The 111,508-nt window shown below is 63.0% G+C and carries 107 protein-coding genes, 1 tRNA gene and 2 pseudogenes (2 of these 110 running past the window's edge); 53 read left to right on the forward strand and 57 right to left on the reverse strand.

Annotation, left to right across the window (positions count from 1 at the left end; translation table 11 throughout):
* The 3 genes from nudC to AC0C6X_RS04610 form a co-directional block, all read left to right on the forward strand.
* Positions 1–191, forward strand: partial view of an NAD(+) diphosphatase gene (nudC, locus tag AC0C6X_RS04600; RefSeq protein ID WP_247960319.1) — the final stretch only. It extends 790 nt beyond the left edge of the window; only the last 191 of its 981 coding nucleotides appear in the window; its start codon lies beyond the left edge, outside the window; it ends in the stop codon at positions 189–191.
* A 32-nt stretch (positions 192–223) separates the two neighbouring features.
* Entirely contained in the window at positions 224–931 is a 708-nt protein-coding gene (locus AC0C6X_RS04605) for a helix-turn-helix transcriptional regulator (protein WP_173515155.1), read from the forward strand.
* Positions 932–1,007: 76 nt separating this feature from the next.
* Entirely contained in the window at positions 1,008–1,376 is a 369-nt protein-coding gene (locus AC0C6X_RS04610) for a VOC family protein (RefSeq protein ID WP_173515154.1), read from the forward strand.
* A gap of 115 nt (positions 1,377–1,491) precedes the next feature.
* On the opposite strand, the gene AC0C6X_RS04615 is transcribed toward AC0C6X_RS04610, so the two are convergent.
* From AC0C6X_RS04615 to AC0C6X_RS04625, 3 genes are all read right to left on the reverse strand, one after another.
* Positions 1,492–1,629, reverse strand: coding sequence for a DUF1127 domain-containing protein (locus tag AC0C6X_RS04615; RefSeq protein ID WP_173515153.1), 138 nt, complete (start codon positions 1,627–1,629; stop codon positions 1,492–1,494).
* Between the two features lie 445 nt (positions 1,630–2,074).
* On the reverse strand, positions 2,075–2,929 hold the full coding sequence (locus AC0C6X_RS04620) for a prephenate dehydratase (RefSeq protein WP_173515152.1): 855 nt from the start codon (positions 2,927–2,929) through the stop codon (positions 2,075–2,077).
* Positions 2,930–2,948: 19 nt separating this feature from the next.
* Positions 2,949–3,707 (reverse strand): 3-deoxy-manno-octulosonate cytidylyltransferase, encoded by a 759-nt coding sequence (locus AC0C6X_RS04625; protein ID WP_472952048.1) that lies wholly within the window; start codon positions 3,705–3,707, stop codon positions 2,949–2,951.
* Positions 3,708–3,863: 156 nt separating this feature from the next.
* Between AC0C6X_RS04625 and AC0C6X_RS04630 the strand changes: the two genes are divergently transcribed.
* Positions 3,864–4,496 (forward strand): c-type cytochrome, encoded by a 633-nt coding sequence (locus AC0C6X_RS04630; RefSeq protein ID WP_247960323.1) that lies wholly within the window; start codon positions 3,864–3,866, stop codon positions 4,494–4,496.
* A gap of 144 nt (positions 4,497–4,640) precedes the next feature.
* On the opposite strand, the gene AC0C6X_RS04635 is transcribed toward AC0C6X_RS04630, so the two are convergent.
* Positions 4,641–5,585: an AEC family transporter gene (locus AC0C6X_RS04635; protein ID WP_247960324.1), complete on the reverse strand. Its 945-nt coding sequence runs from the start codon at positions 5,583–5,585 to the stop codon at positions 4,641–4,643.
* A 131-nt stretch (positions 5,586–5,716) separates the two neighbouring features.
* Here AC0C6X_RS04635 and AC0C6X_RS04640 point away from each other — a divergent pair, with 131 nt between their 5' ends.
* Both AC0C6X_RS04640 and cml read left to right on the forward strand, forming a co-directional pair.
* On the forward strand, positions 5,717–5,989 hold the full coding sequence (locus tag AC0C6X_RS04640; RefSeq protein WP_173515148.1) for a BON domain-containing protein: 273 nt from the start codon (positions 5,717–5,719) through the stop codon (positions 5,987–5,989).
* A gap of 299 nt (positions 5,990–6,288) precedes the next feature.
* Positions 6,289–7,485 (forward strand): CmlA/FloR family chloramphenicol efflux MFS transporter, encoded by a 1,197-nt coding sequence (cml, locus tag AC0C6X_RS04645; RefSeq protein WP_472952050.1) that lies wholly within the window; start codon positions 6,289–6,291, stop codon positions 7,483–7,485.
* Positions 7,486–7,658: 173 nt separating this feature from the next.
* Here cml and AC0C6X_RS04650 read toward each other — a convergent pair whose 3' ends face one another.
* From AC0C6X_RS04650 to AC0C6X_RS04660, 3 genes are all read right to left on the reverse strand, one after another.
* On the reverse strand, positions 7,659–8,153 hold the full coding sequence (locus AC0C6X_RS04650) for an SRPBCC family protein (protein ID WP_472952052.1): 495 nt from the start codon (positions 8,151–8,153) through the stop codon (positions 7,659–7,661).
* 1 nt (position 8,154) lies between these two features.
* On the reverse strand, positions 8,155–8,487 hold the full coding sequence (locus AC0C6X_RS04655) for an ArsR/SmtB family transcription factor (protein WP_173515144.1): 333 nt from the start codon (positions 8,485–8,487) through the stop codon (positions 8,155–8,157).
* A gap of 211 nt (positions 8,488–8,698) precedes the next feature.
* The gene (locus tag AC0C6X_RS04660) at positions 8,699–9,052 is read right to left on the reverse strand and encodes a MerR family transcriptional regulator (protein ID WP_472952053.1); all 354 of its coding nucleotides are present in this window, start codon (positions 9,050–9,052) and stop codon (positions 8,699–8,701) included.
* Between the two features lie 90 nt (positions 9,053–9,142).
* Between AC0C6X_RS04660 and AC0C6X_RS04665 the strand changes: the two genes are divergently transcribed.
* Positions 9,143–9,967: an aminotransferase class IV family protein gene (locus AC0C6X_RS04665; RefSeq protein WP_472952054.1), complete on the forward strand. Its 825-nt coding sequence runs from the start codon at positions 9,143–9,145 to the stop codon at positions 9,965–9,967.
* A 40-nt stretch (positions 9,968–10,007) separates the two neighbouring features.
* Here AC0C6X_RS04665 and AC0C6X_RS04670 read toward each other — a convergent pair whose 3' ends face one another.
* Positions 10,008–10,646: a class I SAM-dependent methyltransferase gene (locus AC0C6X_RS04670; protein ID WP_472952055.1), complete on the reverse strand. Its 639-nt coding sequence runs from the start codon at positions 10,644–10,646 to the stop codon at positions 10,008–10,010.
* A 301-nt stretch (positions 10,647–10,947) separates the two neighbouring features.
* A tRNA-Ser gene (locus AC0C6X_RS04675) sits at positions 10,948–11,037 on the reverse strand.
* Between the two features lie 383 nt (positions 11,038–11,420).
* Between AC0C6X_RS04675 and AC0C6X_RS04680 the strand changes: the two genes are divergently transcribed.
* From AC0C6X_RS04680 to AC0C6X_RS04690, 3 genes are all read left to right on the forward strand, one after another.
* Positions 11,421–11,738, forward strand: a complete 318-nt coding sequence (locus AC0C6X_RS04680) for a hypothetical protein (protein WP_472952056.1) — start codon at positions 11,421–11,423, stop codon at positions 11,736–11,738.
* Positions 11,739–11,781: 43 nt separating this feature from the next.
* Entirely contained in the window at positions 11,782–12,435 is a 654-nt protein-coding gene (gene msrA, locus AC0C6X_RS04685) for a peptide-methionine (S)-S-oxide reductase MsrA (RefSeq protein WP_472952057.1), read from the forward strand.
* A gap of 383 nt (positions 12,436–12,818) precedes the next feature.
* Complete coding sequence (locus AC0C6X_RS04690) at positions 12,819–13,811, forward strand: BMP family lipoprotein (protein WP_472952058.1); 993 nt, start codon at positions 12,819–12,821, stop codon at positions 13,809–13,811.
* Positions 13,812–13,895: 84 nt separating this feature from the next.
* Here AC0C6X_RS04690 and AC0C6X_RS04695 read toward each other — a convergent pair whose 3' ends face one another.
* On the reverse strand, positions 13,896–14,105 hold the full coding sequence (locus AC0C6X_RS04695; RefSeq protein WP_472952059.1) for a SlyX family protein: 210 nt from the start codon (positions 14,103–14,105) through the stop codon (positions 13,896–13,898).
* 99 nt (positions 14,106–14,204) lie between these two features.
* On the reverse strand, positions 14,205–14,942 hold the full coding sequence (locus AC0C6X_RS04700; protein WP_472952061.1) for a sulfate transporter family protein: 738 nt from the start codon (positions 14,940–14,942) through the stop codon (positions 14,205–14,207).
* 209 nt (positions 14,943–15,151) lie between these two features.
* On the opposite strand from AC0C6X_RS04700, the gene AC0C6X_RS04705 reads away from it, so the two are divergent.
* The 3 genes from AC0C6X_RS04705 to AC0C6X_RS04715 are packed head-to-tail and all read left to right on the forward strand — an operon-like array spanning position 15,152 to position 18,143.
* Positions 15,152–16,513, forward strand: a complete 1,362-nt coding sequence (locus tag AC0C6X_RS04705; RefSeq protein ID WP_472952062.1) for an amidase — start codon at positions 15,152–15,154, stop codon at positions 16,511–16,513.
* Entirely contained in the window at positions 16,510–17,421 is a 912-nt protein-coding gene (locus AC0C6X_RS04710) for an ROK family protein (protein ID WP_472952063.1), read from the forward strand. Before AC0C6X_RS04705 ends, AC0C6X_RS04710 begins: the two co-directional genes overlap by 4 nt.
* On the forward strand, positions 17,418–18,143 hold the full coding sequence (locus AC0C6X_RS04715; RefSeq protein ID WP_472952065.1) for a copper homeostasis protein CutC: 726 nt from the start codon (positions 17,418–17,420) through the stop codon (positions 18,141–18,143). The genes AC0C6X_RS04710 and AC0C6X_RS04715 overlap by 4 nt, the downstream gene beginning before the upstream one ends.
* A gap of 77 nt (positions 18,144–18,220) precedes the next feature.
* Here the strand turns inward: AC0C6X_RS04715 and nagA are convergent, their stop codons facing one another.
* The 4 genes from nagA to AC0C6X_RS04735 are packed head-to-tail and all read right to left on the reverse strand — an operon-like array spanning position 18,221 to position 22,074.
* Positions 18,221–19,381, reverse strand: a complete 1,161-nt coding sequence (gene nagA / locus AC0C6X_RS04720) for an N-acetylglucosamine-6-phosphate deacetylase (RefSeq protein ID WP_173515132.1) — start codon at positions 19,379–19,381, stop codon at positions 18,221–18,223.
* Complete coding sequence (locus AC0C6X_RS04725; RefSeq protein ID WP_173515131.1) at positions 19,378–20,400, reverse strand: SIS domain-containing protein; 1,023 nt, start codon at positions 20,398–20,400, stop codon at positions 19,378–19,380. The genes nagA and AC0C6X_RS04725 overlap by 4 nt, the downstream gene beginning before the upstream one ends.
* A 28-nt stretch (positions 20,401–20,428) precedes the next feature.
* Complete coding sequence (locus AC0C6X_RS04730; RefSeq protein ID WP_173515130.1) at positions 20,429–21,193, reverse strand: GntR family transcriptional regulator; 765 nt, start codon at positions 21,191–21,193, stop codon at positions 20,429–20,431.
* Complete coding sequence (locus AC0C6X_RS04735; protein ID WP_247960335.1) at positions 21,190–22,074, reverse strand: glucosamine kinase nucleotide-binding domain-containing protein; 885 nt, start codon at positions 22,072–22,074, stop codon at positions 21,190–21,192. The genes AC0C6X_RS04730 and AC0C6X_RS04735 overlap by 4 nt, the downstream gene beginning before the upstream one ends.
* A gap of 199 nt (positions 22,075–22,273) precedes the next feature.
* On the opposite strand from AC0C6X_RS04735, the gene AC0C6X_RS04740 reads away from it, so the two are divergent.
* The 9 genes from AC0C6X_RS04740 (at position 22,274) to AC0C6X_RS04780 (ending at position 34,060) form a co-directional block, all read left to right on the forward strand.
* On the forward strand, positions 22,274–23,188 hold the full coding sequence (locus AC0C6X_RS04740; protein ID WP_472952066.1) for an N-acetylmuramic acid 6-phosphate etherase: 915 nt from the start codon (positions 22,274–22,276) through the stop codon (positions 23,186–23,188).
* Positions 23,189–23,227: 39 nt separating this feature from the next.
* Positions 23,228–24,487: an ABC transporter substrate-binding protein gene (locus AC0C6X_RS04745; RefSeq protein ID WP_472952067.1), complete on the forward strand. Its 1,260-nt coding sequence runs from the start codon at positions 23,228–23,230 to the stop codon at positions 24,485–24,487.
* Between the two features lie 359 nt (positions 24,488–24,846).
* Positions 24,847–25,797 (forward strand): carbohydrate ABC transporter permease, encoded by a 951-nt coding sequence (locus AC0C6X_RS04750; protein ID WP_472952068.1) that lies wholly within the window; start codon positions 24,847–24,849, stop codon positions 25,795–25,797.
* 11 nt (positions 25,798–25,808) lie between these two features.
* Positions 25,809–26,648: a carbohydrate ABC transporter permease gene (locus AC0C6X_RS04755; RefSeq protein ID WP_472952070.1), complete on the forward strand. Its 840-nt coding sequence runs from the start codon at positions 25,809–25,811 to the stop codon at positions 26,646–26,648.
* Complete coding sequence (locus AC0C6X_RS04760; protein ID WP_472952071.1) at positions 26,645–27,709, forward strand: Gfo/Idh/MocA family protein; 1,065 nt, start codon at positions 26,645–26,647, stop codon at positions 27,707–27,709. Before AC0C6X_RS04755 ends, AC0C6X_RS04760 begins: the two co-directional genes overlap by 4 nt.
* A gap of 12 nt (positions 27,710–27,721) precedes the next feature.
* Entirely contained in the window at positions 27,722–28,723 is a 1,002-nt protein-coding gene (locus tag AC0C6X_RS04765; protein WP_247960341.1) for an ABC transporter ATP-binding protein, read from the forward strand.
* 269 nt (positions 28,724–28,992) lie between these two features.
* Positions 28,993–30,204 (forward strand): efflux RND transporter periplasmic adaptor subunit, encoded by a 1,212-nt coding sequence (locus tag AC0C6X_RS04770; protein WP_472952072.1) that lies wholly within the window; start codon positions 28,993–28,995, stop codon positions 30,202–30,204.
* 9 nt (positions 30,205–30,213) lie between these two features.
* Positions 30,214–33,354, forward strand: coding sequence for a multidrug efflux RND transporter permease subunit (locus AC0C6X_RS04775; RefSeq protein WP_472952073.1), 3,141 nt, complete (start codon positions 30,214–30,216; stop codon positions 33,352–33,354).
* A gap of 61 nt (positions 33,355–33,415) precedes the next feature.
* A complete protein-coding gene (locus tag AC0C6X_RS04780; protein WP_173515120.1) occupies positions 33,416–34,060 on the forward strand; it encodes a TetR family transcriptional regulator in 645 nt (214 codons plus the stop codon).
* Positions 34,061–34,117: 57 nt separating this feature from the next.
* Here the strand turns inward: AC0C6X_RS04780 and purU are convergent, their stop codons facing one another.
* Entirely contained in the window at positions 34,118–34,972 is an 855-nt protein-coding gene (gene purU, locus AC0C6X_RS04785) for a formyltetrahydrofolate deformylase (protein ID WP_472952074.1), read from the reverse strand.
* Between purU and AC0C6X_RS04790 the strand changes: the two genes are divergently transcribed.
* On the forward strand, positions 34,953–35,171 hold the full coding sequence (locus AC0C6X_RS04790) for a hypothetical protein (protein WP_472952075.1): 219 nt from the start codon (positions 34,953–34,955) through the stop codon (positions 35,169–35,171). The two genes, purU and AC0C6X_RS04790, sit on opposite strands and share 20 nt — an antisense overlap.
* A gap of 38 nt (positions 35,172–35,209) precedes the next feature.
* On the opposite strand, the gene polA is transcribed toward AC0C6X_RS04790, so the two are convergent.
* Positions 35,210–38,215: a DNA polymerase I gene (gene polA / locus AC0C6X_RS04795; RefSeq protein WP_173515118.1), complete on the reverse strand. Its 3,006-nt coding sequence runs from the start codon at positions 38,213–38,215 to the stop codon at positions 35,210–35,212.
* A gap of 168 nt (positions 38,216–38,383) precedes the next feature.
* Between polA and AC0C6X_RS04800 the strand changes: the two genes are divergently transcribed.
* The 4 genes from AC0C6X_RS04800 to AC0C6X_RS04815 all read left to right on the forward strand — a co-directional run bounded on the left by AC0C6X_RS04800 (position 38,384) and on the right by AC0C6X_RS04815 (position 42,680).
* Complete coding sequence (locus tag AC0C6X_RS04800; RefSeq protein WP_472952076.1) at positions 38,384–38,692, forward strand: hypothetical protein; 309 nt, start codon at positions 38,384–38,386, stop codon at positions 38,690–38,692.
* 380 nt (positions 38,693–39,072) lie between these two features.
* The gene (locus AC0C6X_RS04805; RefSeq protein ID WP_173515116.1) at positions 39,073–39,516 is read left to right on the forward strand and encodes a MarR family winged helix-turn-helix transcriptional regulator; all 444 of its coding nucleotides are present in this window, start codon (positions 39,073–39,075) and stop codon (positions 39,514–39,516) included.
* Between the two features lie 333 nt (positions 39,517–39,849).
* Entirely contained in the window at positions 39,850–41,241 is a 1,392-nt protein-coding gene (locus AC0C6X_RS04810; RefSeq protein ID WP_173515115.1) for a M20/M25/M40 family metallo-hydrolase, read from the forward strand.
* A gap of 479 nt (positions 41,242–41,720) precedes the next feature.
* The gene (locus tag AC0C6X_RS04815) at positions 41,721–42,680 is read left to right on the forward strand and encodes a lysylphosphatidylglycerol synthase transmembrane domain-containing protein (protein ID WP_173515114.1); all 960 of its coding nucleotides are present in this window, start codon (positions 41,721–41,723) and stop codon (positions 42,678–42,680) included.
* Between the two features lie 24 nt (positions 42,681–42,704).
* On the opposite strand, the gene AC0C6X_RS04820 is transcribed toward AC0C6X_RS04815, so the two are convergent.
* Complete coding sequence (locus AC0C6X_RS04820; RefSeq protein WP_173515113.1) at positions 42,705–43,193, reverse strand: hypothetical protein; 489 nt, start codon at positions 43,191–43,193, stop codon at positions 42,705–42,707.
* A 573-nt stretch (positions 43,194–43,766) separates the two neighbouring features.
* Between AC0C6X_RS04820 and AC0C6X_RS04825 the strand changes: the two genes are divergently transcribed.
* The 4 genes from AC0C6X_RS04825 to dnaJ all read left to right on the forward strand — a co-directional run bounded on the left by AC0C6X_RS04825 (position 43,767) and on the right by dnaJ (position 50,189).
* Entirely contained in the window at positions 43,767–44,117 is a 351-nt protein-coding gene (locus tag AC0C6X_RS04825; protein ID WP_173515112.1) for a hypothetical protein, read from the forward strand.
* 260 nt (positions 44,118–44,377) lie between these two features.
* On the forward strand, positions 44,378–46,639 hold the full coding sequence (locus AC0C6X_RS04830) for a transglycosylase domain-containing protein (protein ID WP_472952077.1): 2,262 nt from the start codon (positions 44,378–44,380) through the stop codon (positions 46,637–46,639).
* A 242-nt stretch (positions 46,640–46,881) separates the two neighbouring features.
* Positions 46,882–48,804, forward strand: coding sequence for a molecular chaperone DnaK (gene dnaK, locus AC0C6X_RS04835; RefSeq protein WP_173515110.1), 1,923 nt, complete (start codon positions 46,882–46,884; stop codon positions 48,802–48,804).
* A 254-nt stretch (positions 48,805–49,058) separates the two neighbouring features.
* Entirely contained in the window at positions 49,059–50,189 is a 1,131-nt protein-coding gene (gene dnaJ, locus AC0C6X_RS04840) for a molecular chaperone DnaJ (RefSeq protein ID WP_173515109.1), read from the forward strand.
* Positions 50,190–50,254: 65 nt separating this feature from the next.
* On the opposite strand, the gene AC0C6X_RS04845 is transcribed toward dnaJ, so the two are convergent.
* The 3 genes from AC0C6X_RS04845 to AC0C6X_RS04855 form a co-directional block, all read right to left on the reverse strand.
* Positions 50,255–51,142: a DUF2182 domain-containing protein gene (locus AC0C6X_RS04845; RefSeq protein WP_472952079.1), complete on the reverse strand. Its 888-nt coding sequence runs from the start codon at positions 51,140–51,142 to the stop codon at positions 50,255–50,257.
* 5 nt (positions 51,143–51,147) lie between these two features.
* Positions 51,148–51,783, reverse strand: coding sequence for a DUF1326 domain-containing protein (locus tag AC0C6X_RS04850; protein WP_472952081.1), 636 nt, complete (start codon positions 51,781–51,783; stop codon positions 51,148–51,150).
* Positions 51,784–51,979: 196 nt separating this feature from the next.
* Positions 51,980–52,729 (reverse strand): SDR family oxidoreductase, encoded by a 750-nt coding sequence (locus tag AC0C6X_RS04855; protein ID WP_173515106.1) that lies wholly within the window; start codon positions 52,727–52,729, stop codon positions 51,980–51,982.
* 143 nt (positions 52,730–52,872) lie between these two features.
* On the opposite strand from AC0C6X_RS04855, the gene AC0C6X_RS04860 reads away from it, so the two are divergent.
* Complete coding sequence (locus AC0C6X_RS04860; protein WP_173515105.1) at positions 52,873–53,772, forward strand: LysR family transcriptional regulator; 900 nt, start codon at positions 52,873–52,875, stop codon at positions 53,770–53,772.
* A 141-nt stretch (positions 53,773–53,913) separates the two neighbouring features.
* Positions 53,914–55,302, forward strand: coding sequence for a serine hydrolase (locus tag AC0C6X_RS04865; protein WP_472952083.1), 1,389 nt, complete (start codon positions 53,914–53,916; stop codon positions 55,300–55,302).
* Positions 55,303–55,347: 45 nt separating this feature from the next.
* Here the strand turns inward: AC0C6X_RS04865 and AC0C6X_RS04870 are convergent, their stop codons facing one another.
* Both AC0C6X_RS04870 and AC0C6X_RS04875 read right to left on the reverse strand, forming a co-directional pair.
* Positions 55,348–56,352, reverse strand: a complete 1,005-nt coding sequence (locus tag AC0C6X_RS04870) for an inorganic phosphate transporter (RefSeq protein WP_173515104.1) — start codon at positions 56,350–56,352, stop codon at positions 55,348–55,350.
* Positions 56,352–56,996 carry a DUF47 domain-containing protein gene (locus AC0C6X_RS04875; RefSeq protein ID WP_247960379.1) on the reverse strand — a complete coding sequence of 215 codons (645 nt, stop codon included), beginning with the start codon at positions 56,994–56,996 and terminating at the stop codon, positions 56,352–56,354. Before AC0C6X_RS04875 ends, AC0C6X_RS04870 begins: the two co-directional genes overlap by 1 nt.
* 203 nt (positions 56,997–57,199) lie before the next feature.
* Here AC0C6X_RS04875 and recF point away from each other — a divergent pair, with 203 nt between their 5' ends.
* From recF to AC0C6X_RS04890, 3 genes are all read left to right on the forward strand, one after another.
* Complete coding sequence (gene recF, locus AC0C6X_RS04880) at positions 57,200–58,324, forward strand: DNA replication/repair protein RecF (protein WP_173515103.1); 1,125 nt, start codon at positions 57,200–57,202, stop codon at positions 58,322–58,324.
* A gap of 136 nt (positions 58,325–58,460) precedes the next feature.
* The gene (locus AC0C6X_RS04885; RefSeq protein ID WP_472952084.1) at positions 58,461–59,222 is read left to right on the forward strand and encodes a molybdopterin-synthase adenylyltransferase MoeB; all 762 of its coding nucleotides are present in this window, start codon (positions 58,461–58,463) and stop codon (positions 59,220–59,222) included.
* A 10-nt stretch (positions 59,223–59,232) separates the two neighbouring features.
* Positions 59,233–59,700, forward strand: coding sequence for a GNAT family N-acetyltransferase (locus AC0C6X_RS04890; protein WP_472952115.1), 468 nt, complete (start codon positions 59,233–59,235; stop codon positions 59,698–59,700).
* 46 nt (positions 59,701–59,746) lie between these two features.
* On the opposite strand, the gene AC0C6X_RS04895 is transcribed toward AC0C6X_RS04890, so the two are convergent.
* Entirely contained in the window at positions 59,747–60,751 is a 1,005-nt protein-coding gene (locus AC0C6X_RS04895; protein WP_077962855.1) for a 2-hydroxyacid dehydrogenase, read from the reverse strand.
* 283 nt (positions 60,752–61,034) lie between these two features.
* On the opposite strand from AC0C6X_RS04895, the gene AC0C6X_RS04900 reads away from it, so the two are divergent.
* The gene (locus AC0C6X_RS04900; protein ID WP_173515101.1) at positions 61,035–61,586 is read left to right on the forward strand and encodes an SH3 domain-containing protein; all 552 of its coding nucleotides are present in this window, start codon (positions 61,035–61,037) and stop codon (positions 61,584–61,586) included.
* Between the two features lie 37 nt (positions 61,587–61,623).
* On the opposite strand, the gene AC0C6X_RS04905 is transcribed toward AC0C6X_RS04900, so the two are convergent.
* Together AC0C6X_RS04905 and nth are read right to left on the reverse strand one after the other, a co-directional pair.
* On the reverse strand, positions 61,624–62,616 hold the full coding sequence (locus AC0C6X_RS04905) for an adenosine kinase (protein WP_173515100.1): 993 nt from the start codon (positions 62,614–62,616) through the stop codon (positions 61,624–61,626).
* Positions 62,617–62,779: 163 nt separating this feature from the next.
* Entirely contained in the window at positions 62,780–63,556 is a 777-nt protein-coding gene (gene nth / locus AC0C6X_RS04910; RefSeq protein ID WP_247960352.1) for an endonuclease III, read from the reverse strand.
* Positions 63,557–63,578: 22 nt separating this feature from the next.
* On the opposite strand from nth, the gene AC0C6X_RS04915 reads away from it, so the two are divergent.
* Positions 63,579–64,076: a DUF2244 domain-containing protein gene (locus AC0C6X_RS04915; protein WP_472952085.1), complete on the forward strand. Its 498-nt coding sequence runs from the start codon at positions 63,579–63,581 to the stop codon at positions 64,074–64,076.
* 106 nt (positions 64,077–64,182) lie between these two features.
* Positions 64,183–65,070 carry a methylated-DNA--[protein]-cysteine S-methyltransferase gene (locus tag AC0C6X_RS04920; RefSeq protein ID WP_472952086.1) on the forward strand — a complete coding sequence of 296 codons (888 nt, stop codon included), beginning with the start codon at positions 64,183–64,185 and terminating at the stop codon, positions 65,068–65,070.
* A 112-nt stretch (positions 65,071–65,182) separates the two neighbouring features.
* On the opposite strand, the gene AC0C6X_RS04925 is transcribed toward AC0C6X_RS04920, so the two are convergent.
* The 6 genes from AC0C6X_RS04925 to mepA all read right to left on the reverse strand — a co-directional run bounded on the left by AC0C6X_RS04925 (position 65,183) and on the right by mepA (position 71,415).
* Positions 65,183–65,818: a 2,3-bisphosphoglycerate-dependent phosphoglycerate mutase gene (locus AC0C6X_RS04925; RefSeq protein WP_247960354.1), complete on the reverse strand. Its 636-nt coding sequence runs from the start codon at positions 65,816–65,818 to the stop codon at positions 65,183–65,185.
* Positions 65,819–65,852: 34 nt separating this feature from the next.
* Positions 65,853–66,671 carry a 4-hydroxy-tetrahydrodipicolinate reductase gene (gene dapB, locus AC0C6X_RS04930; protein ID WP_247960355.1) on the reverse strand — a complete coding sequence of 273 codons (819 nt, stop codon included), beginning with the start codon at positions 66,669–66,671 and terminating at the stop codon, positions 65,853–65,855.
* A 126-nt stretch (positions 66,672–66,797) separates the two neighbouring features.
* On the reverse strand, positions 66,798–68,615 hold the full coding sequence (locus tag AC0C6X_RS04935) for an ABC transporter ATP-binding protein (protein ID WP_173515094.1): 1,818 nt from the start codon (positions 68,613–68,615) through the stop codon (positions 66,798–66,800).
* Between the two features lie 112 nt (positions 68,616–68,727).
* The gene (locus AC0C6X_RS04940) at positions 68,728–69,747 is read right to left on the reverse strand and encodes a glucokinase (protein WP_173515093.1); all 1,020 of its coding nucleotides are present in this window, start codon (positions 69,745–69,747) and stop codon (positions 68,728–68,730) included.
* Positions 69,748–69,868: 121 nt separating this feature from the next.
* Positions 69,869–70,252, reverse strand: coding sequence for a methylglyoxal synthase (locus AC0C6X_RS04945; protein ID WP_173515092.1), 384 nt, complete (start codon positions 70,250–70,252; stop codon positions 69,869–69,871).
* 104 nt (positions 70,253–70,356) lie between these two features.
* Entirely contained in the window at positions 70,357–71,415 is a 1,059-nt protein-coding gene (gene mepA, locus AC0C6X_RS04950) for a penicillin-insensitive murein endopeptidase (protein WP_247960356.1), read from the reverse strand.
* Between the two features lie 233 nt (positions 71,416–71,648).
* On the opposite strand from mepA, the gene AC0C6X_RS04955 reads away from it, so the two are divergent.
* The 5 genes from AC0C6X_RS04955 (at position 71,649) to AC0C6X_RS04975 (ending at position 78,520) form a co-directional block, all read left to right on the forward strand.
* Positions 71,649–73,502 (forward strand): extracellular solute-binding protein, encoded by a 1,854-nt coding sequence (locus tag AC0C6X_RS04955; RefSeq protein ID WP_247960357.1) that lies wholly within the window; start codon positions 71,649–71,651, stop codon positions 73,500–73,502.
* Positions 73,503–73,685: 183 nt separating this feature from the next.
* A complete protein-coding gene (locus AC0C6X_RS04960; protein WP_173515089.1) occupies positions 73,686–74,768 on the forward strand; it encodes a microcin C ABC transporter permease YejB in 1,083 nt (360 codons plus the stop codon).
* A complete protein-coding gene (locus AC0C6X_RS04965; protein ID WP_472952088.1) occupies positions 74,768–75,913 on the forward strand; it encodes an ABC transporter permease in 1,146 nt (381 codons plus the stop codon). The genes AC0C6X_RS04960 and AC0C6X_RS04965 overlap by 1 nt, the downstream gene beginning before the upstream one ends.
* An 8-nt stretch (positions 75,914–75,921) precedes the next feature.
* The gene (locus AC0C6X_RS04970) at positions 75,922–77,550 is read left to right on the forward strand and encodes an ABC transporter ATP-binding protein (RefSeq protein ID WP_472952090.1); all 1,629 of its coding nucleotides are present in this window, start codon (positions 75,922–75,924) and stop codon (positions 77,548–77,550) included.
* A gap of 10 nt (positions 77,551–77,560) precedes the next feature.
* Positions 77,561–78,520 (forward strand): 2-hydroxyacid dehydrogenase, encoded by a 960-nt coding sequence (locus tag AC0C6X_RS04975; protein ID WP_247960358.1) that lies wholly within the window; start codon positions 77,561–77,563, stop codon positions 78,518–78,520.
* Positions 78,521–78,579: 59 nt separating this feature from the next.
* Here AC0C6X_RS04975 and AC0C6X_RS04980 read toward each other — a convergent pair whose 3' ends face one another.
* From AC0C6X_RS04980 to AC0C6X_RS04990, 3 genes are all read right to left on the reverse strand, one after another.
* Positions 78,580–79,434, reverse strand: coding sequence for a C40 family peptidase (locus tag AC0C6X_RS04980; protein ID WP_247960359.1), 855 nt, complete (start codon positions 79,432–79,434; stop codon positions 78,580–78,582).
* A 6-nt stretch (positions 79,435–79,440) separates the two neighbouring features.
* A complete protein-coding gene (locus AC0C6X_RS04985; RefSeq protein ID WP_173515084.1) occupies positions 79,441–79,791 on the reverse strand; it encodes a MarR family transcriptional regulator in 351 nt (116 codons plus the stop codon).
* Between the two features lie 87 nt (positions 79,792–79,878).
* Positions 79,879–81,270 carry a leucyl aminopeptidase family protein gene (locus AC0C6X_RS04990; protein WP_472952092.1) on the reverse strand — a complete coding sequence of 464 codons (1,392 nt, stop codon included), beginning with the start codon at positions 81,268–81,270 and terminating at the stop codon, positions 79,879–79,881.
* Positions 81,271–81,401: 131 nt separating this feature from the next.
* Here AC0C6X_RS04990 and AC0C6X_RS04995 point away from each other — a divergent pair, with 131 nt between their 5' ends.
* A complete protein-coding gene (locus AC0C6X_RS04995; RefSeq protein ID WP_472952093.1) occupies positions 81,402–82,226 on the forward strand; it encodes a tetratricopeptide repeat protein in 825 nt (274 codons plus the stop codon).
* A 196-nt stretch (positions 82,227–82,422) separates the two neighbouring features.
* Here AC0C6X_RS04995 and AC0C6X_RS05000 read toward each other — a convergent pair whose 3' ends face one another.
* The 10 genes from AC0C6X_RS05000 to AC0C6X_RS05045 all read right to left on the reverse strand — a co-directional run bounded on the left by AC0C6X_RS05000 (position 82,423) and on the right by AC0C6X_RS05045 (position 91,499).
* Positions 82,423–83,406 carry a type II secretion system F family protein gene (locus AC0C6X_RS05000; RefSeq protein ID WP_247960362.1) on the reverse strand — a complete coding sequence of 328 codons (984 nt, stop codon included), beginning with the start codon at positions 83,404–83,406 and terminating at the stop codon, positions 82,423–82,425.
* A 9-nt stretch (positions 83,407–83,415) separates the two neighbouring features.
* Complete coding sequence (locus AC0C6X_RS05005) at positions 83,416–84,426, reverse strand: type II secretion system F family protein (protein WP_472952095.1); 1,011 nt, start codon at positions 84,424–84,426, stop codon at positions 83,416–83,418.
* Positions 84,427–84,434: 8 nt separating this feature from the next.
* Positions 84,435–85,904: a CpaF family protein gene (locus AC0C6X_RS05010; RefSeq protein WP_472952096.1), complete on the reverse strand. Its 1,470-nt coding sequence runs from the start codon at positions 85,902–85,904 to the stop codon at positions 84,435–84,437.
* Positions 85,905–85,925: 21 nt separating this feature from the next.
* Positions 85,926–87,215: a CpaE/TadZ family protein gene (locus tag AC0C6X_RS05015; RefSeq protein WP_173515078.1), complete on the reverse strand. Its 1,290-nt coding sequence runs from the start codon at positions 87,213–87,215 to the stop codon at positions 85,926–85,928.
* Between the two features lie 18 nt (positions 87,216–87,233).
* On the reverse strand, positions 87,234–87,929 hold the full coding sequence (locus tag AC0C6X_RS05020; protein WP_173515077.1) for a CpaD family pilus assembly protein: 696 nt from the start codon (positions 87,927–87,929) through the stop codon (positions 87,234–87,236).
* Positions 87,930–87,984: 55 nt separating this feature from the next.
* Positions 87,985–89,448, reverse strand: coding sequence for a type II and III secretion system protein family protein (locus tag AC0C6X_RS05025; RefSeq protein ID WP_210266389.1), 1,464 nt, complete (start codon positions 89,446–89,448; stop codon positions 87,985–87,987).
* Positions 89,449–89,542: 94 nt separating this feature from the next.
* Positions 89,543–90,352 carry a Flp pilus assembly protein CpaB gene (gene cpaB / locus AC0C6X_RS05030; protein WP_173515075.1) on the reverse strand — a complete coding sequence of 270 codons (810 nt, stop codon included), beginning with the start codon at positions 90,350–90,352 and terminating at the stop codon, positions 89,543–89,545.
* Between the two features lie 118 nt (positions 90,353–90,470).
* On the reverse strand, positions 90,471–90,983 hold the full coding sequence (locus AC0C6X_RS05035; protein WP_173515074.1) for an A24 family peptidase: 513 nt from the start codon (positions 90,981–90,983) through the stop codon (positions 90,471–90,473).
* 112 nt (positions 90,984–91,095) lie between these two features.
* Positions 91,096–91,281 carry a Flp family type IVb pilin gene (locus AC0C6X_RS05040; RefSeq protein ID WP_173515073.1) on the reverse strand — a complete coding sequence of 62 codons (186 nt, stop codon included), beginning with the start codon at positions 91,279–91,281 and terminating at the stop codon, positions 91,096–91,098.
* 32 nt (positions 91,282–91,313) lie between these two features.
* On the reverse strand, positions 91,314–91,499 hold the full coding sequence (locus AC0C6X_RS05045) for a Flp family type IVb pilin (RefSeq protein ID WP_173515072.1): 186 nt from the start codon (positions 91,497–91,499) through the stop codon (positions 91,314–91,316).
* A 257-nt stretch (positions 91,500–91,756) separates the two neighbouring features.
* Between AC0C6X_RS05045 and AC0C6X_RS05050 the strand changes: the two genes are divergently transcribed.
* The 7 genes from AC0C6X_RS05050 to AC0C6X_RS05080 all read left to right on the forward strand — a co-directional run bounded on the left by AC0C6X_RS05050 (position 91,757) and on the right by AC0C6X_RS05080 (position 97,376).
* Positions 91,757–92,170, forward strand: a complete 414-nt coding sequence (locus AC0C6X_RS05050) for a pilus assembly protein N-terminal domain-containing protein (RefSeq protein ID WP_173515071.1) — start codon at positions 91,757–91,759, stop codon at positions 92,168–92,170.
* A gap of 115 nt (positions 92,171–92,285) precedes the next feature.
* Positions 92,286–92,909, forward strand: coding sequence for a TadE/TadG family type IV pilus assembly protein (locus AC0C6X_RS05055; RefSeq protein WP_472952097.1), 624 nt, complete (start codon positions 92,286–92,288; stop codon positions 92,907–92,909).
* A gap of 8 nt (positions 92,910–92,917) precedes the next feature.
* Positions 92,918–93,508, forward strand: a complete 591-nt coding sequence (locus AC0C6X_RS05060) for a TadE/TadG family type IV pilus assembly protein (protein ID WP_247960369.1) — start codon at positions 92,918–92,920, stop codon at positions 93,506–93,508.
* A 141-nt stretch (positions 93,509–93,649) separates the two neighbouring features.
* Positions 93,650–94,870 (forward strand): phosphopentomutase, encoded by a 1,221-nt coding sequence (locus AC0C6X_RS05065; RefSeq protein WP_173515068.1) that lies wholly within the window; start codon positions 93,650–93,652, stop codon positions 94,868–94,870.
* Positions 94,867–95,835, forward strand: coding sequence for an adenosine deaminase (locus AC0C6X_RS05070; protein ID WP_247960370.1), 969 nt, complete (start codon positions 94,867–94,869; stop codon positions 95,833–95,835). Before AC0C6X_RS05065 ends, AC0C6X_RS05070 begins: the two co-directional genes overlap by 4 nt.
* 213 nt (positions 95,836–96,048) lie before the next feature.
* Entirely contained in the window at positions 96,049–96,678 is a 630-nt protein-coding gene (gene upp / locus AC0C6X_RS05075; protein WP_173518021.1) for a uracil phosphoribosyltransferase, read from the forward strand.
* Positions 96,679–96,854: 176 nt separating this feature from the next.
* Positions 96,855–97,376, forward strand: a complete 522-nt coding sequence (locus tag AC0C6X_RS05080) for a retropepsin-like aspartic protease family protein (protein WP_247960371.1) — start codon at positions 96,855–96,857, stop codon at positions 97,374–97,376.
* On the opposite strand, the gene deoA is transcribed toward AC0C6X_RS05080, so the two are convergent.
* The 9 genes from deoA to AC0C6X_RS05125 all read right to left on the reverse strand — a co-directional run bounded on the left by deoA (position 97,369) and on the right by AC0C6X_RS05125 (position 108,325).
* The gene (gene deoA / locus AC0C6X_RS05085) at positions 97,369–98,685 is read right to left on the reverse strand and encodes a thymidine phosphorylase (protein WP_472952100.1); all 1,317 of its coding nucleotides are present in this window, start codon (positions 98,683–98,685) and stop codon (positions 97,369–97,371) included. The genes AC0C6X_RS05080 and deoA overlap by 8 nt on opposite strands.
* A complete protein-coding gene (locus tag AC0C6X_RS05090; RefSeq protein WP_247960373.1) occupies positions 98,682–99,488 on the reverse strand; it encodes a purine-nucleoside phosphorylase in 807 nt (268 codons plus the stop codon). Before AC0C6X_RS05090 ends, deoA begins: the two co-directional genes overlap by 4 nt.
* Positions 99,485–99,877, reverse strand: coding sequence for a cytidine deaminase (locus AC0C6X_RS05095; RefSeq protein ID WP_246304341.1), 393 nt, complete (start codon positions 99,875–99,877; stop codon positions 99,485–99,487). The genes AC0C6X_RS05090 and AC0C6X_RS05095 overlap by 4 nt, the downstream gene beginning before the upstream one ends.
* Before the next feature lie 4 nt (positions 99,878–99,881).
* Entirely contained in the window at positions 99,882–100,853 is a 972-nt protein-coding gene (locus tag AC0C6X_RS05100; RefSeq protein WP_173518016.1) for an ABC transporter permease, read from the reverse strand.
* A 4-nt stretch (positions 100,854–100,857) separates the two neighbouring features.
* Positions 100,858–101,991 carry an ABC transporter permease gene (locus tag AC0C6X_RS05105; RefSeq protein WP_173518015.1) on the reverse strand — a complete coding sequence of 378 codons (1,134 nt, stop codon included), beginning with the start codon at positions 101,989–101,991 and terminating at the stop codon, positions 100,858–100,860.
* Entirely contained in the window at positions 101,988–103,523 is a 1,536-nt protein-coding gene (locus AC0C6X_RS05110) for an ABC transporter ATP-binding protein (protein ID WP_173518014.1), read from the reverse strand. Before AC0C6X_RS05110 ends, AC0C6X_RS05105 begins: the two co-directional genes overlap by 4 nt.
* Before the next feature lie 301 nt (positions 103,524–103,824).
* Positions 103,825–106,113: a heavy metal translocating P-type ATPase gene (locus tag AC0C6X_RS05115; RefSeq protein ID WP_472952101.1), complete on the reverse strand. Its 2,289-nt coding sequence runs from the start codon at positions 106,111–106,113 to the stop codon at positions 103,825–103,827.
* 95 nt (positions 106,114–106,208) lie between these two features.
* Positions 106,209–107,621: a coniferyl aldehyde dehydrogenase gene (locus AC0C6X_RS05120; RefSeq protein WP_472952116.1), complete on the reverse strand. Its 1,413-nt coding sequence runs from the start codon at positions 107,619–107,621 to the stop codon at positions 106,209–106,211.
* 2 nt (positions 107,622–107,623) lie between these two features.
* On the reverse strand, positions 107,624–108,325 hold the full coding sequence (locus AC0C6X_RS05125) for a lysoplasmalogenase (protein WP_472952102.1): 702 nt from the start codon (positions 108,323–108,325) through the stop codon (positions 107,624–107,626).
* Between the two features lie 336 nt (positions 108,326–108,661).
* Here AC0C6X_RS05125 and AC0C6X_RS05130 point away from each other — a divergent pair.
* Positions 108,662–108,709 (forward strand): annotated as a pseudogene (locus AC0C6X_RS05130) (YSIRK-type signal peptide-containing protein); the annotation flags it as partial.
* 14 nt (positions 108,710–108,723) lie between these two features.
* Here AC0C6X_RS05130 and acuI read toward each other — a convergent pair.
* The 3 genes and pseudogenes from acuI to AC0C6X_RS05145 all read right to left on the reverse strand — a co-directional run.
* Positions 108,724–109,715 (reverse strand): annotated as a pseudogene (acuI, locus tag AC0C6X_RS05135) (acrylyl-CoA reductase (NADPH)).
* 34 nt (positions 109,716–109,749) lie between these two features.
* On the reverse strand, positions 109,750–110,829 hold the full coding sequence (locus tag AC0C6X_RS05140; protein ID WP_472952103.1) for a quaternary amine ABC transporter ATP-binding protein: 1,080 nt from the start codon (positions 110,827–110,829) through the stop codon (positions 109,750–109,752).
* Positions 110,822–111,508: the 3' portion of an ABC transporter permease gene (locus AC0C6X_RS05145; protein ID WP_247958692.1), read on the reverse strand. 201 nt of this gene lie beyond the right edge of the window; 687 of the gene's 888 nt are visible here — the last part of the coding sequence; its start codon lies off the right edge, out of view; its stop codon occupies positions 110,822–110,824. Before AC0C6X_RS05145 ends, AC0C6X_RS05140 begins: the two co-directional genes overlap by 8 nt.

The raw sequence follows: 111,508 nt of genomic DNA on the forward strand, positions 1-111,508 counted from the left end.
AATCGACCGTCATCAAGCGGGACGAGCAGGAGCTGGAGGACGTGCGCTGGTTCACCCGCGAGGAAACGATCGCGATGCTCGAACGCTCGACCGGCGTTGCCGATACCGGCGACGAGCATATTCCGCCGCCGAAGGGTGCGATTGCGCATCAGTTGATGCGCGACTGGCTCGCCTGGGGCGAGCGGGCGTGACGGCGTCAGGATGGCGATAGGAGGCGCTCGGCTTGTCCCGCTCCGAACGGTTGCTCGATCTTCTGCAGGTGCTGAGGCGCTACCGCCAGCCGGTGAGCGGCCAGAAGCTGGCGGAGGAAACCGGCGTCAGCCTCAGAACGCTCTATCGCGACATCGCAAGCCTGCAGGCCCAGGGCGCCCATATCGAGGGCGAGCCGGGGCTCGGATATGTGCTGAAACCCGGCTTCATGCTGCCGCCGATGATGTTCTCGGCGGAGGAAATCGAGGCACTGGTGCTCGGATCGCGCTGGGTCTCCAAGCGCACCGACGACGACCTCGCGGGTGCCGCAGCGAACGCGCTCGCCAAGATCGCCGCGGTGCTTCCGGCCGAGCTTCGCGACGAGCTGGACAGTTCCACCCTGCTCGTCGGGCCGAGCCCGCCGGCCACCAACGGCGTCGACATCGCCGCGCTCAGGCGGGCGATCCGCAACGAACGCAAGGTGGAACTCAGCTACGTCGACAACGATGGCAGCGAAACGGAGCGGACGATCTGGCCTTTTGCGCTCGGCTTCTTCGAAAATGTCCGCATGGTCATGGCCTGGTGTGAACTCCGCCTGGACTTCCGACACTTCCGCGCCGACCGCATGCGCCGGATGACGGTCACCGAGGCACGCTACCCCCGCCGCCGCCAGGTGCTGATGAAGGACTGGCGTGCCAGCCAGAATATTGCCGCCTCGAACCGACGGACGATCGGCTCCTGATGCGCGCTGCACGATACTGACATAAGTTGGCAGCGGCCGACACTAGCCTGCAACTCCCGCAACAAGGAGGCAGAGCATGGCCAAGGCAAATCTCATCGTACTTTATGTCAAGGACCCGCTGGCAAGCGTCGAGTTCTATCGCAAGATCCTCGAACAAGAACCGCGCGTCGCCTACCAGACCTTTTCGTCCTTCGAACTCCCCGGCGGCTTCACGCTCGGGCTTTGGGCCGAACACACGGTCGCGCCGGAGCCGACGGCATCTGGCCATCGATCGGAACTGGCTTTCATGGTGGAGGACGAGGGCGCGATGCGCGCGCATTACGACAAATGGAAAGCGGAAGGGCTGCAGATTGCGCAGGAATTGACCGAGATGGATTTCGGTCCGACTTTCGTCGCGCTCGATCCGGACGGTCACCGGCTGCGCGTCTGCCTCTACGATTCGTGACGGGGAAGGCAGCGGCGCGCATCCCGCCGACCGCTGCAGCGCCGGACATCTCGCGAGATGTGCAAGGGTGGCTGCAGCATTTTTGAAGTGCGGCGGGATGCGCGAATGGTACGGATTAGCGGCCGTAGACGGCGGCGTGGATCTGCGAACGGGACAGACCGATATCGCTCAGTGCATGGTCGTCGAGAGCATTCAGCTCGCGGATCGCTCGGCGGGTCTTCGCATATTCCATGATCTTCTGACGGATCTTCATCTTTTACACTCCTTACTTGAACAGACGTCAGATAGGCATTTGCCTAAATTTTGTGTACCGCCGCGATTGCAAGTTAGGCATGCGCCAGACGCGTAGCCGGTTAACGAATATTTGCCGCATTCGTCAGCGGCAATGAGATCGCGAAGCCAATGATTCGCACCGGAAATCCGGGCGAAAATCACCTGCCGCAAGCAATCACAAATTTAGCAGAAATCGTTAGCCGGCCTGCAGTCAGGAAGGCGCTAAATGCGGCGGCAGGGCCAAGCATAGGCGATAACTGGTCAGAAATGAGGCATTGCCAGACCTTGTTCGCCGGTCGCACCGAGGCACGAGGAGAGGCGCCGATGAGCCGCCATGCTCTCTTTGAGCCACAGAACGAGCGAGGGCACTCGTTCAACGCGTGCCCCCACTTCAGAGGTTTTTGGAACCGATGGAACGGCTTGGCTCAGAGAACGCCGCGCATCGGATGCGCCTTGTAGGTGCCGAGGATGCGCACCTTCTCGGAGAAGAAGCGAAGCTCATCCATGGCGTGACGCACGCCGATATCATCCGGATGCCCTTCGATGTCGGCATAGAACTGCGTGGCCACGAACTTGCCGCCGAGCTGATAGCTTTCGAGCTTCGTCATGTTGATGCCATTGGTCGCGAAACCGCCCATCGCCTTGTAGAGTGCGGCGGGAATGTTGCGGACATTGAAGACGAAGGTGGTGATGATCAGCTCGTCGTCGCTGCTGCGGGCGATGTGCTGTTCCTGCCGGGAAAGCACGACGAAGCGGGTGACGTTGCTTTCGGTATCCTCGACGTTCTCGGCGATGATCTCGAGGCCATAGAGGTCGGCGGCAAGCCGCGGCGCAAGCGCCGCCATCGAACGGTCGCCCTTTTCGGAGACGAGCTTTGCCGCACCGGCCGTGTCGCCGGCGACAACCGGCTTCCAGCCATTGGCGCGCACGATCTTGCGGCACTGGCCGAGCGCGTGGATGTGGCTGTGCACCGTACGGATTTCATCCCGCGTCACGCTAGGCAGCACCATCAGCTGGAAGCGGATCGGCATGAAATATTCGCCGACGATGTGCAGCCGCGATTCCGGCAAGAGGTGATGGATGTCGGCGACGCGGCCGGCGATCGTGTTCTCGATCGGGATCATCGCGAGGTCGGCATCACCGTTCTCGACTGCGACGAAGGCATCCTCGAAGGTCTGGCAGGGCAACGGCTCCATCGACGGGAACATGTCGCGGCAGGCCATGTCGGAATTGGCGCCGTAGTCGCCCTGGAAGGAAATCCTGTTGGTCTTGACGGTCACGGTAGCTTCCTTCTCAGGCTTATTCGGATTGGTGGGCGGAAAGGATACGGCGGGCTTTTTCCAGCTCCACCGGCGTGTCGACGCCGAGCGGAACCGAATCGACGATCTCGACATCGATGCGCATGCCGGCTTCGAGCGCGCGTAGCTGCTCGAGCGATTCGCGGCGCTCCAAGGTGGAGGGCTGAAGCGCGACGAAGCGCTCCAGCGCCTGGCGGCGATAGGCATAGAGGCCGATGTGATGATAAAGCGGGCCCTGTCCATAGGGCGCGGTCGCGCGGGTAAAATAGAGCGCGCGCAGTCGCGATTCGCTAAGCGGCGAGCCGACGACCTTGACGATGTTCGGGTTGGTCTTTTCGCCCTCTTCGGTGATTGGCACCGTCAACGTCGCGATATCGGTGCCGGCATTTTCAAGCGGGTTCAACGCCGCGCGGATCGATGCGGGCTCGACCGTCGGCAGATCGCCTTGCACGTTGATGACGATCTCGGCTTCGCCATCCGGGTCGGCCTTCAGCAGCGCCTCGTAGATCCGGTCGGAACCGGACTGGTGGTCGATGCGGGTCATCATCGCTTCAAAGCCGGCCGCGCGCACCACGTCGAAGACCTGCTGATCGTCGACGGCGACGACGACCCGGCCGACGTCCGCTTCCCGGGCACGCGTGGCAACCTGAACGATCATCGGCAGGCCGCAAATGTCGGCGAGCGGCTTTCCGGGCAGGCGTGTCGAGGCCATGCGCGCCGGAATGAGCACGATGGCTTTACCTGAATTTTCGCGATTCATGATCTGGCCTTCAAAAACCCCGCTGAAAGTGTCAATAAGTCTCAGTTAGGGGCCGATAATCACTGTTGCAACGCAGAGCCAAAAGACATAGGTTCCGCGCGATTTCAAGATAGGCCGGGTTTTTGTTTGCGCCGGTGGCAAAGGGAGCGTTTGCAGATGAATTCATATGTGAACATGGGCGTGGGTGCCTTTCTGGGGACGGTCTTCGTTCTGATGTCCGTGTCCATTGCATCGGAAGGCATTTTCCATTCCGAAGCTCCCGAGAAGGAAGGCTTCACGATCGTCGCCGAGGAAGGCACGGCTGAAGCCGGTGCCGGCGGTGGCGGCGAAGCAGCCGAAGTCGATATCAAGCCGCTGCTCCTCAAGGCCGATGCATCTGCCGGTGCTGCCGTATTCAAGAAGTGCGCAAGCTGTCACACCGCCGAGAAGGGCGGTCCGAACAAGGTCGGGCCGAACCTTTGGGGCGTCGTCAACCGTCCGGTCGCCTCGCATGAGGGCTTCAGCTACTCGGCCGGCATGAAGACCTTCTCCGAAGGTGGCAAGGTCAACTGGGACTACGACCACCTCAGCTTCTTCATCGAAGCCCCGAAGAAGCATGTTCCGGGCACTGCCATGGGTTTCGCCGGTCTCAAGAAGCCGGATGAGCGCGCCAACCTGATCGCCTGGCTGCGCGAGCAGGCCGATTCTCCGGCTCCGCTGCCGGATGCTGCTGGCGGCGCGGCCGAAGGCCAGGCCGCTCCGGCCACGGAATCCAAGCCTGCCGAAGGCCAGCCGGCACCGGCGCAATAAGCTCAGCGGCTGGAAACAGCCCCGCAAAAAGGCCCGGCGCGCGCGCCGGGCCTTTTTGCGTGTGCAAGGCACGGCGACGCCATGCAAGCGGAAGAGGAGATTTCACTCCTCCCGAGGAAACACGCTCCCGAATTTCCTGAGCAGTTACACCAGCAGATAGGCCCAGACCGAAACGCTGACGACGCCGAGCGCGGTCGTCAATGTGATCGTCGAGGAGGCGAGCGCGTGGCCGACGTTGAAATGGTTGGCGATCAGCCAGGCGTTTACGCCTGTCGGAACCGCCGATGTCAGCACCAGCGCCGTCGTCCAGTTGTCGTTGAGGCCAAGCAGGTGGCAGCTGGTGAAGACGACCCCCGGCATGATGAGGAGCTTCAGAACACTCGCAAAAGAGGCAAGGCCGAGATTGCCGGCAAGGCCGTATTTATCAAGCGCCATGCCGATCGAGACCAGGGCCGCCGGTGCCGCCATCGAGGCAAGCTGGTCGACGACGGTCTTCACCGGTCCGCCGAGCGGCTGGCCGACGAGATGAAAGGCGGCACCGCAAGCAAGCCCGATGACCAGCGGGTTGCGCAGCAGATTGCGGCCGACACCGGCGAGAAGCTGCAACGGATCTTGCCCTGGCTTGCCGCTCGTGCGGCGCTCGGCACGCTCCATCAGCAGCGTGCCGGCGATCATCATCACAGGCAGGTGGACGGACAGCAGGATCGAAATCGCGACAATGCCCTCTTCGCCGACGATGCGCGAGACCAGCGGCAGACCGATGAACACGGTGTTGGCGAAGGCCGAGGAAACGCCGGCCAATACGCCCATGCGCGCGTCGCGGCCGAAAATGAGCATTGCCGCCAGATGTCCGACCGTCCAGGTCACCGCGACGCCGGAGAAATAGGCGACCCAGAGCGGCCACGGCGAACCGTCCTTGAAATCGGCCTCGGCAATCGTGCGGAACAGCAGAATGGGAACCGCGACGCGAAAAACGAAGTCCCCGAGCGCCTCGCCGACAGTCGGTTTCAGATAGCCTGACCGAACCAAAAGCCAGCCGGCAAAGATCAGAATGAAGATGGGCAGGACGTTCTGGAAAATGTCGGACATGCAAGGGCCTTGGGATGGGACAGCCAGCAATAGCCGGGTTCACGCCACGATCGCAAGCGCGCGACGGCCGCGCGCCTTAAAGGGAACCTTCGCACACGGCAGGCGTTCGGGAAGAGCATGAGGAACGTACCATGCCGCCAGAGAAGCCCATTTACGCCCATAGGGACGACGATCCGCATCTCACGGATGACGCGCTCGCCGACAAGGTGCTGCGTTTTATCGGCTATGCGACGATGATCGACACCAGCACAGTCTCCGTCATCGCACTCGGCGACATCGTGGTGCTTACCGGAGTGGTGGCAAGTGAGGCGGACGTCATCTGCGCCGGCGATGCGGCAGCATCGGTGGCCGGTGTTGCCAGCGTCGAGAACCGGCTGACCGTGAAGCCCGGCGCGACAGACTAAGTCGAAAGCCAGTTTCTTTTCACACCCAAGACAAACGGAAGTTGGAAATGGGACCGAGGGCCAGGGCTTTCGGGTGATGCGCAGCCGGGTTGTTGAGATCTGGCCCAGCTGCTAAATAGGTGGACGTTTGATCGACGAACAACATTCCGGATGACCGCATGAGGACCGACGAGTCAGCAACCCGATAAGCCGCAACAACGGTTGAAAAGTTGTTGCGGCGTCTGTCGGCTCATATTCCCAGGATTTGATGAAGTGGCAGATCGCCGCCGAATGTTACCCATTTGCGCGGATGTTTCATCATGCCCGATCATAACTCACCCACCTGGTCCCATAGGCTGCCGGCGGCGCTGCTGCTGATGGCGCCCTTCGATATCCTGGCGTCGCTCGCCATGGACATCTACCTGCCCGTCGTGCCTCAGATGCCTCGCATTCTCGGCACATCGCCGGCAATCGTCCAACTGACGCTCAGCCTCTACATGCTCATGATTGGCTTGGGACAGGTTCTCTTCGGCCCGCTTTCCGACCGCTTCGGCCGCCGTCCGGTGCTTCTCGGTGGCGCAACTTTGTTTGCACTGACGTCATTGCTGCTGGCGGTCACCACCTCGGCCCCGGTCTTCGTGACACTCCGGCTCGTGCAAGCGGCGGGCGCCTCGGCGGCGCTGGTTGCGACTTTTGCGACGGTGCGGGATGTCTATGGCGCCCGTCCGGACGGCGTCACCATCTACGGCCTGTTCAGCGCCATGCTCTCCTTCGTTCCGGCGTTCGGACCGATTGCCGGCGCGCTGATATCGGGTGCCTTCGGCTGGCAGGCGATCTTCCTGACGCTCGGCGTGCTCGGCCTTGCGGCGCTCGGACAGGCGCTGCCGCGCTGGTCGGAAACCCGGCCCGCCCCCTCCGGCAACGGGAAGCCCGGCTTCGCGCCTGTTCTCAGAAGCGGCGCGTTCTGGACCTATACGCTCGGCTTCAGCACGGCGATGGGCGCGTTCTTCGTGTTCTTCTCGACCGCGCCGCGCCTGCTCATCGACCGCGCCGGCTATTCGCAGTTCGGCTTCAGCCTGGCCTTTGCGAGTGCGGCAGGGGTGATGATCCTGACCACGCGCTTCGCCAAGGGCTTCGTCGCTCGTTACGGGATCCCGGGCTGCCTCGTGCGCGGCATAGCGGTGCTGATGTCCGGCGGGCTCCTGCTTGCCGCCGGCGAAGCCCTCGCCACCCCCTCGTTCGCAAGCTTCGTGCTGCCCATGTGGGTGATCGCCGTCGGCATCGTCATGACCGCCTCGGTGACCGCGAACGGTGCGCTGAAGGCCTTCGATGCGATCGCCGGAACGGCGGTGGCGCTCTACTTCTGCATCCAAAGCCTGATCGTCGCCCTCGTCGGCACCGGCGCCGTGCTGCTTCTCAGCGGTGATACGGCCTGGCCGCTCGTCGGCTATTGCCTGGTCATGGCGACGGTCACGCTGCTGGCGCTGGCGCTCCTGAACCGACGCGAAAGGCAATAGCTGCACCGTGCCTCCCGGAGCGATTGCCCGCTTCGGGAGGCATTCAGCCGACCGGTCCGGCAGCTGCCGGCATTCGAGAAAGATGTCCCTTGACCTCACCCTTGAGGCAGGCCCCAGCCTTGTCAGGCAGCGCGCGAGCGCCGCGTCTGCGCACCACGACCTGCTCGGCATTGTCATGAGAAATCATGATCCAGTGTCTGCTGCTCGACGAGGCGGGCCAGCTGCGCCGCCACCGTTCCCCAGCCGTCGTGGAAGCCCATCTCCTCGTGCATGTCGCGATCGGCCTTGCTCCGGTGCATCACGTGGGCGGCATATTGTGTTCCGGCCGGATGATCGCTGAGCGTGATGATGGCCGTCATGAAGGCATTTTCCGCCGGCCGCCAGCCAGCGACCAGCGTGTCCGTGAAGACGATGCGAGAGAGTTCGTCCACCGCGAGGAAGCACGCATTGATATGCGGAACGAAATCGCCGCCGCCTTCGCTGATCTGGGTCACGAAGCTGCCGCCGGGCTTCAGGTCCATGTCGATCACCTTGCATAGTGCCGGCGCCGGGACCCACCATTGCTCAAGACGTTTGCGGTCGGTCCAGGCGCGCCAGACCGTGGAACGAGGCGCCTTGATGATGCGCGCCATCGTCAGGTCGAGATCGGGATCTGGGGAGCGGGTCATGTCATTCCTCCTCGCGTTCAGTGACGAATTTTTCCAGCCGGTCGGCACGGCCTTCCCACAGTGCGCGCTGCGCGGAGAGCCAGGTCTCGACCACGGCGAACTGCGCCTTCTCGATGGCGCAGGTGCGCACCCGGCCTTGCTTGTGCGTGCGGATCAGGCCGCTGCCTTCCAGGAAGTGGATGTGCTTCATGAAGGACGGCAGGGCCATGTCGAAGGGTCTGGCGAGATCGCTGATGCTCGCCGGGCCGCCGCCAAGCCGCGCCAGCACGGCGCGCCGGGTCGGATCGGCGAGCGCCTGAAAGATCACGTCCAATCGTTCTGAATACTGTTCCATAAGGCTAAGTATCACGGCCAGACACTTAGCGCAACAGCTAACTATTGAAGTTCGGCCCGACAGGCTCGGAGCCGATTCGTCACACGCGCCGTCGCGCGCCCCCTGACTTCTGGTTGACGGTCACAACGGGTTTGGTCGCAATCCCGTCGCGTAAGCGCTGATGAGGTTCGCAACGGCCCCCGCAAAACGCGGGCTCGATCCCGGCAGAAGATCAGCGCTCGCCTATCTCCTGCAGAAAAGTCTCCAGCACGCTGCGGCTCTGTGCCAGTTTTTGCGTCTTCTCTTCCACGAGGCGAATCTGTTGGCGCAGGGTAACGCGCAGTTCGTCGCAGGGTTCAAAGATCGGACCTTCGCCGCGCACGCAGGGCAGGAACTGCAGGATCGTCGCAAGGGTCATGCCGCCGGCACCCAGGAGCTTGATGCGCTCGACAGTTCTCACCTCCGCAAGATCATAATCGCGATAGCCGTTTCTCGTGCGCTCTGGCTTCAAGAGCCCTTCAGCCTCGTAGTAACGTAGCATCCTGATGCTGACGCCGGTGCGTTTCGATAGCTCGCCTATTTTCATTCCGTTCCCTTCGCCGGCCCTTGACCCTGACAGCGCTGTCAGACCTTAGACCTATTGGCTCCTTCATGTGAACACACCAGGAGCAAGAACATGACGAGCGAAACCAGCTTCTATCCAGCGGCGCTCAACGGCCACCTGGCCAAAGCCGCCGACCTTATCCCCTTGGCCTTTGCCGGCTTCGCACACTTCACCGCGATCCAGGTTCGGGATCGCAAGATCAGAGGCCTGGACCTGCATCTGAAGCGCCTCAACAACGCCTCGCTCGCCTTCTTCGGCCGCGCATTGCCCGACGAGGATCTGCGCGTTCACATCAGACAGGCGATCGGCGCCGGTCCAGCGGACCAGTCGCTGACGGTCACGGTCTTTTCGCCGCACGGCGAATTCACACCCGACAGCATGGATGTCGAGCCCGCGGTCATGGTGCGCACGGCGGCCCCTTCGGATGGCCCTACCGGGCCGCTGCGGCTCGCGGTGGTGGAACATGAGCGGCCGCTTGCCAATTTCAAGCATGTCGGCGAATCCGGAAAAACCTACTATCTGCATCAGGCCGTGCGCGACGGCTTCGACGACGCCGCCTTCATTGACCGGCATGGACGCCTCAGCGAAGCAACGATCTGGAATCTCGTCTTCTGGGACGGCGAAGCGGTCATCTGGCCCAAGGCCGCGATGTTGACAGGCACGATGATGGGTACGGTTCAGCGGCAACTCGAGCGCCTCGGCGTACCGCAGCGCCATGAGGAAATCACCCTTAGCCGGCTCAAAGAGTTTTCCGGTGCGGCGGTCATGAATTCATGGACACCGGGTATCGCGGTGACCGTGATCGGCTCGACCGCGATCCCGCAAGCGAAGACGTTCCTGGGCCTATTGCATGCGGCGCATGGGGCCGAGCCGGCCGAGCCTGTTTTGATCTGTTGAGATTGGCCGAGGCGGGCCAATCGCGCCGCCGCGGCCCGCCTCACCGCTTGCGGGCGACGATATAGGGACGATTGTCATTGCCCTTCGTCGCGTGGTTTTCAATGTCCAGAATCTCGAAACCGGCGGCCGTCATCTCTCGGCTCAACTCGATCAAGTCGAAAGTTGCGGCATAGGGCGCCTTTCCGAGTGCCCGCATCGCCGGCAACAATACCAAACGGATCAGCGGGTTCATCTCCCCGACACAGGGCGTCTTGGAGATGAAGAGGCCCCTCGAGGCAAGCAGGGCGTGGATGTTGCCAAGCGTGCCTGAGAGGTCGCGCACGAGATGGAGATAGTTGAAGCCCAGAACCGCATCATATTGCACGCGCTCGGCGACGAGCATTTCGGCCGTCGCCGTGCGGAAGGCGAGGTTCGGCACCAGGTCGGCGCCGTACCTCTCGCTCGCAATTGCGATCATCGCGGCGGAAAAATCGGTCGCAAGATACTCCCGCACATCGCTGGCGAGGCGAAACGCCGTTGTCCCCGTGCCGCAACCGAGCTCCAGTACGTGGTCATCGGGCAGAAGCAGGGCGCGGGTGCGGTCGAGCGTGCGCTCATATCCAGCCGGGTCCGCGATCGCTCCCTTGGCGTATCGCCGCGCCGTCCGGTCCCAGAAACGCGCGTCGCTTGCGATGCTCATGCTGCCTGTCCCCAGATCGCGACAAGATCTCCTCGGCACCGGGCTCAATGCCGCGGTCATGCCGAACAAACAAATCCCGCCGAGCTCCAACGGCGATCCGTACCAAAGAAGACGCGCGGTACCGCGCAGTCGTCAACAAATGGCGGAGAACGGATCGTCAGTCGGCGGAGGAGCCTCTCAAGCCAGGCGAGCATCGACGGTCGCGAGAAGAAAGCGCCGGCGACGTTTGACGATGCGGGCGGCGCAAGACACAGATCGCCGCAGGATCGCGCTGGGTGGCATCCGAAATAATGGGGAGAAATGGCGGACAGAGAGGGATTCGAACCCTCGATACGCTTTCACGTATACACGCGTTCCAGGCGTGCGCCTTCAACCACTCGGCCACCTGTCCATCCGTCAGCAGCCGACGGTCAATCCGGCTGGATGGGAAGGGCGAGGCCCTTCGGTGCCAGCCGGCGTGAACCGGCGGACGCGCGTCTATATACCGATGATTTACCTGGGATCAACTGCTTTCTGACAGATTGTTGACATCTTGTGAAACGAGCGACCCGTCGTCCCCATTGTGCATGCCGGGCGGCACGCTTATCTCTTGTGCCGGGACGAGCATCACGCTCCCGGGCAGGTCCAGATGCCGCATCGGCCAGTGTTCAGATCACCGCATAATTTCGCCGCCGGGCCTTGTCCGAGTCCCGTGCGATCGAGGAAGATGCCGCCGGGCGCCGCGCCTGACCATGACAGCGCGCCAGCCGATGTGACGAAAGGGAATTTAGATCGATGCGGTTTCTACTGAGACTGGCGAGCGCCGTCGTGTTGTTTGCCGCCGTACTTGCGGGCGCCGTCGATGCGATCGAGTCGGTCGCCGCATCGCAGCTGGTCATGACTTCGCTCGGCGACGATCTGGAGGCGCTTGGCGCCGATACGGCGAGCTGGATCCAGTTCGCGCAGCGTTCCGATACGGCGCCGACGATCTGGCATTTGACCCTGCATTGGGTGCTGATGCAGCCGGCCTTCGCCGTGCTGGCACTGCTCGCCCTCGTTCTGTGGATGGTCGGATACAAGAAACGGCCGGCGGCCGGCCGCTTCGCCGCCTGATTTTCGCGGGACTCACCTCCGCACCGACGAAAGGAGTAGGCTGATGTTCCTGATCGACATGTTCAACAAGAAGATGATCATGCCGGATGCGCAGACGGCGCTGCCGGGTCGCGATGAGGCGATCCCGACGGCCGAGACGCATTTCGTTTCCGGCCGGCCGCTGAAGGGCCCCTACCCCGACGGCACGAAGAAGATCCTGCTCGGCATGGGCTGCTTCTGGGGCGCAGAGCGACTGTTCTGGAACATTCCCGGCGTCTATGTCACAGCCGTCGGTTATGCCGGCGGGCTGACGCGGAACCCGACCTATCAGGAGACGACCACCGGGCTCACCGGCCATGCCGAGGTGGTGCTGGTCGTCTATGATCCCGCGAAGGTTCCGCTTGCGACTCTGCTCAAGACCTTCTTCGAGGAGCACGATCCGACCCAGGGCATGCGCCAGGGCAACGATATCGGCACCACCTACCGCTCGGCGATCTATACCTATGACGATGAGCAGTTGGCGGAGGCCAAAGCTGCGCGCACGGCCTTTCAGTCGGCGCTGAAGCACTCCAACCATGGCGGCAGGATCACCACGGAGATCGGCAAGGCTGGCCCGTTCTACTTCGCCGAAGACTATCATCAGCAATATCTGGCGAAGAACCCGAACGGCTATTGCGGCCTGCGCGGCACCGGGGTGAGCTGCCCCATCGGCCACTAGACGACAACATGATCGCTTCGTTTCGGCCAGAGCGGCATGCGGGCAAATAAACAAGCACACATTTCCTCATTCCGCTCGACACCTCGGCACCGCTCTGGGCATCTCGAACGCAAGAGGGATGCCCACAACCCTCAGGCCGCGCCGGATGGGCGCGCACACTTGCCCGCGTCCTCAAAAGCGCAACAGAACCGGTGCCTTACGGGCAGCGGCATCTGTGGCTCAATTTTTACCATCTGAAAAATTTTGAGTGTTTTTTTGCCGTGGCCGTGCAAGGATGCGCCACCCTAGCCCCAAGGAGAAGGGGGTGGGTTCCGCAGACAGGCTTCCGTCAGGGAGCCGGCGGGAGGACCCAATAAGATCAATAGCGACAACAGGGCTGCACGATGAAAAAAACAATTCTCGGTCTCTTTGCCTTTTCGATGATGTCCGCCACGGCATTGGCCGCCGACATCAAGCCGGCGATCATCTACGATCTCGGCGGCAAGTTCGACAAATCCTTCAACGAGGCTGCCTATAACGGCGCCGAGAAGTTCAAGACGGAATCGGGTGTCGAATACCGCGAGTTCGAAATCGCCAACGACGCCCAGCGCGAGCAGGCGCTGCGCCGCTTTGCCAGCGACGGCAACAGCCCGATCGTCATGGCCGGCTTCAACTGGGCAGCTTCGCTCGAGAAGATCGCCCCTGAATATCCGGACACCAAGTTCGCGATCATCGACATGGTCGTCGAAAAGCCGAACGTCAAATCGGTCGTCTTCAAGGAACAGGAAGGCTCCTACCTCGTCGGCGTTCTCGCCGGTCTCGCTTCCAAGTCGAAGACGGTCAGCTTCGTCGGCGGCATGGACGTTCCGCTGATCCACAAGTTCGCCTGCGGTTACGTCGGCGGCGCCAAGTCGACCGGCGCTGACGTCAAGGTTCTCGAAGCCTACACCGGCACGACGCCGGACGCCTGGAACGACCCGGTCAAGGGTGGCGAAATCGCCAAGTCGCAGATTGACCAGGGCGCGGATGTCGTCTACCACGCTGCCGGCGGCACCGGCGTCGGCGTTCTGCAGGCAGCAGCGGATGCTGGCAAGCTTGGCATCGGCGTCGACTCCAACCAGAACGGCCTGCAGCCGGGCAAGGTCCTGACCTCGATGCTGAAGCGCGTCGACGTCGCCGTCTATGAAGCCTTCAAGGCGGCCAAGGACGACAAGTTCGAATTCGGCATTTCCAACCTCGGCCTCAAGGAAGACGGCGTCGGCTATGCGCTCGACGACAACAACAAGGCGCTGATCACGCCCGAGATGCTCGACGCGGTGGAAAAGGTGAAAGCCGAAATCATTGCCGGCAAGGTCGAAGTTCACGACTACATGAGCGACGAGTCCTGCCCCTACTAAGTGCAGCGCTTAGGTAACGAAAAAGGCCGCCGGTTCGTTTGGACCGGCGGCCCTTTTTGTTTGCTCCGGCTTTTGCGGCTGCGCTCAATAGTGCGGCGGCCGTGTGATCGCCGGCGCGTCGAGCGATTGCTCCTCCAGCGTCAGGAAGCGCTCGGTCAGCCGGTCGAGCTTGGCGCGCGTCTGCTCCACCACCTTCCATTGCTCGGCGAGCTGATCGGAAAGCTCGTCGATGGTCTTGGCCTGATGGGCGACCGTTTCTTCGAGATGGGTGATCCGTTCGTCCGTCTTGTTCATCTGTATCACTCCGTCCTGCCATGCGCCGGCCTGCGCGCAGCACAATGGGATTTTGCCGGCAGATTGGCCACAGCCGGCATGATGTCAAGCAAGAGCGTCTCAGGCCTTCGCCGCAGCACTGCCCGACAGCGAAAATCCCGGGTCCTTTGCCGAAAGCCGCTTATGCAGATGCACCATCAGACCGGCGGCAAAGAGCGGCGTCAGCAGGTTGACGACCGGCACCGCCAAAAAGGCCGCAAGCAGAAGGCCGGCGAGGAACACGGTGGAGCGGTGCTTCTCGCGGAAGAGCCGGGCCTCCGCCGGCGCGCGGTAGCGCATCGCCGCGAACTCGAAGAATTCGCGTCCGAGCAGGTAGCCGTTGACCAGAAAGAACGCGACCAGATTGACGCCCGGAACGAGCAGCAGGAAAAGTGCCACCAGGTTGCCGAGGATGACGACGCCGAGGAACTTCACCGAGCCGGCGATCGCCTCGCCGAGCGGCAAAGGCTGGCCCTTGGGCTCGTTCGGATAGTCCCGCTTCTCGATCACCTCGGCAACGTCGTCGAGGAAGAAGCCGGCAATCAGCGCGGTGACGGGCGCGAGCAGCAGAGCAAGCGCGAGCGCCAGCCCGAGGCTTGCAAAGATGCCGAGAACGAACGTCAGCCAGCCGGCCCAGACGGGCGTGCCCGGCATCAGCGTATCGATCCACGGCAGCGCCAGCCAGGTAAACAGTTCGCGCAGGGCAAACCAGAGCGCCACGAGCGCCAGGATCGTCAGGCCCAGCACCTTCCAGAAAACCGACCTCGTCTCGGGCGCAAGCAGATTGGCGAGCGCAAGCCGTACCGCATCCAATATCATCATCGCTCTCCAATGTCGGCCAAGGTTCGATGAGGCATGTAGGCAGATGCGTTACGGCCGACAAGGCGTGCCCGGCCTGCGCATGGTCTTTATGCAAGATTCATGGGTCTCGCCTATGTGGAGCATGGAAAACGCCAAGGGCGACGATATGCTAGGGGATAGGTGCGATTGCCCGTGGCAGGCAATAACGGCGGTACGCGGAGGATGACATGACAGAACAGAAGACACTCGCCAGCCTTTCCGTGCTCGTTCAGAGCGGCAAGCTGGACCCCGTCGACCTCGCCAAGGAAACCTATGCGGCCATAGACGCGCATGGCGACTATGCCATCTTCGTCGAACTGACGACTGAGCGCGCGACGGGCGATGCGGACGCCGCCTCGAAACGCCTCAGGGCGGGACGTTCGCTCGGGCTGCTCGAGGGCCTGCCGGTTGCGTGGAAGGACTTGTTCGACATGGCCGGCAGCGTCACGACCGCCGGCTCGACGGTGTTGCAGGCAGCCGCCCCGGCAAGGAACGATGCTCCGGTCGTCGCCGCCCTTGCCGCCGCCGGCATGGTCAGCGTCGGCCGCACCAATATGAGCGAGTTCGCCTTTTCGGGCCTTGGCATCAACCCGCATTACGGCACGCCGAGGAACCCTGCGGCCACGGACGTCGAACGCATTCCCGGCGGCTCGTCGTCAGGCTCTGCGGTCGCGGTCGCGGCCGGGCTGGTGCCGGCGGCCATCGGTACCGACACCGGTGGCTCCATCCGCATTCCCGCGGCGATGACCGGCATCGTCGGCTACAAGGCGACACGCGGTCGCTACGCGATGAAGGGCGTCTATCCTCTGGCCGAAAGCCTGGATTCGCTTGGGCCGCTTTGCCATACGGTTCAGGATGCGGTCTGGGTCGACGCCGCCATGCATGGGCTGACGGCGCCGACGGTGCGCCGCGCCGACCTCTCCGGTGTCTCGCTGGTGATCCCGGAAACGGTGGTCTTCGACGATGCCGAGACAGAAGTCGTGGAGGCCTTCGAGGATGCCATCCGGCGGCTCGAAAGAGCCGGTGTTGCCATCACCCGCCGCGCCTTCCCGGCCTTTTCGGCGATCTTCGGGCTGATGGCGCGCCATGGCGCCCTGGTGACGGCGGAAGCCTATGCACTTCACCGCGAGCGACTTGCCGGTCCCGAAGCCAATGCCATGGACCCGCGCGTGGTTGCCCGCACCCGGCTCGGCGAGAAGATCACCATGCCCGACTATATCGCCCTGCTCGACGCGCGCGACCAGCTGATCCACGAGACGGTCGATGGCCTGAAGCCGAACGAGCTCATCGCCCATCCGACGCTGCCGCATGTGGCGCCGCCGATCGCGCCGCTGATCGAGGACGACGAGCTGTTCTTCAAGACCAATGCCAAGACGCTCCGCAACACGTCGATCGGCAATTTCCTGGATTTCTGCGGCATCTCCATTCCCTGCGGTACCGGCGCGGCGGAAATGCCCGTCGGCTTCCAGATTGCAGCCCCGCATCACCAGGACGACAGGCTGCTTTCGGTCGCGCTCTCGGCCGAAGCGATCATCCGGGGTGAGGCATGATCGTCTGTTTCGATATCGGTGGTTCGGCGATCAAGGGCGCGATCGTCCATTCGCGCGATCGGATCTTCCCGTTGCCGCGACGGACGACACCGCTCAACAACTTCCGCCAGTTCGTGCAGGTGCTCGAATCGGTGCTCGACGAGGCCGGCGGGCATCCCGCCTGCGTGGCGATCTCGATCACCGGCGTCATCGATCCGGAGACGCGGCGGATCAAATGCGCCAACATCCCCTGCATCGACGGGCGTGAACTGGTCGCCGAGCTGGAAGCGGCGCTGCATCTGCCGGTGAAGATCGCCAATGACGCCGACTGTTTCGCGCTCGCCGAAGCCGGCGCCGGCGCCGGGCGTGGGCATCGTATCGTCTTTGGCGCCATCCTCGGCACCGGGGTCGGCGGCGGCCTGGTGATCGACGGCCGGCTGATCAATGCGGATGGCGGCTTTGCCGGCGAATGGGGACACGGCCCGGCGATCGCGGCGCAGGCCGGTTATCCGCCGATCGCCATTCCGGCCTATGACTGCGGCTGCGGCCAAAAGCGCTGCGTCGATACCGTCGGCGGGGCGCGCGGGCTGGAGCGGCTGCACCAGACCGCGCATGGCAAGACGCTATCGAGCCATGAGATCATCGAGGCCTGGCGGGCGGGCGACGCCGAGGCGAAGCGTACGGTCGAGCTTCTCGTCGATCTCGTCAGCTCGCCGCTGGCGCTCGTCATCAACATCACCGGTGCGACGATCGTGCCGGTCGGCGGCGGCCTTTCCAATTCGGAGGAATTGCTTGCTGAAATCGACGGAGCGGTTCGTAGCCGGATTCTGAGGCAATTCGACCGGCCGCTGGTGGTGCGGGGCGAGTGCCGGGTCGAGCCCGGCCTGATCGGCGCGGCACTGCTCGGACTGGGAGAGGAAAGGGCATGAACGGCATCAAGCTCGAAGTCTGCGTCGATGATGCCGACGGGCTGAATGCGGCCATCGAGGGCGGTGCCGACCGCATCGAGCTCTGCGCGGGGCTTTCCGTCGGCGGCCTGACGCCCAATCCCGGACTGATGGCGCTGGCCGGTCCGCCACCGGTGCCCGTTTACGCGATGATCCGCCCCCGCCCCGGCGATTTCGTGTTCACCGCCGCAGATCTCGACGTCATGCGCCGGGATATCGATGCGGCGCGCGCCGCCGGTCTGGCGGGCGTCGTGCTCGGCGCCTCGCTTGCCGACGGTCGCCTCGATGCCTCAATGCTCATCAAGCTCACCGGCCACGCAGCCGGCCTCGGCATGACGCTACACCGCGCCTTCGATCTGGTGCCGGATTTTGCCGAGGCAATGGAGGTGGCGGTCGAACTCGGCTTCGAGCGCATCCTGACCTCCGGCGGCGCCAAGAGCGCGCCGCAGGCGATCGATCGATTGTCCGAAATCGTCAGTCTCGCCAAGGGCAGGCTGTCGATCATGCCGGGGTCCGGCGTCACTCTCGATACGGTCGATGGCCTTCTCGACCGGCTGACCGTCAGCGAGGTGCATTCCTCCTGCTCCGTTCGCCATCCGGCTCAGGATCGGCGGCTGGTCGAGATGGGCTTCGTCTCGGCCGATCGGCGGCGCACCGATATGGAAACGGTCCGGGCGATGAAGGCGAGGCTTTCGGCGCGCTGAGACAAATGTCACCGGAAATGAAAAGAGCCCCGGACGGGCTTTGCGCTGTCCGGGGCTTTTGCTTGATAGCGTGACGCTCAGGCGGCGTAGACCTGAACGCCGCCAATCCAGGTGGAGCCCATGCCGAGTTCCGGCGTCAGCAGCACGAAATCCGCATCCGCGCCGGGCTTCAGCCGTCCTTTGTGAGTGGCAAGCCCCATGGCATCGGCCGGATAGGCGGAGGCCATGCGCAAGGCTTCCTCCACCGGCAGGCCGAGCTTCTCGTGCACGAAGCGGACCGAGGAGAGCATGTCGATGTCGGCGCCGGCGAGCGTGCCGTCCGCAAGCGTCAGCCGGCCGCCCTCGCGCAAGATCTCGCGGCCGTTCAGCTGGAAGCTGGTCATGTCGGTGCCGATCGGCGACATCGCATCGGTGACGAGGAAGATCTGGCCCGGACCGGTCTTGGCGCGAAGCGCCACGCCCATCGAGGCCGGCTCGACATGGTAACCGTCGGCGATGAGGCCCGCATGCAGCGTCCCGGTGGCAAGCGCGGCGCCGACCACGCCCGGTTCGCGATGACCGAGACCGCTCATGGCGTTGAAGAGGTGGGTCACCGTCCTGGCGCCTGCTTTTGCATAGGCAACGGCCGTCTCGTAGCCGACATCGGTGTGGCCGAGGCTGACGACGACACCAGCATCGGCCAGCGCCCGCACCTGCTCTTTGGTGGCGTTTTCCGGCGCCACCGTTACCATCAAGACGCCGAGCGCTTTCGCGCAATCGAGCATTTCCGCGAGATCGGCGTCGTCCATCGGACGGATCAGTTTCGGATCATGAGCGCCCTTGCGCGCGACCGAGAGATGCGGGCCTTCGAGATGCAGGCCGAGGAAACCGGGCACATGTGCGGCCTTGGCCTGTAGGCCGGCGTGGATGGTGGCGCTTCTGACTTCACGCGTATCGGTGATCAGTGTCGGCAGCAGCGCTGTGGTGCCGAACTTGGCATGCGCCGAACAGATCTGCCGGATGCCCTCGACGCTCGGCTCCTCATTGAGAAGCGCGCCGCCGCCGCCATTGACCTGCAGGTCGATGAAGCCCGGCACGAGCAGCATGCCATGCGCATCGATCCTTTCGGCATCGGCAGGAACGTCGGCCGATGCCACGATCGCCTTGACGCGGCCGGCCTCGATCACGAGGGCACAGCCGTCGTGCCATTCAACGCCGTCGAACAGGCGGGCGCCGGTGAATGCCTTCCTCTCGCTCATCTCGTCTCCGTTACCTTCTTGAGGCTTGCCGGCGCATCGGGGTTGAGACCACGCGAGCGCGACCAGGCTTCCACGAAGCCGTAGAACGGCAGGATCAAGGTCAGCGCGTCCGTGATCGGATGGCCCGTCTCGACGAACGGCAGGCGCTTGGCCTTGGCCGCACGGCTCGAAGTAACATGAACCACTGCGCCTTTTTCCGCCATACCGTCGGCGATGCCGGCGACCGAGGTTTCCGCCGCGTCGCGGGCTGCGAGCGTCAAGACCGGGAACTTGGCGCCGACGAGCGCCACCGGTCCGTGCAGCACTTCCGCCGCGGAATAGGCTTCGGCGTGCATGCCGGAGGTTTCCTTGAACTTCAGCGCCGCCTCGCTGGCAATCGCCAGCGCCGGCCCGCGGCCGAGCACGTAGAGCGACTCCGCCTCGCCGAGATCGTCGGCGAAGGCCTGCCAATCGAGCTTCACCGCCTTGGCAAACTGGTTCGGCAGGTCAGCAACCGCCCGCTTAAGCGCAGCGTCACCGGTCCATTCGCCGAGCACGGCGAGGCCGGCGACGATCGAGTTGACGTAGGACTTGGTCGCGGCAACCGCGATCTCGGGGCCAGCCAGGATGTCGAGCGGATGGGTGCAGGCCTCGGAGATTGGCGAGGGCAGCGTGTTGGTGAGCGCAATCGAGACGGCGCCGGCGTCGGTCGCGGCCTGAGCCATGGCGACGATGTCGGGGCTCTTGCCCGATTGCGAAATCGCGATTGCCGCTGCACTGCCGAGCTTCAGCTTGGCGCCGTAGATCGAGGCGAGCGACGGGCCGAGCGAGGCGACCGGCCGACCGGCCTGCAGTTCGATCGCATATTTGAGGAAGAGCGCCGCGTGGTCGGAAGAGCCGCGGGCGATCGTTACCAGAAAGGCCGGATCCTTGGCGCGCAACGCGGCCCCGGCGGCCTTGAGTTGATCGGCCGAGCGCTCCAGCAGGCGCTGGGCGGCCTCGGGGATCTCGTCGATTTCTCGGCGCATGTTGGTCTGCATGGTCAATTCCTTTCTGCGGGCGGTCGCTCTAGGATTCCGAAAGCGTCAGTTCCGCGACAAAATCATAGGCATCGCCCCGGTAGAGCGAGCGGGTGAATTCGACGACACGTCCCGATGCGAGATAGGAGACGCGTTCGATGGAAAGGCCGGCCGAGCCGACGGCAACGCCGAGCATCGAGGCATCCGGGTCCTTGATGTTGCAGGCGGAGATGCGCTGAACGGCCCGAACCGGACGCGAGCGCGTCTTGTCGAGCGCGGAATAGAGCGACGAGGTGACGGCCTGCGGATCCGGCAGGAACTCGGCCGAGATGCTGGCACGCTCGATTGCGAGCGGCATGTCGTCGGCAATGCGCAGGCGCCCGAGGCGGGCGACCAAGGCATCGGCCGGCAGGCCCAGCGCCATCATCTCGTCCGGCGAAGGATGGAACAGGCCGCGCTCCAGCCAGCGCGCATGGGTATTGAGCCCGCGGCGCGCCATGTCCTCGGTGAAAGAGGTCAGCCGCGACAGCGACTGCTGCACCTTGGATACCGGCTTGACGACGAAGGTGCCGGAACCGTGGCGACGCACCAACAGTCCGTCGCGCACCAGATCGTCCACCGCCTTGCGCACGGTCACACGGCTGATGTTGGCGTAGTCGGCGAGGTCGCGTTCCGGCGGCAAGGCGTCACCGTGATTGAGCTTGCCCGACTGGATCGCCTCTTCGAGCGACTGCCGAAGCTTGAGATAGAGCGGCCCCGCCCCTCCGGACTGCAGGGCATCGAGCGGCAGAATGGATGCGAGCTGATGCGTCATGCGCCTGCCCTCGCCTTTGACCCGAAGCGCTGGGCGGCAAGTGCGACCGCGCCGGTCAACGCGTCCGCTTCCGCCTCGACGAGCAGCGCCCGATGCCGTTCGGCAAGCCAGGGACGATAGAGCGGAGCCAGTCCGCCGAGCAGGCACAGCCGCTCGCATCCCCTGGCAACAACCACGTCGAGCGCCTCATCCACGGTGACCGCTGCGGCTTTCAGGAGCCGCACGGCAACGGGGTCGCCGACGGCAGCGCCTTCGAAGACCCGCGGCGCATAGCGGCCGAACTCGCCCGGCTTGGCAAGGCGGGCGAAATCGACGACATCGCGCGGGTCGTTGTTGAATTCAGCCATGACGCCGTCCGTGATGGCGGAGGCCTCGTGGATATTGTCGAAGGCGAGCAGGCTCTCCTGCAGAAGGGCATGCCCGATGCGCGCGCCGCTGCCGTGATCGCCGATGGTGAAGCCCCAGCCGCCGATATAGCTGACGGCTTCGCCCTGGCGCAGGATATAGATGGTGCCGGTGCCGAGGATGGCGACCGCGCCGTCCTGGTTGCCGAGCGCACCCTGCAGCGCGATCAAACCGTCCGATTCAATGTCCGCGGCAGCGAAGGGCAGACGACGCTTCACGTAATGCACGGCGTCGCCGACATTATGTCCGGCCACACCGACGATCGCCTTCGCGGTGGCAATGCCCTCAGGATCGAGGCCGGCCTCTTCAAATGCAGCGCGCGCGGCTTCGCCAATATTGGCGAGCGCGGTCTCCGGGTCGGTCAGGATGTTGGCGGCGCCGGCCTTGCCGCGCCCGAGAATGCGCCCATCCGCCGTTGCCACGGCCGCCCGGCAGCTCGTCCCGCCACCATCGATTCCAATCAGGTAATTTGTCATGAGCACCTCCGCCCAATGATGATACCAAAAAAATACCAATAACCAAGTCCGAATCCGTCGGCGCTTTCGATTTCGTCGCAATACGTTGAAATTTAAGCACTAATTTGGACATGCAGTTTTTTCAGGCGTCAAAAGTTAAATTCTGCTGGACAATTGGTATTTTTTTGGCATTAATTTCAACCGAGAGGAGACACGACCCATGCCGCCAGCAAAGACCGAAGAGCGTCACGACAACGCCAAGGGCCTGGATCTCATGCATCCGGCGCTGGCGCTGCGGCTGCTCGCATCCGGCCAACAGGCGGCCGCCAAGAGCGTCGATGCGGCCATCGAGTCGATCTCTGCCGCCGCCTCCATCGCCGCCGAAGCACTTTCTTCGGGCCACCGCCTCGCCTATGCCGGCGCCGGCAGTTCCGGCCTGATGGCAATGGCCGATGCGCTCGAGCTGCCCGGCACCTACGGCATTGCCCAGGAGCAGATCGTCATCCTGCTTGCCGGCGGTGCTGCCAGCCTCAGTAATCTTGCCGGCGGCTATGAAGACGATATGGACCTTGCCCGCGAGGATGTGCGCAAGGCCGGCATCGGTGCGGGCGACTGTCTCGTTTCCGTTTCCGCCAGCGGCTCCACCCCTTATGCGCTTGCCGCCGCCGACGAGGCCCGCAAGCTCGGCGCGAAGGTGATCGCCGTCGCGAACAATCCGGGTGCTGCGCTCTTTAGGGATGCCGACGTCTCGATCCTCCTGCAAACGCCGCCGGAAGTGGTCTCCGGCTCGACCCGCATGGGCGCCGGCACGGCACAGAAGATCGCCTTCAACATGTTCTCGACGCTGGTCGGCATCCATCTCGGCCACGTGCTCGACGGCCATATGGTCAACCTGCGCGCCGACAATATCAAGCTGCACGGCCGCGCCATCCGCATCGTCACCGACATTACCGGCGTCAGCGCCGCCGAGGCCGGCCGGCTGATCAACATGGCCTCAGGTTCGGTCAAGGTCGCGATCCTTCTCGCCTCTGGCGCGAAGGACGTGGCGGCTGCCGAGGCCGCGCTGAAAGAGGCCAAACAGAACCTGCGCCGGGCGATCGACATCGTCTCGGCCAAAATGAACTCTGGGATCTGAACCGCGCCAAAGCGGCGCCTATAAAAAGGGAGAACCTGCATGACCCGTACAACAATCAAAGGCCTGCTGCTCGCTTCGAGCATTCTCGGCACGGCCGGTCTGGCGCACGCCGAGGACGTGACGCTGACGATCGAAAGCTGGCGCAACGACGACCTGGCGATCTGGCAGGAAAAGCTGATCCCGGCCTTCGAGGCGAAGAACCCGGGCATCAAGGTCAAGTTCGCCCCGACGGCGCCGACCGAATACAACGCGGCGCTGAACGCCAAGCTCGACGCCGGGTCCGCCGGCGACCTCATCACCTGCCGCCCGTTCGACACCTCACTCGAACTTTACAACAAGAAGCTCCTCGCCGACCTGACCGCGCTGCCGGGCATGGAAAACTTCTCCGACGTCGCGAAGGCCGCCTGGACGACAGACGATGGCAAGACGACGTTCTGCGTGCCGATGGCTTCGGTCATCCACGGCTTCATCTACAACAAGGACGCCTTCGACCAGCTCGGCGTCCAGGTGCCGACGACGGAAGCCGAGTTCTTCGCCGCGCTCGACAAGATCAAGGCCGACGGCAACTACATCCCGATGGCGATGGGCACCAAGGATCTCTGGGAAGCCGCAACCATGGGCTACCAGAATATCGGCCCGACCTATTGGAAGGGTGAAGAGGGCCGTGCTGCCCTCATCAAGGGCGAACAGAAGCTGACCGACGAGCCGTGGGTCGAGCCCTACCGCGTCCTTGCCAAGTGGAAGGACTACCTCGGCGACGGCTTCGAAGCCCAGACCTATCCGGACAGCCAGAACCTCTTCACGCTTGGCCGTGCCGCGATCTATCCGGCCGGCTCCTGGGAGATCGGCCTGTTCAACACCCAGGCACAGTTCAAGATGGGCGCCTTCCCGCCGCCGGTCAAAAATGCCGGCGACACCTGCTATATCTCGGACCACAACGACATCGGCATCGGCCTCAATGCCAAGAGCGCCCATGCGGAACAGGCCAAGACCTTCCTGACCTGGGTCGCTTCGCCGGAGTTCGCCGAGATCTATGCCAACGCGCTGCCGGGCTTCTTCAGCCTCAATTCGACGCCGGTGAAGATGACTGATCCACTTGCTCAGGAATTCGTCTCCTGGCGCGAAAAGTGCAAGCCGACGATCCGCTCGACCTACCAGATCCTGGCGCGCGGCACGCCGAACCTGGAGAACGAAACCTGGGTCGAATCGGCCAACGTGATCAACGGCACGGATACGCCCGAGGCTGCTGCCGAGAAGCTGCAGAAGGGTCTCGACAGCTGGTACAAGCCAGCGAAGTAAAACGTAAGCGCAACAGGTTCCCTCCCCTTCGGGGGAGGGTCGGCCCTACGGCAGGCTCCCGTGTCCCTTCCGGACGCAGAATGGTCGCCGTAGCACTTTGAAGGCTGCATGTTTGTCCTTGGGACATTTGCAGCAAGGCCGGGCGGGGCGGCATGCCGCATGAGGCACTCCCCCAGCCGCAGCGTCAAAGGCCTCCCTTCGTGGGAGGCCACCGACGCAGTCGTTTGCAAAAGAACGCGATAGACTTAACCTTCGTCATGAAGCCCAAAACGGGCAGATGGCACACGGCGAGACCGGCCGTGTGGCGTCGGTGCGCATCGTGATTGTCTGGGACCGGTCTTCTAGAAACGGATGGACCAATGAGTGACGCTCTTTCAGTGCAAGACGGACAGCCGACCGCAAGGCGGCCGAAGCGCTGGCACATCCTCGTTTTCCTGCTGCCGGCCTTCCTGATCTACTCGGCGGTGATGATCCTGCCGCTGATCGAAACGCTCCGGCTCTCGCTGTTCAACACGGTGGACGGCCAGCCGGCCTTCGTCGGGCTCGCCAACTTCCAGACATTGTTCGGCGACGAGCGCTGGGCCCACGACTTCTGGAACGCGCTGAAGAACAATGTCATCTTCTTCATCATCCACATGTGCGTGCAGAACCCGATCGGTGTCGCGCTCGCCGCGATGCTGTCGATCCCGAAGCTGCGCTTCGTCACCTTCTACCGCACGGCAATCTTCCTGCCGACGCTCTTGTCCTTCGTCATCGTCGGCTTCATCTGGAAGCTGATCCTGTCGCCGATCTGGGGCGTGGCGCCCGGGATGCTCGATCTCGTCGGCCTGAAGTCGCTGTTTGCGCCCTGGCTCGGCAAGCCCGGTTCGGCGCTCATCGCCGTGTCGCTGATCTCGGTCTGGCAATATATCGGCATTCCGATGATGCTGATCTATGCCGCCCTCCTCAACATCCCGGATGAGGTGATCGAAGCGGCCGAATGCGACGGCGTCACCGGCTGGAGCCAGTTCTGGAAGATCAAGCTGCCGCTAATCCTGCCGGCCATCGGCATCATCTCGATCCTGACCTTCGTCGGCAACTTCAACGCCTTCGACCTGATCTACACGGTCCAAGGTGCGCTTGCTGGCCCCGATGGGTCGACCGACATCCTCGGCACGCTCCTCTACCGCACCTTCTTCGGTTTCCAGCTCCAGCTCGGTGACCGCTCCATGGGCGCGACGATCGCGACGGTGATGTTCCTGATCATTCTCGCCGGCGTCTCGCTCTACCTCTTCGTCATCCAGCGCCGCATGCGCCGCTACCAGTTCTGAGGAGATCGGAGATGTCGAAAGCACGCAATTCCATCTTCCGCACCGGCTTCGTGCATGTGGCGCTGATCGCCTACACGCTTGTGTCGCTGTTCCCGGTGTTCCTGACGATCATCAACTCGTTCAAGGATCGCAACGCGATCTTCCGGGCACCGTTGACGATCCCGACACCGCAGACCTTCAGCCTGATCGGATATGAAACCGTCCTCGGCCAGGGGGATTTCGCCACCTATTTCCAGAACAGCTTCATCGTCACGATCGTCTCGATCGCGCTGGTGCTGCTCTTCGGCGCGATGGCCGCCTTCGCACTGTCGGAGTACCGCTTCCGCGGCAATACGGTCATGGGCCTCTATCTCGCGATCGGCATCATGATCCCGATCCGTCTCGGCACCGTCGCCATTCTCCAGGGCATGGTGGCCGCCAACCTGGTCAACACGCTGACGGCGCTGATCCTGGTCTATACGGCGCAAGGCCTGCCGCTGGCGATCTTCATTCTCTCGGAGTTCATGCGAACGGTTTCGGATGATCTCAAGAACGCCGGACGCATCGATGGACTGTCGGAATACGCGATCTTCTTCCGCCTGGTGCTGCCGCTGGTACGACCGGCCATGGCGACGGTTGCGGTCTTCACGATGATCCCGATCTGGAACGACCTCTGGTTCCCGTTGATCCTCGCGCCGGCGGAAGCAACCAAGACCGTGACGCTCGGCTCGCAGATCTTCATCGGCCAGTTCGTCACCAACTGGAACGCGGTGCTGGCGGCGCTCTCGCTCGCCATCCTTCCGGTCCTCGTTCTCTACGTCATCTTCTCGCGGCAACTGATCCGCGGCATCACGGCAGGAGCAGTCAAGTGAGCGCAAGCAGCAAACCGGTCCGGGTCCTCGTCGCGGGACTCGGCAACATGGGGCGCAGCCACGCGCTCGCCTATCACAACAATCCCGGCTTCGAGATCGTCGGCCTCGTCAACCGTTCGAAGGTGCCGCTGCCGGAGGAGCTCCGCGGCTATGAGATCCATCCGGATTTCAAGACGGCGCTTGCCGAGCTGAAGCCGGAGCTCTGCTCGATCTGCACCTATTCCGACAGCCACGCCGACTACGCGGTGATGGCCTTCGAAGCCGGTGCCGACGTCTTTGTCGAGAAGCCGCTGGCAACCACCGTGGCCGATGCCGAGCGCGTCGTCGCGGCTGCGAAGAAGCACGGCCGCAAGCTGGTGATCGGTTACATCCTTCGCCATCATCCCTCGTGGATCCGGCTGATTGCCGAAGCCCGCAAGCTCGGTGGTCCCTACGTCTTCCGCATGAACCTGAACCAGCAGTCGAGCGGCCCGACCTGGGAAACCCACAAGTCGCTGATGCAGACGACGCCGCCGATCGTCGACTGCGGCGTGCACTATGTCGACGTCATGTGCCAGATCACCGACGCCAAGCCGGTGGAAGTGCGTGGCATGGGCCTGCGCCTCTCGGACGAGATCGCCCCCGACATGTACAATTACGGCCACCTGCAGGTGATCTTCGAGGATGGTTCGACCGGCTGGTACGAAGCCGGCTGGGGGCCGATGATCTCGGAGACTGCCTTCTTCGTGAAGGACGTGATGTCGCCGAAGGGATCGGTGTCGATCGTGATGGATCCTAATGCGAAGTCCGACGATATCGACACGCATACCAAGACGGCGGTCATCCGCGTGCACAGTGCCGAAACCGGCCCGGACGGGCGGTTCCTCAGGGCTGACGAGGATCTGAAGATGGACGGCGAGCCCGGCCACCAGGAACTCTGCGACCGCGAGCAGGCCTATGTCCTGAAGGCCATTCGCGAAGACATCGACCTCGACCGTCACATGAACGACGCCGTCCAATCGCTGCGCATCTGCCTCGCCGCAGATGAAAGCGTACGTACCGGCAGACCAGTCAAACTCTAAGGGGGCAACCAGGTGGGATCGCTTCAACTCAAATCCATCCGCAAGGCCTATGGTAGCCATGAGGTTCTGAAGGGCATCGACCTCGAGGTAAAGGACGGCGAGTTCGTCATCTTCGTCGGCCCGTCCGGCTGCGGCAAGTCGACCTTGCTGCGCACCATCGCCGGCCTCGAAGACGCGACCTCTGGCAGCGTGCAGATCGACGGCACCGAAGTCGGACACGTGGCGCCGGCCAAACGCGGCATCGCCATGGTGTTTCAGTCCTATGCGCTCTATCCGCACCTGACGGTGAAGGACAATATGGGGCTCGGCCTGAAGCAGGCGGGCGCCCCGAAGGCTGAGATCGACAAGAAGGTCAACAAGGCGGCCGGCATGTTGTCGCTGGAGCCCTATCTCGCCCGGCGCCCGGCCGAGCTGTCGGGCGGCCAACGGCAGCGCGTGGCAATCGGCCGCGCGATCGTGCGCGAACCGAAGCTCTTCCTGTTCGACGAGCCGCTTTCCAACCTCGACGCGGCACTGCGCGTCAACACCCGTCTCGAGATTGCGAGGCTGCATCGCAGCCTGAAGGCAACGATGATCTACGTGACCCACGACCAGGTGGAGGCGATGACGCTCGCCGACAAGATCGTCGTCTTGAACGCCGGCAAGATCGAGCAGATCGGCTCGCCGATGGATCTCTACAACCGCCCCGCCAACGTCTTCGTCGCCGGCTTTATCGGCTCGCCGCAGATGAACTTCATCGAGGGCGCGCGGCTCGGCGACGCCGGCGCCAAGACGATCGGCATCCGGCCCGAGCACATGGCGCTTTCGCGCGAGAGCGGCGACTGGAAAGGCAAGGTGATCCACGTCGAACACCTCGGCGCCGACACGATCGTCTACATCGATTCCGAACAGGCCGGCACCATCACCGTCCGCCTCTTCGGCGAGCATCGCTACGCACCTGACGACATCGTCTATGCGACGCCGATGGTCGGCAGCATGCATCGTTTCGGCGACGACGACCGCGTTCTCGCCTGATCCATCTTGGGGCCGGCGCCCCATCACAGCTGCGTGAAAATCAGCCGCCACAGGGACTAACCCCCTGTGGCGGCTGATTTATTTTTTGACCCGACCTGGCGCATCACGCTGTTGCACTGCAACGCGAATTAACATACATTTGTGTTTGTATATTAGCTTTCCGGTATTTGCCGAACCTGATACCGGTTCCGCTCCCCTTCACTTCCGGACCGCACGGGCACCTTGCGAGATGCATCCGTTGCCTGCGGTCACCGAATATGGACATCGCTATGCGCATGAACCGACCGACACTGGCCGCCGCCTTGGCAACTGTGATTCTTCTTTCCGGCTGCCAGAAAGAGGAAGCACAACAGGGCGCTGCCGCATTCCCACCGTCCGCCGTCGCGGTCTTCACGACCAAGGCCGAAACGCTGCCGATCACCAACGAGTTGCCCGGCCGCATCGCCGCGACCCGGGTCGCAGAGGTCCGCCCGCGCGTCTCCGGCATCGTTGTCGAGCGCGTCTTCCAGCAGGGCTCCAAGGTCAATGCGGGTGACGTGCTCTACCGCATCGATCCGGCTCCCTTCCGCGTGCAGGTCGAAAAGGCCGAGGCAACGCTGCGGCGCGCCCATTCCATCCGCGTCCAGGCGCAGCAGAAGGCCGACCGCCAGGAGCAGCTCAAGAAGGCGAATGTCGTCGCCGCGCAGCAGTTCGACGACGCGGCCGCCCTGCTCGCAACCGCCGACGCCGATGTCGCGATCGCCGAGGCCGGCCTCGCGGCAGCCAAGCTCGACCTGCAATATGCCGACGTGACGGCGCCGATCAGCGGCCGCATCGGCCGCGCGCTGATCACCGAAGGCGCCCTCGTCAGCACCAATGGCTCGGAAAATCTCGCGACAATCCAACAACTCGATCCGCTCTATGCCGACTTCACCCAGTCGGCGACCGACCTCATTCGCCTGCGCAAGGCGCTCGAGGACGGCAAGATGATGAGCGGTGACGGCGAAGAAGCCGAAGTGCGGCTCGTGCTCGACGACGGCACGGCCTACGAGCACAAGGGCAAGCTCCTGTTCTCCGAAGCGGCCGTCGATACGACGACCGGCCAGGTGACCCTGCGCGGCGAATTCCCGAACCCGGACAACGACCTGCTTCCGGGCATGTATGTCCGCGTGCTGGTGCAGCAGGGCGTCGAGAAGGACGCGATCACCGTTCCGCAGCAGGCCGTCCAGCGCAACAATGCCGGCCAGTCGCAGGTCTATGTCGTAGGCGCCGACAACAAGGTCGAGTTCCGCAACGTGACGCTCGGCCGCACGATCGGCACCCGCTGGCAGGTGACCGCCGGCCTCAAGGCCGGCGAGAAGGTCATCGTCGAAGGCTTCCAGAAGATCGGCCCCGGCGCACCGGTCGAGCCGACGGACTGGAACCCGGAGGCCAAGCCTGTGGCGCAAGCGGCGCAGACGACGGCATCTGCCGACGAGAAGCCGGCCGAAGTTACAAAGTGAGTTTGATTGATGCCTAGTTTTTTCATCGACAGGCCTATCTTTGCCTGGGTGGTGGCGATCTTCATCATGGTCGCCGGCGTCATTGCGATCCCGCTTCTGCCGGTATCGCAATATCCCGACGTCGCGCCGCCGCAGATCTCCATCAACACGAGCTACCCCGGCGCTTCGTCGCAGGACACCTATCAGAGCGTCACCCGACTGATCGAAGACGAGCTGAACGGCGTCGAAGGCCTGCTCTACTTCGAATCGACCTCGAGCGCCTCCGGTTCGGTCGAAATCAGCGCCACTTTCGCGCCCGGCACCGATCCGGGACAGGCGGCGGTCGACATCCAGAACCGCGTTCGCCGCGTCGAGCCGCGCCTGCCCGATTCGGTCAAGCGCCAGGGCGTCCAGGTCGATGAGGCCGGCTCCGGCTTCCTGATGATCGTGGCCCTGACTTCGACCGACGGCTCGATGGATGCCATCGGTCTCGGCGACTATCTGAGCCGCAACGTTCTGAGCGAAATCCAGCGCGTGCCCGGCGTCGGCCGTGCGCAGCTCTTCGCCACCGAGCGCTCGATGCGCGTCTGGCTCGATCCGGACAAGATGCTGGGCCTCAACCTGACGGCCGCCGACGTGACGGCTGCGATCACGGCGCAGAACGCCCAGATCGCCTCCGGCTCGATCGGCGCCCAGCCGAACCCGATCACCCAGCAGATCAGCGCGCCCGTCGTCGTCAAGGGCCAGTTGGAGAGCGCCGAAGAGTTCGGCGCAATCGTGCTTCGCGCCAATCCGGACGGTTCGTCCGTTCGCCTGCGCGACGTCGCCCGCATCGAGATCGGCGGCGAAAGCTACGCCTTCTCGACGCGGCTGAACGGCAAGCCCTCGGCGGCGATCGCCGTCCAGCTCTCGCCGAGCGGCAACGCCATGTCGACCTCCGCGGCGATCAAGGCGCGCATGGACGAACTGGCGAAGTTCTTCCCGCAGGGCCTCGAATATTCGGTTCCCTACGACACCTCGCCCTTCGTCGCCGTTTCGATCGAGAAAGTGCTTTCGACGCTCGTCGAAGCGGTGGCACTGGTATTCATCGTGATGTTCCTGTTCCTGCAGAACATCCGCTACACCATCATCCCGACGCTCGTCGTACCGGTCGCCCTGCTCGGCACCTGCGCCGTTATGCTGGCGATGGGCTTCTCGATCAACGTTCTGACCATGTTCGGCATGGTGCTGGCGATCGGTATCCTCGTCGACGATGCGATCATCGTCGTCGAAAACGTCGAGCGCATCATGTCCGAGGAAGGGCTGACACCGAAGGAAGCGACCCGCAAGGCAATGAGGCAGATCACCGGCGCGGTCATCGGCATCACGCTGGTACTCGCCTCCGTGTTCATTCCGATGGCCTTCTTCCCGGGTGCGGTCGGCGTGATCTATCGCCAGTTCTCGCTGACGATGGTCGTCTCGATCCTGTTCTCGGCGCTTCTTGCGCTGTCGCTGACCCCGGCACTCTGCGCGAGCTTCCTGAAGCAGGTGCCGAAGGGCCACCACCATGCCAAGCGCGGCTTCTTCGGCTGGTTCAACCGCAGCTTCGACAAGACCTCGCACGGCTATAGCGGCATCGTGAAGCGCCTAGTGCACCGGACCGGTCGCTACATGATCGTCTATGTCGCCGTGCTCGCCGGCCTCGGCTGGCTGTTCATGAAGCTGCCGTCGTCGTTCCTCCCGGACGAAGACCAGGGCTTCGTGATCGTCATGATGCAGCTGCCGTCGGAAGCGACGGGCAACCGCACGACCGAGGTGGTGGAGCAGGCCGAGAAGATCTTCGGCCAGGAACCGGCCGTCGAACGCATCATCGCGATCAACGGCTTCTCCTTCTTCGGCACCGGCCAGAACGCAGCGCTCGCCTTCGTGACGCTCAAGGACTGGAAAGAACGGGACGCCAACAACGCCGCGCAGTCGATCGCCATGCGTGCGACGATGGCGATGAGCCAGATCAAGGACGCGATCAGCTTCGCGCTGTCGCCGCCGGCGATCCAGGGCCTCGGCACCACGGGCGGCTTCTCGTTCCGTCTGCAGGACCGCGGCGGTCTCGGCCAGGCGGCATTGTCGCAGGCCCGCGACCAGCTTCTCGGCATGGCGGCGGAGAGCAAGGTGCTCTCAGGCGTGCGCTTCGAGGGCATGCCGGACGCGGCCCAGGTCAGCGTCAACATCGACCGCGAGAAGGCCAACACCTTCGGTGTGACCTTCGCCGACATCAACTCGACGATCTCGACCAACCTCGGCTCGTCCTATGTCAACGACTTCCCCAATGCCGGGCGCATGCAGCGGGTGACGGTGCAGGCGGACGAAGGTCAGCGCATGCAGACCGCCGACCTGCTGAACCTGAACGTCCGCAATGCCAATGGCGGCATGGTGCCGCTGTCGGCCTTCGCGACGGTGGAATGGGTCAAGGCGTCGACGCAGACGATCGGCTACAACGGCTATCCCTCGGTCCGTATCAGCGGCGAGGCGGCGCCCGGCTACTCGTCCGGTGACGCGATCACCGAGATGCAGCGTCTCGCCGGGCAGCTTCCGGCTGGCTTCGGCTACGAATGGACAGGGCAGTCGCTGCAGGAAATCCAGTCCGGCACCCAGGCGCCTCTCTTGATCGCGCTGTCGTGCCTCCTGGTGTTCCTGTGCCTTGCGGCGCTCTACGAGAGCTGGTCGATCCCGGTTGCGGTGATCATGGTCGTTCCGCTTGGCGTCATCGGCGCCGTGCTGGCGGTCACCATGCGTGACATGCCGAACGACGTGTACTTCAAGGTGGGCCTGATCGCGATCATCGGCCTTTCGGCGAAGAACGCGATCCTGATCATCGAGTTCGCCAAGGAACTGCGCGAGCAGGGCAAGTCGCTGATCGACGCGACGCTGGAGGCGGCACATCTTCGCTTCCGGCCGATCCTGATGACGTCGCTGGCCTTCACGCTCGGCGTTCTGCCGCTGGCGATCGCCACGGGCGCCAGCTCCGGCAGCCAGCGCGCCATCGGCACGGGCGTCATGGGCGGGATGATCTCGGCAACGGTGCTGGCCATCTTCTTCGTTCCGGTCTTCTTCGTGTTCGTCACGAAGATTTTCGGACGAAAGAAGGTGGAAAACACACCGGCAGCCGCAGAAAACCTGACGCCCGCCGAATAACATGACAACAGACGGCCCGCCGCACATCACTGTCGGCGGGCCGCCTGACGAGGAGGAATGAATGCGCCGAACAAAAGCCGACGCAGAAGTAACCCGGCAGAAGATCCTCTGCGCCGCCGAGCGGGTCTTCTACGAAAAGGGCGTCTCGAACACGACGCTCGAAGAAATCGCCAGGGCTGCGGGCGTGACGCGCGGTGCCATCTACTGGCACTTCGCCAACAAGACGGACCTGTTCCTCGCGCTGCACGATGCCGTGCCCCTGCCGCAGGAAGACATGATCGCCCGCGAAATCGAAGCGGAGGCGGCCGATACTCTTTCCATCCTCGAAGGCGCCATGGGCGACTGGCTGGATGCTCTCGCCGCCGACGAACAGCGCCAGCGCATTCTCACGATCATGCTGCGCACCAATTACGACGGCGATCTGGGCGAGGTGCTCGCCCGGCAAAAGGAACTCGACGACCGCCACAACATCCTGCTGGAACTCGCTTTCTCCCGTGCCCTCGCCAAGGGGCAGATGCACGAGACCTGGACGCCGGCCTCGGCGACCAGAACGCTGCACTGGATGATGCTCGGGCTCTGTACCGAGTGGCTGCTCTTCGGCCGCCGCTTCGATCTGATCGCCGAGGGACGCGAAGGCTTGAGCCGGCTCTTTGCCAGCTTCCGCGCGCCGGCCGTCACGGCGACCGCGGTTGCCGCACGCCCATAACGGCCCCGAGCCGGCGCCCGTTCGGGCACCGGCCATATCGGCACCAAACGATGCTGTTTAGCTGAACACCACGGTCTTGTGACCGTTGAGCATGACGCGCCGTTCCAGGTGCAGCTTGACGGCACGCGCGAGCACGCGGCTTTCGATGTCGCGGCCGGTGGCGACGAAGTCCTCCGCCGTCAGCGCATGGCTGACACGCTCGGTTTCCTGCTCGATGATCGGCCCTTCGTCGAGGTCGGGCGTGACATAATGCGCCGTCGCACCGATCAACTTCACCCCACGCTCATGCGCCTGATGATAAGGCCTGGCGCCCTTGAAGCTCGGCAGGAAGGAATGGTGGATGTTGATCGCCTTGCCGTAGAGTCGCTTCGACAGATTGTCCGAGAAGACCTGCATGTAGCGGGCGAGGATGACGAGATCGGCGCCAGTCTCCTGGACGAGGCGCAAGAGTCTCTCCTCCTGCTCGGCCTTGTTGTCCTTCGATACCGGCCAACAGTGATAAGGCAAACCTTCGGCTTCCGCCGTGCGTCGGCTGTCCTCGTGGTTGGAGACGATGGCGACGACTTCCGCGTTCAGCCAGCCGACACGGATCTGGTAGAGCAGGTGCAGGAGCGCATGGTCGAACCTGGAGACGAGCACGAGGATCTTCGGCTTCACCGTGGCGTCCGCCAGGACCGTCCGCATCTGGAAACGCTCGACGGCCGGGGCCAACGCCCGCTCGACATCGGTTGCCTGAACGCTCGCCGCAACCTGAAAGGCGATGCGCATGAAGAAGCTGTTGGTCTTGACGTCCCAGAACTGGTTGCTCTCGGCGATATTGGCGCCGAGGCCGGTGAGCTCGGTGGTGACGGCCGCGACAATGCCGGGTTTGTCGTCGCAGGACAGGACAAGAATGAAGGTCTTCGGCGCCATGATCTCCTCCGATTGCAGCCGTTTCGGATGGGGCTTCAAGCCCCTTCCCAACCGCTGCTATGAGGAGTTGAACGCGCCGGCAATCGTTCCGGCTGCGACGGCCGGCGCTTTCTATCATCCTGATAGAAAGGCGCCCGAAAGCATCAAAAGCCCTCGGGCACTGCAAGAATCATCGCAGGCGATTTTTGATGCTTCCTGAGAGAATTCCCTCAGAAAACCCGGCACTGGGCCGACGGATTAGTGCGCCTCGTCCCAGTTGGTCGCGGCCCGTGCGTCGACCTTGAGCGGCACCTTCATGTCGAGCGCCGGCATGGCGGCGTTTTCCATTACCGAGACGACGATCGGAATGGTCCTTTCGACCTCGGCGTCCTCGACCTCGAAGATCAGTTCGTCGTGCACCTGCAGCAGCATGCGGGCCGAGAGCTTCGCCTCGGCCAATGCCGGCTCCATCTTCACCATCGCGCGGCGGATGATGTCGGCGGCCGAGCCCTGGATCGGCGCGTTGATCGCGGCGCGTTCGTTGAAGGCGCGATGCGACGGGATCGACGAGCGGATGTCCGGATAATGCGCGCGGCGGCCGAAGATGGTCTCGACGTATCCGTGTTCGCGGGCAAAGGCCTTGGTGCCTTCCATGTAGTCGCGAATGCCGGGGAATCGCTCGAAATAGCGCTTGATGTAATCGCTCGCCTCTGAGCGTTCGATCGACAGCTGGTTGGCGAGGCCGAAGGCCGAGATGCCGTAGATGATGCCGAAGTTGATCGCCTTGGCGCGCCGGCGGATCTCACCCGGCATGCCCTCGACCGGAACGCCGAACATTTCCGATGCCGTCATCGCATGGATGTCGACACCGTCGGCGAAGGCCTGGCGGAGCTGCGGAATGTCGGCGACATGGGCGAGCACGCGCAGTTCGATCTGGCTGTAGTCGGCGGAGACGAGCTTGTGACCTGGCGTTGCGATGAAGGCGGTGCGGATCTTGCGGCCTTCGGCGGTGCGCACCGGAATGTTCTGTAGGTTCGGGTCTGAGGAGGACAGCCGTCCCGTCGTCGTCGCGGCAAGCGCATAGGACGTGTGCACGCGCTTCGTCTCCGGATGGACAAAGCCCGGCAGCGCGTCGGTATAGGTGGATTTGAGCTTGGTCAGCTGCCGCCAGTCGACGATCTTGCGCGGCAATTCATGCCCTTCGGCGGCCAGGTCTTCCAGCACCTGGGCCGAGGTCGACCATTGCCCGGTCTTGGTCTTCGACCCGCCGGCAAAGCCCATCTTGCCGAACAGGATATCGCCCAACTGCTTCGGCGAACCGATGGTGAAGGTTTCGCCGGCGAGCTTGTAGATCTCGTCCTCCAGCGCTGCCGCCCCTTGCGCCAGTTCGCCCGAAAGCCGTGACAGGATCTGGCGATCGATGGTGATGCCGCGGTCCTCCATGCGTGCGAGCACCGCAACCAGAGGTCGCTCCAGACGCTCATAGACGCGCGTCAGCCCCTTGGCGGCCAGCCGCGCCTTCAGGACGTGCCAGAGCCTCAGCGTGACGTCCGCATCCTCGGCCGCGTAGGCCGTTGCCTTGTCGATATCGACGAAGTCGAAGGTCAGCGACGACTTACCGGTACCGGTAATGTCCTTGTAGGCGATCGGCTTGTGGTTCAGCCAGCGCTCGGAGAGCGAGTCCATGCCATGGGTGCCGTTGCCGGCATCGGCGACATAGGACATCAGCATCGTGTCGTCGAAGCTCTCGACGGTGATGCCGTGCCGCTTCATCACCAGGTAATCGTATTTGAGGTTCTGCGCGACCTTGAGCACCGACGGGTCTTCGAGCAGGCGCTTCAAGCGGCTCAGCGCTTCCCCAACCGGGATCTGGTTTTCGGCAAGCCCGCCGCCCAGGAGATCACCGATACCGGTCTTGTGGATCAACGGCACATAGGCCGCCCGGATGGCGGTGCCCGTCGGGTCCGCCCGATGGTCGGCGATCGCCAGCGAGAAGCCAACAAGATCGGCCTGCATGGCATCAAGCGAGTTCGTTTCCGTGTCGAAACCGACGACGCCCGCTTCCTGCGCGGCTGATATCCACTGGTCGAGAACCGCGATATCGCGAATCGTCACATAGGCGCTGTGGTCAAACGGCGCCTTGGCAAAGATTTCCGCGCGCGCCGCGGCCAGCGCCTGGGGTGTGGCATCGGTCGCGGCCGGTTCGCCGGCGCGTGACAGCACAGCGGCCGCTTCGGCCGCCTCGCCCCGCACTGCTGCCTTGGCGGCGGACTCCTCGCTGACGGCCACCGCTTCGCCCTTGTCAAGGTCGGGTCCCCGCGCCTCAGCACCCCATTCGACCGGCACGTTGGCAGCTTCGACGGCGTCTGCGTCCGTGCCCGTCGCCGCGGCGACGCGGCGCGTCAGCGTGTTGAATTCCATCGCCTTGAGGAAGGCGATCAACTTCGGCCCGTTTTGCGGCTCCAGGCTCAGCTCTTCCAGCGGAACATCGAGCGGCGTATCTGTCTTGAGCACCACGAGCTGGCGCGACAGGCGCGCGAGATCGGCATTGGCGATGATGTTTTCGCGGCGCTTGGCCTGCTTGATTTCGCCGGCGCGGGCAAGCAGCGTATCGAGGTCGCCGAATTCTTCCAGCAGCTGCGCCGCCGTCTTTGGACCGATCCCGGGAATGCCGGGGACGTTGTCGGTGGAATCACCGGTCATCGCCTGGAGATCGATCATCTTCTCCGGGGGCACGCCCCACTTTTCGATGACCTCGGGGATCGAGATCTGCTTGTCCTTCATGCTGTCGTACATCGACACTTTCGGGGTGACGAGCTGCATCAGATCCTTGTCGGACGAGATGATGGTAACATCGGCACCGGCTTGCTCGGCGAGCCTCGCATAGGTAGCGATCAGATCGTCCGCCTCATAACCTTCCTTCTCGATACAGGGCAGGTTGAAGGCACGGGTCGCATGGCGGATCAGGCCGAACTGCGGAATGAGATCTTCCGGTGGCGCAGTCCGATTCGCCTTGTACTGATCGTAAAGCGCGTTGCGGAACGTCTTCGAGGAATAGTCGAAGATGACGGCGAAATGGGTCGGCGTAACGCCGACCGACGTGTCGCGCGCATCGGTGAGCAGCTTCCACAACATGTTGCAGAAACCCGATACCGCATTGACCGGCAGGCCGTCGGATTTGCGATTGAGCGGCGGGATGGCGTGGAACGCCCGGAAGATGAATCCGGAGCCGTCGACGAGGAAGAGATGATCACCGTTTTTCATGGGCAAATGGATAGCGCGGGGTGAGGCAAAGGTCCATTGCGGTTTTCCCACCGAACACTACAATCTCCACTTGTCAAAGAGGAGGCCAGCCACGCCGCATGACGTGCGTTACACCCTGCAACAGTATCTTCTTCTTTCAAGCTTTGCCGGCTTTTGCTTCCTCATTTCGTGGCTCCTGTCGGCCGATCCGACGTTCCTGATCGTCATCAAGACGGCTTTCGCGCCGATGTACCTGCTCGCGATGACGGGCTCGATACCCATTTCAGGCGAGGGGACGGTTCATCCTGGCCAACTTGGCAGAAGGTGGAGTATGCCGTGGCGCGCGCCGCGCTCTTCGGTGCCTTCATTGTCGTCATGTCCATTACGCCGGATCAAACGGCGGGCGAAATGGCAAAAACGGCGATGACGGTTGCGATGGCGATCGGCCTTGTGGAACTCATTTTCGCCTTGCGAAACCGGGCTTCGACAGATCGCTGAGGGGCGTGCGAGCTTTCACGGAAACGTTACGTATTTGTAATGTCCGATTCGTGCCGCCTATCCTTGAAAAGCCACATTTGACTCCTCAAATCTTACCCAACGGCACCGAGTGATGCCGTCTTCTGGTGATTGGCCTGTCCCCCGCCCGCACCAGATGAGGACAAAGGCCTTATCCCCCTCTCCGGGCCTTTGTCCCGTTTTCAGGAAACCGTCACGGCGCCGCCTCCGCGCCGTGACGGTTTTTTGTTTTCCGGCCACGGCCTGCGATCAAGTCCGCTCAATTCAAGGCTTAAATCGAGCTCGCTTGAAGGAGACACGCAGAAGGGTTCATCGCCTGCATTGTAACTTGTCTTCATGGCGCTTCGGGCGTACCGATAGGCATGGCCTTCAATCGGATGGAATCTGCGACCTATCTGGCCAGCCTGCTGGCGAAGAGCTTTTCGCGCGCCCTGCACGAGCGCGGCCAGAAGCTCGGGTTCGCGCCGGGACAGTTTCCCATTCTGCTGGAGCTTTGGGCCGAAGAGGGCCTGACGCAGAAGCAACTGCTTGATCGCCTCGACATCGAACAGGCGACGATGGCCAACACGCTCTCCCGCATGGAGCGCGACGGGCTCATCATCCGCCGCAAGCATCCGCAGGACAAGCGCTCGCAGCAGATCTTCCTGACCGAGCGGGCGAAGGAGATGGAGGCGGCAGCCAAGGAAGCAGCCCTTGCCGCCGACCAGTCGCTGCTCTCCGGCCTCAGAAACTTCGAGCGCGAGTTGATGCTCGAATATATGCGCATGGCGCTTGCCAACGTGGCGCGCGGCGACGGCCGCGCCTGACGCCTCGCACCGTCCCTGATCGATCCATCAAAATATTTGGCTTAAAGAGAATGGCCTTAGGCTCTAAACCAGAGCGCGCGCGCCCGGTGACTTTGCGCGCCTGAAGGCGCAGCGTCGAATGCCCGCCGGTCTGCCGCTCTACAGCGCCGCGCGTCTTATCAGACGCGCAAAGGTCGCTGTAGAATTTTGATTTGCTGCATGTCTTCGTCCTTAAATCGAGGTCGATTTAAGGAGATCATGCAGGAGAATGTGGCTCGCGTGATTTCGTGCGCAAATCGATTCCGATTTGGCGATTCATGCAGTAGGTTCCGGCCAAACGAAGCAAGGATATGCATGATGGCAGATATCACCCCCGTTCTCGAACGCGCAGACGCCAACCTGCCGAAAAGCCTCGACCGGCTTTTCGATCTCGTTCGGATCAAGTCGATCTCGACCGACCCGGCCTTCAAGGCGGAATGCCGCAGGGCAGCCGAATGGCTGGTGGCGGAACTCAACAATCTTGGCTTCACCGCCTCGGTGCGCGACACCCCCGGCCACCCGATGGTCGTTGCCCATCACGATGGCGCCAGGCCGGATGCGCCGCACGTGCTGTTCTATGGTCACTACGACGTCCAGCCGGTCGACCCGCTCAATCTCTGGGACACGGATCCTTTCGAGCCGGGCATCAAGGAAATCGAACCCGGCCGCAAGGTCATCACCGGCCGCGGCACGGCTGACGACAAGGGCCAGCTCTTGACCTTCGTCGAAGCCGTGCGCGCCTATAAGCAGGTGCATGGCGGCCTGCCCTGCCGCGTCACCATTCTGTTCGAGGGCGAAGAGGAATCCGGCTCGCCGTCGTTGAAGCCCTTCCTCGAAGCCAATGCCGCCGAACTCAAGGCCGACTATGCGCTCGTCTGCGACACCAGCATGTGGGACCGCGAGACGCCGGCCATTTCGGCTGGCCTGCGCGGCCTCGTCGGCGAAGAGGTCATCATCAAGGCGGCCGACCGCGACCTGCATTCCGGTTACTTCGGCGGTGCCGCCGCCAACCCGATCCGCATCCTCACGTCCATTCTCGCCGGCCTTCACGACGAAAACAGCCGTGTGACACTCCCCGGCTTCTATGAAGGCGTCGAAGAAACCCCGGCTGAGATCAAGGCTGCCTGGGAAACACTCGGCCAGACGGCGGAGAAATTCCTCGGCGAAATCGGCCTCTCGATCCCGTCGGGCGAGAAGAACCGCTCGGTGCTGGAACTGACCTGGGCGCGCCCGACGGCGGAAGTCAACGGCATCACCGGCGGCTATACCGGCGAAGGCTTCAAGACGGTGATTGCGGCAGAGGCTTCGGCGAAGGTTTCCTTCCGCCTCGTCGGCAACCAGAACCCGGAGAAGATCCGCGAGGCGTTCCGCGGCTATGTCCGCTCCAAGGTTCCGGCCGATTGCTCGGTCGAGTTCCACGCCCATGGCGGTTCGCCGGCCATCCACCTGCCTTACGAATCGCCGCTGCTCAACACGGCAAAGGTGGCTCTTTCCGACGAATGGCCGAAGCCGGCCGTCATCATCGGCATGGGTGGCTCGATCCCGATCGTCGGCGACTTCCAGAAGATGCTCGGCATGGAATCGCTGCTGGTCGGCTTCGGCCTTTCCGACGACCGCATCCATTCGCCGAACGAGAAGTACGAGCTGCAGTCCTACCACAAGGGCATTCGTTCCTGGATCCGCATCCTGGACGCGCTGGCAGCCTGAGACGGTCAGGGCGGGATCGCAAAATGCGCGGGATTTTCGCCTGCATCCCGCTCAACCCTCTTGATCCAAGCCGCGGCGGAACGCCCCGTCGCGGCCTCGTCAATGGGGTGCATAGCCGTGATGACGCAGCCCCCACGAGCAATCCGCCTGCCGACACGTACGCGTTGCTGTTCGATCGCCGTCCCGCCCGCGTTTTACCGTTTCCCCTTCACCGTTTCCGGGCGGTTTCTCCGTTTTCGGCAGACCCTCAATCCTTGACCTCAGGGGTCTCAGGTGCTTCCTTTTTGTGAAACAAATCACAAAAGGGAAATCGGATCGTTGGCAAGGGTAAGGACCGAAGCGTCGCGCTGCGGGCGTGACGCTATGACAAGACGGCTCATAGGACGGAATGTCTCCGCTTGGAGAACCACTCCGGCAGCCGCAACAGAAGTGTCCTCAGAGCGCCTTACCCACGTCCTCACACCAATCGCGGCAGCGGTATGAAGAGGCTGCAGACCTATTTCTGGCCCGTTGTCGGCCTTCTCGCGATCCTTTTTTCGGTGAATGCGCTTTATCACGAACTCCGTGGCCTTTCGCTCGATGAGTTCATCGCGAGCTTCAACGCCATTTCATTCAAGAGCTGGCTGTTGGCGATCGGCTCGACGCTGGTCGCCTATGCGGCGCTTGCGGCCTACGACCGACTGGCGCTCGACCATCTCGGTCACCGCATTTCGATCTGGTTCATCACGCTCTGCTCGTTCACGACCTACGCGCTTTCACACAATCTCGGTGCATCGGTCTTTTCCGGCGCCGTCGTGCGCTACCGGGCCTATCGCTCCAAGGGGCTTTCTCCGGGTGAAGTCGGCGTACTCGTCGCCTTCTGTTCCTTCACCTTCACGCTCGGCACGCTGGTGCTTTCCGCCATCGTCCTGCTGATACGGCCCGACATCATCGAACGCTTCGCTGAATTCCTGCCGGTGGAAATGTCGCTGACGACCGGCGTGCTCATTCTCGTCGTCATCGGGCTCTATGTCATCGGCAGCCTCGTCGGGCTTCCGTCGTTCCGGACGCGCTGGTTCCAGCTTCACTACCCAAAGCCGAAGATCGTCGTCCGGCAATTGGTGATCGGGCCCGTGGAACTGATCGGCGCTGCCGGGATCATCTATTTCGCGCTGCCGGAAACCGGAAACCCGGGCTATATCGTCATCCTCGGCATCTTCCTCGCCTCGTTCTCGGCCGCACTGCTCTCGCATGCGCCGGGCGGGATCGGCGTGCTCGAACTGATCTTCATCGCCGCGCTGCCGGAGATGGATCCGGCCGACGTTCTCGCCGCCCTTGCGATTTTCCGCCTGCTCTACCTGGTCATCCCCTTCGTCCTTGCGTTGGTAGTGATCCTCGTCTTCGAGCGGGCGCGCTTCGTGGCACAACGCTCTCCCCCTGGAGGGACCGACCTTCCCTAGCGGGGACGGACGCCTTTCCGTGCTTCAGGGCGCATTGCAGACGGCCGGAAGCGCCTGCTCGAGCGGCCCCTTCACTTCCTCAAGCCGCGCCGCCTCGATCTGGTAGGGCGTGAAGGGCGGCACCTGCAGCGAGGGGTTGATGATGCGCGTCACGTAGCAGCCGGCGAAGAACCGGACCCGCGCGCGCTTCTCGATGGATTTCACCGCAACCGGGACCGCGGAATAGATGCTGCCGGCACCGGCTTCCGTCTTCACCTTGCCGATCTTTACCTCGACGGACACCGTGCGATCATAGCCGCGGGTGAAGGACTTGAAGCCGCCGACGGGCTTCGATTCGCCGAAATAGCCGTAGGCGCGGGCATATTCCTTGCGGTTGATGGCGTTATAGAGAGAGCGGACGAGGGTTGCCCCATCGGAGCGATCGTCGACATAGGCGACGCCTTCTTGCGCCAGGGTCTCGCCGTTCAACGCTGCGAATGCGACGAGCGCGAGGACGGTGGATCGAAGCTTCATGGCAACCCTCCTTTGTCGTGCGATAGCCAAGCACAACAATAAGGCGAAGCCATAGCAGGATTCACCGCCTGCCGGTTTCCTCAAATCGTCTCCACGCCGTCCCGCGAGAACCCGCCGCGGCGCCAACGGCGCACCACAGGTGCGACATGCAGGGAAACACGACTGCATTCGAGACATGAAAAGAGCCCCGTGTGGGAGGAGGTACACGGGGCTCTCGAACTTGATCGGCGACTGGGAGGAGGAGTGTCACCGATCCGCATCGGGCGCCGCGGGAGGAGGTGCAGCGCTTCGATAAGTCATATAATAATTATGCATTGCAGCAAAATCAAGTCATTATTTTTGCATTGCACAAAATCGTGAAAGCGAGCGCGCTTGGCGCGCTCTTGAGCTCTTCACCCGCGCCCGAGTCGCGGATTCCCTCGCTAAAGACCGATGCTCGAAAGCCAAGCTTGGCGCGGTAACCGGATGGAAACTACAACCTTTGATGGCTTTTTACTTTCCCTCAGCTTTTCAGATATACGACCACCAATAAGCTAAATGTATATTTTACTCTCATTAATTGCAGGATTTCAGATGAAATTGTTGCTCCAGATCCCCACCGCAATCATCGTCGTCCTGATCCTCGCGACCTGGGTTGCCAGCCTGCGCCTCGTGGTACTGCCCCCTGGCTCCCTCAAACTGAGGGCGATGACGGCGCTCGTTTATCAGGGGCACGGCTACCGCCTGGTCGACAGCCCACGTGCCATGTGCGGCCGGCAGGCCTATCCCGCGAAGGATTGCGAGGAAGTGGCGACGAACCATCTGGGCAAACGGGTCCTGCTTCGGCTTCCCTACAGCCAATGGCTCTACGACTTTACCGCGCCCGCTGCTGCGGGATCGAGCGTGGCGGTCGAAGATACGCCGCTGCGTACTTCGATCCAGTAACCGCGACCATATTTGGCTCGTCAACACAATGGGCGCGCGTCACTACTGCGACCCGGCCCACCGACTGAACGCAAGTTGTTGAAGACCATGCGTATTTTACGATCCGCTTCTTAACTCCCCCTTAAATTGCCGTATTTAAAGTTCACCCGGTCGCCGTGGCGGATGGGCGCAGAGTGCCGGTACCGCCGTCGAGATCGAAGTCGCCGTCGCGGTTGAGCCAAGCGCCCCCCGCGGACGGCAGAGGGACAAATCCAAACGGCATGGCAACAAACGGCAGGTCAGGACAGCGGATCGAGCCATCGTTCGGCGGAGACGAGGACGACGATGACGATTTTCGCGTCGAGGCCAGCGATCGCGTGACCAGCAGCCGCAAGGCGCCCCGCGGCAAATCTTCGGGCAGCAGCAAAAAGAGCAACGGCAAGAAGAAGGCAGCCGGCAAGCGCGGCAGCGCACGGCGCTCCTCCGGCGGCGGCTTCATCGGCCTTGTCCGCACGCTCTTCTACTGGTGCATCGTGCTCGGCATCTGGGGCGCCATGGGCGTCGGCGGCCTCGTGCTCTACTACGGCGCGCGCATGCCGAGTGCAGACAGTTGGTCGATCCCCGAACGGCCACCGAACGTCAAGATCCTTGCGGTCAGCGGCGACGTCATCGCCAACCGCGGCACCACCGGCGGCGAAGCGCTGTCGCTCGAAAACATGTCGCCCTATATCCCTCAGGCCGTCATCGCCATCGAGGACCGTCGCTTCTATTCGCATTTCGGCATCGATCCGCTGGGTCTCGCCCGCGCCATGCTGACGAACCTGACCACCGGCCGCATGGTGCAGGGCGGCTCGACGCTGACGCAACAGCTTGCCAAGAACCTGTTCCTTTCGCCGGAGCGCACGCTCGAGCGCAAGGTACAGGAGGTGCTGCTCGCCTTCTGGCTCGAGCAGAAATACTCCAAGGACCAGATCCTGGCGATGTACCTCAACCGGGTGTTCTTCGGCTCCAACGCCTATGGCGTCGAAGCGGCTTCGCGGCGCTACTTCAACAAGTCGGCGCGCGACGTGAACCTCGGCGAGGCCGCATTGCTGGCCGGCCTGCTCAAGGCCCCTTCTCGCTTGTCGCCGGCCCGCGACCCGCAGGCGGCGGAAGAGCGCGCCCAGGTCGTTCTCGGCGCCATGCGTGAGGAAGGCTACGTCACCGACAGCGAGATCAAGACGGCGATGTCGCAGACGCCGACCAAGGCGAAGAGCTACTGGTCGGGCGCCGAACACTATGTCGCCGACATGGTGATGGACCAGCTTCCCGGCATGATCGGCGAGATCAAGGAAGATCTCGTCATCGACACGACGATCGACCTCGACCTCGAAAAGAAGGCCGAGGAGGTGATTGGCGCCACGCTTGATGCCGACGGCAAGAAGCTCGACGCTTCGCAGGCGGCGCTGGTCTCGATCGACGGCACCGGCGCCATCCGGGCGCTCGTCGGCGGCAAGGACTATGCCGAGAGCCAGTTCGACCGCGCCTCCAGGGCGAAGCGGCAGCCGGGCTCGGCCTTCAAGCCCTTCGTCTATGCCGCCGCGATGGAAATCGGCCGCACGCCGATGTCGATCCGCAACGACGGTCCGGTCCGCATCGGCAACTGGACGCCTGAGAACTACGACCAGAAATATCGCGGCGAGGTGACGCTCGCCGATGCGCTCGCCAACTCGCTGAACACCATCGCCGCGCAATTGGTGATGGAGGTCGGGCCGCAGAACGTCGTCAAGGTCGCCCATCGCCTCGGCATCGATTCCGAGATGCAGGCCAATGCCTCGATCGCGCTCGGCACATCCGAAGTCAGCCTCGTCGAACTGACCTCGGCCTACGCCCCGTTCATGAATGGCGGCTTCAAGGCAACGCCGCATGTCATCCGCCGCATCTCCAAAGCGGACGGCACGGTGCTTTACGAGAATACCTACGACAACCCGCCGCGCGTGCTCGACCCGGCAATCGTCAGCGAAATGAACCAGATGATGGTGCGGGTGCTGACCAAGGGCACCGGCAAGAAGGCGCAGCTCAAGGGCTGGGAGGCGGCCGGCAAGACCGGCACGACGCAATCCTTCCGCGACGCGCTGTTCGTCGGCTACACCTCGAACCTGACCACCGGCATCTGGTTCGGCAACGATGACGGCAAGTCGATGAAGAAGGTCACCGGCGGCGGCCTGCCGGCCAAGGCCTGGCACGATTTCATGATGGCGGCCCACGAGGGCCTCTCGCCCTCACCGCTCTTCGGCACAACCGGCGTGCAGCCGGTCTTCGACGAGGGCGCGGGTGCACCGGCCGGCGACTTGCTCTCGGGCGATCCGGAAGCATTCCCGCAAGCACCCGTTGGGGTCGATGGCGCCGTCGCGGTCGGCCAGCGTCCCGTGGACCAGGGCGGCGAATGGGGCGGCCAGAACGCGGACGAGGGCAATGGCGGTCTCGTACCACCGGCCGATGTCGGCCAGACGACGGGTGCCACGCGCCGCACGACCCTCTTCGACATTTTGACCGGCGGTTGAGCCGGCGTGCGACTGGCGCCTTGCTCGCCGGCGGCGGATGGCCCATTTCCAGCTAGGCAAATCCCGCACTTGCATTTGCCCTCAAACGCCCCGCAGAATGCCTTGCAGTCCGAAACGCCGGTCCTTATATACGCCGCATCGGCGCAGTCTCGGCTGCGAAGAAATCCTGAGACCATCCCGTTAGGGGCTGTCTTACGAATGCCTGACCGGGTTCCGACAGTCCGCTGCAAGGAGAGAACGACATGGCTAAAGTTATTGGTATTGACCTGGGAACGACCAACTCCTGCGTCGCCGTCATGGACGGAAAAGATGCGAAGGTGATCGAAAACGCCGAGGGTGCGCGCACGACCCCCTCGATGGTGGCATTCAGCGATGACGGCGAACGTCTCGTCGGCCAGCCGGCCAAGCGCCAGGCCGTCACCAATCCGGAAAACACGCTTTTTGCGATCAAGCGCCTGATCGGCCGGACCTTCCAGGACCCGACCACGCAAAAAGACAAGGGCATGGTTCCTTACAAGATCATCAAGGCCGACAATGGCGATGCCTGGGTCGAAGCGCACGGCAAGGATTATTCGCCGTCGCAGATCTCCGCCATGATCCTCCAGAAGATGAAGGAAACGGCCGAATCCTATCTCGGTGAAAAGGTCGAAAAGGCCGTCATCACCGTTCCGGCCTACTTCAACGACGCCCAGCGCCAGGCAACCAAGGATGCCGGCAAGATCGCTGGCCTTGAAGTCCTGCGCATCATCAACGAGCCGACCGCGGCAGCGCTGGCCTATGGCCTCGACAAGAAGGACGGCAAGACCATCGCCGTTTACGACCTTGGCGGTGGTACTTTCGATATCTCGGTCCTGGAAATCGGCGACGGCGTCTTCGAAGTGAAGTCGACGAACGGCGACACCTTCCTCGGCGGTGAAGACTTCGACATGCGTCTCGTCGAGTATCTCGCCGGCGAGTTCAAGAAGGAACAGGGCATCGACCTGAAGAACGACAAGCTCGCCCTTCAGCGCCTGAAGGAAGCTGCCGAAAAGGCCAAGATCGAGCTGTCCTCGTCGCAGCAGACCGAAATCAACCTGCCGTTCATCACGGCTGACGCTTCCGGTCCGAAGCACCTGACGATGAAGCTGTCGCGCGCCAAGTTCGAAAGCCTCGTCGACGACCTGATCCAGCGCACCGTCGCGCCGTGCAAGGCAGCCCTCAAGGATGCCGGCGTTTCGGCTGCCGAGATCGACGAAGTCGTTCTCGTCGGCGGCATGAGCCGCATGCCGAAGGTTCAGGAAACCGTGAAGCAGTTGTTCGGCAAGGAGCCGCACAAGGGCGTGAACCCGGATGAAGTGGTCGCCATGGGCGCCGCCATCCAGGCCGGCGTTCTGCAGGGCGATGTCAAGGACGTCCTGCTGCTCGACGTCACCCCGCTGTCGCTCGGGATCGAAACCCTCGGTGGCGTCTTCACTCGCCTGATCGAGCGCAACACGACGATCCCGACCAAGAAGTCGCAGACCTTCTCGACCGCCGACGACAACCAGTCGGCCGTGACGATCCGCGTCTCCCAGGGTGAACGCGAAATGGCCGCCGACAACAAGCTGCTCGGCCAGTTCGACCTCGTCGGCATTCCGCCGGCACCGCGCGGCGTGCCGCAGATCGAAGTCACCTTCGACATCGACGCCAACGGCATCGTGCAGGTTTCGGCCAAGGACAAGGGTACCGGCAAGGAACACCAGATCCGCATCCAGGCATCCGGCGGTCTTTCCGACGCCGACATCGAGAAGATGGTCAAGGACGCCGAGGCCAATGCCGAGTCTGACAAGAAGCGCCGCGAAGCCGTCGAAGCCAAGAACCAGGCCGAAAGCCTGATCCACTCCAGCGAGAAGTCGCTGAAGGACTACGGCGACAAGGTTTCGGAAACCGACCGCAAGGCGATTTCCGACGCGATTGCGGCGCTGAAGACCGCCGTCGAAGCCTCCGAGCCGGACGCGGAAGACATCAAGGCCAAGACCAACACGCTCATGGAGGTTTCCATGAAGCTCGGCCAAGCGATCTACGAAGCGCAGCAGGCTGAAGCGGCGCACACGGATGCCGCAGCAGACGCTGCGCGCGACGGCGACGTCGTCGATGCCGACTACGAAGAAGTCAACGACGAGGACGACCGCAAGCGTTCGGCCTAAGTCGCCTTCAGACAGACGAAAAGCCCGGGTTCGCCCGGGTTTTTTGTTGCCCGCGCAGCTCTGGTGCAACTGACAAACATGGCGACAGCTGCCGCGACCCGCTGCAAACGTTACTTTTCCGACAAAAAACCGCGTCTACCGCCGTTCGGGCTATGGTATCGCGCTTCAAGGTTTACTAAATCGGTGGCAAGGTAAACGGGCAGCCGCCGAGCCCTCGCGCTGGCACGCCTTGTCAATGGGACAATCTTCGACGAATGAAACGTGATCTGTACGAAACGCTTGGGGTTGCCAAGAACGCCGATGAGAAGGAGCTGAAGAGCGCCTTCCGCAAGCTCGCGATGAAGTATCACCCGGACAAGAACCCCGGCGACGCGGCATCGGAAAAGACCTTCAAGGAAATCAACGAAGCCTATGAGACGCTCAAGGACCCGCAGAAGCGGGCGGCGTACGACCGTTACGGTCACGCGGCCTTCGAGCAGGGCGGCATGGGCAACGGCTTCGCCGGCGGCGGTGCCGGCGGCTTCTCCGACATCTTCGAGGACATCTTCGGCGAGATGATGGGCGGCGGACGTCAGCGGCGCTCATCGGGCGGCCGCGAGCGCGGCGCGGACCTGCGCTACAACATGGAGATCTCGCTCGAGGAAGCCTTTAGCGGCAAGACCGCACAAATCCGCGTCCCGACTTCGATCACCTGCGACGTCTGCAGCGGCTCCGGCGCAAAGCCCGGCACGAGCCCGAAGACCTGCGGCACCTGTCACGGTTCCGGCCGTGTGCGCGCCGCGCAGGGCTTCTTCTCGATCGAGCGCACCTGCCCCACCTGCGGCGGACGCGGCCAGACGATCACCGATCCCTGCGGCAAGTGCCATGGCCAGGGCCGTGTCACCGAAGAGCGCACGCTCTCGGTCAACATTCCGGCCGGCATCGAGGATGGAACGCGCATCCGTCTCTCCGGCGAGGGCGAGGCGGGGCTTCGCGGCGGACCGGCGGGCGACCTCTACATCTTCCTCTCGGTCAGGCCGCACGAATTCTACCAGCGTGACGGCGCCGATCTCTATTGCAGCGTGCCGATCTCGATGACGACGGCAGCCCTTGGCGGCAAGTTCGACGTGACCACGCTCGACGGTACCAAGTCGCGCGTCACGGTTCCGGAGGGCACCCAGGCCGGCAAGCAGTTCCGCCTCAAGGGCAAGGGCATGCCGGTGCTGCGCTCGGCCCAGTCCGGCGACCTCTACATCCAGATCCAGATCGAGACGCCGCAGAAGCTGACCAAGCGCCAGCGCGAACTGCTGCAGGAATTCGAGCAGATCTCGTCCAAGGACAACAATCCGGAATCGACCGGCTTCTTCGCCCGGATGAAGGATTTCTTCGATACGCTGAGCGAGTAAGGCACGCCCCAAGCGTGCCCAAAGCGATCTTGCGCGCCGGATGCGGCGTGCGGCGCTGGGCGCTTTTACGTCATGGCCGCAAGCTGCCACAGCCCGGCCATGACGAGCGCCACCCCGGCGACACGGGACAAGAGCCGGCCGCCGGGCACGACCTTTTCGGCGAGCACGAAAATGGCGATCGCCGCGATCCACAATACATTCATCACCCCGCCGACGAACAGAAGCGCCATCAGCGCCCAGCAGCAGCCGACGCAATAGAGGCCGTGCTGCAGTCCGAGGCCGAAGGCAGCGCCTGCCTCGCGGCGAAAACCGCCGTGGCTCTGGATGAAAAGCAGCGGCGCCCGGCATTGCCGGAGGCACCGCTCCTTGAGCGGCGTCCACTGGAACAGGCCGACGGCAATCAGGACAACGCCGCTCATCGCCTGGCTGGCGCTCGAAAGCATCGGGGTGAGCAGCAGTGCATGGTCCAGGAGCCATTGCCCGAGAACGGCAAGCAGTGCGAACAGGGTCCAGGCCAGCAGATAGCCGCCAGCGAAGTAGCCGGTCGCGGCGAAGGGCTTTCCCTGCTGGGCCGCCTGGCGGCCGACGCGGGCATAAAGCAGGATCATCGGCGTTGCCGATGGCACCATCATGCCCACCATCATCAGGGCCCACATGACAAAGGCGTAGGCGAAGGTCGCCGTGGTCCAGGGACCGGCGGCCACAGTCGCCAAGGACGTCACCGAGCCCTCTTGCGCCTCCGTGGGCGTATTCGTCGGCATGTCCATGGGCATATCCATGTCCATGCCAGAACCCATGTCCATGCTGCCGGAAGACGCTGGTGCGGTGGCCGTGTCCATGGCCGACGCCAGCCACAGGATGTAGAGCCAACTCACTGCCGTCAACGTGACCAGTGCCACCACGACGATGGCACGATCGCGTCTAAGCAGAGTTTCGAGCGTCGTATCCCTCATGGGCGTCAGTGGATCACGCCGCTTTCAGTCAGGTGCGTTCTGGCGAAATGGGCGTGCGAGTCGGCAAGCGCCAAAGTCAGCGGCCCCTTCGTGTCGGCCCACCCGCGTCCGACCTCGCAGAGATCATATTCAAAACCCTGCGGGAGATTGATGCGAGCCTGATGGGCGACGCCGGTGACCGGGTTGAGGATCGGCTCGCCGCGCGCGGTGATCCAGCCGGGCACATTCAGCCGTGCCGTGCGCCCGCTCACATCGACGTCGAAGTCGATCTCGGCATAGACCGGATCGTACACCGTCTCGAAGGTGGTCGCGAAGACCTGGAAGAAGGTGGCGCCCGGCTCGGTATCCTCGCCGCTCATGATGCGCAGCAGCGCATTGCGCTGCGGCTCCGTGGCGCGGATGTCGATGATCGGCACCACCTGCCCGCGCCCCTCGTGGATCGCGCCGGGCCAGGCGGCGATCAGGCCACAGCGAAGCCCGTCGAGCCGCGTTTCGCCGTGATAGCCTTCCTGGATCTCGAAGGCGCCAATGGCGCTGCAATGGCCCTGCGTCGGTCGCGCATTGAACTGGCAGGGGCAGCCATAGGCGCAGTTGCAATGAATGAACTCGCGCCCCTTCATCATCCATCTGACACTCGTCATCGTCTCCTCCCGGGATCTGATCGGTGTTCGTCTCGCGGCTCCCCCGCGAACGGATGCGTTTTATTAGACCGCAGAAATATACTCCTCTGCCTTGCCAATGCCAACGGAGGCAGGCACGCCAGCGCCGCGGATCCGATGGGACGCGCGGCGCCTAAAAGGGATGCTCAGGCTGTTCGGCTCATTGGCACCAGCATGTTCACAGCGTCGCCATGCCGCCGTCGACGATCAACTCAGCGCCGACGGTGAAGGTGGCCTCGTCGGAGGCGAGGAAGACGACCGCCTTGGCGATCTCGCTCGGGTCGCCGAAGCGGCCAAGTGGGATCTGCGCGGCGATGGCATCGACAACCTGCCTGTTTTCTTCGGGCGTCGGGGCGTGGCCGTCATGGAGCGGCGTGCGGATCGGGCCGGGGCTAACAGCATTCACCCGGATGCCACGGCCGATGAGTTCGCCGGACAGCGTGCGCGCCAGCGAGAGGAGTCCCGCTTTGGTCAACGCATAGACGCTTGAGGTCGGCATGCCGATATGGGCGTTGATCGAAGTGTTGAGCACGACCGAAGCCCGCTTCGAGAATACCGGCAGCAGCGCCTGGATCAGGAAGTACGGTCCTTTGACGTTGATCGCCAGCGACCGGTCGAAGCTTGCCTCGTCCCATTGTTCGATCGGCTGCAGCTTGGCGATGCCCGCATTGACGAACAGGATATCGAGCGTGCCGAAGGCGGCGCGGATTTTTTCGGCGACCGCCGCCTGCCCGGCGACATTGCCGGCATCCGCCTCGATGATGAGGGTCGCCTCGCCAAGGATCGCACGAGCCTCGGCGATGTTCTTCGGATTGGTGCCGGTCACGGCAACCCTTGCGCCTTCGGCGATGAACTGGCGCGCGGTTTCGAGGCCGATGCCGCTGGTGCCGCCGGTGATGAGTGCCGTCTTGTTCTCTAAACGTGACATGATGAAAGTCCTCTTGCTGGGTTGAAGAAGAGGTCGGTTTGATTGGCTTGAACCGCCGTCCTCTGATGCAGACAGATATGGCGGAAAACGACCGTTCGGATTAGTCTTCCAATCCTGGAACTCGAATTCGGAAAAGCCGGACGATGATGAAGATCGAGGGAATAGCGGCCTTTGTCGCGGTCACCGAAGCCGGCTCGATCAGCGAAGCGGCGCGGCGCCTGCGTCTGTCGAAATCCGTCGTCAGCGAAAGGGTTGCAGAGCTGGAGCGGACGCTCAACGCCACCCTACTCCATCGCACGACGCGCAAGCTGACGCTCACCGAGGATGGCATCGCCTTCCGCGAGCGTGCGGTCCGGATCGTCAGCGAGGTGCAGGCCGCTGCCAGCGATCTTGCCGAACGCCGCGGGCTCCTGACGGGTCCGCTTAGGATCGCCGCGCCTGTCAGTTTCGGCCGCAGGCATCTCGGTCCAGCACTCTATCCGTTCCTGGCGGGCCATCCGGAAATCGAGCTGACGCTCGATCTCGACGACCGCCGGGTGGACGTGGCGTCGGAAGGCTATGATGCGATCGTCCGCCACGGCGTGATCGCCGATTCTCGTCTGGTGGTCTGGAAACTTGCAAGAAGCCGGCGTCTGCTCGTCGCCGCGCCGGACTATCTCGGACGTCACGGCACTCCAACGTCGCTTGCCGAGCTCGAAGGCCATCACGGCATCTTCTACACCAATCGCGGCGCGGCCGACTGGCGGTTCGAGGGACCTTCGGGTGCAGCGATCGTCCGGGCGCGCTTGGCACTCGGGATGAACAACGGCGACATGATGCACGATGCCGCCGTCGCCGGGCTTGGCATCGCGCTGCTGCCCGCCTTCATCGCCGGTCCCGCGGTGCGCGAAGGGCAACTCCGCGAGATCGATGTCGGGCTGCGTCCGGAGCCCGAATTCATCTACATGGCTCATCCGGAAGGACGACGCGTCTCGGCCAAGCTTCGGGCCATCGCCCAACATCTGAAGGAAGCGTTCGGCGATCCGCCCTATTGGGATCCGTGACGCATTTTCGCAACCTCGGCGCAATCATTTCCGGCCACGGTTCCTCGCCGACTGCCGATCAAATCTCGACAGAAGCTTGATCGAAGTCGGCTGGCATCTGCCTCGCCTTTGCAACCAAAGATTGGCTCTTATGTTTTCATCATGCGGACCTTCTTTCTGAACTGGATCATCGTCATGACGCTTGGCACCACCGCCCATGCGGGTTCCCCTTCCACGACCCCGACCGATGCCGAAATCCTGGATATTCTGACCGACCGAATCGACAAGCAGCAGCAGTCAGTCGGCATCGTCGTCGGCATCACCGATGCCAATGGCCGGCGCATCGTCGCGCACGGCCATCCCGCCAAAGGCGACCCGCGTCCCGTCGATGGGCACACCGTGTTCGAGATCGGCTCGGTCACCAAGGTGTTCACCGCACTGCTGCTCGCAGACGCGGTCGAGAGAGGTACGCTCGGCCTCGATACGCCCGTCTCCACATTGCTGCCGCCCGGAGTGACGATGCCGGAGGACAAGCAGGCTCCGATCACGCTGGCAGACCTGGCGACGCACATGTCGGGCTTGCCGCGGCTACCGAGCAACCTGGCGCCGGCCGACGTCACCAATCCCTATGCGGACTACGACACCAGCAAGCTCTACGGCTTTCTTTCCGCCCACAAACCGCAGCGTCGCCCGGGCGTCGCGCACGAATACTCCAACCTCGGCGCGGGGCTTCTCGGCCACGTACTGGCACTGAAGGCCGGGCTTTCCTACGAGGATCTCGTCGAAAGACGCATCGCCAGGCCGCTCGGCCTCGAGGATACGGCCATCACGCCGCAGCCAGACTGGTCCGAACGCCGGGCAACGGGCCACGATGCGGCACTGGAGCCGGTGAGAGACTGGGATCTCAACGCGCTGCAGGGAGCCGGTGCCCTTCGCTCTACCGCGGACGACCTGCTGATCTTCCTCGAGGCCGCCATGGGGAGAACACCCTCACCGTTGGCGTCCGCCTTTGCCACCCTGCTGGCGACCCGGCAGCCGCTCGGCGAAGGCGCAGGCGAGCAGGCGCTGGGCTGGGTGATTTCCGGCAAGGGCGACGCGCAGGTGATCTGGCACAATGGCGGTACTGGCGGCTATCGATCCTTCGTCGGCTACCGTCCGTCGACCGGGATCGGCGTCGTCGCCCTGTCGAATACGTCGACCGAAGTGGGCGTCGACGATATCGGCCAACATTTGCTCAACCGCACCGTCCCGCTCGCGCCCGCCACCGTCCAGCGCACTGCCATAACGGTCGATCCGGCGACCTATGATGCCTATCTCGGCACCTACAGGCTGGCGCCGGGTTTCGACCTGACGATCTTTCGCGATGGCAATCGGCTGTTTGCCCAGGCAACTGACCAGGACCGGCTTGAAATCCTTCCGGAGGCCGAACATCGGTTCTTTGCAAAGCTCATCGATGCGCAGATCAGCTTCACGCTCAACGGCACCCGCGCCGAAAGCCTGACCTTGCATCAGGGCGGGCGGGACAGTCCTGCGCCGCGCGTAGAGAAATGATGCATGTCTCCCGCCCGAAAGGCGAGAGACGGGTCCCCGGATCGATCAGAACAGCAGATCGATCGTGAAGTAGGCGAATGCCGAGATCGCCGCCGCTGCCGGCATGGTGATGAACCAGGCAATCACGATATTGCCTGCAAGCCCCCAACGCACGGCCGAGACGCGGCGCGCGGCCCCGACGCCGATGATCGCGCCGGTGATGGTGTGCGTCGTCGAAACCGGAATGCCGAGCCAGGTGGCGGCAAACAGCGTGATCGCTCCGCCGGTTTCGGCGCAGAAACCCTGCATCGGATTGAGCCTGGTGATCTTCGAGCCCATGGTATGGACGATGCGCCAGCCGCCGAACAGCGTGCCGAGTGCGATCGCCGCCTGGCAGGTGATCACGACCCAGAAGGGCACGTAGAACTCCGAACCGAGATAACCCTGCGAAAAGAGCAGAACGGCAATGATGCCCATGGTCTTCTGCGCGTCATTGCCGCCGTGACCGAGCGAATAGAGCGACGCGGAGAGGAACTGCATCACGCGGAAGGTGCGATCGACGGCAAAGGGTGTCTGCCGCACGAACAGCCAGGAGACGATCAGCACCAGTATCAGCGCCAGGAAAAAGCCGATTGCCGGCGACATGAAGATGGCGCCGACGGTCTTGAGAAGACCGGTCCAGACGATGGAATTGAAGCCCGTGCTGGCAAGGCCGGCACCGACGAGGCCGCCGATCAGCGCGTGCGACGAGCTCGACGGAATGCCGAACAGCCAGGTGACGATGTTCCAGACGATCGCTCCCATGAGGGCCGAGAAGATCACCAGCGGCGTCACGATGCCGGGATCGATGATGCCCTTGCCGAGCGTCTCGGCCACGTGCAGGCCGAAGAACAGGAAGGCGATGAAGTTGAAGAAGGCCGCCCACATGACCGCATATTGCGGCCTGAGCACCCGCGTCGAGACGATCGTGGCGATGGAATTGGCGGCATCGTGCAAGCCGTTCAGGAAGTCGAAGAACAGCGCGATGGCAATCAATCCCGCGAGCAACGGAAAGGCGAGCGTCGCATCCATCAGACGTTCTCGATCACGATGCCGCTGATTTCATTGGCAACGTCCTCGAACCGGTCGATGACTTTCTCCAGCTGGCCATAGATCTCGCTGCCGACGATATAGGCCATCGCGTTGCCGGTGCCGTAGCGGTGGAACAGCTCCTTGAGGCCTTGGTCGTGCAGTTCGTCGGAATGTCCCTCGATGCGGGTGATCTCCTCGGCGATGGCGATGAGGCGATCGTGATTGGCGCCGATACGGTCCAGCAGCGGGACAGCCTCGGCAATCAGGTGCGCAGCCCGGCCGACAATCGCGCCCATTTCGCGCATGCCGGGTTCGAAGCTCTTCTGTTCGTAGAGCCTGATCGTCTTGACCGTCTTGTGCATCATGTCGATGGCATCGTCCATCGACTGGATCAGGTCCTTGATGTCGCCGCGGTCGAAGGGCGTGATGAAGGAGCGACGGACTGCAAGAAGCACTTCGGCCGTGATGTGGTCCGCTTGATCTTCGAGCGCGACGATCCTGTCGCACTGTTTCTCCATGTCATCGCCGCCGGCAAGCAGCTTGTCGAGCGCATCGGCGGCGCCGACGACGGTGAGCGAGTGTTTTGCGAAGAGCTCGAAAAAGCGATCCTCGCGGGGAAGTAGTTTGCGGAACCAGGCCAGCATCACAAATATGTCCATTCGTGGATTGTCATGAAACTGTCATATTGGACCGGAGCGCCCAAGAAAAGCACCTGATCCGAGGGGTTTGTCGCCTTTCCCCCGCCGAAATCGGCCAACTTGCACCGATATGGACAAGCATGCCGTTTCATCTTGCCTTGGCGCCTGCTTTCGTCCTAGCTGCGCCCAACGTCGAATCCGGACTGCCGATGCCACACAAGGTCTTTCTCAACCGCCTGAAGCTCACGGAGTTCCGCAACTATGCGGCCCTTTCGCTGGAGCTCGATCAGCGTCATGTGGTGCTGACGGGAGAGAACGGCGCCGGCAAGACCAACCTGATGGAAGCGGTCTCGTTCCTCTCTCCCGGTCGGGGCTTGCGGCGTGCGGCCTATGCCGACGTCACCCGTGTCGGCGCCAGTGACGGCTTCTCCGTCTTCGCCGCTGTCGAGGGCATGGAGGGGCCGGTCGAAATCGGCACCGGCACCGCGGGCGTGACCGAGGGGCAGTCCCGACGACTGCGGCTCAACGGAACCGCGGCGGCGAGCGTCGACGAGCTGACCGATCACCTGCGCGTCCTCTGGCTGACCCCGTCGATGGACGGTCTCTTCACCGGGCCCTCTTCCGATCGGCGGCGCTTTCTCGATCGGCTGGTGCTTTCGCTCGATCCGGAACATGGCCGCCGCGCCAGCGAGTTCGACCGCGCGATGCGCAGCCGCAACCGCCTGCTGACCGAGTTTCGCCCGGACCCGGCTTGGCTGACCGCGATCGAACGCGAGATGGCCGGCCTCGGCGTTTCCATGGCGCTGGCGCGGCAGGAAATGCTCGGCCTGCTCACCGCACTCGTCGAACGGAACGTGGATGGCGATGTCTTTCCGTCGGCACGGCTGGCGCTGTCCGGGTTCCTCGACGACGAGGGTCACCGCCCGGCCTATGATCTCGAAGAGCAATATCTGACGATGCTGCGAGATGGACGGCCGCGCGACGCGGCGGCAGGCCGCACGCTCGACGGGCCGCATCGGAGCGACCTGCTCGTTCGCCACCGCGAGAAGGATATGGAGGCGGCACGCTGCTCGACCGGCGAGCAGAAGGCGTTGCTCGTCGGCCTGGTGCTGGCGCATGCACGTCTCGTCGGCGACATGACCGGCCACGCGCCGATCCTTCTGCTCGACGAGATCGCAGCGCATCTCGACATCAACAGGCGCGCGGCGCTGTTCGACCTCGTCGACGGCCTCGGCGGCCAGGCCTTCATGACCGGCACGGACCAGGCGATGTTCGAGGCGCTTGGCGATCGCGGCCGCTTCCTGACCGTTTCGCACGGCAGCGTTACGGGCTAAGCAGGAGCCGGATGAGGAAAGTGTTTGCGGTTTTCCGCACGGATCCCGCTCTCCCTTACGGGCGTCGATCACGTTTATGATTTGGTCGAGTCGACCCAAGATCTAGAGATCGGCCGCCGCCGAGGAGGATGTTGCCATGACCGGTGAGAACAAGCTCGACCAATCGGAGATCTCCCGCTACGCCCGCCATATCGTGCTGCCCGAAATCGGTGGCGCCGGCCAGCAGAAGCTGAAGGCGGCGAGCGTGTTGGTCATCGGCGCCGGCGGTCTCGGCGCGCCGGTGCTGCACTACCTGGCAGCCGCCGGCATCGGTCGCATCGGTATCGTCGACGACGACACCGTTTCGCTCTCCAATCTACAGCGACAAGTCATTCACCGCACCGAGGACATCGGCCGCGCCAAGGTGGAGCGGGCGGCGGAGGCAATTGCCTCGCTCAATCCGCATGTCGTCGTCGAGGGCCACCAGATCAGGCTCAGCTCCGACAATGCCGAGCCGCTGTTCCGGCAATATTACCTGGTGATCGACGGCTCGGACAATTTCGACACGCGCTACCTCGCAGCCGATACGGCGGCAAGGGTCGGCATTCCGCTGGTGACCGGCGCCGTCGGCCGCTTCGACGGTTCGCTGACGGTGCTGATGCCTTACAAGGCCGGCGCGGACGGCCGGCCGAATCCTTCCTATCGCGATCTCTTTCCCGAAGCGCCACCGGCGGGCGTCGTGCCCTCCTGCGCCGAGGCGGGCATTGTCGGCGCGTTGACCGGCGTCATCGGCACGCTGCAGGCGATGGAAGCGATCAAGGTGATTGCCGGCTTCGGCGAGCCGCTCGTCGGGCGGCTGTTGATGTATGACGCGCTGACGGCGCAGTTCAACACCATCCGCTATCGTCGCAGAACATAGGCCGACCATGGTGCAAATCTTTCGCATCGACGGAACATTCGACCGGCACGAGGAGCTGCTGGCGCTTATCCTTGGCGCCTTCTCCTACATGGACGGGCAAATCGACCCGCCCTCGTCGGCGCATGCATTGAACGTCGAATCGCTCCGGCAAAAGATCGCTGACGAGATCGCCTTCGGTGTCAGCGACGGCGAAAGGCTCGTCGGCTGCATCTTCTGCAAGCCCGAGGCCGATTGTCTCTATATCGGCAAGCTCGCAGTTGCCCCACAGACACAGGGAAAGGGCATCGGCCGGCGGCTGCTCGCGGAAGCGGAAATGACGGCGCGGACGCTCGGCCTTCCCGCACTGCGGCTGTTGACCCGCATCGAACTCGTCGACAACCACCGCGCCTTTGCCGCCTGGGGATTCATCCAGAGCGGCACGATGTGCCATCCCGGCTTTACCCGGCCGACGGCAATCGAGATGCGCAAGACGCTCTAAACTCTGGACGGACGACCGCACGTCAGGGCCGTGCAGCCTTTCGCGATCAATCGCGGCCCGGAAGCACGCGGTCCGGCGGGCGGTGACCGTCGAAGAAGGTGCGGATGTTGATCACCACCTTGTCGCCCATGTCGATCCGGCCTTCGAGCGTCGCCGAGCTCATGTGCGGCAGCAGCACGACCTTGCCTTCGCCGGCGAGCTTGATCAGCTTCGGATTGACAGCAGGCTCGTTCTCGAAGACGTCGAGACCGGCGCCGGCGATCTTGCCCTCGCGCAGGCATTTGATCAGCGCCGTCTCGTCGATGATGCCGCCACGGGCGGTGTTGACGATGTAGCTGTCAGGTCGCATCAACGCCAGCCGGCGGGCCGAGAGCAAATGATAGGTCGCCGGCGTCGACGGGCAGTTGACCGAGACGATGTCGACGCGGGCAAGCATCTGGTCGAGGCTGTCCCAGTAGGTCGCCTCCAGCATCTCTTCGGTCTCCGCCTTCACCCGGTGGCGGTTGTGGTAGTGGATCGAGAGGCCGAAGGCCTTGGCACGGCGGGCAACGGCGGTGCCGATCCGGCCCATGCCGACGATGCCGATGCGCTTTCCCGCGATGCGCCGGCCGAGCATCCAGGTCGGCGACCAGCCGGCCCATTCGCCCTTGCGATCGGTCAGGATCTGCGCACCTTCGGCAAGCCGGCGCGGCACCGCGAGAATCAGAGCCATCGCCATGTCGGCCGTGTCTTCGGTCAGCACGTTCGGCGTGTTAGTGACGGTGATGCCCTTGCGCGCGGCGGCATCGACGTCAATGTTGTCGACGCCGTTCGAGAAGCTGGCGATCAGCTTCAGCTGCGGGCCGGCCTGCTCGATCAGCGCCGCATCGATGCGATCGGTCACCGTCGGCACCAGCACGTCGGCGCGTTTCACCGCCGCGACCAGCTCCGGCTGGCTGCGCGGCGTGTCGTCGATATTCAACTCCGCGTCGAAGAGCTCGCGCATGCGCGTCTCGACGATATCCGGCAATTTGCGGGTGATGTAGACCGTGGGCTTCTTCTTGCTTGTCATTGCTGCGACGGGCCTTGTTGACGGGTCTTTAACCAAGTTGGGCGATACTTTCTCCCTGTAGCCGCATTTTCTACCAGACCCCACCGGGAAGACAAACAAAACTCGCGTCGTCGTCCTCGCGATTTCAGCCCGCGAACTGGGCCTCGAATGAACTGCGCCTGCATAAGCGACTGCATGTCTCCTTAAATCGTTTCCGATTGAAGGACAAAGGCATGCAGCAACTCAAAGTCCTACAGCGACCTTTGCGCGTCCCAGGACGCGCGGCGCCGTAGTGCCACGGATAATGAGCTTCGTCATGCGTCATGTCATTGCCAGATTCTCGTTCTCGTTGATCGCCGCCTGCCTTGGCGCCGGGATCATGACGTCGGCGGCTTACGCTCAAGCCGCCAAGGGCGCCAGCGGATTGCCGCTGCCGCGATTCGTCAGCCTCAAGTCCAAGAGCGTCAATCTCAGGATCGGCCCGAGCGTCGATTACGCGGTCGCGTTCCGTTACATGAAGCCCGGCGTACCGGTGGAGATCATCCAGGAATACGATAACTGGCGCCGTATCCGCGATGCCGACGGCACCGAGGGCTGGGTAAACCAGGCACTGCTTTCCGGCGACCGCACGGCCGTCGCAGCGCCCTGGATGCGCGGCAAGGGCGAAGGCGTCTTCGTCAACATGCGCCGCGATCCGCAAGGAACGGCCCCGATCACCGCCCGCATGGAACCTGGCGTCATCGTGCGTGTCGGCGAATGCAATGGCGACTGGTGCCATGTCGAGACGCAGGGCGTCGAAGGCTGGATCGCCCAGAGCGAGATCTGGGGTGCCTATCCGGGCGAGGCCTTCAAGTAAGCCGCGCCCGTTTTTCGCACAACTCAATCAGGTCGAATCAGGCGAGACCGGCCTGCTTGGCGGCGGTTGCCAGCGACACCATCGGTCGTGGTCCGATCTGACCGATGACGATGCCGGCGGCGAGGTTGCCGAGCCTGCTGCAATCTTCGAGCGAGCGTCCGGTCGTGTAGCCGTGAAGGAAGCCTGCAGCATAGAGGTCGCCGGCGCCGGTCGTATCGACGACCTGGGCGATCGGCTTTGCGCCGACGTGGACCCGCTCTTCTCCGCGCACGACCACCGACCCTTCCTCGCTCAGCGTCACGGCGGCGAGCTTGCAGTCCTTCGAGAGTTTTTCCAGCGCCAGATCGAAGTCCTCGGTCTCGTAGAGCGCCAGCGCTTCCTGCTTGTTGGCGAAGACGATGTCGACCGTTCCGGAACGCATGAGCTCGAGGAACTCGTCGCGGTAGCGGTGGACACAAAAGCTGTCCGAGAGCGTCATCGCGGTTTCGCGGCCGTTTTCGTGGGCGATCCGGGCGGTTTCACGGATGGCGTCCTTGGCCCGCGGCGGATCCCACAAATAGCCTTCGAAATAGGTGACCTTGGACTGGGCGACGACGTCAGCCTCCACATCCTCGGGGCCAAGCTCGACGCACGCGCCGAGATAGGTGTTCATCGAACGCTCGCCGTCCTCAGTGACGAAGATCATCGAGCGCGCCGTCGGCGGCACGCTTTCGAGCGGCTTCGTCTCGAAGTAAACGCCCTGCGCGCGGATATCGTGTGCGAAGATCTCGCCGAGCTGATCGCTCGCGGTCTTGCCGAAATAGGCGGCCCGGCCGCCGAGGCTGGCGACACCGGCTGCCGTATTGCCGGCGCTGCCGCCGGACGCTTCGACCGCCGGGCCCATGCGCGAGTACAACAACTCGGCGCGTTCGGCATCGATGAGGTTCATGGCGCCTTTTATGATGCCGTTTTCGTTGAGAAAGGCATCGTCGCAGCGCGCGATGATATCAACGATGGCATTGCCGATCGTCAGCACGTCGTATTTTGTCATGAACCTCGTCCGGTCTCCGTGATGGCCGGTGTTCGTTAATACCGGTTTTCCCGCCATTTGGAAGCCAAAAGACGCGTGCCGGCTGGCTCACGCCGCAGGAAACGCGCCTTCATCATATACAGCGGCGAAATCGGCGCCCGGCGGAACGATCTGACGATATCGATCAACTTGCGGCGGAGATGTTCTGCGGCGGCAGTTCGACGAGCGGCGCCGGGACATCGCAGGTCTTTTCCGGCGACTTGCAGAGATCGGCGATGATACAGCGCTCGCATTCGGGCTTGCGCGCCTTGCAGCAATAGCGCCCGTGCAGGATCAGCCAGTGATGTGCATGGTAGAGATACTCGTCCGGGATGATCTTGATCAGCTTCTCTTCCACCTCGTCCGGGGTCTTGCCCGGCGCCAGGAGGATGCGATTGGCGATGCGGAAGATGTGGGTGTCAACGGCGATCGTTGACTGGCCGAAAGCCATGGAGAGCACCACATTGGCGGTCTTGCGGCCGACGCCCGGAAGGGTGACCAGCTCCTCGCGCGTGCGTGGCACCTCTCCGCCGAAATCGCGGATCAGCTTTTCGCTGAGCGCGATGACGTTCTTCGCCTTGTTGCGGTAGAGGCCGATGGTCTTGATGTAGTCCCGGAGCTTCTCTTCCCCGAGCGCCAGCATCTTCTCCGGCGTATCGGCGACGGCGAACAGCGCCCGCGTCGCCTTGTTGACGCCGGCATCGGTCGCCTGCGCCGAAAGGGCCACGGCGACGACCAACGTGAACGGATTGACGTGCTCCAACTCCCCCTTCGGCTCCGGCCGCTGGATCGAGAAGCGGCGGAAGATCTCCTTGAGCTCGTCCCGGCCATAGAGGTTCTTCACGCGCGGCGGCGCGCGGCGGGCGGTCGCCGACTTCGGTTTCGCAGCGCCAACGGGCAATTTCGGCTTCACGTTTTTCATGATGCATCTATAGTCAAAGGTCATGATCAATGGCAACGCCACCACCCCGCCCGAAGATGCGCCGGTCTTCACAGCCGAGCTCACGCCCTATCGCTCGCTCGGGCGCCGCGGCTTCAAGATCTTCTTTCTGATCGCCGGGCTGTTGAGCCTCGTGCACGCCGTCGTCTTCCTCGTCATCGGCGCTTGGCCGGTCGTGTTCTTCTTCGGCCTCGACTATCTGCTGCTCTTCGGCGCCTTCTGGCTGAACAATCGCTCGGCACTCAGCCGCGAGGAGGTCAGCGTATCCAGGACCGATGTTTCCGTGCGCAAGTTCACCCCCTCCGGAAAGATCACCGAACACCGGTTCAATCCTTTCTGGGCGCGCTTCAACGTCGCCCGGCACCAGGAGATCGGCATCGTCTCAATGACGATCAGCGGCGGTGGCCGGCGGACCGATATCGGTTCGTTTCTCAATCGCGACGATCGCGAAACCTTCGCGCTCGCCCTTTCGGGCGCGCTTGCGACCGTTCGCCGCCGCTAACGCCTCCCGGCCAACAAATGGGGATCCAAATCCGCGCATTCACTCAAGTTTCGGGTGGTTGCCGGGGCCGCCAAATGGTTACCTGTGGCATGACAGGAGAAGAGCCATGAACATTGCGACATCCGTACCCACAGACATCACGCCGAAAGGCACCGACTACGATACGGTCAGCCGCGTGATCGAAATGCTGACCGAGGATTATCGTGACCAGCCGTCGCTCGAAACCGTGGCGCAGCGCCTGAAACAATCGCCAACGCAGCTTCAGAAGGTCTTCACCCGCTGGGCCGGACTTTCGCCGAAAGCCTTTCTCCAGGCCGTGACGCTCGACCATGCCAAACGTCTGCTGCGCAAGGAAGACATGCCGCTGCTCGAAACCAGCATCGAGGTGGGGCTATCAGGACCGAGCCGCCTGCACGACCTGTTCGTGACCCACGAGGCGATGTCACCGGGCGAATGGAAGGCGCGCGGCGAGGGTCTCACCATCCGCTACGGCTACCACCCCTCCCCCTTCGGCACCGCCCTCGTGATGATCACCGAGCGGGGACTTGCCGGCCTTGCCTTCAACGATGCCGGCGGCGAACAGGCGAGCTTCGAGGACATGGCGCAGCGCTGGCCGAACGCCAGCTATATCGAGGACAGCGCGGCAACGGCCTACTATGCTGCACGCATCTTCGATCCGTCGCGCTGGCGCCCGGAAGAGCCGCTGCGTATCTTCTTGATCGGCTCCGATTTCCAGATCCGGGTGTGGCAGGCGCTGTTGAAGATCCCGCTCGGCTGCGCCACCACCTATTCGAACATCGCCGGAAACATCGGCCAGCCGACGGCGTCGCGCGCGGTCGGTGCTGCCGTCGGCCGAAACCCGATCTCCTTCGTCGTCCCCTGCCACCGCGCGCTCGGCAAGGGCGGGGACCTCACCGGCTATCACTGGGGCCTGACGCGCAAGCGCGCGATCCTCGGATGGGAGGCCGGAAAGGCGGCGGACGGCACGATCTGATGTTTGCAGGTCACCCGTTCCGGACGGAAATCGCAGGTTTCCTGGAACTGCTTGGCAAAACAAAAGGGGCGCTCGCTCGGCGCCCCTTCTCCATTCTGCATTCCGGGAGCGCTCAGTGGGCGCCGGACATGTCGCCCAGCACTTCCTTGGAAGCGACGGTCGAGTCGGCGTTGAGCTTGTAGACCATCGGCACGCCGGTCGCGAGGTTGAGCTTCAGGATCTGCTCCTTGGTCAGGCGGTCGAGCACCATGACCAGCGAGCGCAGCGAGTTGCCGTGGGCGGCAACCAGGACCTTCTGGCCGGACAGCACGCGCGGCAGGATCTCGGTCAGGTAATAGGGCCAGACGCGGGCGCCGGTGTCGCGCAGGCTTTCGCCGCCCGGGGGCGGAACGTCGTAGGAGCGGCGCCAGACATGCACCTGCTCCTCGCCCCACTTCTCGCGCGCATCGTCCTTGTTGAGGCCCGCGAGGTCGCCGTAGTCGCGCTCGTTCAGCGCCTGGTCGCGGATCGTTTCGAGCGAGGACTGGCCGACGGCGTCGAGCACAAGCTGGCAGGTTCGCTGGGCGCGGACGAGGGCCGAAGTGAAGGCGATGTCGAATTTGATGCCGTAGTCGGCAAGTGCCCTGCCGCCGGCCTTGGCTTCCTCGACGCCGAGTTCCGTCAGGTCCGGATCGCGCCAGCCGGTGAACAGGTTCTTGAGGTTCCAGTCGCTCTGGCCATGCCGGACGAGGACGAGAGTACCGCTCATGTCGAATTCCCCTTGAGACTTGAGAGTGAAAAGGTCAGTTGAGCCCGAGAACGTCGAGCATGGAGTAGAAACCGGGTTTCTGGCCGCGGGCCCAGAGCGCGGCAGTCACGGCGCCGCGCGCGAAGATGGAGCGATCCGTAGCGCTGTGCGACAGCGTCACCTGCTCGCCTTCGCCGGCGAGAATGACCGAATGCTCGCCAACGACCGAGCCGCCACGCAGCGTCGCAAAACCGATCGCACCGGCCGGACGCGGGCCGGTATGGCCGTCACGCACGCGCACCGAATTATCGGCAAGGCCGATGCCGCGGCCCCTTGCCGCCGCTTCGCCGAGAAGCAGCGCCGTGCCCGACGGCGCATCCACCTTGTGCTTGTGATGCATTTCGAGGATTTCGATGTCCCAGTTGGTAGAATCGAGGGCACGCGCCGCCTTCTCCGTGAGCACGCCGAGCAGGTTCACGCCGAGGCTCATGTTGCCCGATTTGACGATGCGGGCGTGGCGCGCGGCGGCGCGAATCTTCGCCTCGTCGTCGGCCGAGCAGCCGGTGGTTCCGATGACATGGACGATACGGGCCTGGGCCGCGAGGCCGGCGAACTCGACGGTGCCCGCCGGCGCCGTGAAATCAAGCACGCCTTCGGCCTCGACGAAAGCCTCGAGCGGCTGGTCGGTGACCGGCACGCCGATCGGCCCGAGACCGGCCAGTTCGCCGGCGTCACGGCCGATGAACGGGGAACCCGGACGTTCGATGGCGGCATGCAGGCTGACGCCACCCATCGCGTGAACCGTGCGAATCAGCGTCTGACCCATGCGGCCAGCGGCGCCCACCACCACGAGCTTCATATCGGTTTCGCCCATCGGTGATTTCCTTCTCGTCCGTTCTTAGAGCGTTCCCGGTCAAAAAGGAGTCGGGGAAACGCTCTATCTCATTGTTCTTACGCATTTCCGGACGCAAAACCGTTACGCACTTTTGCTGGAAATGCTCTAGATTTCGGCGCCGGCCGGCGCTTCGGGAGCCTTGGCCTCAGGCGACTGACCCTGAAGATTGTGAAGCCGAGCGTAGAGACCGTCCGGTCGCCGTGCAAGCTCGGCATGCGTCCCCTCCTCGACGACGGAACCATCCTTCATGACGATGATCTTGTCGGCATTGACGACGGTCGAAAGGCGATGGGCGATGACGATCACCGTGCGGCCGTTCATGGCGTGATCGAGTGCCTTCTGCACGGCGGCTTCCGATTCCGTATCGAGCGCCGAGGTGGCCTCGTCGAGCAGCAGGATCGGGGCGTTGCGCACGAGCGCGCGGGCGATCGACAGGCGCTGGCGCTGGCCGCCGGAAAGCGTCATGCCGTTCTCGCCGACAGGGGTGTCGTAACCCTGCGGCTGCGTCAGAATGAAATCATGCGCATAGGCAAGCCGTGCGGCCTCCTCGATCTCCGCGTCGGTCGCGTCGATGCGGCCGTAGCGGATGTTGTCGCGGATCGATCCTTCGAAGAGATAGGGTTGCTGCGAGACATAGGCGATGCCCTTGCGCAGCGACTGCTTGGTGACGTCGGCAATGTCCTGTCCATCGATCAGGATCTGGCCAGAAGTCGGATCATAGAAGCGCGGGATGAGGCTGATGACCGTCGACTTGCCGGCGCCGGAGGGGCCGACGAGCGCCGTCGTCTTGCCGCCTTCGGCGACGAAGCTGACGCCTTTCAGAACCTCGTCGCCATTGGCGTATTGGAAGCGGACGTCGCGCAGCTCCACGGCGGCGCCGCTGAAGGCCAGCTCCTTGGCATCGGGCTTGTCGCGCTGATGCGGCACGGTGTCGAGGATTTCATAGACCATGCGGGCATTGACGGCGGCACGCTCCAGCGAGACCTGCAGCCGCGCCAGGCGGCGGGCCGGATCGTAAGCCATCAGGAGGGCCACGACGAAGGCGAAGAAGGCGCCGGGCGGCACGTCGGCATAGATCGCGCGGAAGGCGGAATAGGCGAGAACGGCGGAAATCGCAAGGCCGGCGAAGGTCTCGGTCATCGGCGCCGTGCGCTCGCTTAAGCGCGCAATGCGGTTCGCCCGGTTCTCGGCCCGATCGATGATGGCCTCGACCTTGCCGCGCAATTCGCCTTCCATGGTGAAGGCCTTGACGATGGTGATGCCCTGGATCGTTTCCTGCATCGCGCCGAGAACGCGGCTGTTGACCTCGATCGATTCGCGCGTCGCCGAGCGCAGGCGCTTCGAGACGTAGCGCAGGCCGAGCAGCAATGGCGGCGCGGCGACGAAGACGATGATCGACAGCAGCCAGTCCTTGGCGAACATGACGCCGATGAGACCGATCAGCGTCAGAAGGTCGCGGGCGATCGACGTGACCGTCAGATTGAGCACGTCGCGGATGCCGCTGACGTTCTGGCTGATCTGGGCCGCAAGCTGTGCCGACCGCGTCTCGTTGAAATAGCCGACGCTCAGCGCCATCAGGTGGGCGTAGAGCCGGCGCTGGTAACGCGCGACGATGTTGTTGCCGATCTTCGACAGGGCAACGGCCTGGCCATAGGTGGCGAAGCCACGCAACACGAAGGCCGCAAGGATCGCGCCGCAAACGAGCAGGACGATGTCGGCCCGCCTGTTGGCGAAGGCCTCGTTGATCACGGTTTCCATGATCGAAGCCGTGAAGCCGGTTGTCGCAGCAACGACGGCCAGACAGGCAATGGCGAAGACATAGCCGCGAATGTGGTCGCGACCGTTTTCCGCAATGACCCGTTTCAGGATTCCGCTGATCGTATCGGAATCGACCGCGTGCTGTTTTCTATTGCTGGCGCTCAAAAAGCCCGTCTTCCCTGGACCCAATGTGGCGAGCCGGTTTCCGGCCCGACCTTTCCCGGGGCTCTATAGTGCTTTGGTGTCGCTTTGGCGAGTCTTTGCGCGCGCCGACTGCTTAGCTTCTCCAGCGGCGTCCCTCCGTTGCAACACCGAAATCCCACGGCGTGCGGGCAAAAACGGCAAGACCCGAGAGGGCTGCCATCGGATGGATGACGGCAAACGTCGGGATCGTCTTCATCAGCGCCGAGTGCGGCGCCTTGTCTTCAAAGGCGGCACGGAACGGTGATTTCATGAGCGCCGGCAGGATCTTCTGCGAAATGCCGCCGGCCAGAAACACGCCGCCGCGGGCCATGAAAATCAGCGCCATGTCGCCGGCAACGCGGCCGAGATAGGTGCAGAACAACGAAATCGTCTCGATGGCCGCCCTGTCGCTCTCGGCAAGCGCCTGCGTCGTCACTTCCGCCGGTTCGGCGAGCACCGGATCGATACCATCGGCGGCACAGACGGCGCGATAGAGATTCATGATGCCGCGGCCGCAAAGGATCTGCTCGCCGGCCATGCGCCCTTCGATCGGCTCGAGGAAGGGCCAGATCTGGAAGTCGCGTTCGCTGCGCGGGCCGATGTCGACATGGCCGCCTTCGCCCGGTACCGGGATCCAGGTGTGCTGGGCAAAGACCAGTCCGCCGACGCCGAGGCCCGTGCCCGGGCCGAGAACGACGCGCGACGTCAGCGGGCGGACGCTGCCGCCGCCGATCTGCACGAGATCCTCATCCGCCGGCGCGGCGACCGCGAGCGCCTGTGCCTCGAAATCGTTGATGATCAGCACGTCTTCGAGGCCAAGACTCGAAAGCATGTCCTTCGGCCTGATCACCCAGCCAGCATTGGTGAGCGGAATTTCGTCGCCCCGGATGGGACCGGCCACAGCCAAAATAGCCGAACGCGGCTGGACCGAGGTCTTGTCGAGGATGCTCTTCTGCATCGCCTCCTCGATCGTTTCGAAATCACCGGTCTTGATCGGCGGCAGTTGTTTCGGCTCGGCAAAGGCATCGACGAGCAAGGCAAAGCGGGCATTGGTGCCACCGATATCGCCGATCAGGATCGGAAAGGGGAAGACGTTTTCACTGGTGCCGGGCATCGCAAGATCCATCCTGATCGGTCGTGGCAGGTATATAGCGTTGTCTATCAGTTAGAGCGGGATAAGGGAAAGTGTGCGATTTTCCGCCCGCATCCGCCCAACTCATCAGAAGCGATCACGTTCATGGCTTTGGATTGAAGTCGAGCAACTGTTCGGCCGTCGCCCGGTTAAGAGCCATCGGAATGTCGTAGACGATTGCAAGACGCATCAGCGCCTTGACGTCCACGTCATGCGGCATCGCCGTGAGGGGATCGACGAAGAAGATCAGCAATTGCACCTCGCCGGTGGCAATCATCGCGCCGATCTGCTGGTCACCGCCGAGCGGACCGCTTTTCAGTCGCGTGATATCGAGCCCCGGGCAGACATCGAGGACACGGCCGCCTGTCGTGCCTGTCGCAACGATGCGCCATTGGGACAAAACCGCCTCATGCGTCTTGGCAAAAGCAGCTAGATCGTCCTTCTTCTGATCGTGAGCGATCAGGGCAATGCATTTCCGATCCGCCATGTCGGGCCTCGTATCAATCTTTAAATCGATTTGATCGCCCTATACATGAACGCTGCGGCAATGGAAAGATTGAAGCCTTCCCACTCCGCTCATGCGTCCAGGATCTATTGCAGGGGCGGACGGGCCAGCGGCACCGGAACATCGGCCGGCGGCACATCGCCCGCGGCAGCGCCGATCACCTGTTCGATACCCTCCTCAGCCGCCGGAGCCGGCGCAGCCGCGCGATAGGCCGTGCCAAAGGTGGCGGCCTCTTCCGAGGCCGGCGCGGGGCCGTTCAGCACCAGCGCACAGGCCTTCGGCAGGTCGGCAAGCGTCGTCACCTTCGGCTTCACGGGTTTTTCGCCCGGCTTCTTCGCAGGCTTCGCCCAGGGCTCGTCGGTAAACCACCAGGCCAGCGACTTGTCGCAGCCGTCGCCGGCCGGCACGGCCGCCTGGTCCTTGCAGCTCGTGGCGCCCTCGGGGCATTTGATGCGGATGTGGAAATGATAGTCGTGGCCGTAGATCGGCCGGACCTTGCCGAGCGCCGAACGGTCGCCGGTCCAGGTATCGCAAAGTTTCTTCTTGATCGCCGGATTGACGAAGACGCGCTCGACCTGCGGGTAGCTCGCAGCCAGCATGATCAATTGCGCATGTTTCGGCGTCCAGACCGAACGATCGATCGTCAAGAACTTGTTCTTCTGCAGCATCGATGTTGCCGAAATATCCTCGCGCTCGCGATAGGTGAGCGTGCGCTGAGGCATCGGCGTCAGCCAAATATCGGCGTCAAGGCCGATCTGGTGGGACGCATGCCCCGACAGCATCGGGCCGCCGCGCGGCTGGGAGATGTCGCCGAGCAACAGGCCCGGCCAGCCGACCTTTTCGGCCGCATCATGCGAAAACTGCTCAATCAGCGCGATCATCTGCGGGTGGCCCCAACGGCGGTTGCGCGACAGCCGCATCGCCTGCCAGGTGGGCCCGTCGGTCGGGATCGCGACCCCGCCGGCAAGGCAACCCTTGGCGTAGAACCCATAGGGATTGGCAGCCATTTCGGCCGGCAGGGCCTTGGCGCCGAACAGCGCCTTGGCCGGCGTTTCATCCGCAACCGCATTGTCGGCAACCAGAAGGCTTGTGCCCAGCAGCAGCGCCAGAAGCGCCGAACCGCAGCGTCGAAATGGAGCAATCATCAAAATTCGTCCCGTTTGTCCCGCGGACATCCGCGCCGACGCGCAGCCTGCGATGTCCTACGAACCCCTATCCTAGAGCCCGGTCTTTGCCTGAGCCTTGCGACTCACGCGGTCGTGAATCACCGGGATGTGACTCAAAAATTTCGCCTGATTTGCGGCAGTGCCTGTCAATTGCCGGGATTTCGCCTATGCTCTCAAAAAAGAAGATTGAAATATAAGGGGGTACCGGCTGGATGCCAAACTTCTGCAGGACCATGAAACCTGGCCTCGCAACGTCACTGCTGGCTGCGGCGCTTCTTCTCCTTCCTCCTGCAGCCAAAGCCGAACACCCCGACTGGCATCATGGGCTGTCGCTCGTCGGCGAACTCAAATACAAGCCCAACTTCCCGCATTACGACTATGTCAATCCGAACGCACCGAAGGGCGGCGACGTCAGGCTCTCGAACACCGGCACCTACGACACCTTCAATCCGATCCTCGACAGAGGGGAGGTCGCCGTCGGTTTGGCGCTGGTCTTCGACACCTTGATGAAATCCGCAGACGACGAAATCTCGACGGCCTATGGCCTGCTTGCCGAGGGCGTCTCCTATCCCGCTGACATCTCGTCCGCCACCTTCCGCCTGCGGCAGGAAGCGAAATGGGCGGACGGAAAGCCGGTGACGCCGGAAGACGTCATCTTTAGCTTCGACAAGACCAAGGAACTCAATCCGCTCTATTCGAACTACTACAAGCACGTGAAGTCGGCCGAAAAGACCGGAGAACGCGACGTCACCTTCCATTTCGACGAGAAGAACAACCACGAACTGCCGCATATTCTGGGCCAGTTCCTCATCCTCCCGAAGCACTGGTGGGAGGGGCAAGGGCCGGATGGCAAGCCGCGCGACATCAACAAGACGACGCTGGAACCGGTGATGGGCTCCGGCCCCTACAAGATCGCATCCTTTTCAGCCGGTGCGACGATCCGCTACGAGCTCAGGGACGACTATTGGGGCAAGTCGCTCAACGTCAATGTCGGACACAACAATTTCGGCTCGATCAGTTATACGTTCTTCGGTGACCGCGATGTCGAGTTCGAGGCGTTTCGTTCGGGCAACAGCGACTATTGGCAGGAAAACCAGGCGAGCCGCTGGGCTACCGGCTACGACTTCCCGGCGGTCAAGGACGGCCGCATCAAGCGCGAGAGCCTGCCCAATCCGCTGAGGGCCACCGGCATCATGCAGGCCCTCGTGCCCAACATGCGGCGTGCGCCCTTCAACGACGAAAGGGTGCGCCAGGCGCTGAACTATGCCTTCGACTTCGAAGAGATGAACCGCACGGTCTTCTATAACCAATATACGCGGGTCGACAGCTACTTCTGGAACACGGAGCTCGCCTCTTCGGGCCTGCCGGAAGGGGACGAGCTCTCCATCCTCAACGAAGTGAAGGACAAGGTGCCGCCGGAAGTCTTCACGACACCCTACAAGAATCCCGTAGGAGGCACGCCGCAGGCGGGGCGCGACAACCTGCGCCAGGCGATCGCCCTGCTCAAGGAGGCCGGCTACGAGCTGAAGGGCAACCGGATGGTCGAGGCAAAATCGGGAAGGCCGTTCTCGTTCGAGATCCTCTTGAGCAGCGCCACGCTCGAGCGCGTCGCACTGCCCTATGCGCAGAACCTCAAGAAGATCGGCATCGACGCGCGCGTGCGCACCGTCGACCCGTCGCAATACACCAACCGCACGCGCGCCTTCGACTACGACATGACCTGGATCGTGTGGGGCGAGACCCTCAGCCCCGGAAACGAGCAGCTCGACCAATGGGGATCGAGGGCCGCCAAGGAGCCCGGCTCGCGAAATTACGCCGGGATCGCCGATGCCGGCGTCGATGCGCTGATCGAGAAGGTGATCTTCGCCAAGGATCGCAAGGCACTCGTGGCGGCGACGAAAGCACTCGACCGCGTCCTGCTCGCGCACAATTTCGTCGTGCCGCTCTACTACAAGAAGGACATGACGATCGCCTACTGGGACAAGTTCGAGCGGCCCGCAGAACTGCCGACCTATGGGATCGGCTTCCCCGATATCTGGTGGTCGAAAACCGCCGCTGCCAAATGAAGTCCTTGCACTCCAGCGGCGTCTCGATTCCAAATGCAAAAAAACGAATCACTGAAACAAGCACGAGCCCCGATCCGGGCCCGACAGCCGCAAGGAGACGCAAGGATTGAGACATCATAGACGGCATGCCGACGCTTCGCGGGTCCGGGCCACCGCCCACACGTCGATCGAAAGGCTGGCCTGATGGGTGCCTATATCCTGCGCCGCCTGCTCCTGATGATCCCGACGCTGTTCGGGATCATGGCGATCTCCTTCATCGTCGTTCAGTTCGCGCCGGGCGGCCCGGTCGAGCAGGTGATCTCTGAACTTACCAATGCCAGCGGCTCGGATCGACTGAGCGGCAATGGCGGCGACCTGCTGCAGCGCGGCGGCGAGGAAAGCGGCCGCTATCGCGGCGCCCAGGGTCTTGATCCGGAATTCATCGCCAAACTCGAAAAGCAGTTCGGCTTCGACAAGCCGCCGCTCGAACGCTTCGTCACGATGATGTGGAACTATATCCGCTTCGATTTCGGCGAGAGCTTCTTCCGCAATACTTCGGTCATCGATCTCATCAAGGAGAAGATGCCGGTCTCGATCTCGCTCGGCCTCTGGATTCTCCTGTTTTCCTACGCGATCTCCATCCCGCTCGGCATCAAGAAGGCGGTCACCGACGGCTCCACCTTCGATGTCTGGACCTCCGGCGTCATCATCATCGGCTATGCCGTGCCGAGCTTCCTGTTCGGCATCCTGCTGATCGTCGTGTTCGCTGGCGGGTCGTTTTTCGATTGGTTCCCGCTGCGCGGCATCGTCTCGGACAATTTCTGGCAATTGCCCTGGTGGCAGAAGCCGCTCGACTATATCTGGCACATGACGCTGCCGCTGATCACGCTGCTCCTTTCGGCGTTTGCGACCACGACGCTGCTCACCAAGAATTCCTTCATCGACGAGATCAAGAAGCAATATGTGACGACGGCGCGGGCCAAGGGGCTCAACGATCGCCAGGTGCTCTACGGCCACGTGTTCCGCAACGCCATGCTGATCATCATCGCCGGCTTTCCCGGTGCCTTCATCTCGGCCTTCTTCACCGGCTCGCTGCTGATCGAATACATCTTCTCGCTCGATGGTCTCGGCCGCCTCGGCTATGACTCGGTCGTCAAGCGCGACTATCCGATCGTCTTCGCGACGCTCTTCATCTTCTCGCTGATGGGCCTGCTCGTCAGCCTGCTCTCGGACCTCATCTACACCTGGGTCGATCCGCGCATCGACTTCGAGCGGAGGGATGTCTGATGGCAAGCGTAACGACCTCTCCGACTGCCCCCGCGGCCGTGCCGCCGCGCGGCTGGCTGTCCCCCGTCAACCAGCGGCGTTGGCAGAATTTCAAGGCGAACCGGCGCGGCTACTGGTCGCTCTGGATCTTTCTCGTGCTCTTCGGGCTCAGCCTCTGTGCCGAGCTCATCGCCAACGACAGGCCGATCGTTGCCTCCTACAAGGGCGAACTGCTGTTTCCCGTGGTCATCAGCTACCCTGAAGAGAAGTTCGGCGGCTTCCTTGCGGAAACCGACTACCGCTCCGACTTCATTCGCGACGAGATCGAGGCCAACGGCTGGATGATCTGGCCGCCGATCCGCTATTCCTACCAGACGGTCAATTCCAACATCCCGCATTCGGCGCCGACGGCGCCCTTCTGGCTGATGAGCAAGGAGGAGCGCTGCTCCGCCTATCCGGAAGGTGTGAACGACCGCAACTGCGTCGCCGGCAATCTCAATTGGCTCGGCACCGACGACCAGGCGCGCGACGTCATGGCGCGGATGATCTACGGCTTCCGCATCTCGGTGCTTTTCGGCCTGACGCTGACCATTGCCTCGGCGGTGATCGGCGTTACGGCGGGCGCCGTCCAGGGCTATTTCGGCGGCTGGACCGATCTCCTGATGCAACGCTTCATCGAGATCTGGTCGTCAATGCCGGTGCTCTACATCCTGTTGATCATCGCCGCGATCCTGCCGCCCGGCTTCTTCGTGCTGCTCGGCATCATGCTCTTGTTTTCCTGGGTCGGCTTCGTCGGCGTCGTGCGCGCCGAGTTCCTCCGGGCACGCAATTTCGAATACGTAAACGCAGCCCGTGCGCTCGGCGTCGGCAACGCCACGATCATGTTTCGCCACCTGCTGCCGAACGCCATGGTCGCGACGCTGACCTTCCTGCCCTTCATCCTTTCCGGATCGATCACGACGCTGACCTCGCTCGACTTCCTGGGCTTCGGCATGCCGCCGGGCTCGCCTTCGCTCGGCGAAATGATCGCCCAGGGCAAGTCCAACCTCCAGGCGCCCTGGTTGGGACTGACGGCCTTCTGCGTCATGTCGATCATGCTGTCGCTGCTGATTTTCGTCGGCGAGGCAACGCGCGACGCCTTCGACCCGAGAAAGACGTTCCGGTGAGCGCGACGATGACAGATCCCCTTCTTTCCGTTCGCGATCTCTCGGTCGCCTTTCATCAAGGCGGCAACACGTCGCTTGCCGTCGAGCACATTTCCTTCGACATCCAGCGCGGCGAGACCGTTGCGCTCGTCGGCGAATCCGGTTCCGGCAAGTCGGTCTCGGCCAATTCGATCCTGAAGCTGCTGCCCTACCCTTCGGCCAGCCATCCGAGCGGCGAGATCCTCTTCAACGGCAAGGACCTCCTGAAGGCCAATGACGCGGAGCTGCGCAACGTGCGCGGCAACGACATCACCATGATCTTCCAGGAACCGATGACCTCGCTCAATCCGCTGCATTCGATCGAGCGGCAGATCGGCGAGATCCTCGAACTGCACCAAGGGCTCGAAGGAGCCGCCGCGCGCACCCGCATTCTCGAACTCCTGAACCAGGTCGGCATCCGCGAGCCGGAGAAGCGCCTCAGCGCCTATCCGCACGAGCTCTCCGGTGGCCAGCGCCAGCGCGTCATGATCGCGATGGCGCTCGCCAACCGGCCGGAACTGCTGATTGCCGACGAACCGACGACGGCGCTCGACGTGACGGTCCAGGCACAGATCCTCGAGCTTCTGAAGAAGCTCAAGGACGAACACGGCATGTCGATGCTGTTCATCACCCACGACCTCGGCATCGTGCGCAAGATCGCCGACCGGGTCTGCGTGATGACCAAGGGCAAGATCGTCGAGACCGGGCCGACCGCCGAGATCTTCGCCAGCCCGCAACACGCCTATACCCGCCACCTGCTTGCGTCGGAACCGAAGGGCAACCCGCCGCCCTCCGACGCCTCCAAGCCGATCGTGATGGAAGCCTCCGACATGAAGGTCTGGTTCCCGATCAAGACCGGCTTCCTGCGCAAGGTGGTCGACCATGTGAAGGCGGTCGACGGTATAGACCTCAAGCTGCGTGCCGGTCAGACGCTCGGCGTCGTCGGCGAATCCGGCTCCGGCAAGACGACCCTCGGGCTGGCGCTGACGCGGCTGATCTCGTCCAAGGGACGCATCGCCTTCGTCGGCAAGGACATCGACCGTTACAGCTTCAACGAGATGCGGCCGCTGCGAAACCGGATGCAGATCGTCTTCCAGGATCCCTATGGCTCGCTCAGCCCGCGCATGTCAGTGGCCGACATCATTGCCGAGGGCCTGAAGATTCACGAGCGGTCCCTTTCCGAAAACGAGCGCGATGCGCGTGTCGCCGCCGCACTCGAAGAGGTCGGCCTCGATCCTGCGACCCGCTGGCGCTACCCGCACGAATTTTCCGGCGGGCAACGCCAGCGCATCGCCATCGCCCGTGCCATGGTGCTCAAGCCGCAATTCGTCATGCTCGACGAACCGACCTCGGCCCTCGACATGAGCGTGCAGGCGCAGGTGGTCGATCTGCTGCGCGACCTGCAGAGCAAACACGACCTCGCCTATCTGTTCATCAGCCACGACCTGAAAGTCGTGCGGGCACTGGCGAACGAGATGATCGTGATGCGCATGGGCAAGGTGGTGGAACAGGGGCCGGCCGAACGCATCTTCAGCGCGCCGACCGAGGACTATACCAAGGCGCTGATGGCGGCCGCGTTCGACATCGAAGCCGTCAATCTCACCGCGATCCGCCAGTAGAGTGCCCGCAATGACTGCAAAGAGCCCCGTCATCGTCGATCTGAAGTTCATTCCGGAAGAGGTCGAGGAGGCCCTTCGCGGCGCCTTTCCCGATCGCGAGGTGATCAATCGCGCCGACATTGTGCACCACAGTCGCGACCTCTCGGGTATCGACTATGCAGTGGTGTGGAAATCGGCACCGGATCTCTTCGAACGGGCGCCAGACCTCAAGGTGGTCTTCTCCGGCGGCGCCGGCGTCGATCACGTGCTGACGCTTCCCGGCCTTCCCGAGGTGCCGCTCGTACGCTTTGTGGATCAAACACTGACAACGCGCATGAGCGAATGGGTCGTCATGCAGTGCCTCATGCATCTGCGCCAGCACCGCGCCTACGAGGCGCTGGCGGCGAAGCGCGAGTGGCGCGATCTGACCCAGCCGGAAGCCGCCGACATCACGGTCGGCATCATGGGCATGGGCGTCCTCGGCCAGGACGCCGCCCGTAAGCTCTCGCTCATGGGCTTCAAGGTGGTGGGGTGGTCGCGAACCAAGAGGTCTGTCGCGGGCATCGAGACCTACGGCGGCAGCGAACTCGACACCTTCCTGGCGCGCACGGATTTCCTCGTCGGCCTGCTGCCGCTAACCCCGGATACGCGGGGTATCTTCAATCTGCGCCTGTTTGCCAAACTCAGCCGCAACGGCCCGTTCGGTGCACCTGTCTTCATCAATGCCGGCCGCGGCGGCAGCCAGGTCGAAGCCGATATCCTGAAGGCACTCGACAGTGGCGTGCTCGGCGGCGCCTCGCTCGATGTCTTCGAAGAGGAACCGCTTGTCCGCGACAGCCGCTTCTGGACCATGCCGAACGTCTATGTGACGCCGCATGTGGCGGCATCCTCCGACGTCAAGGCGCTGTTCCGTCATGTCGAGCAGCAGATCGCCCGCTTCGAGAGCGGGCAGCCGCTCGAACATGTGGTCGATAAAGTAGCCGGCTATTGATTGAGAGCAGGCGAGGAGGAAGCAAGCAGTAGTCTCCTTGTTCCTCCCATAACGCGCGATCAGGGACGGCGATAGCCCGTCGGCTGGTCATAGAGCCAACCAATACGTTCGATCGAGGCTTCCAACCCCTCGCGCGCAACGGTCATCGTGTGGCCGTTGGCATGGATCAGGGTTTGGTCGTCCTCCATCAGCGCGACGTGCCCTTTCCAGAAGACGAGGTCGCCGCGCTTGAGCTCATCGCGCGCAATCGGCGCTCCCAGGCCCGTCGCCTGCATGTCCGAATCGCGCGGCGCGAGCCTGCCGACCATCATCATCGACAGTTGCACAAGGCCGGAGCAATCGATGCCGAAGCCTGAGCGACCGCCCCAGAGATACGGCGTTTCGATGAAACGGACAGCAACGGAGACATAGTCTCCCGGCACGACACTGCCGACCTCGATGCAGTGATTGGCGATGACCGCCTGGCCGCCATCGAGCAGGAAGTAGCGCGTTCCCCGGGTTTCGCGCTCATCGACAACCGTCAAGCGACTGCCCATCGACAGCGGATAAACCGTCGGAAGGCGCAGATCATGGCCGGTATAGACGAAGGTGCGCGGCACTGAGACGATATGTGTCGGGCTCTTGACCACCGGCGCGAGGCAATATTCCGGCAGGTAGCCGACATAGCCGTCGAGATCGGCCTTCACCCAGCACCAGCTCGCGTTGGTGTCGAGCACTCGAACCGATTCGCCAAGCAGCAGCTCTGTGTCGGTGCCGCAGGTGAGTTCGGGCTTCGCCCGCAGGGGCGCAACGGGAACCGAGACGCGGGCAACGCTTCCCTCGACATAGCGTTCGGCTTGCACGACACCGCGAAGACGGCTCTCTGCGAGGTCGGGTCGATAGGCATTCAAGCGGCGATCGGGGAGTGTCGACATATCTACTCACTTGGGCTGTTTGCGGCCCTGATCAATGATCAGGTCACCGAATTTTTCAAGATAGATGGCACCCTCGACTGTCCTTTTGATGACGACGTTGCGGCGATCACGATCATCGCGGACGCGATCGACAAGACCAAGCGCCCCCATGGTATCGAGCGCGCGGGTGATAACCGGCTTGGTGACGCCCAGCGTCGCCGCCAGACCGCGCACGGTGTGCGGCGGCGGCACGAGGTAGATGTGCAGGAGGATCGCCAGCTGCCGCAAGGTCAGGTCGCGGCTGTCGACCCGGACCTGGGCGAGCGACACCGCATGCCAAAGCCCGAGGGCCTGGGAAGGCGTAAGCTCAATCGGCAATGGCGGCTCCTGCGCATGGGACTGACCCGCCACGATAGCGGCGGATCGTTACGCAAGCGTTTCTTTTTGCAGGCCGAATAGGCCCGACTATTTCGCCATCTTCTGGATGTGATGATAGAGCGCCCGGATGGCCTGTGCCTCGCCGCCGACCGGCGAATGCGGCCGCTCGGTCTGCGCCCATCCAAAGATGTCGAAATGCACCCAGCTCTTGGTGTTGGTGACGAAGCGCCGGAGGAAGAGCGCCGCGGTGATCGAACCGGCCATGCCGCCCGCCGGCGCATTGGTGAGATCTGCGATCCGCGCCGAGACATCCTTGTCGTAGCCGTTGTAGAGCGGCATGCGCCATATCGGATCGTCCACCTCGAGGCTCGCTTCGGAGAGATCGTGGGCGAGATCGGCATCGTCGGTGAAGAAAGGCGGCAGGTCCGGGCCGAGCGCGACGCGGGCGGCGCCGGTGAGCGTTGCCATGTCGACGAGCAGGTCGGTCTTTGCCTCGTCGGCATAGGCGAGCGCATCGGCCAAGATCAGCCGGCCCTCGGCATCGGTGTTGTCGATCTGCACCGTCAGTCCCTTGCGGCTGCGGTAGATGTCACCGGGGCGGAAGGCATTGGCGGAGATCGAGTTTTCGACCACGGGCACGATGACGCGCAGATCGACCTTGAGCTTGGCGTCCATGATCATCAGCGCCAGGCCGAGCACATTGGCGGCACCGCCCATGTCCTTCTTCATCAGGAGCATGGAGGCGGACGGCTTGATGTCGAGGCCGCCGGTATCAAAGCAGACGCCCTTGCCGACCAGCGTTATCTTCCTGTGACCCTTCTTGCCCCAGCGCAACTCGAGAAGGCGGGGCGCCTCGGCGCTGGCGCGACCAACGGTATGGACCAGCGGGAAGTTCTGCGTCAGCAGCGCTTCGCCTGATATGACCGAGACATCAGCCTTGTAGTGGGTCGCCAGCGCGCGGAATGCCGCCTCGAGCGCTTCCGGTCCCATGTCGTTGGTCGGCGTGTTGATGAGGTCGCGCGCCAGGAATACGCCGGCAAGCTGCCGCTTGATGTCGGTCGCGTCGGCGTCAGCGGGGATGAGCAGCGTCGGCGGCTCCACCTTGGCGGATTTGTAGCGTTCAAAGCGGTAGGAGCCGAGGCCGTAGCCGAGCGCCAGGCGGTTGGCGGTAAGCGGGGCCGTTTCGATGTGCCACTTGCCCGCCGGCAGCGCCCGCGCGAGCTTGCCGGCCAGGAACGGCGCCTCCGACGGGTTGCTGCCGAGACCGAAAAGCGCGCCGCCGAGATGGCCGTCGGACGACGGGATCAACAGCACCGCGCCGGATTCGGCGGTAAAGCCAGCCTTGCGCGCCCAGTCCAAAGCGATCGGATCGATCGTCCCCGTCTCGATGTGCGCCGGCGTGACCGCGAAGATCGGCAGGGTCTTGCCGGCGCTGGTGTTGAACGGCGACGGCCGCTCGATGAACTGATAGGGAGCCATGAAAGTCCTCGGCTGACAGAGATGGAATCGCGCCATTAACGCTCTGTTAGGGTTAACAGATTATTGCTGGAGTGAAAGTTGCGCCGGTGTTGTCTGAAGTTCAGGTGCGCGAATGCATGCTGGGGACACTCATGGCCAAACGTACGACTTCACGCTTGAAAGCCGCTCATCTCTTCCAGGGCGCGGCGATTGTGCTGGTGGCGCTCACGCTGGCGGGCTGCGCCAGTCAGCCGAAGAAGGAACTGACGACGGGCTCGATATCGCGCACGTCGAAGCCGGTGCAGTCGATGACCGCGACGGAGCTTTCGGCGGCGGCCGAAAGCATCGGCCAGGCCTATGAAAAGAACCCGAGGGATCGCGAAGCTGGGCTCAACTACGCCAACCTTCTGCGCATGACCGGCCGCAACGAGCAGGCCCTCGCCGTCATGCAGCAGGTCGCGATCAACAATCCATCGGACCGGGAAGTGCTCGGCGCCTATGGCAAGGCGCAGGCCGCGGCCGGCCAGCTCGACCAGGCGCTGGCGACGATCAGCCGGGCCCAGACCCCAGACCGTCCGGACTGGAAGCTGAAATCGGCCGAGGGCGCGATCCTCGACCAGCTCGGACGCCCGCAGGAGGCGCGCGCGCGCTATCGCGAAGCGCTCGACCTCAAGCCGAATGAACCGTCCGTGCTCTCCAACCTTGGCATGTCCTACCTTCTGACCAAGGATCTTCGCACCGCGGAAACCTATCTCAAGTCGGCAGCAGGCCAGCCCGGCGCCGACAGCAGTGTGCGGCAGAACCTGGCGCTGGCAGTCGGGCTTCAGGGCCGTTTTCAAGAGGCCGAGACCATCGCCCGGCAAGAGCTTTCCAGCGAACAGGCGGAAGCGAACGTCGCCTATCTGCGCTCGATGCTCTCCCAGCAGGGAGCGTGGAAGCAACTGGCCAAGGCTGACGAGGCGAAGGCCGCCAACTAACGACGAGCGCAAATCCCCACGGTCGCGCGCGCAGGCGCTGCCCGGACAGGTGTATCAAGCTATGCGGATTACTGCGCCCGGTTGCCGCCTACGGCGGCGATCTGGTGCAATGCCGGGACAGGTTCGAGTGCCACCGGCTACCCTCCAAAACATGTCGCGCAAGCACAAGGTCGAATCTGAAGGCCGGCGACGCGCGTCAGAACTTGTCGGCGACCTGGATACCGGCGGGTCCGAGGATGACGGCAACCAGGACCGGCAAGAAGAAGAGGATCATCGGCACCGTCAGTTTCGGCGGTAGCGCCGCCGCTTTCTTTTCAGCCGCCGTCATGCGCTGATCGCGGCTTTCCTGCGCAAGAACACGCAGCGCCTGGGCGATCGGCGTGCCGTAGCGGTCCGCCTGGATGAGTGCCTGGACCACCGACTTGACCTCTTCGAGGCCGGTGCGAAGGCCGAGGTTTTCGAGCGCCGCGCGACGGTCAGGCAGGAAGGAAAGTTCTGCGGTCGTGAGCACCAGTTCCTCTGCCAAAGGCTGCGACTGGGCCGCGATTTCGTCTGCGACACGACGCATCGCCAGTTCCATCGACACGCCCGATTCGACGCAGATCAGGAGAAGGTCCAGCGCGTCCGGCCAGGCGCGACGGATCGAATGCTGGCGCTTGGAGACGGCGTTGGCGACGACAATGTTCGGCGCGTAGAAGCCCAGATAGGCGAAACCGATCGCGAAGAAGAGACGCACCATCAGCGGCTTCTCGACGAAATTTCCGAGCACGAAAATGTAGACGAGGGCGATGAGCAGAAACAGGAAAGGCAGGCAGAAGCGCGCGAAGAGAAAAGTATTGAGGGCATTCTGCGAGCGGAAGCCGGCCATTTTCAAACGGTTGACCGTGTTGTCGTCCACGAGCGCAGTGCGCAGATTGAGCCTTTCGACGATCTGGCGAATGGAGGCGTTGTTCTGGCCACGCAGGCTCGCCCTGCCGCTCTGTGCTTCGGCGAGCCGCGCCCGTTCGCGTGCGCGGATTTGCTCCCGCTCGCTCGCAACCGACTTCATCCGCTTTCCGAGATCGCCCCGTTCGAAGAACGGCACGATCAGCGAGTAAAATGTCGCGAGCACGGCAAGCGAAACCAGAACGGCGATGACGACGTTCGGATCGGTCAGCGTCTTGATCAGGTCCATGCTCATCGATGCGCCTCAGATATCGAAATTGATCATATTGCGCATCACCATGATGCCGATGCTCATCCAGACGAGGCCAGCGCCGATGATGAGGTGACCGCGCGGGTCGGTGAACAGCACCATCATGTATGCGGGCGAGGTCACGTAGACCAAGAACGAGACGATGAACGGCAGGGCACCGATGATGCAGGCCGACGCCTTGGCCTCCATCGACATTGCGCTGACCTTCGCCCTCATCTTCCTGCGATCGCGCAGAACCCTCGACAGGTTGCCGAGGGCTTCGGAAAGGTTGCCGCCCGCCTGCGCCTGAATGGCGATGACGATGGCGAAGAAGTTCACCTCGGGCAGAGGAATGCTGTTGATCATGCGGGCACAGGCTTCGGTGACGCTCAATCCGACCTGCTGCGATTCGACCACACGGCGGAACTCTGTCTTGACCGGCTCCTGCCCATCGGCGGCGATGAGGCGGAGCGCGTCATTGAGCGGAAGGCCGGATTTGATCGAGCGGACCATGATCTCGAGCGCGTTCGGAAACTCCTCCAGGAACTTCTTGCAGCGTCGCTTGATGAGGAAGCCGACAAACCAGCGAGGCAGGCCAAGGCCTGCGATCAGGGCGATTCCCAGGCCGATTGCGGGTCCGGCTCCCATGATCACGGCGACGAGAAAGGCGAAGACGCCGAAAAGCGCGCTGAACAGATAGAAGCGTCCCAAGGACATCGAGAGGTCCGCCTGGGTCAGCCGCACCTTCATCGAAGGCGATGATTTGGCCGAGCGTTCCTGCTGCTTCTTCTCGAGTTCCTTCAGCGAATCCTGCACGGATTTGCGCCGCTTCGACAATTCGCTGACACGGTCTCGTGCCGCCTTAACCTTCGCGCGGTCCGTTTCCGCCGCGCTGACCTTGCGCACGCGGCTTTCCGCCTTCTTTTCGCTTTCGATACGCGAGAACAGCAAGCCGTAGGCAAGCGCCGCCGCCGATATGGCGACGAGAGCGGCCAGTGCCAGAACGGTGATGTCTATGCCAAACATCGCAGCTCCTAGTTCTTGTCCATCGCGTCAAGGGTGGCGGCCAGGCGCTTGTCCTCGTTGAAGTAGCGGGCGCGCTCCCAGAAATGCGGCCGGCCGATACCGGTTGAGGTATGGCGGCCAATAATGCGTCCGTTGGCATCCTCGCCTTCGATCTCGTAGCGCATCAGGTCCTGTGTGATGATCACGTCGCCTTCCATGCCCACGACTTCGGTTATGTGGGTAATTCGGCGGGAGCCGTCGCGCAAACGCGACGCCTGGATGATCACGTCCACCGATCCGGCAATGATCTCGCGCACGGTCTTGGCTGGCAGGCTGTAACCGCCCAGGGCGATCATCGATTCCATGCGGCTCAAGCATTCACGTGGCGTGTTGGCATGGATCGTTCCCATCGAGCCGTCATGGCCGGTGTTCATCGCCTGAAGCAGATCGAAGACCTCGGGGCCACGCACTTCGCCGACGATGATGCGTTCCGGCCGCATGCGCAGGCAGTTCTTGATGAGATCGCGCATGGTGATCTCGCCTTCGCCTTCGATGTTCGGCGGGCGTGTTTCCAGGCGCACGACATGCGGCTGTTGCAGTTGCAGTTCCGCCGTATCCTCGCAGGTGATCACCCGCTCGTCGGCATCGATGTAGCGCGTGAGGCAGTTGAGAAGTGTCGTCTTGCCCGAGCCCGTACCGCCAGAGATGACAATGTTGCAGCGGACGCGACCGATGATCTGCAGCAGGGTGGCGCCTTCCGGCGTTACCGATCCGAAGCGGACGAGCTGCTCCAGCGTCAGCTTGTCCTTCTTGAACTTTCGGATCGTCAGGGCCGTGCCGTCGATCGCAAGCGGCGGGGCGATGACGTTGACGCGCGATCCGTCCGGCAGGCGGGCGTCGCAGATGGGGCTCGATTCGTCGACGCGGCGACCGACCTGGCCGACGATACGCTGGCAGATCGACAGGAGCTGGGCGTTGTCGCGGAAGCGGATTTCCGATTCCTGTACCTTGCCGCCGACTTCGATGAAGGTCTGCCCCGCGCCGTTGACCATGATGTCGGCTATGTCGTCGCGGGCAAGCAGCGGTTCGAGCGGGCCATATCCCAGCACGTCGTTACAGATATCGTCGAGCAGCTCTTCCTGCTCGGAGATCGACATCGCGAAATTCTTGATCGTGATGATGTCGTTGACGATGTCGCGAATTTCCTCGCGCGCGCTTTCGGTATCCAGCTTGGCGAGCTGCGACAGATCGATCGTGTCGATCAGCGCCGAAAATACCTGCGACTTCGTATCGTAATAATCTTCCGTTCGCGCGGTGCGACGACGGGCCGGCGACGCGGCGGCAGGCTGGATCTTCGGGATCGCGGAAGTCGGCTCGCCGAGAACCGGGACGGCGGGCCGTTCGGTCGCCGCCGGTTGCGCAACAGCCACGGGCGGAGGAACGGCGGGACCCGGGGTACCGCTTTTGCCGAAGCCTTCGTTTCCGCGTTTGCCAAACATTTGCGTGATCCTACGTCCTGTCTATTTCCTACCGAGCGCGGCAAGCACCTTGCCAAGTCCGCCGCGCCGGGCCTTTTTCATCGTTACCCGGCCGGTCAAGAGATGTGCGAGCTGTGAGAACGTTTCGGCTGCCGGCGCCTTCTTGTCGATTTCCGCGATCATCCGCCCGCTGTTCGAAGCGTTGCCGAAGAGCGCCGCGTCAAAGGGGATAATGGCGACCGCTTCGGTTTCCAGCGAATCGCAGAACTCGCTCGCCGTAATCTCCGGACGCTTCGGCATCCCGACCTGGTTCAGAACCAGGTGGGGCGGCTTGTCATTTGGACGCAACTTCTTCATTGCATCGAGCAGGTTCTTGGTATTGCGAAGGCTGGCGAGATCGGGGGTCGCGGTGATCACCACTTCGTCGGCTTCCGCGAGCACGGCGCGGGTCCAGTCCGTCCACAGATGCGGAACATCTAGAACGGAAACGGGCGCGCTGCGCTGCAGGATCTCGAGGATCGGGTGGAACGCACCGGTCTCGAAATCATAGGCGCGGTCCAGCATGGAGGGGGCAGCCAGCAGCGACAGGTGGTCGGAGCATTTGGTCAGCAGCCGGTCAAGGAACACCTCGTCCAGGCGCTCCGGCGCAAACACCGCTTCGGCAATGCCCTGCGGCGGATCCTGGTCGAAATCGATGTTGGCCGTGCCATAGGGAAGGTCGAGATCGGCGAGAATGGTCTCGGTCGAGAAGAGGCTGGAGATGCCCCAGGCGCAATTGTGCGCGATCACCGACGAACCGCAGCCGCCCTTTGCACCGATGAAGGCGATGCTTCGGCCGAGCGGCTCGGCATCCGGGTCGACGAAGATCGCTGAAACGGCGGTGAGAATATCCGGCATGGACACCGGTGCGACCATGTATTCGGAAATGCCGTTGCGGATGAGTTCGCGATAGAGCCCGATATCGTTGTGCTTGCCGACGAGGATCACCTTGGTGCTCGGGTCGCAGACCTCCGCAAGCGGCGCGAGTTCCGCCAGAAGCGACCGCGGTTCGGTCGATGTCTCGAGGATGATGAGATTGGGAGTGGATACGGTCGCGAACATGTTTGCGGCCGCGTCGATGCTGCCGCTGTTGATGCGCAGGCTGACCTTCGTCATGCGCCGGTCCTGCCCGCAACGCTCCATCAGCCGCTGCATTGCATTGGTTTCGCAGAAGGCGTGGATCGAAATCCGCGGCAGCGGACGGACCTGTTCCAGATCGCCCGTACGCACCTGGTCGAAGAAGGGATCGTCCCCCTCGCCACCGGTCTCGATCTTATAGTCGATCGTGCTCATTTCCTCATCCCGCCGCTATCAGTTGAAGATGACGACCGGGCCGTCGCTCTTTTCGGTTCCACGCCAGTCCTTGATGACCTGACCGCGCTGTTCCGCATCGATCGGCGATGTCTGGCGCGGACCGAGCAAGTCTGTCGGGTTGGCGATCTGGGCGGCCAGGTTCGATTGCGAGGCGCAACCGAAATTGTAATAGTTCTTGTTTTCCATCGTGTTGAGGTTCAGGTCCTCCGGCCAGGTGCCGCAAGGCGCCGTCTGGGCGGTAATCGCAACGTAGCTCAAGCGGATCGGTGCCGCGTCGCCATAGGGTCCGGCGTCATAGCTCGTCTCGAGGAGGCGTTTGGCCGGGACCCCGGCGGCAACCAGAACGCTGCGGATCTCCCTGCGCATCGCCTGCGCAGCATGGCTGTTGGCCGCGCCGCGCGGCATCATGATCTGCACGACGCCGCTTGCCGAATTGTGATAGTCGGAAGCGAAACCGGCTATGACATCGCGCGTTCCCTGGGTCAGGCGGCGGTCGCCCGACGCGATCGGGATATCGATGGCGCGTTCGCCTTCGGCAAGCACGATCGGATGCCGCGTGCGATAGTCGTCCGGAATCGAGCCGGTGGCGAGATTGTCCTTCGTCCCGCAGCTCGCAAGGAAGATGCCGGCGATGGCCAGCATGGCCACGCGGCCCGTGCATCGCATGACGGCGCTGGATGTGCTCAGGGGCATGGCATTCGGCCTTTCAGGTGTCTTGTGGGAACCGGTTCGAAGCGTCATGACCGACCTATTTGTAGATGAAGCCGACATTGCCGTGATAGCGCCCCGCCGGAGCCGCGGCCTCCGGCCGCCCGTAGATGCGGTTCACACGGCCAAGGAAGTAGCTGTCGAGATCGTTGGCCGGATTGAAGTTGTCGTCAGGCCGGGAGATCGCGCTTCTTGCGACCGGGCGGACCAGATAGGGTGTCGCGATGATGACGAGCTCGGTCTCGTTGCGCACGAAATCCTTGCTGCGGAAGAGCGTTCCGAGGATCGGGATCTTCGCTGCCCCCGGCAGGCCCGACATCGCCTGGCGAATATTGTCCTGAACCAGGCCGGCAATCACGATCGAGCCGCCGGAAGGCAGTTCGACGCTGGTCGATGCCTCGCGCCTGCGGATGCCGAGAAAGGTATTGCCGGGAATGCTTGTCTTGCCGTTGCCGGTGACAGCAGATCCCTCATAGGTCGGCTCCGAGACGTTCGTCTCGATCTGAAGGCTGATGCGTCCAGGCCCAAGAACGACGGGCTTGAAGTTCAAGCGGATGCCATATTCAACATCGTTGACTTCGCGCGTGACCTTGTCTTCCCCGGTTTTCTCGTCCGTCGTGACTTCTTGGGTTCCGGGCAGGCGGAATTCACCGCCAACATAGAACTTTGCTTCCTGTCCGGAAATCGCCGTCAGACTCGGCTCGGCCAGCGTCCGCATCACGCCCGCCTGCTCCATCGCATTGATGTAGCTCGCGATCGTCGTTCCGCCGATGGTCCCTCTGATCAACGCATTCGCACCGACGCCAACCGCGTCGCCGAGGTTGGCCGGGTTGCGGAAACCGATGCCGCTCTCGCCATCGCCAATGCGGCCGTTGAAACCGAGCTGTTTCAAGACTTGACGGCTGACTTCGGCAACGGTGACCTTGAGGTTGACCTGGTCGTCGCCGTCGATCGTCAGGAGATTGACGATCTGCGAGACCTGCCGATCTTCGGCGAAGATATCGGCGTCACCATTGTTGCCCTGGGCGGTGATATTGCGCGTGGTCGCCTCACCGCCCTGGAGGAAGGCTTTGGCGAGATCGACGGCGCGGGTAGAATCGAGCGGCGTTCGCACCGTTCCGGTGAGCACGATGTTGTCCGAGATGATCTCGACATTGATATCGGCGTCCGGAATGAAGCGACGCAAATTCGACTGAAGGTTGGCGATATCGCGCTCGACTTCGATGTCGAGGCTGACGATCTCCTCGCCATTGGGGCCAAAGACGAAGATGTTGGTCTGGCCAACGGACTTGCCGAAGAGGTAGATACGCCGCGACGTACGGGTCACGGCATCGGCCAGCGAAGGATCTGCCACGAGAATATCGTGCGCGTCGGCGGGGAGGTCGACGACGACGGCCTTGTTCAGGCCGAGGCTGACCTTCTTCTTGACGCCAGGACCACTCTCAACGATCCGTACGACCGAGGAAGCGGCGGCGAGTGCCACCGACGGCGTCGGCAGGTACATGCCGGAAAACGCCAGGCAGAACGATAAACCGGCTGCGACAGACGCCCGAAATTTGTTTCCGCTCTGTTTCACCTTGTGCCCCGTTCTAACCTGGTTACTGCTGCGTCTGGCCGGCTGTGCCGTCGCTCTTGACGATGGACCCGGACTTGATGACCTGGATGCTCGGCTGGCCGTCACCGCTCAGCAGGTAATCTGCGGCGTCGGTGTCGGATTCCTGTGCGTCGGCGACGCTTCGGAGTGCCAATGAAATGCGCTCGGCCATTTGCTGCGCGACCGTCATTACCTTCGACTGGTCGGGCGTCAGCTCCAGGGTGGCCGTGGTACCGACGACGGCTTTCGTGCCGTCGTCCTTCTCCTCGACCTGCTGGTCGATTGCCAGGACACGCACATTGCTGAGCACGGTTTCGGTCAGATAGAGTTCGCCATCGCCCTTGCGGACCATGATGACGTCGACACGGTCATTCGGAAGGATGAAGCCGCCGGCACCGGTGGCGACGGTGATTTCCGTCGCGACGGCGCGTTTGCCAGCCGGCAACAGCGACGACATGATGCGGCTGGACGAATCTGCGACCTTTTCGTGGCGGACCGGCTCGCCGTTGAAGATCGGCAGGCGGACGACGGCCCCCGTGAGGTCGTCGATTGCCGATGGTTGATTTTCGTCGGTGATCAGGCCGTCAACCACACCGTCCTTCGGCCAGGCCATCCACTGGATGGAATCGCCGCCAAGGCGCGATCCGACGGGCAGGCTCTTGCTGGCAACCAGGACGTTGACGGTCGGCGCCCTCTCGATCAGGGGCTCGGCGGCCATCGGCGCAGGTGCGCGCGTCAGTTTCATCGCCAATAGACCAGCCATCGCGGCCGATAGCACGGCCACCGCCAGTATGATGATGCGAACCGGTTTCATGATCGTTTCCGAGCCCCAAAGAAATGCCAGGGTCAGATTGATCAGGAATTGGTGTAATTATGGTTAACGGATTACTTATGGGCGCGGTTAACGAAGGATGACGCCCTACACGCTCGTGTTAGGAAAGACGCGCAAAGGCCGCCTCCATAAGCGGCGAAGCCGGGTAGGCGGCAAAGCCACCGAGCGCGATCGCGACCCCGTAGGGAATTTTCTTGGCCGTCAGCAAGAGTTGCGGAACGGGAATGCCACTCGCAAGTATCGCATTTTCCTGCCGACGCAGCATGAGGATGGCAAGCGTCAGCAAGCCTCCGAAAATCGAGACATAGAGCAGAAAAGCGGTCAACGACGGCGTGATTCCAAACCAGATGGCGCTGGCGGTCAGGAGCTTGGCGTCACCGCCACCCATCACATTCGTGGCGAACAGGCAGAAGCACACGGCAAAGACAGCGAGGGCTGCGGCAAGATGCTGTCCGATCTCGCTGAAACCGAGCCCCGCGAATGGCGCGACGACGAAGAACGAGCCCAGTAGAATCGCCGAAACGCGATTGGGAATCGTCATGGTCAGCAGGTCCGAAAACGCTGCAAATCCCAGACAGAAGGGAAAGATCACGAAGATGGCGGCTTCAGTCATGTTCCTGTCTTCCGAACGTAGGCATGCAATCTTCAACCCGCCGCAAGGACCAGATAGCAATAGAGCCGCCTCTGCGGCGGCTCCATCGTCGATCCTTGCCGAAGCCGGATCGTCAGAGCTTACCGGCGGTGCTCGTCGAAATCTTCGATCCGAGGCCGTTGAACGTGGAGTCAAGCGCGTTGCCGAGCGTGCTCGCACCGGCAATCAACGCAACCGAGATGAGAGCTGCGATAAGGCCGTATTCGATGGCAGTCGCACCGGACTCGTCTCGTACCAAGCGGAAGACAATGGTCTTCATGGAACCCCCTTCGCCTTAAGCTATCAAGCCGACTAGAGCTTGCCGGCCGTGCTGCTCGAAAGCTTCGAGCCAAGGCTGTTGAACGTGGTATTGAGCGTACTGCCGAGCGAGGTTGCACCGGCGATCAGGGCAACGGAAATCAGGGCGGCGATCAGGCCGTATTCAATGGCAGTCGCGCCGGACTCGTCCTTCATCAGACGGGCAAAAATCTTCTTCATGATGATTCTCCTACTTCACATTTGTTGTTCAGCACTTCCGCCAACTGTTGCCGTTGATCGGATGGCCTCAAACTAGTCCTGGCGCATTGCCATCGACTTAAGGAAGGCGGTTACCGAAAAGTTAACGAAGCGTCCCTGATTTTTGGGTAAACGAACAGAAAACGACGCAGCATCCGCAAAGCCCCGAAATGGCGGACTTAACGGTTCATTCACCAAGATGGGTGAGTGTAGGGTGAGCACCATCCCAAGGACCCGTCATGACCCTGCCTTTCGCGACCAGCCGAGCCGCCATCTTAGCATTCGCGATCGCCGCGCTCGCCCCAGCGGTTGCCGTCGCGACCGAAGGCGACATGATGCGCGTCTACATGGATCACGCGCGCGTGCTCAAGCTCGATCGCCCGGTCAGCAAGGTCATCATCGGTAATGCCGAAGTGGCGGACGCCACGGTTGCCGACGCCCGAACCATCGTCATCACCGGCCGCAATTTTGGCACCACCAATCTGGTCATCCTCGACCAGGACGGAAACGCCATTGTCGATGAGCGGATTCTGGTGTCGATCGACGAAGGAAACACCGTGCGTATCTACAAGCAGACGTCGCGCACCGTGCTCTCCTGTACGCCAAATTGCGAACGACACGCCGAACGTAAAACCACAGGTAGCACCAACTGAATTATATGGGTTTTGACCCGCGATTCGTTAAAATGCACATGATCTGCAGGAACGAAATATCAACCGTTGCTCCATAATCTGCCGCCCGTCTGGCGTAACGTGATGGAACGGCACAATGAGCATCGAGCAGGCAATCGAGCGCCCGAGTGGGCCTGATATCAGGCGAAAAGGCATTCTGCGCCGCTTCGTCCGCAACCGCAAAGGCACGACGAGTATCGAGTTCGCCATCCTCGCTTTGCCCTTCTTTCTCGTGATTTTCGCCTCACTCGAAACCTTTGCCGCCTTCTACGGCGACCAGCTGCTGGCGAACGCAACGGAGACGATGGCACGCAAGGTCCGCACGGGCCAGATCACCTTCGAGCAGGGCAAGGTCACGGACATGACGCAGGCGCAGTTCCGCCAGGCCTTCTGCGATGAAATTTCGGTCCTGATGAAATGCTCCGCCACCGAAGCAACCCAGCCCTCGCAGTTCTACCTCGACGTCCGGGCGGTTTCAGACCTCACCAATTTTCCTGTGCACATTCCGCGCAAGGCGGGCTCGACAGATATTGATACGGGTGACTTCAAATTTGCCCCCGGCGGCCCGGGTACCTTCAACGTGGTGCGTGCCTACTACCGATGGAGCGTGATCACAGACCTCGTCAGGCCGTTCGTCACCAACTTGCGGCCCGCCGGCGCGAGCATGCCGAGGGATTATCTCATGGTGGCAACGGCCACGTTCCGAAACGAGAGCGAGTGAGGCTTACCATGAAGCAGGTTGCGGAGCAAAAGATCCGGCGTCTCCAGGCGGTTTACGGCATGTTTCACGCGCTGCGGCGGGATAGGCGCGGCGTGGGAGCCGTTGAATTCGCGATTGTCGCACCCTTGCTGATCATGACCTATCTCGGCGCGTTCGAGCTTTCGGTCGGCTTTACGGTTGCAGGCAAGACCGCACGCGCCGCAAGCGCCGTCGCCGACGTCGTCGCACAACAGTCGGAAGTCAACAAAGCCTTCCTCACCAACGTGTCGAATGTCGCAAAGAGCATTCTCGAGCCCTATGGAAACGCGAACTACACGCTGAAGATCACCGGCATCGAGGTCTCGGGCACCAACGAAGGAACCGTCATTTGGTCGCGCGATCAGGCCGGCGGGGTTCCCTACACCGTGAATTCGACAGTCACCCTGCCCGGCCAATTCACGGCCAACAAGTCCTTTGTCATTCGGACGGAGCTCACCGTTCCGCATGAGTTGATGCTCTACGCTCCGAGCCTTCAGGCCACGTCCAAAACGATAGACCTCTCCAAGACGGCCTACTTCCACTCGCGCCTGGCTCAATCGATAAAATGCACTGACTGCTGATCGGGCACTGATCCGGCGCAATTGCATTGCGTCGTGTGCAGCGTTATCCCTTCGGGATTGCGCGGCATGCCTTTAGGTGTCGTCGCGCCCTTCCAGAAGCTATCGGAGCGCGATGCCAGCGCTTCCGCTGTCAGGTGCATCATGGCGCGTGCATTTCTTTTCGTTCTCGATTCCTTCGGCATAGGCGGCGCGCCGGATGCCGAGGCCTATGGTGACCTCGGCGCCAACACGCTCGGACATATCGCCGAGTTCTGCGCCGTCGGCGCTGCCGACCGGTCCGGTCTGCGCGAAGGCCCGCTCAGCCTGCCGAACATGTCCGCCCTTGGCCTCGTACATGCGGCAAAGCTTGCCAATGGCACCATTCCTCGGGGCATGCCGGTGCCCAACCGCGTCTACGGCGCCTTTGGTGCCGCGAGCGAGGTTTCACGCGGCAAGGACACGCCTTCCGGGCACTGGGAAATCGCCGGCACGCCGGTCATGTTCGACTGGGGTTACTTTTCGGCCGAAGGCGACGCCTTTCCGGCCGAACTCGTCGAAGCCATCTGTCGCGAAGGCAACGTTCCCGGCATCCTCGGCAATTGCCATGCTTCCGGCACCGACATCATCGCCCGCCACGGCGAGGAGCATATGCGCAGCGGCAAGCCGATCTGCTACACCTCTTCGGACTCGGTCTTCCAGATCGCTGCGCATGAGCAGAGCTTCGGGCTCGACCGCCTGCTCGAGCTTTGCCAGACCGTCCGGCGTCTACTCGACGACTACAATATCGGCCGGGTGATTGCGCGCCCCTTCGTCGGCACGAGCCCGCAGACCTTCACCCGCACCGGCAACCGGCGCGATTATTCTGTTCTGCCGCCGGAGCCCACGGTCCTCGACCGGTTGACGGAAGCCGGGCGCACGGTTCACGCGATCGGCAAGATCGGCGACATCTTCGCGCATCAGGGCGTGACCAAGCTGACAAAGGCCGACGGCAACATGGCGCTCTTCGACGCGAGCCTCGCGGCCATCGATGAGGCCGAGGACGGCAGCCTGGTGTTCACCAATTTCGTCGATTTCGACATGCTCTACGGCCATCGCCGCGATGTCGCCGGCTATGCAGCCGCGCTCGAGGCGTTCGATGCGCGCCTGCCGGATCTCGACCGCCGCCTGCAACCGACCGATATCGTCATCCTGACCGCCGATCACGGCTGCGACCCGACCTGGCGCGGCACCGACCACACGCGCGAGCGGGTGCCAGTGCTGATGTTCGGACCGTCGCTGCGCAGCCGCTCCCTCGGCGTTGCCAACACCTTCGCGCATATTGGCGAGAGCGTCGCCAAACATCTCGGCATCGCGCCGGGCCATCATGGGAGAAGCCTCATTTGACCGCACATCTGAAGAAGGCGGAACTGCATTGCCACATCGAAGGCGCAACACCGCCCGAGCTGGCGCTCGCCCAGGCCGAAAAATACGGCATCGACGCCCGCGCAATCATCCGCGACAAGGCCTATGTCTGGGAAGACTTCACCAGCTTCGTGAAGTGCTACGACGCCATCGCCTCGCTGTTCCGGACCGAGGAAGACTATGCGCTGCTCGCCGAAGCCTATCTGACCGAGCTTGCCGAAGCGGGCACGATCTATAGCGAGATCATCGTTTCGCCCGACCACGGCAACACGATCGGCCTCGGCGCCCATGCCTATCTCGAAGGCCTCGCCGCCGGCATGGAAGCCGCCCGGCAGAAGACCGGTATCGAATCGCGCATGCTGATAACAGGCATTCGCCACCTCGGCCCGGAGTCGGTCATCAAGACAGCCGAATTCGCGGCCAGGCGCGAAAATGCGCTCGTCACCGGCTTCAATCTGGCCGGCGAAGAACGCATGCACAAGGTTGGCGATTTCGCCCGCGCCTTCGATATCGTACGTGACGCGGGTCTCGGGCTGACGATCCATGCCGGCGAACTTTCCGGCGCCTTCAGCGTTCGCGACGCACTCGAGCACGTACGCCCATCACGCATCAGCCACGGTGTCCGGGCGATCGAGGACATGGAGCTCGTGCGGCGCCTCGCCGACGCCGGCGTGGTGCTCGAAGTCTGTCCCGGTTCCAACATCTCGCTGCAGGTCTTTCCGGACTTCGCGTCGCATCCGCTGCGGGCGCTTCACGAAGCCGGCGTGCGCGTGACGCTCAACTCGGACGATCCGCCATTCTTCCATACGTCGCTCGCGCAGGAATACGACATCGCCTCTGCGGTCATGGGCTTTTCCGACGAGGAGATCAACGGCATGACCCGCACGGCAATCGAGGCTGCCTTCGTCGACGAGCCGACACGTCAGCGGCTGCTCGCGCGGATCTAGAGGGCCGAGCGCTCGGACGAACACACCAAGGTCGCTCTAGAATCTTGATTTTCTGCATGTCTCCTTGGGTCGATTTGAGAAGGCATGCCGTACGGGCGCGCACCGACAGGAATTCGTCGACTGGGGATGACGTTCTCCGGCCGGCCAATACCCTTGCGGCGACGACGCTTTCCATGGAAAAAGGACGGATACAAAAATCCGGAAAGGTGAGCCATGAACGGCGTTACAGTGATCGATCATCCGCTTGTGCAACACAAGCTGACCATCATGCGCAAGAAGGAGACCTCGACCGCCGGTTTCCGCCGGCTGCTCCGGGAGATCTCGACGCTGCTCTGCTACGAGGTGACGCGTGACCTCGAGCTGACGATGGAGCGCATCGAAACGCCGCTGCAGGAAATGGACTCACCGGTCCTCGAGGGCAAGAAGCTCGTCTTCGCCTCGATCCTGCGCGCCGGGAACGGGCTCCTGGAAGGCATGCTCGAACTCGTGCCTTCGGCCCGCGTCTCCCACATCGGCGTCTACCGCGACCATGAGACACTGGAAGCAGTGGAGTATTTCTTCAAGGCGCCGGAAAGCCTGTCCGAACGCCTCGTCATCGTCGTAGACCCGATGCTTGCCACCGGCAATTCCTCGATCGCGGCGATCGACAAACTGAAGGAGCGCGGCGCCAAGAACATCCGCTTCCTGTGCCTGCTCGCGGCTCCCGAAGGCATCCGCAACTTCCAGGGCGCGCATCCCGATGTGCCGATCTTTACGGCGTCGATCGACAGCCATTTGAACGAACTCGGCTACATCATGCCGGGTCTCGGCGATGCGGGCGACCGCATGTACGGCACCAAGTGATTTCCTGATCCTTAACCAGGATTGCAGTTGCATGAGAAAGCCGCCGGTCTCCGGTGGCTTTTTTTATGTCGTCTTAGGCGTCATCCGGTCTACTGCCCCGTGGCGCGCACGGGCGCGCCACGGGTTGCCGCAGCACCTTGAGTGTGCTGCATCCGCTGCCATGGGGAGTGATGTCCATGCTCGTTCGCCTGCTCGCCTTGGCCGGTGTGGCCGCACTTGCAGCAATGGTGGTACCGCATCTCGCGACGACCGCCCTGACACAAGGCGGTGACAGGACGGCTGCCGAAGAACCGGCCCCGCCGGCGACCACAGCAAAATACGCGGCGGGGCGGAGCGTGGTGCTCGATGCCGATGGCGCCGGCCATTTCTTCGGCACGTTCCGTATCAATGGCCGGAGCGAGCGCGGGCTGGTCGACACCGGCGCCAGCGCGATCGCCATCAACGTTTCGACCGCACGCCGCCTCGGCATTTCGCCAGGCACACTCTCTTTCACCGCTCGCATCAACACCGCCAATGGTGTCGTCGAAGCGGCCCCGGCGGTGCTGAACCGGATCGAAATCGGCGGCATATCCGTACGCGACGTCCAGGCGCTTGTCCTGCCGGACAAGGCACTCTCCGGCACGCTTATCGGCATGACGTTCCTGAGCCGGCTGTCATCCTTCCGCGTCGAGGACGGCGCCTTACATCTCGTCAGGTGATCTTCGCCAGGATCGGCGAACGTTTCACCGGCTCGATATCGTCGATCGTGTAGAGCTCGTGCAGACGACGGCGGGCGACCTCTGCCGCATCCTGGCCTGCCCCATGCACGAATGCGATCAGCTCGCCCTTCTCGATCCGCGTTCCGAGCGGCTTCAGCGCGTCGAAGCCGACCCGATGGTCGATCCTGTCATCCGGATGCGATCGCCCACCGCCAAGCGCGATGACGGCCACGCCGAGCTCGCGCGTCTCGCAGGCCGTAAGGTAACCGGACCGCTTCGCTTCGACCGGCAAGATGACCGGCGCCCGCCCCAGATAGTCCACCGAGCGCTCGACAAAATCCACCGGCCCGCCAAGGGCGTGCACCATTTTCCCGAAGCGTTCGAGCGCCGCTCCGCTGCCAAGCGCTTTGCGCGCCAGTGCCTCGCCCTGTTCCGGATTGTCGGCGAGGCCCCCTGCCACCAGCATTTCGGCGGCAAAAGCCAGGACGACCGTTTCAAGCCGCGTCCCGGTCTTCTCGCCGCGCAGGAAGGCCAGGCAATTGTCGATCTCGAGCGCATTTCCGGCGGCATCGGCCAGCGGCTCGTTCATGTCGGTCAAGAGCGCAGACGTGCGAACGCCGGCGCCGTTGGCAACGTCCACCAGCGAGCGCGCCAGAACTTCGGCCTCTTGCGCATCGCTCATGAAGGAGCCGTTGCCGAGTTTGACGTCGAGCACCAGCGACTGGAGACCGGCGGCGAGCTTCTTGGAAAGGATCGAGGCCGTGATCAGCGGCACGGAGTCGACGGTTGCCGTGACGTCGCGGATCGCATAGAGGCGCTTGTCGGCCGGGGCGAGGTTCGCCGTTTGGCCAATGATCGCACAGCCGATCTCGTCGACCGTCTTACGGAACACTGCCGCCGACGGCTGGATGTTGTAGCCGGGTATCGATTCGAGCTTGTCGAGCGTGCCGCCGGTGTGCCCCAGGCCGCGTCCCGAAATCATAGGCACGGCAAGACCGCAGGCAGCGACGATGGGCGCGAGCATCAGCGAAACATTGTCGCCGACACCCCCGGTCGAATGCTTGTCTGCGATTGGGCGACCAATCGCACTCCAGTCGAGCGTCTCGCCGGAGTCGCGCATCGCGAGCGTCAAGGCCACGGTCTCCTCGCGGCCCATGCCGGAGAACCAGACAGCCATGGCGAAAGCAGCCACCTGCCCTTCGGAGATCGAGCCATCCGAGAGGCCGCGGACAAAGTCGGCAATCTCGGCCGGAGCGAGGCGTTCACCGTTACGCTTGCGCCTGATGGTTTCCTGCGGAAGCATCGTCACCCGCGCACCGTATCGGCGGCAATCATGTCAGCGAGGATCGCGGCAAGCCGCTTGCCGCCGACCGGCGCCATGTCCTTGGTCTCGTGGTGGCTGATCTCGCCCCCGGTCATGCCGGCGCCGAAATTGGTGATCACCGAGGCGGCGATGACCCTCAAGCCGAAGAAGCGGGCGAGAATGACTTCCGGAACGGTGGACATGCCGACGGCATCGGCACCAAGGATGCGCGCCATGCGAATTTCGGCCGGCGTCTCGAAGCTCGGACCGGAGAACCACATGTAAACGCCGCCGCTGAGCGGAATGCCCAGGCGCTCGGCGCTCTTCTGCATTCTCGCGGCAAGCTCGGCATCATAGGCATTGGTCATGCCGACGAAGCGATCGTCGCTCTCGACGCCGATCAGCGGATTGAAGCCCGAATAGTTGATGTGATCGGAAATCCGCATCACCGAGCCCGGCGGTAGGTCTTCGCGCAGCGAGCCGGCGGAATTGGTGAGAACCAGGCATTCGATGCCGAGTTCCTTCAGCGTCTCCAGCGGCAGGCGCATCGCGTTGGCATCGCCCTGCTCGTAATAGTGAACCCGGCCGGAAAGCATGATGACGGGAACGCCCGAGAGCGTTCCGGCGACGAGTTCGCCGGCATGGCCGGAGACGCCGCTGACCGGAAAGCCGGGGATCTCGGCATAGGAGAGCCGTAACGTTTCCTCCACGGAATCGACCAGCGAGCCGAGCCCGGAGCCGAGCACGATGCCATAGCGCGGCGAAAAGCCCGCGAGCCGGGCCTTCAGCAATTCAGCGGCCGCAGTCATCCGAGGATCTCGGTCTCGAAGCTGTGCGGCAGCAGATCCGACAGCGCCAGGGTCTTTTTCACGCCGGTCTCGTCGCACAGGAAAATGCGCGTGCTGGCGCCGGAGAATTCCGCGAGCCGCTGGCGGCAGCCGCCGCAGGGCGGGCAGAGCGCCAGCTTCTCGGCAACGACGGCCACTTCCAGGATCTTGCGCTGGCCCGCCATGACCATATGGCTGATAGCGGTGGTCTCAGCGCACCATCCCTCGGGAAACGACAGGTTCTCGATGTTGGCGCCGGTATAGATCTTGCCGTCCTCGGCGCGGATCGCCGCGCCGACAGGGAACTTCGAGTAGGGCGCATGCGCCTTGGCCATCGCCTCGCGGGCCGCCTCGAACAGTTCGTTTTCCATGGTTCTAGCGCTCCTTGACATAGGGGACGCCGCCAGCCTTCGGCGGGATTGCCTTGCCGATAAACCCGGCCAGCAGGATCACGGTGAGGATATAGGGCAGCGCCTGCATCAGTTGCACCGGCACCTGGCCGATCAACGGCAGCGGATTGCCCTGGAGACGGATCGCCAGCGCATCGAGGAAGCCGAAGAGCAGGCAGGCCAGCATGATGTTGAACGGCCGCCATTTGGCGAAGATCAGTGCTGCAAGCGCGATGTAACCCTTGCCGGCGGTCATGCCCTTGACGAAGCCGGCGGTCATCGCCAGCGACAGATAGGCGCCGGCAAAACCGCAAAGGATGCCGCAGCAGATGACGGCGCGATAACGCAGCCAGATAACCGAGATACCGGCCGTATCGACCGCGCCGGGGTTTTCGCCGACTGCGCGCAAGCGGAGACCGAAGCGGGTGCGGTAGAGGATCCACCAGCTGATCGGCACCATGGCGAAGGCGACATAGGTCAGGAGGAAATGCCCGGAAAGCAGGTCCGAATAGATCGGACCCAGGATCGGGATCTCCCTGACGCTGTCGGCAAAGGGGAAGGTGATCGTCTGGAAGCGGGAGCCTTCGCCAAGCGCCGGGGTGCGGCCGCCCTGGCGGAACCAGGCTTCGCCGAGGATGACGGTCGAACCGGCCACGATGAAGTTGATCGCGACACCGGAGACGATCTGGTTGCCGCGCTGGGTGATCGAGGCGTAGCCGTGGACCAGCGACAGGGCAATCGAGATCAGAATGGCCGCCAGCAAGCCCATCCACACGGACTGGGTGACGGCGGCGACAGCGCCGGCCGCAAAGGCCGCGCCGAGCATCTTGCCTTCGAGGCCGATGTCGAAGACGCCGGCACGTTCGGTGAAAAGCCCGGCAAGCGCTGCAAAGATCAGCGGGACGGAAACGCGGATGGTGGACTCGAGGAGCACCACGATGACGTGGAAGAAATCCATGGCTTCAAGCTCCCTTGGTCTGTGCCACGACGGCCGCACGGCGGCTCTGCATCGCGAACAGTCGGGTGATCGCCGGCCGGAACATGTTTTCGAGTGCGCCGGCAAAGAGAATGACCAGGCCCTGGATGATGACGATCATGTCACGGGAAATCGACGGCATTTCGAAAGATATCTCGGCTCCACCCTGATAGAGCATGCCGAAGAGGACGGCGGCCGGGATGATGCCTGCCGGATGCGAGCGGCCCATCAACGCCACGGCGATGCCGACGAAGCCTGCCCCTTGGACGAAATCGAGCTGCATGCGTGCTTGTTCACCCATGATCGGGTTCAGCGCCATCATGCCCGCGAGGCCGCCCGAGATCATCATGGTGATCACGGTGATGCGGCTTTCGCTCATGCCGGCGTAGCGCGCTGCCGAGGGGCTGTGGCCCATGGTGCGCATTTCATAGCCGAGCTTGGTGCGCCAGATCAGGAGCCAGACGCAGAGGGCCGCAACCAGCGCCAGCAGGAACGAGACGTTGAACGGCGCCGTACCGACGTCCAGCCCGAAGATCGCAAGCAGCCAGTCCAGCTTCGGCAATTGCCCGCCTTCGGCGAAGGTCCGCGTCTGCGGCGCCATCGAACCGAGCGGCTTCAGGACACGCGTCAGCAGATAGACCATCAGGCTCGAGGCGATGAAGTTGAACATGATGGTGGTGATGACGATATGGCTGCCGCGTTTGGCCTGCAGCCAACCGGGAAGGAATGCCCAGGCCGCGCCGAAGAAAGCCGAACCGAGGATCGCCAGTGGGAAGACGACGTACCAGGGCATCGTCTGGTCGAGCCAGAGGCAGGCGAGCGCAACGCCGATACCACCGACGTAGGCTTGGCCCTCGCCGCCGATGTTGAAGAGGCCGGCATGGAAGGCGACGGCGACCGCAAGGCCAGTGAAGATGAAGGTCGTCGCGTAGTAGAGCGTAAAGCCGAGATATTCGCCGCGGCCGAAGGCGCCGTTGATCAGGTGATAGGCGGCCTCCAGCGGATTTTCGCCGACGAGCAACACGACCAGGCCGGCAACGAGGAAGGCGACCGCGAGATTGATCAGCGGGATGAGGCCATATTCGACCCAGCCCGGGAGCTTTGCATAAGGGGTGCTCATTCTGCGGCCTCCTTGCGGCCTTCGACACCGGCCATCAACAGGCCGAGTTCGCCCTCGGTGGCATCCGGATCGCGCTCGCCAACGACGCGGCCGGCGAACATGACCAGGATACGGTCCGAAAGCGCGCGGATTTCATCGAGTTCGACGGAGACCAGCAGGACAGCCTTGCCCTGATCGCGCATCTCGATAATCCGTTTATGGATGAATTCGATGGCGCCGACGTCGACGCCGCGGGTCGGCTGGCCGATGATCAGCACATCGGGCCCGCGCTCCATTTCGCGCGCCAACACGATCTTCTGCTGGTTGCCGCCGGAGAAATTCGCGGTCTTCAGCCGCGGATTCGGCGGGCGTATATCGTATTCGGCGATGCGCTTCTCGGCATCCTCGCGGATAGCATCGATGTTCAGGAAGACGCCGTTGAGGTAGCGCTTGTCATGATGGTAGCCGAGGATGGCGTTTTCGCACTCCTCGAACTTCAGGACGAGGCCGACATGGTGGCGGTCTTCCGGCACATGGGCGAGGCCGCGATCGCGCAGTTCCGCCGGGTCGGCATGGCCGGTGACGTCGATTGGCTTGCCATTCAGGTGCACGGAGCCGGACACGGCACGGCGGATCCCGGCGATCGCTTCCAACAGTTCCGACTGGCCGTTGCCGGCGACGCCGGCGATGCCGACAATCTCGCCGGCCCGGAGATTGAACGAAACGTTGTCGACCATGGTGACGCCGCGGCCATCCTTGACGGTAAGCCCCTCGACTGCGAGCTTGACCTCGCCGGGCTTCGCCTCACCCTTCTCGACGCGCAGCAACACGCGGCGCCCGACCATGAGCTCGGCGAGTTCCTCCACCGAAGTCTCGGCCGTGGTCCGCGTCGCCACCATCTCGCCGCGGCGCATGACCGACACTTCGTCGGTGATCGCCATGATCTCGCGCAGCTTGTGGGTAATGAGGATAATGGTCTTTCCCTGGCTCTTCAGCTGTTCGAGAACGCGGAAGAGGTGGTCGGCCTCGGCCGGCGTCAGCACACCGGTCGGCTCGTCGAGGATCAGGATATCGGCACGGCGATAGAGCGCCTTCAGGATTTCGACACGCTGCTGCAAACCAACCGGCAATTCCTCGATGAGCGCGTCCGGATTGACCTCCAGCGCGTATTCGCGCTCCAGCCGCTTCAGCTCGACGCGCGCCTTGGCAATGCCCTTGTTGAGGATCTGGCTGTCCTCGGCGCCGAGCATGACGTTTTCCAGCACCGTGAAGTTCTCGACCAGCATGAAGTGCTGGTGGACCATGCCGATGCCGGCGGCGATCGCCGCATTCGGGTCACGGATGGCGACGGGCTTGCCGTCGACGAGGATTTCACCACTATCGGCTTGGTAGAAGCCATAGAGGATCGACATCAGGGTCGATTTTCCCGCACCGTTTTCGCCAATGATGCCGTGGATCGTCCCTTTGCGGACCTTTAGATTGATGTTCTTGTTGGCGTGGACCGGGCCGAAACTCTTGTCGATCCCACGCAGTTCGATGGCAATATTGTCCATATTGGCCTTGCGATCCCCAAACTGGCCCGCTTCGGCATTCTTCCCAGAAACCGTGCCGGCGATTTTTTTACCATTTGGTCTAAGTTTATCATCGATTTTTCGGGGCGAAAGCCCTCAACCGTGATCTCCTTATACTCTCATCAGATCGCTGGTCAGAGTCCAGCGTGAATATTCACAGGCACTTGGACGCGAAAAACCGGCGACAACGGGTGCCGCCGGTCCTCTTTTGATGTTCCCATGCCGTTCTCGCAAAACCGCCGCACACTTTTGCGCGACATGCTTTTGAGGACTTTGGGGTCGTTCAAGCGGCTCGCACGGGCCGGAGCAGCCGCAGCGCATTCATGGTGACGAGCACCGTGGCGCCGGTGTCGGCCAGGATGGCGGGCCAAAGACCGGTGACGCCAATGATCGTCGTCACCAGGAAGACGGCCTTCAGGCCCAGCGCGATCGTGATGTTCTCAACGATGTTGCGCATCGTCGAGCGGGAAAGCCTGATCATCGACGCCACGTCGCCGACCCGGCCATGCAACACCGCCGCATCCGCCGTTTCCAGCGCGACGTCCGTGCCGCCGCCCATGGCAATGCCGATATCGGCGGCAGCCAGCGCCGGCGCATCGTTGATGCCGTCGCCAATCTTGGCAACGTTGAAGCCTCCGGCCTTCAGTTCACGAATGATGCGTTGCTTGTCCTCTGGCAGCAGTTCGGCCCGAACCTCCATGCCGAACTGGCGGCCGATCGCCTCCGCCGTGCGCCGGTTGTCGCCGGTCAGCATGACGACGCGAAGGCCGGCATCGGTCAATGCCTTCACACCCGCAGCCGCATCCGGCCGCGGCTCGTCGCGCATGGCGATGGCGCCTGCGATCACGCCACCGGCCACCAGCACCGAAACCGTCTTGCCTTCATCGTTGAGAGCTGCGACGCGCGCCTTCTCTTCGGCGGTCATCGGACTCCGCTCGGCGGCGGCCTTGGGCGAGCCGAAGAACAGCGCGATGCCGTCAACGGTCCCTTCAAGACCCTTGCCGCCGACCGCATTCACGGTCGCGATGTTGGGGACGACAGGGCCGTCGGCCGTGCTTCGCTCCAGGATGGCGCGGGCGAGCGGATGGTTCGATCCCTGCTCCAGCGCGGCCGCCAGACGCAGAACCTCTTTCTCCGACCGGCCGAAGCCGAGGATGTCCGTTACTTTCGGCTTGCCTTCAGTGAGGGTCCCGGTCTTGTCGAAGGCGGCGGCGGTTATCTTGCCGACGTTTTCCAGCACCGCGCCGCCCTTCATCAGCAGCCCGCGCCGGGCGCCCGCCGATAGGCTGGCGGCGATTGCGGCCGGCGTCGAGATCACCAGCGCACAGGGGCAACCGATGAGCAGGATGGCGAGGCCCTTGTAGATCCACTCATCCCAGGAGCCACCCCAGAGAAGCGGCGGCAGCACGGCGACGAGCGCCGCGACCACGACGACACCCGGCGTATAATAACGCGAGAAACGGTCGATGAAGCGCTCGGTCGGCGCCTTGCTTTCCTGCGCTTCCTCCACCAGGCGAACGATGCGTGCAATGGTGTTGTCCGCCGCGGCGGCCGTCACCCGGACGCGCAGCGCCCCGGAACCATTGACGGTGCCCGCAACGACGATGTCATTCACTTCCTTACGCACCGGCGTGCTCTCGCCGGTCACCGGCGCCTCGTCGACGGCGCTTTCACCGGAAAGCACCACGCCATCTGCCGGAATGCGATCGCCGGGGCGTACGAGAATGGCGGCGCCGACGGCGAGCGCCTCGGCAGGAACTTCGTCAAGCCGGCCGTCGCGCTCGACGAAGGCAGATTTCGGAACGAGCGCCGTCAGCAACTGGATGCTGGCGCGCGCCTTTCCGGCCGCCACGCCCTCCAGAAGCTCACCGATCAGGAACAGCAGCACGACCATGGCGGCTTCCTCGGTCGCGCCGATGAAGACCGCGCCGATGGCAGCAATCGTCATCAGCATCTCGATCGAGAACGGCGTGCCCATGGTGGCAGCCGCAAAGGCGCGGCGCGCGATCGGTAGCAGGCCGACGAGCATGGCCAGAGTGAAGATCCAGGGTTCTGTGACCGGGGCCAGCTTGCCGACAGCATAGGCGGCGATCAGCGCCAGGCCACTGGCGATCGTCAGCCTGCCCTTGCCCGATTTCCACCAGGCACCACTGGTTGGGCTATGGTCTTGGCCATGAAACCCCATGGCGGTCGCCGCGGTGTTTTCACTCTTCGGCCCGGCGTGACCGTCATGATGATGATCGTATAGGTGTTGGTGATCATGCCCATGATCATGATGGTGACCATGATCGCCGTGGTCGTGGCCGGAGCACAGGTGCCCCGCTTTCCGTTCCAGCATCTGGCCGGCGTTGATCGGGTGCAGGCGATAACCGAGCTTTCCGACCTTGCTCACGATCGACGTTGCGAGATCGTTCTCGTCGGCGAATCTTACCGACATCGTGCCCGCCGACACGGAAACCGAGACGTCCTCGACGCCCGACAGCCTGCGCACCGCCGTGTCGATCTTGGTCGCGCAGGACGCGCAATCCATGCCTTCGACGCGATAACGGGCTTCCCGAATAGTGCTCGCCATAACCTGCTCCTTGCAAATCCTGAAGCAAGGCTACGACCTCTAGCAACTAGAGCTACAAGTCGAAATTGCAGTGTGGATGCAGAATTTTTGGTCGCCTATCGCGACAGGAAACGGATGACCCAGTCGGCGATGCCCCGATAGGGCGGCTTCACCAGATCACTCGGCGCCGGATCATATTTTCTCAAGATCGGCATCGCCTTGGAGAAGGTCAGGAACCCGTCGCGGCCGTGGTAGTGGCCCATGCCGCTGGCACCAACGCCGCCGAAGGGCAGGTCGTTGCAGCCGAACTGATAGAGCGTGTCGTTGACGCAGACGCCGCCTGCAACGACACGCGAAAGAATGGCCTCGATTTCCGCCTCGCTGCGGCTGAAGCAATAGAGCGCCAGCGGGCGATGATGGCCAAGCACATAGCCGATCGCGTCCTCGATCGAACTGTAGCTGACCATCGGCAGGATCGGCCCGAAGATCTCCTCGCCCATGACAGGGCTGTCGCGATCCGGATCGATGACGAGCGTCGGCTGGAGAAGGCGCGGCCGGGCGCTGCTGTCTTCAATCGCATCGAGAAGCGGGACCACCTCATGGCCGCGCGCCGCAGCATCGGCAATCAGGCACTGCAGGCGCTCGTACTGAGCGGCATTGATGATGGACGTATAATCTTCGAGCTTTCGCTTTGCAGGATAACGCGCCGCGACTTCCTGCTTCAGCAGATCCACGAAGGCGTCGCGCCTGCTCTCATGAATGAGGACGTAGTCGGGCGAGATGCAGGTCTGGCCGGCATTGAAGAACTTGCCGGTTACGACACGCGCGGCGGCTTTCGCGAGGTCGGCTGTCTCGCCGATGATCGCCGGCGACTTGCCGCCGAGCTCCAGCGTTACCGGCGTCAGGTTCTGCGCGGCCGCCGCCATCACCTTGCGCCCGACGGCGGTCGAGCCGGTGAAGAACAGATGATCGAACGGCAGGGTCGAGAAGGCGGCGGAGAGCTCGGGGCCGCCGATCGCGACCGCAACTCGCTTTTCCGGAAACACCTCGGCAAGTAGCGATCGCAGAAACTCGGCCGTGTGCGGTGTATGCTCCGAGGGTTTCAGGAAGACATGATTGCCGGCAGCGATTGCTGCCACGAGGGGGGCAAGCGCCAGGTTGACCGGGTAGTTCCACGGCGAGATGATGCCGACGACACCGAGCGGCACGAAGCGCACTTCCGCCTTGGCCGGCCAGAGTTTCCATCCTGCCTTTCGCCTCTCCGGCCGGACCCAGTGCTTGAGCTTCGCCAGTGTGTGGTCGATCTCGGAAAGCACCACGCCGCCTTCGCCAAGCATCGTCTCATGCCGGGCGCGATGGCCGAAATCCGCGTCGATCGCATTGCACATCTCATCCATCCGGGTGCTCAGGCGGTTCCTGAGCCGGCTCAGATCCTCGCGGCGCTGCTCGACGGGCGGGCGCGCCTGCAGCCACGCGCGCCGCAAGCGGTCGAAGGTGGCGGCGAGATCTGAAGGGGTATCGGGTGTGATTGTCATCGGATTTCAGTCGAGCGAGCGAAGAACCACTGCGCCGCATAATAGGTGCCGAGCACCCAGAGGGCATTGAAGGGAATGTCCCATCGGAAGCGGCCATAGGCGAGTACCGTGTCGCTGACCAGGAACAACAGGCCACCGATAGCGGCCTGGCGGGCGCCACTTTGCTGTGGCGTTGCCGAAAGCTGCCGGGCGCGGGAGACGGCCTGGGCGGCCATCGCACCAAGCGCCAGGGCGTAGATGATGACCGGGACGCGCATCGCCGACGGCAGCGACGTCCACAAGCCGCCGACGACGAGAAGAGCAATCAAGGCGAAGAAGCCAAACACCCCAGGATGGGCGGCAAATCTGGCATCGCGTGTGAGCGCATAGATGTAGGCGCAATGGGTCAGCAGAAAACAGACGAGGCCGGCGAGAAAATAGTCGCCCGGCAACATGAGAAAGACGTCGCCGGCGGCAGCAAAGGCGAGACCTATCACGATCGCCATGGCATAGGCGCTGGACGAGCGGCGAGCGTTGCGCAGGACAGCGACGAGCAGCAACAGCGTTGCCGTCGGCTTCGTCAGGTAGTGCAACCAGCGCCAGGCGGAACCGTCCGCCCCGGCGAGCAGGCTGCCGAGGATCGCCAAGACGGCACACACGAAAAACAGCATATGGAAAGAGCGATTGCTCCCTACGCTTGGGGTCTCCCGGTAGTTCATTCTCGCTCCCCCGCCATCAGCTGCATCCGGCCTTGCCGCCGGTCGCTGATTTGTCATTGCAGCGATAGTTTCGATTTTTTCGGGATTGTCCAGTTGGGGGTGAGACGAGACGCTCGCTGTTCGAGACTTCTAGATTTGGAGAGCGTGGCAACTGCCGAGGCAACGGGGGCGGGGCGGGCTCGGGGGCTGGCGTTTGCGTTGGGCGCTTATGTCCCAGAGACGGCAAAAGGGGCTCTGAGTTTCCCCGGAGCGCTTTGATGGATTTGGGAGAATTTGGTTGCGGGGGCCTGATCGCACGGAGACTTGTAACAATCCTGCGCTTGCAGGCCTCTCAGGCGTAAGTTCTCTTTTGGAACTGCCAGCGTTATCCCACGCCGACAGTGAAATATGAAGCGATATCAATCAATCTGCGGATTGACCGGCACTAAAATGCGGCCTCGCACCTCACCCTCAAGGAATCGCGGGGCCAATGCGACCACATTGGAGAGCTGGACTTCCGTCGTCATTGCCTCAAGTCTTGCCATATCGACTTCGTGCGCGAGTCGTTGCCAGACGATCAGCCTCTCGGATTTTGGACACATAACGCTATCGATCCCTACCAGCGTCACACCACGCAAGATGAAAGGCGCGACCGTCGTGGTCAGTTCCATCCCGCCCGCCAGTCCACATGCGGCTACGACACCGCGATAGCGCATCGAAGCCAGTACATTGGCCAGGACTACTCCGCCTGCCACGTCGATGGCTCCCGCCCAACGCTCCTTGGCCAAAGGTCGGCCGACCTGCGTGAACTCCGCCCGGTCGATGATGGTCGTGGCACCGAGGCTGGTGAGATAATCCGCTTCGGTCATCCGCCCTGTAACGGCAGCAACGCGGTAGCCGCGCGCGGCCAAAAACATGGTTGCAATGCTGCCGACACCACCGGCCGCGCCGGTTACCACCACTTCTCCGCTGTCGGGCATCACACCGGTGCGCTCCAGCGCCATGACACACAGCATTGCCGTGTAGCCAGCGGTCCCTATCGCCATGGCGTTCCGAAGGCTGATCCCTTCCGGCAAAGGCACCAGCCAGTCTCCACTTACACGCGCCCTTGCTGCCAGGCCACCCCAATGCCTTTCCCCAACACCCCAGCCGTTCAGCACCACCCGGTCGCCCGGCTCAAAGGCGGAATGGGAACTTTCGACGACGACGCCCGCAAAATCGATCCCCGGCACCATCGGAAAACTGCGCACCACCGGGAGGCCCCGGTAATCGCCAGAGCATCCTTGTAGTTCAGGGTCGACCACGCGACCTCCACCAGCACGTCGCCTTGGGGAAGTTGCGAGGTATCGATCCTGGAAAGACCGGCTTCCTGCCCACTGTCAGACTTTTCGATCAGGACGGCGTCAAACATCTGAGATTCCCATTCCTGGATTTCCCTATTTCGCCTACGCGACTTTCTTAGCGTCGGACGTTGAGCACGCCACTTGCGCATTGACCATGGCGTCAACCGCCTGGGGAAGCGTCAGCACACCTATGGCCTGACCGTCGCCATCGACAACGGCGATCTCGCTTGCCCCGGCCAGCGTCATCGCTCTTGCCGCTTCCTCCAACTTCGCGCCGGCCGGCACCGAAATCTTCAACTCACGGGCCGAAGCATTCAGCGGGGTGGCGACTGTCTCGACTTTGATGACGCGCGCGCGGTTCACTTCCCGGACGAAGCTGGCGATGTAATCGTCGGCCGGGTTCATCACGATGTCCTGCCCGGTGCCCTGCTGCACGACTTCCCCATCCCGCAATATCGCGATGCGGTCCCCGAGCCTCAGCGCCTCGTCTAGGTCATGGGTAATGAACACGATTGTCTTTTTGATCTCCTTCTGCAGGTCGAGGAGCACGGTCTGCATGTCGACGCGAATGAGCGGGTCCAGCGCGGAAAACGCCTCGTCCATAAGCAGGATCGGCGCATCGTTCGCCAGCGCACGGGCAAGACCGACACGCTGTTGCATACCGCCCGACAACTGATTGGGATATTTGCTCTCGAAACCCTTGAGTCCGACACGTTCGATCCACCGCATGGCGCAGTCGACCTGCCGGTTACGAGGTGCCCCTTGTATCTCCAGGCCATAGAGGGTGTTTTCGAGAACGGTGCGGTGGGGGAGAAGCGCAAACTTCTGGAACACCATGGCGGTCTGATGCCGACGGAACTCACGCAACTGCACGGCATCCATCTTGACCACATCCTCGTCGCCGATGATAACCTCACCGGACGTCGGGTCGATAAGGCGATTAATGTGGCGGATGAGCGTGGACTTTCCCGATCCCGAAAGTCCCATGATCACCTGAATGCCGCCAGCCGGCATTGAGATGTTGATATCTCTCAAACCAAGGACATGGCCATGCTTTGCGTTCAATTCCGTCTTCGTGACACCTTGCTCGACAAGTTTGACGCAATCCGCACCATTTGGACCGAAGATTTTGTAGAGCTTTTTGATTTCGATGCCGAAGCCACCAATTTTTTTGTTACCCATGAACCACCTCCCGGTGCTTTTGAAGGCGCGCGCCGAAAGCTTGGCTGACGCGGTCGAAGATGATGGCGATGCCGACGATGGCGAGACCGTTGAAGATCCCGAGCGTGAAGTACTGGTTGGAGATCGCCTTCAGCACCGGCTGTCCAAGGCCCTGAACGCCGATCATCGAGGCGATGACCACCATGGCGAGCGCCATCATGATCGTCTGGTTGATGCCCGCCATGATGGTGGGGAGCGCAAGCGGCATCTGCACGTTCTTCAGCTTCTGCCAGTTCGAGCAACCGAAGGCATCGGCTGCCTCCAGCACGTCCTTGTCGACCAAGCGAATGCCGAGATTCGTCAGGCGGATCATCGGCGGGATGGCGTAGATCACCACCGCGATCAGGCCGGGAACCTTGCCGATGCCAAGCAGCATGACGACGGGGATCAGGTAGACGAAGCTCGGCATGGTCTGCATGACGTCGAGGATCGGGTTGATGACGTTCTGGACTCTGTCCGAGCGGGACATGGCGATGCCGATGGGAATACCGACGACGATCGACAGCACCGTGCAGACGAAGATCATCGAGACCGTCTTCATCGTGTCGTCCCACATATCGAAATAACCAATGAGCAGCAGCGTCACGACCGTTCCCGCGACGATCTTCCAATTACGGCTGGCGAACCAGGCGACAGCAGC

It is taken from the genome of Ensifer sp. VA4, assembly GCF_055710065.1.

Excerpts from the sequence above, each read along its gene's own strand:
- AC0C6X_RS05050 (WP_173515071.1), top strand. The coding sequence starts at position 91,757 with ATGACCCTGCCTTTCGCGACCAGCCGAGCCGCCATCTTAGCATTCGCG.
- AC0C6X_RS05140 (WP_472952103.1), bottom strand. The coding sequence starts at position 110,829 with ATGGGTAACAAAAAAATTGGTGGCTTCGGCATCGAAATCAAAAAGCTC.
- AC0C6X_RS04905 (WP_173515100.1), bottom strand. The coding sequence starts at position 62,616 with ATGACAAAATACGACGTGCTGACGATCGGCAATGCCATCGTTGATATC.
- AC0C6X_RS04640 (WP_173515148.1), top strand. The coding sequence starts at position 5,717 with ATGCCGCCAGAGAAGCCCATTTACGCCCATAGGGACGACGATCCGCAT.
- AC0C6X_RS04875 (WP_247960379.1), bottom strand. The coding sequence starts at position 56,996 with ATGCTGGCCTGGTTCCGCAAACTACTTCCCCGCGAGGATCGCTTTTTC.
- AC0C6X_RS04995 (WP_472952093.1), top strand. The coding sequence starts at position 81,402 with ATGGCCAAACGTACGACTTCACGCTTGAAAGCCGCTCATCTCTTCCAG.
- msrA (WP_472952057.1), top strand. The coding sequence starts at position 11,782 with ATGTTCCTGATCGACATGTTCAACAAGAAGATGATCATGCCGGATGCG.
- AC0C6X_RS04725 (WP_173515131.1), bottom strand. The coding sequence starts at position 20,400 with ATGCAGACCAACATGCGCCGAGAAATCGACGAGATCCCCGAGGCCGCC.
- AC0C6X_RS05000 (WP_247960362.1), bottom strand. The coding sequence starts at position 83,406 with ATGAGCATGGACCTGATCAAGACGCTGACCGATCCGAACGTCGTCATC.
- AC0C6X_RS04850 (WP_472952081.1), bottom strand. The coding sequence starts at position 51,783 with ATGACGAGTGTCAGATGGATGATGAAGGGGCGCGAGTTCATTCATTGC.
- AC0C6X_RS05045 (WP_173515072.1), bottom strand. The coding sequence starts at position 91,499 with ATGAAGAAGATTTTTGCCCGTCTGATGAAGGACGAGTCCGGCGCGACT.
- AC0C6X_RS04740 (WP_472952066.1), top strand. The coding sequence starts at position 22,274 with ATGCCGCCAGCAAAGACCGAAGAGCGTCACGACAACGCCAAGGGCCTG.
- AC0C6X_RS05035 (WP_173515074.1), bottom strand. The coding sequence starts at position 90,983 with ATGACTGAAGCCGCCATCTTCGTGATCTTTCCCTTCTGTCTGGGATTT.
- AC0C6X_RS05025 (WP_210266389.1), bottom strand. The coding sequence starts at position 89,448 with ATGTACCTGCCGACGCCGTCGGTGGCACTCGCCGCCGCTTCCTCGGTC.
- AC0C6X_RS04895 (WP_077962855.1), bottom strand. The coding sequence starts at position 60,751 with ATGACAAGCAAGAAGAAGCCCACGGTCTACATCACCCGCAAATTGCCG.
- AC0C6X_RS04730 (WP_173515130.1), bottom strand. The coding sequence starts at position 21,193 with ATGACGCATCAGCTCGCATCCATTCTGCCGCTCGATGCCCTGCAGTCC.
- AC0C6X_RS04690 (WP_472952058.1), top strand. The coding sequence starts at position 12,819 with ATGAAAAAAACAATTCTCGGTCTCTTTGCCTTTTCGATGATGTCCGCC.
- AC0C6X_RS04915 (WP_472952085.1), top strand. The coding sequence starts at position 63,579 with ATGATCAATGGCAACGCCACCACCCCGCCCGAAGATGCGCCGGTCTTC.
- AC0C6X_RS04955 (WP_247960357.1), top strand. The coding sequence starts at position 71,649 with ATGCCAAACTTCTGCAGGACCATGAAACCTGGCCTCGCAACGTCACTG.
- AC0C6X_RS04695 (WP_472952059.1), bottom strand. The coding sequence starts at position 14,105 with ATGAACAAGACGGACGAACGGATCACCCATCTCGAAGAAACGGTCGCC.
- AC0C6X_RS04745 (WP_472952067.1), top strand. The coding sequence starts at position 23,228 with ATGACCCGTACAACAATCAAAGGCCTGCTGCTCGCTTCGAGCATTCTC.
- nth (WP_247960352.1), bottom strand. The coding sequence starts at position 63,556 with ATGAAAAACGTGAAGCCGAAATTGCCCGTTGGCGCTGCGAAACCGAAG.
- AC0C6X_RS05125 (WP_472952102.1), bottom strand. The coding sequence starts at position 108,325 with ATGAACTACCGGGAGACCCCAAGCGTAGGGAGCAATCGCTCTTTCCAT.
- AC0C6X_RS04635 (WP_247960324.1), bottom strand. The coding sequence starts at position 5,585 with ATGTCCGACATTTTCCAGAACGTCCTGCCCATCTTCATTCTGATCTTT.
- AC0C6X_RS04715 (WP_472952065.1), top strand. The coding sequence starts at position 17,418 with ATGAACGGCATCAAGCTCGAAGTCTGCGTCGATGATGCCGACGGGCTG.
- AC0C6X_RS05015 (WP_173515078.1), bottom strand. The coding sequence starts at position 87,215 with ATGAGCACGATCGACTATAAGATCGAGACCGGTGGCGAGGGGGACGAT.
- dapB (WP_247960355.1), bottom strand. The coding sequence starts at position 66,671 with ATGGGCGAAACCGATATGAAGCTCGTGGTGGTGGGCGCCGCTGGCCGC.
- cpaB (WP_173515075.1), bottom strand. The coding sequence starts at position 90,352 with ATGAAACCGGTTCGCATCATCATACTGGCGGTGGCCGTGCTATCGGCC.
- AC0C6X_RS04660 (WP_472952053.1), bottom strand. The coding sequence starts at position 9,052 with ATGAAAATAGGCGAGCTATCGAAACGCACCGGCGTCAGCATCAGGATG.
- AC0C6X_RS04680 (WP_472952056.1), top strand. The coding sequence starts at position 11,421 with ATGCGGTTTCTACTGAGACTGGCGAGCGCCGTCGTGTTGTTTGCCGCC.
- AC0C6X_RS04710 (WP_472952063.1), top strand. The coding sequence starts at position 16,510 with ATGATCGTCTGTTTCGATATCGGTGGTTCGGCGATCAAGGGCGCGATC.
- AC0C6X_RS04965 (WP_472952088.1), top strand. The coding sequence starts at position 74,768 with ATGGCAAGCGTAACGACCTCTCCGACTGCCCCCGCGGCCGTGCCGCCG.
- AC0C6X_RS04700 (WP_472952061.1), bottom strand. The coding sequence starts at position 14,942 with ATGATATTGGATGCGGTACGGCTTGCGCTCGCCAATCTGCTTGCGCCC.
- AC0C6X_RS05005 (WP_472952095.1), bottom strand. The coding sequence starts at position 84,426 with ATGTTTGGCATAGACATCACCGTTCTGGCACTGGCCGCTCTCGTCGCC.
- AC0C6X_RS04940 (WP_173515093.1), bottom strand. The coding sequence starts at position 69,747 with ATGCCCGGCACCAGTGAAAACGTCTTCCCCTTTCCGATCCTGATCGGC.
- AC0C6X_RS05080 (WP_247960371.1), top strand. The coding sequence starts at position 96,855 with ATGCTCGTTCGCCTGCTCGCCTTGGCCGGTGTGGCCGCACTTGCAGCA.
- AC0C6X_RS04670 (WP_472952055.1), bottom strand. The coding sequence starts at position 10,646 with ATGAGCATCGCAAGCGACGCGCGTTTCTGGGACCGGACGGCGCGGCGA.
- AC0C6X_RS05055 (WP_472952097.1), top strand. The coding sequence starts at position 92,286 with ATGAGCATCGAGCAGGCAATCGAGCGCCCGAGTGGGCCTGATATCAGG.
- AC0C6X_RS04815 (WP_173515114.1), top strand. The coding sequence starts at position 41,721 with ATGAAGAGGCTGCAGACCTATTTCTGGCCCGTTGTCGGCCTTCTCGCG.
- AC0C6X_RS05110 (WP_173518014.1), bottom strand. The coding sequence starts at position 103,523 with ATGGACAATATTGCCATCGAACTGCGTGGGATCGACAAGAGTTTCGGC.
- AC0C6X_RS04920 (WP_472952086.1), top strand. The coding sequence starts at position 64,183 with ATGAACATTGCGACATCCGTACCCACAGACATCACGCCGAAAGGCACC.
- AC0C6X_RS05040 (WP_173515073.1), bottom strand. The coding sequence starts at position 91,281 with ATGAAGACCATTGTCTTCCGCTTGGTACGAGACGAGTCCGGTGCGACT.
- AC0C6X_RS04845 (WP_472952079.1), bottom strand. The coding sequence starts at position 51,142 with ATGAGGGATACGACGCTCGAAACTCTGCTTAGACGCGATCGTGCCATC.
- dnaJ (WP_173515109.1), top strand. The coding sequence starts at position 49,059 with ATGAAACGTGATCTGTACGAAACGCTTGGGGTTGCCAAGAACGCCGAT.
- AC0C6X_RS04615 (WP_173515153.1), bottom strand. The coding sequence starts at position 1,629 with ATGAAGATCCGTCAGAAGATCATGGAATATGCGAAGACCCGCCGAGCG.
- AC0C6X_RS04970 (WP_472952090.1), top strand. The coding sequence starts at position 75,922 with ATGACAGATCCCCTTCTTTCCGTTCGCGATCTCTCGGTCGCCTTTCAT.
- polA (WP_173515118.1), bottom strand. The coding sequence starts at position 38,215 with ATGAAAAACGGTGATCATCTCTTCCTCGTCGACGGCTCCGGATTCATC.
- AC0C6X_RS04885 (WP_472952084.1), top strand. The coding sequence starts at position 58,461 with ATGACCGGTGAGAACAAGCTCGACCAATCGGAGATCTCCCGCTACGCC.
- AC0C6X_RS04610 (WP_173515154.1), top strand. The coding sequence starts at position 1,008 with ATGGCCAAGGCAAATCTCATCGTACTTTATGTCAAGGACCCGCTGGCA.
- AC0C6X_RS04860 (WP_173515105.1), top strand. The coding sequence starts at position 52,873 with ATGATGAAGATCGAGGGAATAGCGGCCTTTGTCGCGGTCACCGAAGCC.
- AC0C6X_RS05115 (WP_472952101.1), bottom strand. The coding sequence starts at position 106,113 with ATGGCGAGCACTATTCGGGAAGCCCGTTATCGCGTCGAAGGCATGGAT.
- AC0C6X_RS04780 (WP_173515120.1), top strand. The coding sequence starts at position 33,416 with ATGCGCCGAACAAAAGCCGACGCAGAAGTAACCCGGCAGAAGATCCTC.
- AC0C6X_RS04755 (WP_472952070.1), top strand. The coding sequence starts at position 25,809 with ATGTCGAAAGCACGCAATTCCATCTTCCGCACCGGCTTCGTGCATGTG.
- AC0C6X_RS04855 (WP_173515106.1), bottom strand. The coding sequence starts at position 52,729 with ATGTCACGTTTAGAGAACAAGACGGCACTCATCACCGGCGGCACCAGC.
- AC0C6X_RS04865 (WP_472952083.1), top strand. The coding sequence starts at position 53,914 with ATGCGGACCTTCTTTCTGAACTGGATCATCGTCATGACGCTTGGCACC.
- AC0C6X_RS04775 (WP_472952073.1), top strand. The coding sequence starts at position 30,214 with ATGCCTAGTTTTTTCATCGACAGGCCTATCTTTGCCTGGGTGGTGGCG.
- upp (WP_173518021.1), top strand. The coding sequence starts at position 96,049 with ATGAACGGCGTTACAGTGATCGATCATCCGCTTGTGCAACACAAGCTG.
- mepA (WP_247960356.1), bottom strand. The coding sequence starts at position 71,415 with ATGATTGCTCCATTTCGACGCTGCGGTTCGGCGCTTCTGGCGCTGCTG.
- AC0C6X_RS04925 (WP_247960354.1), bottom strand. The coding sequence starts at position 65,818 with ATGAGCGGTACTCTCGTCCTCGTCCGGCATGGCCAGAGCGACTGGAAC.
- AC0C6X_RS05090 (WP_247960373.1), bottom strand. The coding sequence starts at position 99,488 with ATGACTGCGGCCGCTGAATTGCTGAAGGCCCGGCTCGCGGGCTTTTCG.
- recF (WP_173515103.1), top strand. The coding sequence starts at position 57,200 with ATGCCACACAAGGTCTTTCTCAACCGCCTGAAGCTCACGGAGTTCCGC.
- AC0C6X_RS05010 (WP_472952096.1), bottom strand. The coding sequence starts at position 85,904 with ATGTTTGGCAAACGCGGAAACGAAGGCTTCGGCAAAAGCGGTACCCCG.
- AC0C6X_RS04750 (WP_472952068.1), top strand. The coding sequence starts at position 24,847 with ATGAGTGACGCTCTTTCAGTGCAAGACGGACAGCCGACCGCAAGGCGG.
- AC0C6X_RS04980 (WP_247960359.1), bottom strand. The coding sequence starts at position 79,434 with ATGTCGACACTCCCCGATCGCCGCTTGAATGCCTATCGACCCGACCTC.
- AC0C6X_RS04705 (WP_472952062.1), top strand. The coding sequence starts at position 15,152 with ATGACAGAACAGAAGACACTCGCCAGCCTTTCCGTGCTCGTTCAGAGC.
- AC0C6X_RS04870 (WP_173515104.1), bottom strand. The coding sequence starts at position 56,352 with ATGGATGCGACGCTCGCCTTTCCGTTGCTCGCGGGATTGATTGCCATC.
- AC0C6X_RS04825 (WP_173515112.1), top strand. The coding sequence starts at position 43,767 with ATGAAATTGTTGCTCCAGATCCCCACCGCAATCATCGTCGTCCTGATC.
- AC0C6X_RS04625 (WP_472952048.1), bottom strand. The coding sequence starts at position 3,707 with ATGAATCGCGAAAATTCAGGTAAAGCCATCGTGCTCATTCCGGCGCGC.
- AC0C6X_RS04665 (WP_472952054.1), top strand. The coding sequence starts at position 9,143 with ATGACGAGCGAAACCAGCTTCTATCCAGCGGCGCTCAACGGCCACCTG.
- AC0C6X_RS04830 (WP_472952077.1), top strand. The coding sequence starts at position 44,378 with ATGGCAACAAACGGCAGGTCAGGACAGCGGATCGAGCCATCGTTCGGC.
- AC0C6X_RS04945 (WP_173515092.1), bottom strand. The coding sequence starts at position 70,252 with ATGGCGGATCGGAAATGCATTGCCCTGATCGCTCACGATCAGAAGAAG.
- AC0C6X_RS05095 (WP_246304341.1), bottom strand. The coding sequence starts at position 99,877 with ATGGAAAACGAACTGTTCGAGGCGGCCCGCGAGGCGATGGCCAAGGCG.
- AC0C6X_RS04655 (WP_173515144.1), bottom strand. The coding sequence starts at position 8,487 with ATGGAACAGTATTCAGAACGATTGGACGTGATCTTTCAGGCGCTCGCC.
- AC0C6X_RS05065 (WP_173515068.1), top strand. The coding sequence starts at position 93,650 with ATGGCGCGTGCATTTCTTTTCGTTCTCGATTCCTTCGGCATAGGCGGC.
- AC0C6X_RS04820 (WP_173515113.1), bottom strand. The coding sequence starts at position 43,193 with ATGAAGCTTCGATCCACCGTCCTCGCGCTCGTCGCATTCGCAGCGTTG.
- AC0C6X_RS04805 (WP_173515116.1), top strand. The coding sequence starts at position 39,073 with ATGGCCTTCAATCGGATGGAATCTGCGACCTATCTGGCCAGCCTGCTG.
- AC0C6X_RS04960 (WP_173515089.1), top strand. The coding sequence starts at position 73,686 with ATGGGTGCCTATATCCTGCGCCGCCTGCTCCTGATGATCCCGACGCTG.
- purU (WP_472952074.1), bottom strand. The coding sequence starts at position 34,972 with ATGGCGCCGAAGACCTTCATTCTTGTCCTGTCCTGCGACGACAAACCC.
- AC0C6X_RS04790 (WP_472952075.1), top strand. The coding sequence starts at position 34,953 with ATGAAGGTCTTCGGCGCCATGATCTCCTCCGATTGCAGCCGTTTCGGA.
- AC0C6X_RS04990 (WP_472952092.1), bottom strand. The coding sequence starts at position 81,270 with ATGGCTCCCTATCAGTTCATCGAGCGGCCGTCGCCGTTCAACACCAGC.
- cml (WP_472952050.1), top strand. The coding sequence starts at position 6,289 with ATGCCCGATCATAACTCACCCACCTGGTCCCATAGGCTGCCGGCGGCG.
- AC0C6X_RS04650 (WP_472952052.1), bottom strand. The coding sequence starts at position 8,153 with ATGACCCGCTCCCCAGATCCCGATCTCGACCTGACGATGGCGCGCATC.
- AC0C6X_RS04810 (WP_173515115.1), top strand. The coding sequence starts at position 39,850 with ATGATGGCAGATATCACCCCCGTTCTCGAACGCGCAGACGCCAACCTG.
- AC0C6X_RS04735 (WP_247960335.1), bottom strand. The coding sequence starts at position 22,074 with ATGACAAATTACCTGATTGGAATCGATGGTGGCGGGACGAGCTGCCGG.
- AC0C6X_RS05105 (WP_173518015.1), bottom strand. The coding sequence starts at position 101,991 with ATGAGCACCCCTTATGCAAAGCTCCCGGGCTGGGTCGAATATGGCCTC.
- dnaK (WP_173515110.1), top strand. The coding sequence starts at position 46,882 with ATGGCTAAAGTTATTGGTATTGACCTGGGAACGACCAACTCCTGCGTC.
- AC0C6X_RS05100 (WP_173518016.1), bottom strand. The coding sequence starts at position 100,853 with ATGGATTTCTTCCACGTCATCGTGGTGCTCCTCGAGTCCACCATCCGC.
- AC0C6X_RS05020 (WP_173515077.1), bottom strand. The coding sequence starts at position 87,929 with ATGCCCCTGAGCACATCCAGCGCCGTCATGCGATGCACGGGCCGCGTG.
- AC0C6X_RS04900 (WP_173515101.1), top strand. The coding sequence starts at position 61,035 with ATGAGCTTCGTCATGCGTCATGTCATTGCCAGATTCTCGTTCTCGTTG.
- AC0C6X_RS05060 (WP_247960369.1), top strand. The coding sequence starts at position 92,918 with ATGAAGCAGGTTGCGGAGCAAAAGATCCGGCGTCTCCAGGCGGTTTAC.
- AC0C6X_RS04770 (WP_472952072.1), top strand. The coding sequence starts at position 28,993 with ATGCGCATGAACCGACCGACACTGGCCGCCGCCTTGGCAACTGTGATT.
- AC0C6X_RS04975 (WP_247960358.1), top strand. The coding sequence starts at position 77,561 with ATGACTGCAAAGAGCCCCGTCATCGTCGATCTGAAGTTCATTCCGGAA.
- AC0C6X_RS04630 (WP_247960323.1), top strand. The coding sequence starts at position 3,864 with ATGAATTCATATGTGAACATGGGCGTGGGTGCCTTTCTGGGGACGGTC.
- nagA (WP_173515132.1), bottom strand. The coding sequence starts at position 19,381 with ATGAGCGAGAGGAAGGCATTCACCGGCGCCCGCCTGTTCGACGGCGTT.